Raw genomic sequence first — 113222 nt, forward strand, 5'->3', positions numbered from 1 at the left:
CGCGCGATCACCGATACGTGATGCAGCCACGGGTACACGCCGGCAATGAACGCCGCGTAGATCGCGGCCATCGTCACGCCGGCGGCCGTGCCCCAAATGTCGCGCGAGGCGGCGCCCTGGCGAAAATGCACAGGCAGTCCGACCACGACGTAGCCGATCACGAAGAACAGGATGACCGCGCGCACCGGCGACAGATCGTGGCCGATGAATTCGAGCAACGCCGACAGGCTGAATTGCGACATGGACATGCAGGGAGTCACGAAGGCGGGGGGATCGCACGGCGCCGGAACACATCGAAATCGTTCAGCGAATGACGACTGATCCGCTTCACTCTCGACGTTTCACAGCGCGACGACCTATGCCGATTAAAGGCCACGCAAACGCGATCCGCAAGAAAAAACCTGTATGAATTTGTACTGTCCTACATTGCTTGCAGTTTGCCTGCGCCGCGACTTTCAGCCGGCCTGGCAACGCTTTCACGGCGACGGTCTCAACGCTCCAGGGGCTTCGGTTTGCGCAAGGGGTCGAGCAGCGGTTTCAAACCGTTGTGATCGATCTCGTGCATCAACGCGAGCAGACGGCCAATCTCGCCGGGCGGAAAGCCCTGGCTCGCGAACCAGTTCAGATAGTGGCCGGGCAGGTCGGCGATCACGCGGCCTTTATATTTCCCGTAGGGCATCACGCGCGTGACCAGCAATTCGAGGTGTTCGTGATTCATGGCAACGAAGTCATGATGAAACGCGCATCGAGAGCGCAAAGCGCGCAACGCGCAAGCACCAGGCGGCGCGCTGCAACGCATGGCCCCGCATTCTAGCCTTGCTGCAGGTAAGGCGCCGGCGTGATAACGTCTGCGCTTTCCGTTCACCTCTTCAACAGGACAAGTTAGATGGAATACCGCAGACTCGGCGACTCCGACGTGCAGGTTAGCCTGATTGGTCTCGGCACGATGACGTGGGGCGAGCAGAACACCGAGCAGGAAGCGCACGCGCAGATCGACTACGCACTCGATCACGGCGTGAACCTGATCGACACCGCGGAAATGTATCCGGTGCCACCGCGCGCCGAAACGCAAGGCTCGACGGAGCGCTACATCGGCACGTGGCTCGCGCAGCACCAGAGCGCGCGCGAGAAGATCGTGCTCGCCACCAAGATCGCGGGCCCCGCGCGTCAGCCGCACAATCCGCGTCATATTCGCGGCGAGGGCAACCAGTTCGATCGCAAGAACCTGACCGAGGCGCTCAACGGCAGCCTCGAACGTCTGCAAACGGACTACGTCGATCTGTATCAGCTGCACTGGCCCGATCGCAGCACGATGACGTTCGGCCGTCCGTCGTATCCGTGGGTCGACGACGCGTACACGGTGCCGATCGAGGAAACGCTGACGGTACTCGCCGAATTCGTGAAGGCTGGCAAGGTGCGCCATATCGGCGTGTCGAACGAAACGCCGTGGGGCGTCGCGCAGTTTCTGCGCGCGGCCGAAAGACTCGGCTTGCCGCGCATCGTCAGCATCCAGAATCCGTACAGCCTGTTGAACCGCACGTACGAAGTGGGTCTGTCCGAGTACGCGCATCGCGACAACATCGGTCTGCTCGCGTATTCACCGCTCGCGTTCGGCTGGCTGTCGGGCAAGTACGAAGGCGGCGCGCGTCCTGCCGGCGCGCGCATCACGCTGTTCGAGCGCTTCCAGCGCTATAGCAAGCCGCAAGCCGTGCAGGCGACCACGCGTTACGTCGAGCTCGCGAAGCGCCACGGCATGACCCCCGCGCAATTCGCGCTCGCGTTCGTCAATAGCCGGCCATTCGTGACCAGCAATCTGATCGGCGCGACCTCGCTCGAACAATTGAAGGAAAACATCGCCAGCGCGGACGTGAAGCTGTCGCCGGAAGTGCTGGCGGAAATCGACAGGCTGCACGAGCTGCAGCCGAATCCGGCGCCTTGATGTCGAGGTAAGCGCGACGCGCTTGCCGCGGTGGCCCCGGTCGATTGCCGGGGCGGCCGCGCAAGGCGCAGCGAATCACTTGGCGTCGGCCGAACTCAACCCGCGGCCTTTGCCGTATCCACCGTCTCGCGCTTCGCCGCAAGCGGCGAGTTCTCGCCGAGATCCCAGAACAGTCCCGCCATCATCTGCAGGCCCTCGCGCACCACCGGAGCCAGAAGGTGCTCGTTCGGCGCATGCTGCGAGCAGGCCGGATAAGAATGCGGCACCCAGATCGTCGGCAGTCCGAGCGTGTCGGCGAATACCTCGTTCGGCAGCGTGCCGCCGAGATTCGGCAGCAGCGCGGACTTCTTGCCGGTGGTCGCTTCGAGCGACGCGATCGCCCACGTGACCCACGGATCGTCGGGATCCAGCCGCGTGGCTGGCGCGCCGCGTTCGACGTCGATTTCGACCAGCTGAAAACCGTGCGCATCGAGATGCGCGCGCAGATGCTCGCCGAGGTTTTCCCAATCGGTGCCGACCACGAAACGCAACTGGCAGACCGCGAACGCCGACGGCGGAATCGCGTTGACCGGGTTCTCCGGATTGCCCGCCTTGAAGGCCAGCACTTCGAAGCTGTTCCAGCCGAACACGCGCTCGGGCGCGGAAAGACCCGGCTCGCCCCAGTTATCATCGACGGTGGGGTCGCCCGGACCGTTGCCCACCGTGATGTCGGCAAGTGCGCGGCGCACGGTCTCGGGGATCGGCGGCGGACGCAGGCCGTCGACTGCGATCACGCCGCGCGCATCGACGAGACTCGCGAGCGCGTTGGCGAGCACCGTCGCCGGATTGCGCAGCAAGCCGCCCCAGTTGCCCGAGTGATGCGCGCCGTCGCGCAGGTTCAGCGACAGCCTGAAATTGACCGCGCCGCGCGAGCCGAGAAACACGGTCGGACGACGCGCTGCGAGACGCGGACCGTCGGAGGCGATCAGCACGTCGGCGGCGAGTTCGTCGCGATGCGCACGGCAGATCGCGTCGAGCCCCGGCGAGCCGGTTTCCTCACCCATCTCGATCAACAGCTTCGTGTTGAAGCCGAGTTTGCCGTCGCGCGCGGCGAGCGTGCTCGCGAGCGCGGCGAGGTTGATCGAGTGCTGGCCTTTGTTGTCGGCGGTGCCGCGACCGAACCAGCGCTCGCCTTCCACGGTCACCGCCCACGGCGTCAGCGGCGCGCGCCACTGGCTGTCGTAGCCGCGCACGACGTCGCCGTGGCCGTAGATCAGCACGGTCGGCAGATGATCGCCTTCGTGACGGTCGGCGATCAGGAACGGACCGAAGCCATCGACCGGGTTATCGACGATGCGCGTGCTGAAGCCGAGGCGCTCCGCTTCGGGCTGGATTTCGTCGGTCAGATAGGACAGCAGCAGTGCGCCGCGATCGCTTTCCTGGCTTTCGGTGCGAAAACCGACGCGACGGTTCAGATCGGCGAGAAAAGCGCCGGATTCGAAGTGCCGGGTGGCAAGCTCGATGGCCTGGTTGCGGCTCATGTCGATGTCTCCGATGCGGGGGATGGGTGAAGGGGCGGAGGGCCGCGAGGCTCGATGGCTCGATGCTCGGCGCGGCGTTCAGGCGAATCGTCTGCAACGTGATTGCGACCGATTCTAGAAGCGCGCCATTTTTGTCACAATGATCGTGTTTCGAAGCTTGCCTTGCCGGAAAAGCAAAGCGTCGCGCGTCGGCTTGAACCGCGGCACCCGCCCACCCATGGCACCGTTGCAACTGATTCGATCGAGGCGTCCAGGATGGCACGTTCACTGCATGGCATCGCGTTGCGTTATTTCGTCGAAGTCGCGCGCGGCGGCTCGCTGAGCGACGCGTCCGAGCGGCTGCACGTCGCGGTATCGGCGATCAGCCGGCAAATCGTGCGGCTCGAAAGCGAGCTCGGCGTGACGCTGTTCGAGCGGCGTCCGCGCGGCATGACGCTGTCCGAGGCCGGTGAGCGGCTGCTTGCGTACGCGCAACGCAGCCTGCTCGAAGCCGAGCACGTGATGAAAGAGATTAGCGGCCTCGCGAGCTTGCACGGCAGCCGGATCAAGATCGCGACCGCCGAGGGTTTTGCGGTCGACTTCCTGCCCACCGCGATTGCGGATTTCCGCGCCGAGCACCCCGGCATCGATTTCACGCTGACCGTGATGTCGCCGGCCGACGCCACTCGCCACGTGCGCGACGGCGACGTCGATATCGCGCTGTCGTTCAGCCTCGCGCCGGAGAAGGGCGTGAAGGTCGAGCACACCGAACGCGCGCCGGTGTTCGTGCTGCTGCGCGCCGATCATCCCCTTGCGGCGCGCGCGAAACTGTCGCTCGCCGAGGTGAGTCGCTATCCGCTCGTGTTGTCGGAGACGGGCACCACGATTCGCCAATTGATCGACATCGCGTGCGCGCTCGAAGGCATCCTCCTCGAGCCGGACCTGATCTGCAACAACAGCGGCGCGAGTTATCGCTACGCGCAGCGGTCCGGAGCGATCATGTTCACGGGGCTGCTGTCGGTGCGCGACCGCTATGCCGACGACGGCTTCGTCGTGATTCCGCTCACCGACCCGCAGATGCGCCAGCGCAGCATCCAGGTGCAGACGATGGCGGGGCGCGAGTTGCCCCCGTCGGTGCGCACGTTTCGCGACCATCTGATCGCGCGGATCGCGGATGCGAAGCCGGCTGGGGCGCAGGCGTCGAAGCTCGCCGGTGGACGCGGTAAACGTACGCCGCGGCGCCCGCGAGCCGATGCATGAAATGCGACACATGCCGCGCACTAAGCGGCAAATGTTCTCCCGGAATCCGAATCACGACCTAAACTGTGGTGGACGGCAAGGACGGCCCTGAGAAAACGACCCTGATGGTGCGCGCCACGATCAGGGCAAACGCGGAACAATGACAGTCGAACCGCGGACCTGCCGCCCAGCCCGCGATGCTGCAATGCACACAAGCGGCAATAGATGGACCCAAATAGAAACGCGGCGCGTCGTCCCGATGGCGCGTTGCCCACGACAGAGCGATAGGACCAACACAGCCATGGCGCAACAGAAAACCAATCCAAAACTCGAGCAGGCTCTCACGCGCGGTGATCTCGCGATCCGTCAGGCGAACTCGGCGCGGGCGACCGCGTTGTTGCGTGCGCTCGCCAAGATGATCGTCGATGCGTCGGCGACCATCGGCGTGGAAGCCTTCACGCTGATTCACGACGGCGACAAGATCTACGATCCCGCCGATGGTCTATGGCCACAGGCGCTGCTGATTTCGCTCGACGGTCCGGTCGAGGACGCCGATCCCGACGAATTGCGCACGGTGCGGCTGATCGCGGATGATCCGGTCACCGTGTTCCGGGTGGAATGGCAGCGCGCCGATGGCAAGATCGGGCGTCACGAGGGCGGCCCGTTCGCGACGGTCGCGTTCATCTCCGACGTCGACATTCCGTGGACCGATGACGAGGACTGAGCGCGCACAACGATAGCAAACACGCCGTGCGACGACCGACGCGGCGTCGTCTTGCGCGGGTGCAGGCGCAACGCGCCGCCCGCGCGTTCGGCTTACTTCATCATGCGACGCCGAAGCAGGATCGCCGACACGATGAAGCCGCCGATCGCATAAGCGGCCAGCACGCTCACATGGAGCGCCGCGTGCTCCATCGGCCGACCGAGCATCGCCGGGCGCATCAGGTCGACCGCATTGGCGAGCGGCAGTGCGGCAGTCACCGCTTGCGCGGCGCCGGGCAGTTGCGAGATCGGAAAGAACACGCCGGAGAGCAGCAGCATCGGCGTGAGCACGAGCGTCTGATAGAACATGAAAAAGTCGTATGACGGCGCGAGCGCCGTCACGATCATCGCGAGGCTCGCGAACGCGAGACCGGCCAGCACGATGACCGGCAGCGCGAGCAGCATCGACGGAAAACTCGCATAGCCGAGCGCGCCCGCCACCAGCATGATCGCCACACCCGACAACACCGATTTGCTGGCGGCCCACACCACCTCGCCGAGCACGATATCGCCGAGCGTGAGCGGCGTATGCATGATCGCTTCCCACGTGCGCTGCACGTGCATGCGCGAAAAGCCCGAATACATCGACTCGAAGCTCGCCGACATCATCACGCTCGACGGCACCGTGCCCGCCGCGAGGAACGAGATATACGACACGCCGTCGACGTGCCCGACCATCAGCCCGAGCCCGAGGCCGAGACCGAACAGATAGATCATCGGATCGGCGAAGTTGCCGAACATCGACGCGATCGCGAGCTTTTTCCACACCAGGTAATCGCGGCGCCACACCGCGATCCAGTTCGTGGCATTGGCGGGGAAGGCACCGAACGGTTCTTGCGCCGATGGCGTGCCGTCGTGGGTTTCGTAAGTACGTGCGTCCATCAAGTGTCTCGCTATGGATTCAGTCCTGCATTTCGCGACCGGTGAGCCGCAGAAACACATCCTCGAGATTCGCCGGCCGATGCAGATAGCGCAAATCGGCGCGCTGCTTGAGGCGCATATGCACGGGCTGCGCGTCGTTCACGTAACAGAACAGCGTCTCGCCGCTGATCTCGGTGCGCTCGGCGAGCGGCGCGAGTTCGTCGCGCAACGCAAACGGATCGGGGCCGTAGATCTCGATCACGTCGCAGCCGATTTCGGACTCGATCAACTCGCGCGGCGCGCCTTCGGCGATCTTGCGGCCTTCCTCGATCACGCACAGTCGATGACAGAGCCGTTCGGCTTCTTCCATGAAGTGCGTGGTCAGCAGAATGGTCTTGCCGCGCGCGAGCAGCGAGCGCAGCCGCTCCCAGATCAGATGGCGCGCTTGCGGATCGAGACCGGTGGTCGGCTCGTCCATGATCAGCACGTCGGGATCGTTGATCAGCGCGCGCGCGAGCGTGAGGCGCCGCTTCATGCCGCCCGACAGTTCGCTCACGCGCGCGTCCGCCTTGTTCTCGAGGCGAGCGAATTCGAGCAGACCCGGCACCGCCGCGCGACACTGCGCGGCGCTCAGACCGAAGTAGCGACCGAATACGAGCAGATTTTCGCGCACCGTGAAATCGGGATCGAGGTTGTCGAACTGCGGCACCACGCCGACGCGCGAGCGCGCGAGGCGCGCGCGGCCCGGGATCGGCTCGTCGCACAGCCGGATCGCGCCGGCGTCGGGCGCCGCAATGCCGAGCAGCATGCGCAATGTCGTGGTCTTACCGGCGCCGTTGGGGCCGAGCAGCCCGAAGCATTCGCCGGTGTTCACATGAAACGACAATCCGTCGACGACCGTTTTTTCGCCGTAGCTTTTCCTGACCTGATGGAATTCGATGGGGGCGGTGGGCATGGCTCGAGCAAGGCTCCGGAAAAAGACACAACGTACGCGCAAGACACAACATACCTGCGATGCACGCATTGCGCACGCGAAGCCGCTTACTCCAGGTATCGGATCGCTGATGCGAGCGGGTGTCCGGGAACGCGTCATGCGTGGTGTGCGATGCGCTCGTCGGTGTCGATTGGCGCCGCTGATTGGCGGTGGCACGACTGGCACGTCAACCGCCCCGCAGTGTGTCGACGCAGCGTTCGCAAACGAAGTTTTGCATTGCGGCATACGCGTGCAAACGCTGCGTCGGGTCGCCCAACGCTTGTGCAGACAGGATCGGCATGCACCGAGTATGCACTTAGCGTTTTCCATCCCTTGCAAGCCGAATTGCGGCGCACCATGATTGATTCAGACCGCGCTTTCCGCGCGAATGGAGAAAACAGATGGCGAGCTACCAGAAAATCCTGTTGTGCTACGACGGCTCGCGCGAAGGCCGGAAAGCCCTGCGTTGCGGTGCCGATCTGGCGTTGGAACTGAAGGCAGAAACGCATCTGCTGTCGGTCGTCGACATGCGTTCGAGCATCGCGCAGAGCGCGGGCCTGTTGACGGACGTCGCCTGCAGCAGCTTCGAAAAAACGGCCCGCGAGATTCTGCAGGAGGGCGTGAACTGGCTGACCGAGCGAGGCGTGAGCGCGCAAGGGCATTTCGCATTCGGTCATCCGATCGACGAGATCGCCAATCTTGCCAACGAGTTGCAGGTCGACCTCGTGGTGGTGGGTCATCGCTGCCGGACTGGTTTGTCACGGTGGTGGATGGGGGCGGGCAACACACCGCTGCTCGACCGCGTGTCGTGCAGCATTCTGGTGGCGTGCTCGTCCGCGCAGGAGCAGCAGCAGGCGGCTGCGGCGTAATGGGCTAGTGAGGGACGCGAACTCGCGCGCCCCGTCATCTAGCCCAGATGTGAATAGACCCTGTCGCGTGGCCGGCCCCGATGGCCAGCCACGCATCCCATCCGGCCAGGCTTCGATCTCACTGGTTCAGATTGATCGCCGCGAGCTTCCACGTGACCAGACCTTCGCGACGAAAGATTGCCGAATAGTTCGCGTTACCTTCGCCACGCCGGTACGTGACGACAAACTCGTTGAGACTGCGATAGCCGGCCGTGCTTTGACGCCCGGGCGGCGGTGCGCTGGCCTGCGTGGTGGTGTCGCCCGCGGCTGGTGCGGCCGGCGCTTCGCCGCCCGCGGCTGGCGGCGCGGACGGTTGCTCGCCCGGCGTGCCACGCGGCGGCATGCCGTTCAGCAGCGCCGCGACGCCGTCGGGTGTCGCATAGGCATCGACGAGCGGGCCGATCAGCGTCACGCCGATCACCGCGCCGATCGTGGCCATCTTGTTGCCGGCATCCGCCTCGAGCCGGCGTGTCAGCATGGCGCCCACCTGTTGCTTCAGGCTATCGCGTAGCGCGGGAAAGTCCACGTATTGATTGACGGTTTGCGCGTCGCGCGCATCGGCGGCGCGTTTGAGATTGTTCACCGCGAGATACGGTGACGCATAAATAAAGCCCAGCGCGGCAATCACGATCACCACGATCAGCGTGATCAGCAGCGGCCGGGTGGCGCTGCCCTGTATGCGTTTCCGAATTGTCATCGAATGGGACTCCACGTCAGTGATGATCTAACGTCGAGCACGGCGAGGTCGAAACGATCCCATCCCACGCGAATCTCTGAACATCCGAAGTGCTTGTTGCATGCGTACTCAGGATTCGCTCAGGCTTCGAACACCGCGCCGTGCACGTTGGCTTCGTCGGCTATGCAGCGATCGATCATACGGCATACGGCGTCGACCGTGCCGACCATGATCAGTCGCGACGGTCCATGATAGACCCGCACCGGCGCCCGACGCGCGGGCTCGGCGATGTTCAGCGCCGAATTCAGCGACACGCGCGCGAACGCCGGCAATGACGACGGTAGACCGGAAGCTTCGGCAGCCGCGTCGAACAGCGACGGCGTGCGCGCAGCGGGCGCCTCGATTAGCGCGCAGGGCGTGAGCTTGCGCAGATGGCGCAGACGGCCGAACTGGCGAAAGGGCAACAGGCGGGCAAGGCGTTCCATGAGTCTCTCCAGGCGATTCGGCGTAGATGCGGGCGTAGATGCAGGCGTAAATGCGGCTTGGGTCGGACAAACCGGCGCAAGCGTTCTGGCGACAGCGAAAGATCAGAACTCGCTGGGGCGGATCAGCCCGACCGCGATCCCTTCGAGCGCGAAATCGGCGCTGCCGGTTTCCACGAAGATGTTGTCGTAATCGGGGTTTTCGGCGATCAGTTCGATGCCGTTCGGCCGGCGCTTCAGACGCTTGACCGTCACGTCGTCGCCAAGCCGCGCAATGATGATCTGGCCGTCCTTCGCTTCGGTGCGCTTTTGCACCGCGAGCAGGTCGCCGTCGAGAATGCCCGCGTCGCGCATCGACAGGCCGCGCACCTTCAGCAGGTAGTCGGGCTTGCTCGAGAACAGCGCCGGGTCACACGCGTAGTGCTGCGAGATATGTTCCTGCGCGAGGATCGGGCTACCCGCAGCGACCCGGCCGATCAGCGGCAACGACAACTGCATCAGGCCCGCATGCGGCAGGGTGAACTGATACGGCGCGTCCTCCTGCCCGGACAGCAGGCGGATGCCGCGCGACGCGCCGGCCGCGAGTTCGATCACGCCCTTGCGCGCCAGCGCGCGCAGATGCTCTTCCGCGGAATTGGCCGAGCTGAACCCGAGTTCGGCGGCAATTTCCGCGCGAGTGGGCGGAAAGCCGGTGCGTTCGATCGCGCGGCGGATCAGATCGAAAACCTGCTGCTGTCGTGCGGTGAGTTTTGTCATGGCCACTGTATGTATGAACAGGTGACTGTATTTTTATACAGTATTCGGCGCATTTCAAGCTTTACTTTAAGTTCGGCGTAAGGGCCACGCTGGGGCGTCGTTTATCGGCGACATGACGGCGTTGTCGGCGTCCCAACCGCCGGCGCATCTGTCGTTACCACTTTTGAGTATTAAAAAATGAAGAAACATTATTTTTAATAATGAAAGCGCTTCGATAGACTGGCCTCCGGTTGGCGCTCATGTGCACGTGGCCGCGACGCAGAACAACACCAGACGCTCATCAGCGGACCATCACGCGGAGAAAAATTGAAATGAACCATCGGCATATGGGGCTTGCGGCTCGAACCGGAAAACTGATCGCGGCGCTCGCCGTCGGCGCCGCGGGTGCGTTCGGCATGTTGGGCGCGAGCGGCGTCGCGCACGCCGACACCACGCTGTTGAACGTGTCCTACGATCCGACGCGCGAGCTGTATCAGGACATCAATCAGGCATTCGGCAAGGAATGGAAGGCCAGGACCGGCGAAGCCGTCACCTTCAAGCAGTCGCACGGCGGCTCGGGCGCGCAGGCTCGCTCGGTGCTCGACGGACTGCAGGCCGACGTCGTGACGCTTGCGCTCGCCTATGACATCGACGCGCTCGCGAACAAGGGGCTCGTCGACAGGAACTGGCAAAAGCGTCTGCCGGACAACGCATCGCCGTACACGTCGACGATCGTGTTTCTGGTGCGCAAGGGCAACCCGAAGCACATCAAGGATTGGGACGATCTGGTGAAGCCGGGCGTGTCGATCGTGACGCCGAATCCGAAGACCTCGGGCGGCGCGCGCTGGAACTACCTGGCCGCGTGGGCGTACGCCGAGCATCAACCGGGCGGCAACGACCAGAAGGCCAGGGAGTTCGTCGGCAAGCTGTACAGGAACGCCGGCGTGCTCGATTCGGGCGCGCGCGGCGCGACCACGAGCTTCGTGCAGCGCGGTATCGGCGACGTGCTGATCGCGTGGGAAAACGAGGCGTTCCTGGCGCTGAAGGAGTTTGGTCCGGACAAGTTCGAGATCGTGGTGCCGTCGGTGAGCATTCTGGCCGAGCCGCCGGTCGCGGTGGTCGACAAGGTCGTCGACAAACACGGCACGCGCAAGCTGGCCGAGGCGTATCTGAACTTCCTGTATAGCGAGCAAGGTCAGGAGATCGCCGCGCGCAATTTCTATCGTCCGCGTTCCAGCAAGGTGCCCGCCGATCTGACCGCGAAGTTTCCGAAGCTGAAGCTGTACACGATCGACGATTCGTTCGGCGGTTGGACCAACGCGCAGAAGACCCATTTCGCGGACGGCGGCGTGTTCGATTCGATTTATCAGCCGCAGTAAGAACCACCGCCTGAATCACAGCCAGGGGAAAAAGGCGCGCCCAATGGGCGCGCTCGGCTAACCGGGGTCCGGTGGCCAGCAGTGCGGCAGTACCGCAGTACGGCAGCACGGCAAAACGAACAACCGCGCGAGCATCAACCATGAACGAGTATCCAGCATGACCACGTTGACCTTCCGCAAGCCGAGCGCATTGCCCGGTTTTGGCCTGACACTCGGCATCACGGTGGCTTATCTGAGCCTCGTGGTGCTGATTCCATTGGCGGCGACCTTTCTGAAAACCGCGACGCTCGACTGGGATCAGTTCGTGCGCGCGGTCACGTCGCCGCGTGTGCTCGCGTCGTATCGGCTGACGTTTTTCTCGGCGCTAGGCGGCGCGCTGATCAACGCGGTGTTCGGCTTTCTCGTCGCGTGGGTGCTGGTGCGCTACACGTTTCCGTTCAAGCGTATCGTCGATGCGGTCGTCGATCTGCCGTTCGCGTTGCCCACCTCGGTGGCGGGCATTTCGCTCGCGGCCGTGTATGCGGGCAACGGCTGGATCGGCCAGTTCCTCGCGCCGCTCGGCATCAAGATCGCGTTCACGCCGGCGGGCGTGCTGGTCGCACTGACGTTCATCGGCCTGCCGTTCGTCGTGCGCACGGTGCAACCGGTGCTCGAGGAGTTCGAGCGCGAGCAGGAGGAGGCGGCCGCGTGTCTCGGCGCGTCGCGCTGGCTCACGTTTCGCCGCGTCGTGCTGCCGGCCGTGTTGCCGGCGCTGCTGACCGGCTTCGCGCTCGCCTTTGCGCGCGCGCTCGGCGAATACGGCTCGGTCATCTTCATCGCCGGCAATGTGCCGATGAAGTCGGAGATCACGTCGCTCCTGATCATCACGAAGCTCGAGCAATACGACTATGCGGGCGCGACGGCGCTCGCGGTCGTGATGCTGGTCGTGTCGTTCCTGATGCTGCTGTCGATCAACACGCTGCAGTGGTATCTGCAGCGGCGCACGAGCCGCGGCAAGACGGCATCGGCGCCAGTGGCCACGAGCGTCGCCGCTATTGGTGGAGGTGTGCAATGAGCCGCGTTCCGACCCACCCCGCGAGCGTGGCGCGTCGCCCCGATCCGGTCACCGAGCCGGCGCTCGTGCGCTGGCTGCTGATCGGCCTCGCACTGCTGTTTCTCGCGCTGTTTCTGGCCGTGCCGCTCGCCGCGGTGTTCTACCAGGCACTGAACAAGGGGCTGCGTTTTTACTTCGAAGCGCTCGCCGATCCGGATGCGCTGTCGGCGATCAAACTGACGCTGCTCACCGCGGCGATCGCAGTGCCGCTGAACCTCGTGTTCGGCCTTGCGGCGTCGTGGTGTATCGCGAAGTTCGAATTCCGCGGCAAGGCGCTGCTGACCACGTTGATCGACCTGCCGTTTTCGGTGTCGCCGGTGATCTCCGGCCTGATCTACGTGCTGATGTTCGGCGCGCAGGGCTGGTTCGGCCCGTGGCTCGAAGATCACAACGTGCAGATCATCTTCGCGGTGCCGGGCATCGTGCTCGCGACGATCTTCGTCACGTTCCCGTTCGTCGCGCGCGAGCTGATTCCGCTGATGCAGGCGCAGGGCAACGACGAGGAAGAAGCCGCGCACGTGCTCGGCGCATCGGGCTGGCAGACGTTCCGTCGCGTCACGCTGCCGAACGTCAAGTGGGGTCTGCTGTACGGCGTGATTCTGTGCAATGCGCGCGCAATGGGCGAGTTCGGCGCGGTGTCGGTCGTGTCGGGCCATATTCGCGGGCAGACCGACACGATGCCGCTGCACGTCGAAATCCTCTACAACGAGTACAACTTCTCGGCCGCGTTCGCCGTGGCCTCGCTGCTCGCGCTGCTGGCGCTGGTTACGCTGGGGCTCAAGCTGCTGGCCGAGCGTCATATGTCGGCGGAACTGTCGGCGGCGCGCGAAGTGCCTGCGTATGCGGGGCCCGTGTCGCCGTCTGGCGCTTCGCAGGCCAATAGCGCGCAGTCCGCTTCCCATTCGTTTTTCGTCAACGCCACGCCTGCGTCGCAGCGACATCCGCTCAAGCAAGGAGAGCTGTAAATGGGTATCACCGTTCGTAACCTGCAAAAGCGCTTCGGCGATTTCGTCGCGCTCGACAACGTGTCGCTCGACTTTCCGCCGGGCGAACTCGTCGCGCTGCTCGGGCCGTCGGGTTGCGGCAAGACGACGTTGCTGCGTGTGATCGCCGGCCTCGAATACGCGGACGGCGGCCGGGTCGAGCTGCAAGGCCAGGATGTCGCGGCGCTCGGCGCGCGTGAGCGCGAGGTGGGTTTCGTGTTCCAGCACTACGCGCTGTTCCGGCATATGACGGTGTTCGAAAACGTCGCGTTCGGGCTGCGCGTGAAGCCGCGCAAGGAACGTCCGTCCGAGAAGGTGATTCGTGAGAAGGTGCATGAGTTGCTGAAGCTCGTGCAGCTCGACTGGCTCGCGCAGCGCTATCCGTCGGAGCTGTCCGGCGGCCAGCGCCAGCGCATCGCGCTCGCACGTGCGTTGGCCGTGGAGCCGAAGGTGCTGTTGCTCGACGAGCCGTTCGGCGCGCTCGACGCGAAGGTGCGCAAGGAACTGCGCAGCTGGTTGCGTCGTCTGCACGATGATCTGCATATTTCGACGATCTTCGTCACGCACGATCAGGAAGAAGCGCTCGAAGTGGCGGACCGCATCGTCGTGCTCAATCGCGGGCATGTCGAGCAGGTCGGCAGCCCACAGGAGGTGTACGACCATCCGCAGACGCCGTTCGTCTACGAGTTTCTCGGCGCGGCGAACCGTCTGCACGGCAGCGTCGATGCGCAAGGCTTCGTCGTCGATGGCGCGGCGCTGCCGGTCGCGATCGCGGCGGGTTTTAGGGGCCCGGCGTTCGCCTATGTGCGGCCGCACGATCTGCAGTTGTATCCGCAGGCGGCGGGGCATCGCGAGGGCATTGTCGTCGACGTGCGGCGCGTGGTGACGCTCGGCGGTTCGGTGCGCGTCGAGCTCGCCGGTCGCGAGGGCAATCTGCTCGAAGCCGAACTCGATCGCGAAACGTGGCGTGATCTGCAACTCGCGATCGGCGACGGCGTGACCGCGGTGCCGCGCGCGCTGCGGGTGTTTCCGGCGCAGTGAGATGGCGGCGCCGCTGTGCGGCGCTGATGACAAGAGAGGACGTATCGGCCGTACCGCGTGCTTCGCCTGGCATGTGCGGCTCCAATAACTCAACTCTGGCGGAACCGGAGACACAACGATGAATTTCCAGCAATTGCGCTTCGTGCGCGAAGCCGTGCGGCAGAACATGAACCTGACCGAAGTGGCGAACGTGCTCTACACGTCGCAGTCGGGCGTATCGAAGCAGATCAAGGATCTCGAGGACGAACTCGGGGTCGACATCTTCATCCGCCGCGGCAAGCGTCTGACCGGGCTCACCGAACCGGGCAAGGCCGTGCATCAGTTGATCGAGCGGATGCTGCTCGATGCGGAGAATCTGCGCCGCGTCGCGCGTCAGTACGCGGATCAGGACAGCGGCCACCTCGTCGTCGCGACCACCCACACGCAGGCACGCTACGCATTGCCGAAGGTGATTCGGCAGTTCACGTCGGTGTTCCCGAAAGTGCATCTGGCGCTGCGCCAGGGCAGCCCGCAGCAGATCGCGCAGATGATCATCAACGGCGAGGCGGATATCGGCATCTCGACCGAGGCGCTCGACCGTTTTCCCGACATCGTCACGTTCCCGTGCTATTCGTGGCATCACGTCGTGGTGGTGCCGAAGGATCATCCGCTCGTCGGCCGAGCGAATCTGACGCTCGACGAGATCGCCGAATTCCCGATCGTCACCTACGACCAGGACTTCACCGGCCGCTCGCATATCGATCAGGCGTTCGCGAAAGCGGGTGCGTTGCCCGACGTCGTGCTGACCGCGATCGACGCCGACGTGATCAAGACCTACGTTGAACTCGGCATGGGCATCGGCGTGGTCGCGGCAATGGCCTACGACCCGAAGCGCGACAGCGAACTCGTCGCGCTCGACACGCAGCATCTGTTCGAGGCGAGCACGACGCGTGTCGGCTTGCGCAAGGGGGCGTTCCTGCGCGCGTACGCCTATCGGTTGATCGAGATGTTCGCGCCGCAGTTGAGCGAGGCGGACATCGCGGCGCAGTTGCGCGAGGCGGCTTAGGGCTGCGAGCAGCTTAGGGTGGGACTTGCACCCGTCGTCAATACGTGTGATGAGTGCAATTGGGCACCGCATGAGATTTAAGCCCGCTCGCGCGTTGCGCACGCTCGCGCAAGCCGAACCCGCGTCCGGTCTTCCACGCATGGCGACGCGAAGCGCATCGCTTACAATCGCCGCCATGAATACCTCGACTTCTCCCTCTCTCCCGATTTCCCCCGGCCATAGCACCGCGCCGACGCTGCCGCGCATCGCGGTGCTCGCGACCGGCGGCACGATCGCCGGCGCGGCCCCGGATGCGGCCAATACGTCGGGCTATCAGGCGGGCGTCGTCGGCGTCGATCAACTGCTCGAGGCGGTGCCGGCGCTGTCCGCGGTCGCGCGAATCGCGCCCGAGCAGATCGCCAGCGTCGACAGCAAGGACATGTCGCTGCCGCTGTGGACCACGCTCGCGCAACGCATCAACACGCTGCTCGCGACGGACGACGTCGACGGCCTGGTGGTCACGCACGGTACCGATACGCTCGAAGAAACCGCCTATCTGCTGCATCTGACCGTCAAATCGGACAAGCCGGTCGTGCTGACCGCGGCGATGCGCCCAGCGTCGGCGCTCTCCGCCGACGGTCCGCTGAACCTGCTAAACGCGGTGACGGTCGCCGCGCACGCGGCGGCACGCGGGCAGGGCGTGCTGGTTGCGTTCAACAACCGGATTCACAGCGCGCGCGACGTCGTGAAAACGAGCACCTATGCGGTCGATGCGTTCCAGTCGCCCGAAATTGGCGCGCTCGGCTGGGTGCAGGATGGCCGCGTCGAGTTCCAGCGCGGCGTGGTGCGCGCGCATACGGTCGCGAGTGAATTCGCAATCGATGCGGCGTGGCCGCAGGTGGAGATCGTCACGAGCTATGCGGGCGTGTCGCGGATCGCCATCGATGCGCTGGTGGCCGCGGATGTGCGCGGCATCGTCGTGGCGGGAACGGGCAATGGCTCGATCCACCAGTCGTTGCAACAGGCACTGGCGGATGCCGCGTTGCGCGGCGTGGCGGTGGTGCGCTCGTCGCGCGTGGGTTCGGGGCATGTGATGCGCAACGGCGCGGCGGCCGACGACGCGCTCGGTTTCGTCAGCGCCGGTTCGCTGAATCCGTACAAGGCGAGGGTGCTGCTGATGCTGGCGCTGGCCGCGGGCCACACTGCGCCGGCGGCGTTGCAGAAGGTGTTCGATACGTATTGATTGGCGAATCCGACAGCCGGACACCCGACGACGACGTCTGACCGACCAAGGCTTCCCCGTCACCGACGGGTGCCGCTGCGGACCCCACTTGCCGCTCTCAGCCCAGAGCGGCGCGATTTGCCCGTTGCGCCGCGCCGGCAACCCAAGCTGCCGTGCAACGAACGGGCGCCCCACCTGTGTTCACCGTGAGCTCGCCGATGCCGAAGCGGCAACCGGCGGAATCAACGGCGAGCTGAACTGAAGAGGAAGCACGAAGACTTCAAGCCGCCTTCGCTTCTTCACTGTCCGGCGCCTGCGCGACCTCATGATTCGCCATGATTTCGAGCGCGCGCACCATCGCCGAGTGATCCCACGCCTTGCCGCCGTTCGCGGCGCAGACGCTGAACAGTTGCTGCGCGCTCGCGGTATGCGGCAGCGCGATGCCGAGCTTACGCGCGCCATCGAGCGCGAGATTCAAGTCCTTCTGATGCAACTCGATCCGGAAACCCGGATTGAACCTGCGCTTCGTCATGCGCTCGCCATGCACTTCGAGAATCCGCGACGACGCGAAGCCGCCCATCAGCGCGCGCCGCACCCGCTCTGGGTCGGCGCCCGAGCGCGACGCGAACAGCAGCGCTTCCGCGACCGCTTCGATGTTCAGCGCGACGATGATCTGGTTCGCGACCTTGCAGGTCTGACCCGCGCCGTTGTCGCCGATCAGCGAGATGTTCTTGCCCATCAGCTCGAACAACGGCTTGGCCAGCGCAAAGGCTTTCTCGGGACCGCCGACCATGATCGTCAGCGACGCATCCCGCGCGCCGATTTCGCCGCCCGACACCGGCGCATCGAGATAGTCGACGCCGAGCGCGTTGATCTTCTTCGCGAACGCCTGGGTGTCGAGCGGCGAGATCGAGCTCATGTCGATGACGAGCTTGCCTTTGGTGAGGCCGGCGGCGACGCCGTCGTCGGCGAACAGCACGTTGGCGACGTCCGGCGTGTCCGGCACCATGATGATGACGATGTCGGCGGCCTGCGCGACCGCGGTCGAACTGGCGACCACGCTCGTGCTCTTCGCGATGTCGTCCGGTACCGGATACGCGCCGTTCACGAACAGCGAGTGACCGCCCTTGATGAGGTTGCGCGCCATGTGCGCGCCCATGATGCCGAGTCCGATGAAGCCGATCTTTGCCATGTGTGTGAATCTCCAGGTTGATAGGGGGCGTGCGTTGAGGCTTCAGGGTTCCATCAGGAACCCTAAGGCGCCTCAAGCCGCCGCATGCGCCGCGCCACGCGCCTGACCTGCCACGCTTTGCACCCAGCCGAGGCCGGCATCGGTCGTCGTGCGCGGCTTGTATTCGCAACCGACGTAGCCGTCGTAGCCGAGCGAGTCGAGCAGCGCGAACAGATACGGATAGTTGATCTCGCCGGTGCCCGGTTCGTGCCGCCCGGGGTTGTCCGCGAGCTGGACATGCGCGATCTGCGCGAGGTTCTTTTCGATTGTCGCCGCGAGTTCGCCTTCCATCCGCTGCATGTGATAGATGTCGTATTGCAGGAACAGATTGTCCGAGCCGACCTCGCGAATCACGTCGAGTCCATCGCGCGAACGGTTCAGCGCGAAGCCCGGAATGTCGTACGAGTTGCATGGCTCGACGAGCAGCCGGATGCCGGCCTTCTTGAGCTCGCGCGCGGCAAACCGCAGGTTGTCGACGATCGTTGCGCGGGCGGTGTCGGCGTCGACGTTCGCGCCCGGAATGCCAACGAGGCAGTTCAGTTGCGGCACCTTCAACGCGCTTGCATATTCGATCGCGCGGCCCACGCCTTCCTGAAACTCGGCGACCCGATCGGGCAGGCACGCGATGCCGCGTTCGCCGGCTTCCCAGTTGCCGGCCGGCAGGTTGTGCAGCACCAGCTTGAGGCGGTTCTGTTGCAGACGTTCGCTCAATTCGGCGATCGAATACGGATAGGGAAACAGAAATTCGACGGCATGAAAGCCGGCGTTGGCCGCCGCCGCGAAACGGTCGAGGAACGGCACTTCGTTGAACAGCATCGTCAGGTTCGCTGCGAATTTAGGCATGGTGCTTTTGTCTCTCAGGTCGGTCAGGGAGTGGCGCGCTGGTCGTGATGAGGCGAGGGCGCGGAGCATGAGCTCGGCCCTCGCGCATCGAGCGCGCTGAATGCTGCGAATACCGCGAAGACGCAACGCTCAATCGAGCAGGCTGATCGCCGTCGGCGCGTCCTCGCGCTTTTCCGCGAGTTCCTCGAACTCGTTGATCGCGTCGATCTCGGTGCCCATCGAGATGTTGGTCACGCGTTCGAGAATCACTTCGACGATCACCGGCACGTTGAACTCGGCGAGCATCGACTGCGCTTTTTGCAGCGCCGGCTTCAGCTCTTCCGGCTTGAACACGCGAATCGCCTTGCAGCCGAGACCTTCGGCGACGGCGACGTGATCGACGCCATAGCCGTTCATCTCCGGCGAGTTGATGTTCTCGAAGCCGAGCTGCACGCAGTAGTCCATTTCGAACGCGCGCTGCGCCTGGCGAATCAGCCCGAGGTACGAGTTGTTCACGACGACATGCACGTACGGCAGCTTGAATTGCGCGCCGGCCGCAAGCTCCTCGATCATGAACTGGAAGTCGTAGTCGCCGGACAGCGCGACGATCGGCCGTTGCGGGTCGGCCGCGCGCACGCCGAGCGCCGCCGGAATCGTCCAGCCGAGCGGGCCGGCCTGACCGCAGTTGATCCAGTTGCGCGCCTTGTACACGTGCAGGAATTGCGCGGCGGCGATCTGCGACAGGCCGATCGTGCTCACGTAGCACGTGTCGCGGCCGAACACCTGGTTCATCTCTTCGTAGACGCGCTGCGGCTTCATCGGCACGTTGTCGAAGTGCGTCTTGCGCAGCATCGTGCGCTTGCGTTGCTGGCAATCGGCGACCCACGCGGCGCGATCCTTCAGCTTGCCCGCGGCCTTCCATTCGCTGGCGACTTCGACGAACAGTTCGAGCGCGGCCTTCGCGTCCGACACGATGCCGAGATCCGGGCCGAACACGCGGCCGATCTGCGTCGGTTCGATATCGACGTGCACGAACTTGCGCCCCTTCGTATAGACATCGACGCTGCCGGTGTGACGGTTGGCCCAGCGGTTGCCGATGCCGAGCACGAAGTCGGACGCGAGCATCGTCGCGTTGCCGTAGCGATGCGAGGTCTGCAGACCGACCATGCCGGCCATCAGCGGATGGTCGTCGGGAATCGCGCCCCACGACATCAGCGTTGGGATCACCGGCACGCCGAGCGTTTCGGCGAACTTCACGAGCAGATCCTCGGCCACGGCGTTCAGCACGCCGCCGCCCGACACGATCAGCGGCTTGTCCGCATCGTTGAGCAGCGTCAGCGCTGCCTCGATCTGCTTGCGGGTCGCCTTCGGCTTGTAGACCGGCAGCGGCTCGTACGTGTCGATGTCGAATTCGATTTCGGCGAGCTGCACGTCGATCGGCAGATCGACCAGCACCGGGCCCGGGCGGCCCGAGCGCATCAGATGGAACGCCTGCTGGAACACACGCGGCACCAGCGCCGGCTCGCGCACGGTCACGGCCCACTTGGTGACGGGCTTGGCGATCGATTCGATATCGACGGCCTGGAAGTCTTCCTTGTACAGACGCGCGCGCGGCGCCTGGCCTGTGATAGCCAGAATAGGAATCGAGTCGGCCTGCGCGGAGTACAAACCGGTGATCATGTCGGTGCCCGCGGGGCCCGAGGTGCCGATGCACACGCCGATGTTGCCCGGCTGCGCGCGGGTGTAGCCCTCGGCCATGTGCGATGCGCCCTCCACATGGCGCGCGAGCACGTGGCTGATGCCGCCGGCTTTGCGCATCGCCGAGTAGAACGGGTTGATCGCGGCGCCCGGCACGCCGAACGCGGTATCGATGCCTTCTTTTTCGAGCACCAGAACGGCGGCGTCGACGGCTCTCATTTTGGCCATGAATGTCTCCTCAAGGTCGGGAATTACGTCGGTTGAGGGACACTGTAGGCCTGCGCCAAAGGTTTGATAAGATCAGTCCGGGTCGCTTATTCCGAAACAAAAAGTATGGAATGACGTGAAGCCCGGCGCACGGCCGGCATCAGCCCGGCAAGAGACAGGTGGGAGACGAACATGGACCGCTTCAAACAGATCGAAACCTTCGTGCGGGTCGCCGATGCGGGCAGTCTCGCGGCGGCGGCGCTGGAGGAAGGGGTGTCGCCGGTGATTCTCGGGCGGCGCATCGATGCGCTCGAGAAGCGCCTCGGCGTGAAGCTGATGTATCGCACGACACGGCGGCTCGTCGTCAGCGAGGACGGCGCCGCGTTTCTCGAACGCTGCCGCGGGCTTCTCAGCGAATGGGATCAGGCGGAAAACGAACTGAGCGCGGGGCGCCGCGCGGTGAACGGCCATCTGATCGTGTCGGCGCCCGCCGCGTTCGGGCGTAAGCACGTCGCGCCGCTCGCGCCTGCATTTCTGCGCGACAAACCCGAGTTGCAGATGTCGTTCAATCTGACCGACCGGGTCGTCGATCTGGTGCGCGAGGGCTACGATCTGTCGATCCGCATCGGCGGCGCGGTCGATCCGAACTTCGTCGCGGTGAAGCTCGCGTCGAACCGGCGCGTGGTGTGCGGTACGCCCGACTATTTTCGCCGTCACGGTAAGCCCAAGACGCTCGAGGATCTGCCGGCCCACAACTGTCTCGCGTTCAATCTGCAAGGCGGGCAGAACCGCGGCTGGTATTTCCGCCGCAACGGCAAGCTCGCGACGGTGCGGGTGGGCGGCTCGCTCGACTGCAACGATGGCGAACTGCTGCATCGCTGGGTTTCGGAGGGGCTCGGACTCGGCTGGCGTTCGACGTGGGAAATCCAGCGGCAGCTCGCGCGCGGCGAGCTCGAAACCGTGCTCGACGATTATGCGCTGCCCGATTACGACATTCTTGCGGTCTATCCGCAGCAGCGCTTCGTGCCGGCGCGCGTGCGCTATTTCATCGACTATCTGAAAGACGTGTACGCGAGCGACGACTACTGGAACCGGCCATCGTACTAGCTGGCGAGCGGCGCGCGCAGGCGATCGCGGTCTTTCTTGCGAATGCTCGCCTGAGTCGGGAATAAACTCGGTCGATGGCCAGTTCTGCTGTGAAAGACACGTCGGGAACGACACCACGCGGGACGCGCGACAGCGACCCGCACGACGCAGCCGCCATGCCCTTGGAGGGGCCCACGTGGTCCAGACCGATTCAGACGCCGATGCCGATGCAGCGAAAAGCCGCCGCTTCCAGCAGCTGGCGTTGCCGCATCTCGACGCCGCGTACAACCTCGCGCGCTGGCTGTGCGGCAATCCGAACGATGCCGAGGACGTCGTGCAGGAAGCGTTCATGCGCGCGTTCCGCTTCTTCGATACGTTTCGCGGCGACTCCGCGCGGCCGTGGCTGCTCGCGATCGTGCGCCGCACCTGGTACACGGAATGGCGCCGGCGCGCGCCGTCGCACGACAGGCTCGAATTCGACGAAACGATGGACGACGCGACCCTCGACGGCTGGAGCGCGGGCGGCGACGATCCCCAGACGCTGCTGATCCGCGACGAGGATGCACGCCAGGTACACGACGCGTTGGCGCGTTTGCCGGTCGAGTATCGCGAGGTGCTGATCTTGCGCGAGCTCGAGGAGATGGGATATCGGGAGATCGCGGTGGTGGCCGATGTGCCGATCGGTACGGTGATGTCGCGGCTCGCGCGTGGGCGGCGCAAGCTGGCGGAGGTATTGATGGCGCAGCAGCGAGGCGGGGGGGAGTCGGTTGGCGGGGGGCGCAAAGGCGGGCAGGGTGACCGGCGCGGGTCGACGCAAGCGCCGCTGGAGCAGGGGGCGCAGTCCGGGCGAGTCGTGCAGTCGGCGGCAGTCGCGCCCTCGGGGTCGTCCACGCCCTGCGCGGCGTCCGACCGGCCACCGCGAAGTTCCGGCGACGGCCGCGCGGCATCATCGGCGGTCGTGCCCGCCACCGCAACAGTGACGCAACTCCGGGCGTTTGCCGACGGCCGGCCCCTCAACATTCCCGGCGCTGCCGCCGACCCCGCTCAGGAGACGCCGGATGGACTGTAACGAAGCTCGGCCGCTCCTCGAGGCGAATGCCGATCACGAACTGCCGGCACCCGATGCGCGCCGGGTCCAGCAGCATATCGAGAGCTGCGACGACTGCCGGCGCGCGAGCGACAACCTGCGCGCGCTGAGCGGCGCGCTGCGCGCGGGGCCGTATCATCGGGCGCCGCAGTCGTTGCGGGCGCGGGTCGTGGCGGGCTTGCCCGGCGCGGTCGAGGGAGGAACTGCGGGGTTGGCCACGACGGCGGCGCCTGAAGATGCGGAGGAGGAGTCTACCGGCAGCGCTAGCGCCGGGATGAGCGACATGGCGACGTACGAACCTCAGCGTCAGCGTCGGTGGGCGCGGCGGCCCGCGTGGCTCGACCGGTGGCTCAGTGGCTTCAGCGGTCCGGGTCGCTCGGGCGATTCACGCGGCCGGCTAATCGGCGTCAACGGACCGCATGCCGCCGGCGGCGCCAACCGCGTGGTCGCGCGCGGCGGTCTCGCGGTGCTCGTGATTGCGCTGTGTGTGGCCACCGCTGTCCTGACGCTGACGCTGCGCCGTCCCGCCGAATTCACGCCATTCACCGACGAACTCGTCGAAAGCCATGTGCGCGCGCAGGTTTCCGGCCGCGACATCGACGTAATTTCGACCGACCGTCACACGGTCAAGCCATGGTTCAACGGTCGGCTCGACTATTCGCCGCCGGTCGAGGACCTCGCGGCGGCCGGCTTCGCGCTGGAGGGGGGCCGGCTCGACTACCTCGCGCACCAGCGGGTCGCGGTGCTCGTGTACCGCTACGGCAAGCACGTGATCGACGTGTATGTGTTTCCGCAGTCCACGACGCGTGGCATTGACGGCGCGGCCCCGGCATCGCTCGCCCACGACGGCTATTCGATCGCGCACTGGGACGCGGCGGGCATGACCTGGTGGGCGATCTCGGACGCCGCACCCGATGCGCTCAAGGGACTCGAAGCGGCGCTCAGAGCGCGTTTGCAGAGCGGCAGCCAGCGCACGGAAGCGGGTTGAGGGGCAAGGACGGCCCGACTTCCGCGACCCACCCCCTAAGCTCTTGAAAATACATCCGATTCCGCCACCGAATCGGCGGAATTCCTTGCAACCCGTCCCCATTCGGGTTAGACTCTTGGGCTTCTCACTTGCCGCACCGGTTCCGACGCCCGGGCGGCTTCTATCCAAAAGTCAGCACAAGGAGTGTGTAATGCGTCATTACGAAATCGTCTTTATCGTGCATCCCGATCAAAGCGAGCAGGTGCCCGCCATGATCGAGCGTTACAAGAGCACGATCACGTCGCACGGTGGTCAGATCCACCGCGTCGAAGACTGGGGCCGTCGCCAACTGGCCTACATGATCGAGAAACTCGCGAAGGCTCACTACGTCTGCATGAACATCGAGTGCGACCAGACGACGCTCGACGAGCTGGAACACGCATTCAAGTTCAACGACGCCGTTCTGCGTCACCTCATCGTCAAGATGAAGAAGGCCGAAACCGGCCCGTCGCCGATGATGAAGGAAGTGCAGCGCGAAGAAGCCAAGAAGTCGGCAGCAGCTCAGCCGACCGAAGCGCAGGCTTAAGACTCATTATTTAAGCTGCCAGACACGCAGCGTCGCTCCGCTCACGTACACGAAGACATAAACAGGTACATGAACCGGCTGCAACTTACGGCGAGCGTCGTCGAACGCGAACCGGTGCGGTACACCCCCGCTGGCGTTCCGATTGCCAGCTGCACGTTGCACCACCGCACGGAAGTCGTCGAGGCGGGCATTGCCCGTCAGGTCGAACTGACCATGCAGGCGGTCGCCGCGGGCGAAGCGAGCGGTAAGCTCGAAAACTGTCAGATGGGCGTCGAAACGCTCTTCATAGGTTTTCTGGCTAAAAAGCACCGTAACGCGCGAACTCTGGTATTTCACATCACAGCATTGCAGGACATTGGAAAGGACTAATCATGCCCCGCCCGACTGGTAAGAAATTCGACAAGCGTCGTCAGCAACAGAACCCGCTCTTCAAGCGCAAGAAGTTCTGCCGTTTCACGGCTGCTGGCGTCGAGTACATCGACTACAAAGACATCGAAACGCTGAAGGACTTCATCGGCGAGAACGGCAAGATCACGCCGGCACGTCTCACGGGTACCAAGGCGCATTATCAACGCCAGCTGGACACGGCTATCAAGCGCGCACGTTTCCTCGCGCTGGTGCCGTACACCGACCAGCACAAGGCCTAACCCGACGACGCGATAAGGAGCATCCGAATGCAAATCATTCTTCTGGAAAAAGTCGTCAATCTGGGTAACCTCGGCGACATAGTGAAGGTCAAGGACGGTTACGCACGTAACTTCCTGATCCCGAACAAGAAAGCTCGCCGTGCAACGAAGGAAGCCCTCGCTGAATTCGAAGTGCGCCGCGCAGAACTCGAAAAGCACGCCGCTGAAAAGCTGGCAGCCGCTCAGGCTCAAGGCGAAAAGCTGGCAGGCCAGACCGTTCAGATCAAACAGAAGGCTGGCGTCGACGGCCGTCTGTTCGGCTCGGTGACGAACGCTGACATCGCCGAAGCGCTCGGCAAGCAAGGCTTCGCAGTGGAAAAGGCGCAAGTGCGTCTGCCGGAAGGCCCGCTGAAGATGGTTGGCGAGCACCCGGTTCAGGTTTCGCTGCACACCGACGTTCTCGTCGATGTGACGGTGGCCGTGATCGGCGAGCACGTCTAAGCCGACCGCATCAAGCATCAGGCAGGATCAGCCAGCGTATTGCTGGTGAAGAGCAGGGGCCGGGAAACCGGCCCCTGCTTTTTTTGGTGCGCCAGGCATGGCGCGTAGCGCCGTGACTGGCGCTGTCCGACCCGCTGTGGTGGCGAGCCGGATGACTTGGGGGTGAAAGTCCTCTGCACACCCGGCAAGGGGAAGTGCTAGCTGAACGGCAAGGGTGTCCGTCGTAAGGCGGAATCTGAAGGAAGCCGCAGGCAAAATGCTGGCCTGACGAACAGGAAGCGGATATCAGGCGGTGTGGCGGGGTGAGCAGTCCAAGATCTGTAAAGCCCAATACTTGCACGGAACGCCACGACGTAGATCCGACAGGCATAAGCAGGAAGGTCGCGCGCATTACCCTGGGAGCCCCGTCAGTCTGCCTTGTGCTACTGGCATCGCAAGGTGCCGGGATGGGCTGGCGGGAGTCAGCAGAGGCCATAGTAGCGGCTCGGAACCGGAGCAGTGAAGGGCCGAACCTGACGAGAGTGGATAGTCACGCGTGCTCTCTGAGCGTTTGGGCACAAGTCTCGGCACAGCCGGGAGCCTGCGATCAAACTTGACGGCCGGAAGCCTGAGAGAGGTTGGGGTGTCCATTGAACGACAGGCGACACGACGAACGAAACGAAGCTCGCTGGAGCAATCCAGTCGTCAGGAAACGCCGGATACGTGATCCGTACGTCCGGTGTTGTGGGAGGACGGCGGGGGCAACCCCGCCTCCTACCCGATTGCCCGACTATCTCTCGGATATCCCCGTATTTGCGTTTTTTCCGCTCGCAGCCGTCGCCGGATTGCCCGATAATTCCTCCCCATGAACGCACCGTCCAAAGATCCCCAACTCGAGTCGCTGAAAGTCCCGCCGCATTCGATCGAAGCCGAGCAATCGGTGCTGGGCGGCCTGCTGCTCGATAACGCGGCCTGGGACCGCATCGCCGACTTCCTCGCGCAAAGCGACTTCTACCGCTACGACCACCGCATCATCTTCGAGCACATCGGCAAGCTGATTGCGGCCACGCGGCCGGCCGACGTGGTCACCGTCTACGAAGCGCTCGGCACTTCGGGCAAGGCGGAAGAGGTCGGCGGCCTCGCTTACCTGAACGCGCTCGCGCAGAACACGCCGAGCGCGGCCAACATCCGCCGCTATGCGGAAATCGTGCGCGACCGCGCGGTGCTGCGCCGGCTCGTGTCCGTCGCCGATGAAATCTCCGCGGACGCGTTCAACCCGCAAGGCAAGGAAGTCCGGCAATTGCTGGACGAAGCGGAATCGAAGGTGTTCTCGATCGCCGAAGACGGCGCGCGCGGCACCCAGGGCTTTCTCGAGATCGGGCCGCTGCTGACCCAGGTGGTCGAGCGGATCGACACGCTCTATCACACCGCCAATCCGAGCGACGTGACCGGCACGCCGACCGGCTTCGTCGATCTGGATCGTATGACCTCGGGCATGCACGGCGGCGAGCTGATCATCGTCGCGGGCCGTCCGTCGATGGGTAAGACGGCGTTTTCGATGAACGTCGGCGAATACGTCGCGGTCGAGTACGGACTACCCGTCGCGGTGTTCTCGATGGAAATGCCGGGCACGCAGCTCACGATGCGTATGCTGGGCTCGGTCGGCCGGCTCGATCAGCATCGCATGCGAACCGGGCGTCTGACCGACGAGGATTGGCCGAAGCTCACGCATGCGGTGCAGAAAATGAGCGAGGCACAGATCTTCATCGACGAAACCGGCGGTCTGAACCCGATGGAACTGCGCTCGCGCGCGCGCCGGCTATCGCGCCAGTGCGGCAAGCTCGGACTGATCATCATCGACTATCTGCAGCTGATGAGCGGCTCGTCGTCGGGCGAAAACCGCGCGACCGAAATCTCGGAAATCTCGCGTTCGTTGAAGAGCCTCGCGAAGGAGCTCGACGTGCCGGTGATCGCGTTGTCGCAGCTGAACCGCGGTCTCGAGCAGCGGCCCAACAAGCGGCCAATCATGTCGGACCTGCGCGAATCGGGTGCTATCGAACAGGACGCCGACGTGATCCTGTTCATCTACCGCGACGAAGTGTACAACCCGGACAGCCCCGACAAGGGCACCGCGGAGATCATCATCGGCAAGCAGCGGAACGGTCCGATCGGTCCCGTTCGGCTCACGTTCCACGGCCAATACACGAAGTTCGACAACTTTGCGGGCGCGCAGAACTTCTACGGCGGCGAGTGACGCAAGGCGCCGTGGGCTGTTGTAACGGCGCTGTCGCGAGTGCGGCAACGATGGCGGAACGGTACAATATGGCGCTTTTATGTCAGCCATGACGTGACCCATTTCCAGGATCCCAATGTTCGGTCGATTCATGCCCACCGAGGGCAAGTTCTTTGAAATCTTCAATTCGCACGCAACGTGCATCATCTCGGCAAGCCGCGAACTCGAACTCCTGATCGACAATCTGCAGGACGCCGAAACCCACAAGCAGAACGTACAAAAGGCCGAGAAAGCGGCCGACAAGCTCACGCACGAAGCCATCGACCTGCTGCACAAGACCTTCATCACGCCGCTCGACCGCGACGAGATCCACAAGCTGATCACGACGATGGACGACATCCTCGACCTGATGGAGGACGTCGCCACCGCGATCTCGCTGTACGACGTGCAAGCGGTCACGTCGGAGGCGAGCCAGCTCGCGCATATCTGCACGGCAACCTGCGAGCGCGTGCAGTTGGCGGTCAGCCTGCTGTCGGACATGAAGCAGGCGAGCCAGATCCTGAAGGCCTGCGAGGACATCGACCGGCTCGAATCGGAAGCCGACAGCGTGCTGCGCGCGGCGATGTCGAAGCTGTTCCGCGAGGAAGACGACGTCAAGGTCCTGATCAAGCTCAAGGCGATCTACGAGCTGCTCGAAACGATCACGGACAAGTGTGAGGATGTGGCCAACATCATCGAAGGCATCGTGCTGGAAAACGCATAATGCAATCGATACAACTCGCTATCTGGGTCGTCACCGGCCTGGTTGCCATTGCTTTGGTGTTCGACTTCATGAACGGTTTTCACGACGCGGCGAATTCGATCGCCACGGTCGTGTCGACCGGCGTGCTGAAGCCACAGCAGGCGGTGGCGTTCGCGGCGGCGTTCAACGTCATCGCGTATTTCGTGTTTCACCTGAAGGTGGCCGCGACCGTCGGCAAGGGCACGATCGACCCGGACATCGTCGACCACTACGTGATCTTCGGCGCGTTGGTCGGCGCGATCGCGTGGAACGTGATCACCTGGGTCTACGGCATTCCGTCCAGCTCGTCGCACGCGCTGATCGGCGGCCTCGTGGGTGCGGCGCTCGCGAAGTCGGGCTGGGGATCGCTGAACTGGGATGGCCTGATGAAGACCGTCGCGTTCATCTTCATTTCACCGCTGCTCGGCTTCGTGCTCGGCTCGTTTTTCATGCTGCTGGTGTCGTGGCTGTACTTCCGCACGCCGCCTAGCAAGGTCGACCGGCGCTTCAGGCGTCTGCAATTGTTCTCCGCTGGCCTGTACAGCCTGGGTCACGGTGGCAACGACGCGCAGAAAACCATCGGCATCATCTGGATGCTACTGATCGCGACCGGCTTCGCGTCGATGAAGGCGGACGCGCCGCCGCTGTGGGTGATCGGCGGCTGCTATCTGTCGATGGGTCTCGGTACGCTGTTCGGTGGCTGGCGCATCGTGCGCACGATGGGCCAGAAAATCACGAAATTGAAGCCGGTCGGCGGCTTCTGCGCGGAGGCGGGCGGAGCGATCACGCTTTTTACCGCCTCGGCGCTCGGCATTCCCGTCTCTACCACGCATACGATCACCGGCGCGATCGTCGGAGTCGGCGCGACGCAGAAGCTGAGCGCGGTGCGCTGGGGTGTCGCCGGCAACATCGTCTGGGCCTGGATTCTGACGATCCCGGCTTCCGCGGTGCTGTCCGGCGGGGCCTGGTGGCTGGGCCACCACTTCCTGTAATCACCATGCGATGCAGACCTGCGCTGCCGGGTTCGGCTGAGTTTGGCTGAACAGCACGCGCGGGCTTCGGCTACATGCCGCCCATGGCATCGCACCGGTGTCCCTACGCAGTTCGACTAAAAAGCGCGTTGCACGACGCGTTCAGATCAGCGGCGCATTCGCACCATCCATCGGAATGATCGCGCCCGTCACATAGCTCGCGCGGCGGCTCGCGAGGAACAGCGCCACGTCGGCGATTTCCTCCGGCTTTGCATAGCGCCCGAGCGGCATCCGGGCCTGGCCGCGCGCGAGCGCTTCGTCATTGCCGATGCCTTGCTGCGCCGCTTCCAGCCGGACCGCTTCCTCGACGCGCTCGGTCAGCGTCGAGCCCGGATTGATCGCGTTGATGCGGATGCCATAGCGCGCGTAGTAGTGCGCGAGGCCGACGGTCGCGAGCATCAGCGCCGCGTTGGCCGCGCCGCCTGCGATATGGATGTCGCTCGCGACCTTGCCGCCCATGCCGATGATATTGACGATCGTGCCCGGCTCGGCACCGCCGTTGGCTTTCGCGCGCTCGGCCATACGGCGCAGCACTTCCTGCTGCGGATAGATATACGGGAAATACTTCGCTTCCATCGTCGCGCGGAATGCGTCGGCATCGAGCGTCTCGGGGTCGTACCGGCGCGCGGCGCCGGCACTGTTGATCAGTACGTCGATCGGGCCCACGGCGGTGCTGACTTCCTCGACGATATCGGCGGCGCTGTGCGCTTCGTGCAGGTCGGCGCGCGTGCGGTGCACGTGGAATCCTTCCTGTTTCAGCTGTTCGTAGGCGCGCGCAAGGTTGGCGGGGTCGCGCGACACGATCGCGACCTTCGCGCCTTCCTGTGCGAAGGCGCGCGCGCAGGCGAAACCGATGCCTTTGCTGCCGCCGGTGATGAGCACCACCTTATTTCTGAGCCCGAGTTCCATGGTCGTTACCCGCCGTCGAAAGAATATCGATGACGATAGCAGATCACGGCGTCAGAAGTTGCCGTTCGCGAAACGGGCGATCGGGTCGTCGCTGCTTTGCGTGGGTGCGGGCACGCCGTGGGAAGCCGTCGACGCACGCATGAGCTGCACGGATCCAGTGCCTTCGGTCTGCTGCATCTGCCGCGCCTGGCGTTCCGCGATGGAGGCGGGTGGCGGCGGTTCGAATGCATCGGCGGCGGCGTCGATCGGGTCGGGTGAAGGTTGGGCAAGGGTGCGGGCGGTCGTCGCGGACTGCATCGGTTGAGCGGGCGAACGAGCGCCGCTTTCATACGTGCTCGTCTGAGCCGCGGGGACCATCGTCGCTGCCACGGCGCCCGCTGAGCGTGCCTGCAGCTGCGCGGCGCCGAGGCCCGACGGCGGCGGCTCGAATTGATCGGCTTGCACGACGGGCGTGCCGCCGCCTGCACGGGTCGCCGGCGTCGCGCTCGCGACCGGCCGGGCCGTTGCCATCGACGACGCGCTGGACAGCGCCGTCGGGCCCGCGTAGATCGACGCTGCCGGAACTGCCACGGTTGTTGCCGTGCCCGTCGCCGCGACCGCAGCACCTCGCTCGGTTTGCGGCGCCGCAGCCTGATAGCTCGGCGTATCGAACGGCGCCGCCGGTCCCGCCATCCGGCGGATGCCGTCGAAGCGCTTCGCCCAGTAGGGATTGGTCAGATAGTCGAGCCGCACGGTGCCGCCCGTCGATGGCGCGTTGACGAAGCGCAGCTTGCCCACGTAGATGCCGACGTGCGAATGCGCGCGCCCCGTCGTGTTGAAAAAGATCAGATCGCCTGGCGCGATTTCGTCCGGTTCGATCGACTCGCCGCGCCCGCTCATCTCGGCCGTCGTGCGCGGCAGGTTCACCGACGCCGCGCGCAGCACGACGTACCGCACGAGTCCGCTGCAATCGAAGCCGCTGTCGGGCGTATTGCCGCCCCACCGGTAGGGCACGCCGACGAGACTCATCGCCTGAATGGAGATTTCCTCGCGGCCGATGCTGTGATCGACGAAGTGGGGAAAGCCGGGCGGCGGCGCGCGATAGGCGCCGTTCGCGACGACGCTGCCGCCTGACCCGCGCGACGTCTTCTGCGGCGCGCCGGCACAGGCGGCGAGCAGCAGGACGGGCAGCAGCGATAAGGCGAGTCGGCGCATGAAGACGGCACGGGCGGTAAGCGCCCATTTACTCACTGAGGATGTCGGGATGGTAGCCGCCCAACAAGGCCGCGGCAAGAATTGTTGATAAATTACTTGAAGTTTGTGCGCTAAATGTTGCCTGCGTGGAACGCCGGCGCAATAAAAAGGCCGCGTCCGGAACGAACCGGACGCGGCCTGCGATCAAAAGCCGGAAAAAACCGGCGAACCTCTAGAGAATCTCCGACGCGTAGTCAGCGAGGCGCGAGCGCTCGCCGCGCGCGAGCGTCACGTGTCCGCTGTGCGCCCAGCCCTTGAAGCGATCGACCACATAGGTCAGGCCCGAACTGCCCTCGGTCAGGTAAGGCGTATCGATCTGCGCGATGTTGCCAAGGCAGATGATCTTCGTGCCCGGACCGGCGCGCGTGACGAGCGTCTTCATCTGCTTCGGCGTCAGGTTCTGCGCCTCGTCGATGATCAGATACTTGTCGACGAACGTGCGGCCGCGCATGAAGTTCATGCTCTTGATCTTCAGGCGCGAGCGGATCAGCTCCTGGGTCGCGGCGCGGCCCCATTCGCCGGCGGCGTCGTCGGTTTTCTGCAGCACTTCGAGGTTGTCGTCGAACGCACCCATCCACGGCTGCATCTTTTCCTCTTCGGTGCCCGGCAGAAAGCCGATGTCTTCGCCGACCGGCACCGTCGCGCGCGTCACGATGATCTCGTTGTAGCGCTTGTCGTCGAGCACCTGCGCGAGACCCGCCGCGAGTGCGACCAGCGTCTTGCCGGTGCCGGCCTGGCCGAGCAGCGTGACGAAGTCGATGTCCGGATTCATCAGCAGGTTCAGCGCGAAGTTCTGCTCGCGATTGCGCGCCGTGATGCCCCACACGTTGTTCTTGTGGTGGCCGTAGTCACGCAGCGTTTGCAGCAGCGCGGTCTTGCCGTTCAGTTCGCGCACCAGCGCATGAAACGCGGGCTCGCCGTTCTGCGGCTCCAGATAAACGAACTCGTTGACCAGCATCGATGCGCACAGCGGACCCGTCACGCGGTAGTACGTGGTGCCGGTTTTCGTGTCCTGCCAGCTTTCCATGCCCTTCGCGTGCCTGGTCCAGAAGTCTTGCGGCAGGGCGCGGATGCCCGTGTACAGCAGGTCGCTGTCCTCGAGCACCTGGTCGTTGAAGTAGTCTTCGGCGGGCAGACCGAGCGCATGCGCCTTGATGCGCATGTTGATGTCTTTTGACACCAGCACGACCTGGCGATCAGCGCGATCGCGCTGCAGCGCGCGCACGACGCCGAGGATCTGGTTGTCGGCCTTGCCTTCGGGCAGACCTTCGACCGGCTCGATCGCGGTCAGCCGGGTCTGGAAGTACAGCCGCCCGGAGGCCTCGCGGCTGCCCAGACGCGCGAGCGAAATGCCGTCGGCCATGTCGCCCGCGTTCGCGACGAGCGCGTCGAGCGTGCGGCTCACCTGACGCGCGTTACGCGCGACTTCCGACATTCCCTTCTTGTGGTTGTCGAGCTCTTCCAACGTCATCATCGGCAGATAGACGTCGTGCTCCTCGAAGCGGAACAGGCAGCTCGGATCGTGCATCAGCACGTTGGTGTCGAGCACGAAAAGCTTCTGCACCTCGGCTGGCGTGGCGCCCGCGCCACGTTTCTTGCGCGTGGCGGCAGGGCTCGCTGCGGCGGGCGCGGCGGCTGTTTCGTCCGTGCGCTGCTTCGCGGCAGGCGCGCGTGCGACGACCGGCTGCGCTTCTGTCGCGTCGGCTTCGAACTGCGGGCGGGCGGACGGAACCGGCTGCAACAGCGCGGCGGTCTGCCTGGTCTTGCGGCCGCGCGCGGGCGCGGGTTGCGCGGCGGGCGGCGACTCGACGGCGGGCACGGGCCACAACGTGGTGGCGGCGTTGGCAGCGTGCGCCATCGGTGTGGCGACATTGACGCGGCCGTAATCGGCCGACTCTGCGGATTCCCCTTCACGCGCCTGTTTTTTCGCGGCGGAGCGCGCGGGCGTGACGGCTTTGGCCTTGTATTCGTCAGGCGACAAAAGATTGCCGAGCTTGTTGGGGGGAGTAGGCAAAGGCATGGTTTCCCTCGAAATGATCGGGTCACATATCGTGCGCCGCCCGTCGCATTCTGACGATGTCCTCACGGGACATCGAGTCTGCGCGAGGAGGCGCGCATTCGGTCTAGAGATGCCGGTTCGCCTGGTTTTCGATAGGCTCCTTGACGGAAGCGCGTGAACCGATGAACGAACGGTCGCGCGCAATTAAAAAAGCCGCCGCCCCGGCATTCGGGGCAAGCGGCTCGACGATGATGCTCACGTTGCGCCTCACGCTCCGAACGGCACCGGTGGATCCGGTCAGGCGGCCGTCAGGGCTGGCGCAGCGGAGAACAATGTGGGGTGGACAGGCACTCATTGCGGGCCAATATAACGCGCATCAAAGCGCTTGTACAGCCTCCAGAATGTCGTCGACGTGGCCCGGCACTTTAACGCCGCGCCACTCGTGGCGCAGCACGCCATCGGCGTCGATGAGGAACGTGGAGCGCTCGATCCCCCGTACCTCTTTGCCATACATTTTCTTCATTTTAATGACGGCGAAGAGGGCGCACAGCGTTTCTTCCGGGTCGGAAATCAGCGGGAAGGGTAGTTCGAGCTTAGCCTTGAAGTTGTCATGCGAACGCAGGCTGTCGCGCGACACGCCGATCACTTCCGCGCCGGCTTTCTTGAACTTCGGATACAGATCGCGGAACTGCAACCCTTCGGTCGTGCAGCCCGGCGTGTTGTCCTTCGGATAGAAATACAGCACCACCTTCTTGCCCCGCAGCTTTGACAGCGTGATTTCGCCGCCCGTCGCGGCGGCGGTGAAGTCGGGGATGGGTTGGTCGACTGCGATGGACACGAGGTTCTCCGGTTGTTGGGGCTGGCGTCGCTAGGTGCCGCGGCGTCGGCCGGTCTGTCGTCGAGGTTGTTGTTGTTCGGGAATACGGTCGGCGCGCGGTTGTCCGATCGTCAGACCCGGCAAGGAAGCGGGTGACAGGCGGGCAACAGGCCGGCAACGGGCGGGCAACAAGCGGCGCGCCTTCTAACGGCTCCCGCGTCGCGGGCCTTCAGGGCTGGACGATCAGTTCGCCGGAGCGTCCCGGAATCTCGCCCCACGCGACAGGGTACGATGGCAGCGTGTCGCGGTCTAGCGTGGCGTAGTAATCGCCCATCGTCGCGAACGTGTGGCCCTGGGCGCGCCAGCCTTCGAGCAACTGTTCGAAAACCGGCGCGAGTTTCTGTCCTTCGAGTTCCGCGTGCAGCGTGAACACCTGGTCGTGCGGATTTTTTTCAGTTCGTTTCAGCATCCACGCGGCGACGTTGTGCGTATCGACACCATCGACACCGAGCACTTCGTCGAGCGTCGGGAGCGTGGTCGGCATCTGCACGTGCTTCAGCGTCCTGCCGTCGACCACCGGCAGATATGGCGAGTGGCCGCGGCCGTCGGAAGCGTAGCGCATGCCCCACGCGTCGATCTGCTCGAACGCGTGGCCGTTCATCTGCCAGCCCGCGGCGCCGTGCGTGACGGGCGGCGCGCCGAATATCTCGATGAACCGCGCGTGGCTCCGCTGCATCTGCGCGACGGTCCACGCGCGATCTTTGGCGCGCACGTTGTCCTGCCAGTACACGTGATCCCACGTATGGATGCCGCACTCGAAGCCGGCTTCGTGGATCGCGCGCATCTCGGCCGCGGCCTTCGCGCCGATGTCCGGACCGGGCAGCAGCACGCCGTACATCAACTGCCTGAGGCCGTAATGCTCGACCACCGACGTGCGCGACACCTTCTTCAGAAAGCCCGGCCGCAGTACGCGGCGCATCGCCCAACCGGTGTGGTCGGGCCCGAGGCTGAACAGGAAGGTGGCGCGCGCCTTGAAGCGGTCGAAGATGCGCGCGAGATTCGGCACGCCTTCGCGGGTGCCGCGTAGCGTGTCGACGTCGATCTTCAGGACGATGCGAGCCAAGGACGCGCCCTTATTGCTGTTCGACGAGTGCGCGGGCTTCCGCGACGTGGCCGCGATACGCTTCGAAAATCTTGCGCAGCGCTTCGTCGAAAGTCGACGTGGGTGCCCAGCTGAGTTCCTGCTTCGTGTTGTCGATCTTCGGCACGCGGTTCTGCACGTCCTGATAGCCGTTGCCGTAGTACGCGCCCGACGACGTTTCGACCAGTTGCACTTTCCTGGCCGAGTCCGCGTATTCGGGGAATTCGGCCGCGAGTGCCAGCATCTTGTGCGCGAGCTCACGCACCGAGAAGTTGTTGATCGGGTTGCCGATGTTGTAGATCTTGCCGGTGGCGACGCCGTTCTTGTTCTCGATGATCTTCATCAGCGCGCTGATGCCGTCGTCGATGTCCGTGAACGCGCGCTTCTGCGCGCCGCCATCGACGAGGCTGATGTTCTCGCCGCGCACGATGTGGCCGAGGAACTGCGTGACCACGCGCGAGCTACCTTCCTTCGGCGTGTAGATCGAGTCGAGGCCCGGGCCGATCCAGTTGAACGGACGGAACAGCGTGAAGTTCAGGCCTTCCATGCCGTAGCCCCAGATCACGCGGTCCATCAGCTGCTTCGAGCACGCGTAGATCCAGCGCGGCTTGTTGATCGGGCCGTACGACAGCTGCGATTCTTCCGGATCGAACTGCTCGTCCGTGCACATGCCATAGACCTCGGAGGTCGACGGAAACACCAGATGCTTGCCGTACTTGACGGCTGAACGCACGATCGGCAGGTTCGCCTCGAAGTCGAGTTCGAACACGCGCAGCGGCTGCTTCACATACGTTGCGGGCGTGGCGATCGCGACGAGCGGCAGAATCACATCGCACTTCTTGACGTGATATTCGACCCATTCCTTGTTGATCGTGATGTCGCCTTCGAAGAAGTGCATCCGCTCATGATTGACGAGGTCGCCGAGACGTTCGGTCTGCATGTCCATCCCGAACACTTCCCAGTCGGTGGTTTCGAGAATGCGTTTGGACAGGTGATGGCCGATGAAGCCATTCACACCCAGAATCAGGACTTTTTTCATGAATGAGATTGGATGAGCTGGGCGAATTCCGCCGGACTGACGGCAGACTCGCCGCCGTCGTGCTGATGCCGCAATTCGTGGATGTTGATCGCGCGGCCGTCGCCGCAGATCGCGAAAACGGCATTATCGCTTACGTGCAGGCCCGGGGGCAAATCCGAGCGGAGCGCGCCGGGCGCGGCCAGACGCGCGCGCGCGACGATGAAACGGCGTCCGTTCAGCTCGGTGAAAGCGCCCGGATACGGCGGCGCGACCGCGCGGATCAGGTTGTAGACCTGTTGCGCGGACTGATTCCAGTCGATGCGGCCGTCTTCCGGTTTGCGCCCGCCGTAATAGCTGCCATGCGCGAGATCGTTCGGCAGATGCGGCGCCTCGCCCGCGAGCAGCGCCGGCAGCACGCGCCACAGCGTTTGCTCGGCGGCGACCGTGACCTTGTCGAAGACCTGCGCGGCGGTGTCGTCGGGCAGGATCGGCACCGGTGTTTGCGCAATGATCGCGCCGGCGTCGGGCTTCGCGGCCATTTCGTGCAGCGTTGCGCCGGTTTCGTTTTCGCCGTTGAGCACCGCCCAGTTGGTCGGCACGCGGCCGCGATACTTCGGCAACAGCGAGCCGTGCATGTTGTAAGCGCCCCGTGCGGCGATCGCGAGCAGGTCGAGCGGCAACATGTGGCGGTAGTAGAACGAGAAGATGAAGTCCGGCCGCGCGGCGCTCACCGCGGCGCGCAGTTCGGGGCTCTTCGGATCGGCCGGCGTGACGACGGCAATGCCGTGCCCGGCTGCCACCGATGCGACGCTGCCGAACCAGATGTTCTCGCTCGGGTTGTCTTCGTGGGTCACGACGAGCGCGACCTCGACGCCGCGCGCGAGCAGCACCTGCAGGCAGCGCACGCCGACGTTGTGATACGCGAATACGACGGCGCGCGGCTTCATGGATGGTGTCCCTGGTCGGCGACCGGCACCGGCTGCACGCCTTGCACGACGGCCCCGCCGTCGCGTTGCTCGAGAATGGTCTGCACCAGATAACGCGGCCGCGCACGCACCTGCTGATAGATCCGGCCGATGTATTCACCGAGCAGGCCGAGCGCGAAGATGATCACGCCGAGCAGGAAGAACGTGATGGCGAACAGCGTGAACACACCTTGCACTTCCGCGCCGATGACGAAACGGCGAATCAGCAGCAGGACGAACAGCGCCGCGGACCCTAGCGACAGGATCACGCCGATGAACGACAGCCATTGCAGCGGCACCACCGAGAAGCCGGTGACGAGGTCGAAATTCAGACGGATCAGCGAGTACAGCGAGTACTTCGACTCACCGGCGAAGCGTTCCTCGTGCGCGACCTCGATTTCCACCGGATTCTGCGCGAACGTGTACGCGAGCGCCGGGATGAACGTGTTGATTTCGCCGCAGCGGTTGATCGTATCGACGATATGGCGGCTGTAGGCGCGCAGCATGCAGCCCTGGTCGGTCATCTTGATGCGCGTGATGCGCTCGCGCAGATGATTCATCGCGCGCGACGCCTTGCGGCGCCACAGGCTGTCCTGGCGCTGCCGACGGATCGTGCCGACGTAGTCGAAACCTTCGCGCATCTTCGCGACGAGCTTGCCGATTTCCTCGGGCGGATTCTGCAGGTCGGCGTCGAGCGTGATCACGATGTCGCCGCGCGACTGCTCGAAGCCCGCGAGAATCGCCATGTGCTGGCCGTAGTTACCGTTCAGCAGGATCACGCGCGTGGTGTCGGGGCGCGCGCGGAACTGCCCGGCGAGCAGCGCCGCGGATTTGTCGCGGCTGCCGTCGTTGATGAAGATCACTTCATAACCGGTGCCGAGCGCGTCGAGCGCCGGATAGAGGCGCGCGAACAGCGCGCCCAGTCCGGCTTCCTCGTTGTACACCGGAATGATGATCGACACTTCCGGTGCGACGGCGCGATGTTCCGAATAAGTCATGTCCGCTTATTTTCCGTAGTGTTCGCAAATTTTGTTGACCGCGCGGCACACGCGCTCGACGTCGCCTTCGTTCATCAGCGTGAAGAGTGGCAGCGTGACGGTGGTGGCGCCGAAGCGCTCCGCGTGCGGGAACATGCCTTCCTTGAAGCCGCGCGCGCGGTACAGGGAAAACAGGTGCAGCGCCGGGTAGTGCACGCCCGAGCCGATGCCGCGCTCCTTCAGCTCGCCCATGAAGCCCGCGCGGTCAATCGACAGTTTTTCGAGCGGCAGCGTGATCTGGAACATGTGCCAGTTGCTGTTTTCGAAGTCCGCGGGCGGCAGGCCGACGCCGAGCTGAACGGCCGCGCCGCCTTCGAGTTGCGCGAAGTACGCGCGCACGAGCTTCTTGCGCTGCGCGATAAAGCGCTCGAGATGCGGCAGCTGGCCGAGGCCGACACGCGCGGCGACGTCGGTCAGGTTGTACTTGCCGCCGAGCACGTCGCAGTCCATGCCGTCGAAGCCGGTGCGCGTGATGCCCTGCAGCCGGTACTTCTGCGCGAGCACCGCTTCTTCCTCGTTGTTCAGCACCAGCGCGCCGCCTTCGACCGAGGTCAGGTTCTTGTTCGCGTGGAAGCTGAACGACACGATGTCGCCGAGCTTGCCGATGCGCTCGCCGTTCCAGGTGGAGCCGAATGCCTGCGCGGCGTCTTCGATCACGCGCAGCTCGTGCACGCGGGCGATCTCGTACAGACGGTCCATGTCGACCGGCAGGCCCGACAGGAACACCGGCAGCAACGCCTTGGTGCGCGGCGTGATCGCTTTTTCGAGCAGGTCGAGATCGATGTTGCGCGTGATCGGGTCGATGTCGGCGAACACTGGCGTCGCGCCGGTTTCGAGGATCACGTTGCAGGTCGACACCCAGGTGGCCGGCGTTGTGATCACTTCGTCGCCGGGACCGACGCCGGCGATGCGCAGGCCGATTTCGAGCGTCGCGGTACCGGAATTGAAGGTGCGCACCGGGCGGCCGCCGCAGAACTCGGACAGCGCGGCCTCGAACTTCTGGTTCTGCGGGCCGGTGGTGATCCAGCCGGAACGCAGCACGTCGGCGACGCCCTGGATCGTTTCCTCGTCGATCTCGGGTTTGACAAACGGCAAAAACGGGACTTGTGACTGGCTCATGAATGCATCGCTCGATTGAAAGGGGCGCGGCCCGACGGGCGCGAAGTAAACCACAAACTACCCGCAAACCCAAGGCCGCGGCTTAAAAAACGCAACCGCTCAGCTTACCGCGGCCTACCTTACGTCACGCTTAGGCGGCGCGTGTGCCGCGCCGGTTCCTACGCGGGGCGCCGCGCCTAGCTGCGCGCGAGCACGACCACGCCGACGAGAATGATGCCGATGCCGACCAGCTTCTGCACCGACATCACTTCGCCGAACAGGTACCACGCGGCGATCGCGTTGACGACGTAGCCCAGTGACAGCATCGGATAGGCGATCGACACGTCCACGCGCGAGAGCCCGATGATCCACACCGCCACGCTGATCACGTAGCAGGCGAGTCCGCCGATGATCGGCGGCTGGGTTGCCAGCTTGAAGCCGATGGGCAGGATGTTCGCACGGGTGAATTCGAAGTGTCCAACGGCATTCGTGCCGGCCTTGAGCAGCAACTGCGCGCCGGCATTCAGCGTGACGCCGGCCAGGATGCAGAACAGGGAAATCGGGTTCATCGAACGGTCTGGTTCTCGAAAGGGTTACGGCTTTGCCGCGGGCGTGGAGACGGGGGCCGGCGTGGCCGATGCCGCGGGCCTCACTTCCACGACTGCCGAGGCGGCGTTAGCGGGGGTAGCGGGTGCTGCCGCCGCCGCTGCGGCCGGGGCGGCGGCAGCCGCGTCGGCGAGCGGCTTCATCACCACCACGCGGCGCGGATCGCGCGCGATCACCTGCATCGGCACGCCTTGCTTGACGAGGCGGTCGTAGGTCGGCGGCGGGATCAGCGCGAGCGCGTAGCGATCGGCCTTCCAGCGCTCGATCCACGCGTCGACCGTCGGCACCCATTTTTGCGGCTCGACGGACACGCCGAATGCGAGCTCGTCCGGGTGCGCGACCATGATCATCGTGTGGCCGACGTAGAACGGCAGCGTGTGGTCGAGCACGCCGACCGAGTAGAACGGCGTGTCGGGCGGCAGCTTCGCGAGCTCGGCCTTGATCGCGGGCGCGAGCGGCGCGCCGGAACTCAGGCGCCCGAACACGTCGTGGCCGGTGCCCGCGATGGTGCCGAGCAGCAGCCAGCCCGCGCCGAACGCGGCGAGGCTGCCGAGACCGACTCGCGCGTTGGCGCCCACGCCGCCCTGGCCGCGGCGGTTCAGCCACAGCGCGAACAGCGTGAGCACGAACGCGACGGCTAGCGCGGCGAGCACCCACACGCGGTATTCGGCATACAGCTCGGCCGGATTGCGCGCAGTGCCGAAGCGCGGCAGGAACAGCGCCGCGAACGCGGCGACCACGAAAAACAGCGCGTAGCCCGCCAGATGCCGGCGGAGCTGCTCGCGCGTGACGAGCGGCAGATACATGCCGATCAGCATCGCGATCGGCGGCGCGATCGGCAGCGTGTAGGACAGCAGCTTCGAGTGCGACGCGCTGAAGAACAGGAAAATGAAGACGATCCACGTGAGCATCAGCGTGACCGGCGCGAAGCCGTTCGGCTGACGCGGCTGGCGCCACGCGTGGCGCACGCTTTGCACGGTTACCGACAGCCACGGCAGGAAGCCCACCAGCAGTACTGGCACGAAGTAGTAGAACGCGCCGGGGCGATTCTGCTCGGGCGTCAGATAGCGCTTGAACTGCTGAACGACGAAGAAGAAGTTCAGGAATTCCGGATTGCGCTGCTGCACGAGGACGAACCACGGCGTCACGATCGCGAGAAAAACGATCAGCCCGCTCACCAGATGCAGACGCTTCCACAGCGCCCAGTCGCGCGCGATCAGCGTGTAGAGCACCAGCACCGCGCCCGGCAGGATCAGCCCAACCAGGCCCTTCGAGAGCACCGCCAGCGCCATCGACGCCCAGCACACCCACATCCAGCCGCGCACGCATGGGGGCCGCAGGTTCGGGCGCTGGGCGAGCAGCAGCGCGCACAGCGTGAGCGCCATCCAGAGCGACAGGCCCATGTCGAGCGTATTGAAGTGGCCCATCAGGTTCCAGTACGGCGAACAGGCGAGCACGAGTGCCGCGAACACGCCGGTCGCCGCGTTGAACACGCGGGCGCCGGTAAAGCCGATCAGCAGCACGCCGGCGAAGCCCGTCAGCGCGGTGTAGAGACGCGCCTGCCATTCGCCGATGCCGAACCACGCGAACGTCAGCGCGTTCGCCCAGGTTTGCAGCGGCGGCTTCTCGAAGTACTTGTAGCCGTTGTAGCGCGGCGTGATCCAGTCGCCGGTCAGGAACATTTCGCGCGCCATTTCGGCGTAGCGGCCTTCGTCGCTCGGCAGCAGATGGCGCCAGCCGAGCGGCACGAACCAGATCACGGCGAGAACCAGCACCAGCAACAGGATCGCGGTGCGATTGAGCGGTAGCCTCGACGGCGTATCGTTCATGAAATATCAACCCTTCTTGTTATCGACGGCGCGCGCACGGGCGCGACGCGGGGGGCCAGAACCGGGCCGGCCGGGCGCGCCGGCGCCAGGCACGCTCAGGCCTCGATCAGCAACGCGGCCGCGACCTTGCGGCCCTCGGCCATCAGAATGTTGTAGGTGCGGCAGGCGGCCTTGAAGTCCATCGTTTCTACGCCGATGCGTTTCGCGGTCAGCGCGGCGGTCAGGCGCGGGTGCGGAAAGCGCAGCCGCTCGCCGCTGCCGAACACGACCACTTCGGGCGCGGCGTCGACCAGCATCGCGAAATGCTCGGCGCTCAACTGCTCGAACGACGAGACGGGCCAGGGAATGACCGGCGCGTCCGGCAGCACGAGAATACTGCCCGCGTGACGCACCAGATTGATTTCGACGTAGTCGGCGCCGTAGCCGGTAACGGTATTGAGCGCGCCGCTGGAATCCTGATGTAATTTCAAATTGGTTTTCCGAAGTCGTCGTGAGACGTCATGCGTGTTGCCGGCCTGGCTGCACGTCGCACAGGCCGCGCGGTTCGACGCGTGTCACACACGAGAAGGCCGAAAAGGCTTGCCGATGCGGTGATGCATTGCGGAAGTCGGCCAAAATCCGCTAAATTATAACTTTTTAGCCGCCTTGCGGCGCCCCTCGCTCAAGTGCCGCCACAAGCCGCGCTGGGCACATCGGCGTGGCCCACCGGCCACCTGGGTTGGCATCGCCCGCTTTCGCTGCGTTTTTTCCCACGCCGGAACCCGGAAAGCCGCGGCCGCTCGACAGTTCGACCCATTTCGCGGCTGGCCGCCGTCGCCGCCGCGTCCGAATTCCCCGTAGCGGTGAATCAGAGCGGCCCGGCGTCGTCAGCCAGGCCCCGTTTGCCCCAAGGTTTGCCCCAGCCATCAACCAGGATGAAGTGCCCGCCGTGAAACCGATTCTCAAATCCAACAAGTTGTTGAATGTCTGCTACGACATTCGCGGGCCCGTCCTCGAACATGCGAAGCGGCTCGAAGAAGAGGGTCACCGCATCATCAAGCTGAACATCGGCAATCTGGCACCGTTCGGCTTCGAGGCGCCGGACGAGATCATTCAGGACATGATCCTGAACCTGCCCAGCTCGTCGGGCTACTCCGACTCGAAGGGCGTGTTCGCCGCGCGCAAGGCGATCATGCACTACACGCAGAAAAAGGGCGTGCACGGCGTCGAACTGGACGACGTCTACCTCGGCAACGGCGCGTCCGAGCTGATCGTGATGGCGCTCCAGGGCCTCGTCAACGACGGCGACGAAGTGCTGCTGCCCGCGCCCGATTACCCGCTGTGGACCGCCGGCGTGAGCCTCGCGGGCGGCACGCCGGTGCACTACATCTGCGACGAGTCGAATAGCTGGATGCCCGACCTCGATGACATCCGCGCGAAAATCACGCCGAACACGCGCGCGCTGGTGGTGATCAACCCGAATAACCCGACCGGCGCGCTGTACTCGGACGAACTGCTGCTCGGCCTGATCGAGATCGCGCGCCAGCACGGCCTCGTGATCTTCGCCGACGAGGTGTACGACAAGATAGTCTACGACGGCAAGACGCACACGTCGCTGGCGTCGCTGTCCGAAGACGTGCTGACCGTCACGTTCAACAGCCTGTCGAAGAGCTACCGCTCGTGCGGCTATCGCGCCGGCTGGATGGCCCTTTCGGGCCTGACCGGCGAGAACCGCCGGCTCGCGAAAGACTATCTGGAAGGGCTCGGCATCCTCGCGTCGATGCGGCTGTGCCCGAACGTGCCCGGCCAGTACGCGATCCAGACCGCGCTCGGCGGCTATCAGAGCATCAACGACCTGATCGTGCCGGGCGGCCGCCTGTACAAGCAGCGCGAACTCGCCTACGACATGCTGACGGCGATCCCCGGCGTGAGCTGCGTGAAGCCCGAGGCGGCGCTGTACATGTTCCCGCGCCTCGACCCGAAGGTGTATCCGATCCAGAACGACCAGCAGTTCATCCTCGACCTGCTGCTCGAAGAGCGCGTGCTGCTCGTGCAGGGCACTGGCTTCAACTGGAAGACGCCGGATCACTTCCGTGTCGTGTTCCTGCCGAACGTCGACGACCTCGCGGATTCGATCAACCGGATCGCGCGCTTCCTCGACGGCTACCGCAAACGTCACACAGCCTGAGCCGGGGTCGCGTACGATGTGGCGCCTGATGTGTCAAATGAGGCGCGCCGCTCGTGCCACCCCCGACACCCTTTTCAAACCTCTACTAGAAACACACGCTGCATGGAACCGATCAAAGTTGGACTGCTGGGCTTCGGCACGGTAGGCAGCGGGACCTTCACGGTACTGCGCCGCAATCAGGAAGAAATCAAACGTCGCGCGGGTCGCGGCATCGAGATTGCGCGCATTGCCGTGCGCAACCCGGCCAAGGCGACCGCGGCGCTCGGCGGCGAAGCCGGCAGCGTGGCGCTGACCGATGACTTCAACGCGGTCGTCGACGATCCTTCGATCGCGATCGTCGCGGAAATGATCGGCGGCACCGGCATCGCGCGCGACCTCGTGCTGCGCGCGATCAACAACGGCAAGCACGTGGTCACCGCCAACAAGGCGCTGCTCGCGGTGCATGGCACGGAGATTTTCGAGGCGGCGCGCGCGAACGGCGTGATGGTCGCGTTCGAGTCGGCGGTGGCGGGTGGCATTCCGATCATCAAGGCACTGCGCGAAGGGCTGACGGCGAACCGCATCCAGTACATCGCGGGCATCATCAACGGCACGACGAACTACATCCTGTCGGAGATGCGTGACCGTGGGCTCGATTTCGCGACCGCGCTGAAGGCCGCGCAGGAGCTCGGCTACGCGGAAGCCGACCCGACCTTCGACATCGAGGGCGTCGACGCGGCGCACAAAGCGACGATCATGAGCGCGATCGCGTTCGGCGTGCCGGTGCAGTTCGACCGCGCGTACGTCGAAGGCATCAGCAAGCTCGCCGCGATCGACATCAAATACGCCGAGGAGCTCGGCTACCGCATCAAGCTGCTCGGCATCACGCGCCGCACCGACAAGGGCATCGAGCTGCGCGTGCACCCCACGTTGATTCCGGAAAAGCGCCTGCTTGCGAATGTGGAAGGCGCGATGAACGCGGTCGTCGTGCATGGCGACGCGGTCGGCACGACGCTGTACTACGGCAAGGGCGCGGGCGCCGAGCCGACGGCTTCCGCCGTGGTCGCCGATCTTGTCGACGTGACGCGTCTGCACACGGCCGACCCCGAGCACCGCGTGCCGCATCTGGCATTCCAGCCGGACAGCCTGTCGAACACCCCGATCCTGCCGATCGAAGAAGTCACGAGCGGCTACTACCTGCGCCTGCGCGTCGCCGACGTGACCGGCGTGCTCGCCGACATCACGCGCATTCTGGCGGACACCGGCATTTCGATCGATGCGCTGCTGCAAAAGGAATCGGAGCTCGTCGACGCGAACGGCAAGGGCGAAACCGACATTCTGCTGATCACGCACGAGACGGTCGAAAAGCAGGTCAATGCCGCGATCAGGTCGATCGAGGCGCTCGAGACCGTCGTCTCGCAAGTCACGAAGCTGCGCATGGAAGCGCTGAACTAGGCCGAACTATGAACTACCTCTCCACGCGCGGCGCCGGAGCCGGCGAGCGCCATACCTTCTCCGAGATCCTGCTCGGCGGTCTCGCGAAAGACGGCGGCCTGTATCTGCCGGCCGACTATCCGCGCGTCACCCCGGATGAACTCACGCGCTGGCGCACGCTGCCGTACGCGGATCTCGCCTTCGAGATCCTGTCGAAGTTCTGCGACGACATTCCTGCCGACGATCTGCGCGCACTGACGCGCAAGACCTATACGGCGGCGACCTACTGCAACGTGCGCGACGACGAAAGCGCCGCGCAGATCACGCCGCTGAAGACGCTCGGCGTCGAAGACGGCGCGCCGCTGTCGCTGCTCGAACTGTCGAACGGTCCGACGCTCGCGTTCAAGGACATGGCAATGCAGCTGATCGGCAACCTGTTCGAGTACGCGCTCGCGAAGCATGGCGAAACGCTGAACATTCTCGGCGCGACGTCGGGCGACACCGGCAGCGCCGCTGAATACGCGATGCGCGGCAAGAAGGGCATCCGCGTGTTCATGCTGTCGCCGCACAAAAAGATGAGCGCGTTCCAGACCGCGCAGATGTACAGCCTGCAAGACCCGAACATCTTCAACCTCGCGGTGCAAGGCGTGTTCGACGACGCGCAGGACATCGTGAAGGCGGTGTCGAACGATCACGCGTTCAAGGCGAAGTACAAGATCGGCACGGTCAACTCGATCAACTGGGCGCGGGTCGTCGCGCAGGTCGTCTATTACTTCAAGGGCTACTTTGCCGCGACGAAGTCGAACGCCGAGCGCGTGTCGTTCACGGTGCCGTCGGGCAACTTCGGCAACGTGTGCGCGGGTCATATCGCGCGCATGATGGGTCTGCCGATCGAGAAGCTCGTCGTCGCGACCAACGAGAACGACGTGCTCGACGAGTTCTTCCGCACTGGTATTTACCGCGTACGCAAGGCGGCCGAGACGTATCACACGAGCAGCCCGAGCATGGACATCTCGAAGGCATCGAACTTCGAGCGCTTCGTGTACGACCTGCTCGGCCGCGATCCGGCGCGCGTGCTGCAATTGTTCCGCGACGTCGAGGAGAAGGGCGGTTTCGATCTCGCGGCAAGTGGCGACTTCGCGCGCGTAAGGGAGTTCGGTTTCGTGTCGGGCAGCAGCAGCCACGACACCCGCGTCGACACGATCCGCGACGTGTTCCAGCGTTACGACACGATGATCGACACGCACACGGCCGACGGCGTGAAGGTCGCGCGCGAGCATCTGCAGTCCGGCATTCCGATGATCGTGCTCGAGACCGCGCAGCCGATCAAGTTCGGCGAGACGATCCGCGAGGCGCTGCTGCGCGAGCCGGAGCGGCCGGCGGCGTTCTCGGGGCTCGAGTCGCTGCCGCAGCGCTTCGAGGTCGTGCCCGCGGATGCGCAGCGGGTGAAGGACTTCATCGTCGCGAATACCGGCGAATAAGGGCGAGCGGGCCGCGTGAGCCGCTTTACGGCTCACGCGGGATGCCGCGTGTCGCTTCACGTTGATTGACGCCCACGCCCGCACTACGAGAAAACGCTGGCCGCACCCTCCGCGGCCACGCATCGAAAAACACAAACAGCTCCCCATAACGCCCGGCCGCCCAGGCTAACGGCATCGGCCGCTACAATGTTCTTTTAACCTGCGGCTTCCGCCCTCCAGATGTCCACACCCACGCCCCGCGCTCCGATGCTCGACACTGCCGATGCGCTGGCGATCCTGCTCGACGCCGCGCGCGCGCTCGACGGTATCGAAACGCTGCCGACGCTCGACGCGCTGAATCGCGTGCTCGCCACCGACGTCACGTCGCCGCTCGACGTGCCGCCGATGAACACGAGCGCGATGGACGGCTACGCGGTCCGCATCGCCGATCTCGCGCACGGCAGGCGCCTGCCGGTCTCGCAACGCATTCCGGCCGGCCATGCGCCGACGCCGCTCGCGCCCAACAGCGCGGCACGCATCTTCACCGGCGCGACGGTGGCCGCCGGCGCGGACGCGGTCGTGATGCAGGAGCAGACCGAGGCGGCTGGCGACGAGGTGACGATCGTGCATCGTCCGCAGGCGGGCGAGTGGATCACCGCACAGGGCGCCGATATTCGCGCGGGCTCGGTGATCCTGCCGGCCGGCACGCGGCTCACGCCGCAGGCGTTGGGGCTTGCCGCGTCGGTCGGATGCGCGCGGCTCGAGGTGCGCCGCCGCGTGAAAGTCGCCGTATTCTTCACCGGCGACGAACTGACGATGCCCGGCGAGCCGCTGAAGCCCGGCGCGATCTACAACTCGAATCGATTCACGCTGCGCGGCCTGCTCGAGAAGCTCGGCTGCGACGTGACCGACTATGGCATCGTCGCCGATCAACTCGACGCGACCCGCGCGACGCTGCGCGAAGCCGCCGAGGCGCACGATCTGATTCTCACCTGCGGCGGCGTGTCGGTCGGCGAGGAGGATCACGTGAAGCCGGCGGTGGAGGCCGAAGGGCGTCTGTCGATGTGGCAGATCGCCATGAAGCCGGGCAAGCCGCTCGCGTTCGGCGCGGTGCGGCGTGGTGCGGGTGGTGCGGGTGGTGCGGGTGGTGCGGGTGGTGCAAATGGGGGCGAGCCGGCCGAAACGTTTTTCATCGGCCTGCCCGGCAATCCGGTGTCGAGCTTCGTGACGTTCCTGCTGTTCGTGCGTCCGTTCGTACTGCGGCTGGCCGGCGTGCAGGCGGTCGCGCCGCGCGCGCTGTCGCTGCGCGCGGACTTCACGCAGGGCAAGGCCGATCGCCGCAACGAGTTCCTGCGCGCGCGCGTCAACGTGGCGGGAGGGCTCGATCTGTTTGCCAATCAGAGTTCGGCCGTGTTGACGTCGACCGTGTGGGGCGACGGTCTGATCGACAATCCGCCGAACCACGCGATCAGCGCCGGCGAAACCGTGCGCTTCATTCCGTTTTCCGAACTGTTGAACTGAGGCCGGTCATCCGCGGCATGCGCGGCATAGACCGACGGTATCCCGATGAAGATTGAACTCCGATATTTTGCGAGCGTGCGTGAAGCGCTCAATACGTCCGACGAAAGCGTCGAGGTGCCCGACGGCATCGCGACCGTCGGCGATGTGCGCGCGTGGCTGCGCGTGCGTGGCGGCATCTGGGCCGAGACGCTCGCCGAAGGCCGCGCGCTGCGCATGGCCTGCAACCACGTGATGACCGGCGCGAGCACCCGCATCACCGAGGGCTGCGAGGTCGCGTTCTTTCCGCCCGTCACCGGCGGCTGAACCGCGCTCTCGCACATCACGTTCACGCCAGCGACAAAAGCCCTCAGGAGCCGTCCATGCCCGTTCGCGTCCAGACCGAAGACTTCGACCTCAGCGCCGAGGTGGCCGCGCTGCGCGCGCGCAATCCGAGGATCGGCGCGCTCGCGTGCTTCGTCGGCACCGTGCGCGATCTCAACGAGGGCAGCGCGGTCGAGACGATGGAGCTCGAGCATTATCCGGGCATGACGGAGAAGTCGCTCGAGGCGATCGTCGAGCGTGCGCGCGAACGCTGGCCGGGCATCGAGGTGCTGATCGTGCATCGCGTCGGCAAGCTGTATCCGCTCGATCAGATCGTGCTCGTTGCGACGACGGCCGCGCATCGCGGCGACGCGTTTGCGTCGTGTGAATTCGTGATGGACTATCTGAAGACCGAAGCGCCATTCTGGAAGAAGGAGAAAACCGACGCGGGCGAGCGCTGGGTCGACGCGCGCGTGACCGACGATGCCGCGCTCGCGCGCTGGGGAATCGAATCGGGAAATCGGACTCCGGAGTAAACGAGTCGCGAGCCGCGGAGTTGCGACGGCGCACGCGGCCTCCTTGTGTCAGGAACGTCGGCGCCGGCCGACGTTCACTCGTCCCGCGAGCGTCCGATGATCGGCACCGGAAACGGCTCCCCAGCCGGCCGCGACGGATGCTCGCCATCGTCGTCAACGTCGCCAACTCGCGGCCGACGCTGCGGCGCCACCCGCTCGAGCAGCGCCTGCTGCTCCGGCGGGATCTTGTAATCCCAGCCGAAACGGCTCAGTTGCAGACTCTGCGCGATCCGCAGCGCCGGCTCCATGAAACGGACCGCCGCGGCCGGCTGATAGCGCGATTCGACCGTATCGAGGAACAGATACAGCCAGCGGCTGAAATGCTGCGGCTCGATGCCTTCGAGCGGCTGATGCGCCTGCTGCACGTTGCCGCGATACTGCTTCGCGCCGAGCACGAGGCTGCTCCAGAATGTGCACATCTTCGGCAGATGGTCGTCCCAGCGGCCCGCGAGCTTCGCGTCGAAGACCGGACCGAGCAGCGGGTCGGCACGCACGCGATCGTAAAAGCCATAGACGAGGTCGCGGATATTGGCGTCGGTGGGTTCGGCCGCGCGTTCGACCGGCGGCGCGGCGGGGAAAGACGGATTCATGCGGATTCCAGAAAATTGCGGTTGCCGATGACGGCTGAACTGAACCTTGACCCCCCCGTTTTTCTAACAAACGGTTGATGCGGAAAAAGCTACTATTGCTATCCGAAACAGTATTGCAGCGCGATTCGGGGAACGACGCCCGCCGGCCACTCATGCCAGCCAGTCATGCTAGGGCGTAGCGCTCGTTCCCGGCAACCCTTGCCTCGACGCGGTTATCGGGACGTTCAAGGCGCTTGCTCGCAGCCTTTCAAGCTATACCGGGACCTATGAGACTTACCGACTATACGGATTACGCGCTGCGCGTGCTGCTGTACCTCGCGGTGCGGGGCGACGGATTATCGACGATTCAGGACATTTCGCAAGCCTACGGCATCTCGAAGAACCATCTGATGAAGGTCGTGCAGCAGCTGGGCGAGCTCGGCTGGGTCGAAACCGTGCGCGGCCGCAACGGCGGCTTGCGGCTCGGCGCGCAATCGCTGTCGCTGACCGTCGGCGACGTGGTGCGGGTCACGGAAAGCGACTTTGCGCTGGTCGGCTGTCTGCCGGACCGGCAGGGCCAACAGCGGCCTTGCGTCATCACGACGCAGTGCCGGCTGCGTGGCGCGTTGCAGGCGGCGAACCTCGCTTTTCTCGCCGAGCTCGATCGTTTTACGATCGGCGAAGTCGCGCAACCGAAAAGTCCGCTCGCGGCGTTGCTCGGGTTAGGCTCCACGATTCAGATGGTGCCGCTGCCGATTACGGTGGTATCGGATAGCACGCGCGGCGGCAGTGCGGCGACGCTGGGCCGCAAGAACTAGAACATCCGGCCGGCTCCCGGGTGCGCAAACCCGCCCGGCCGCACCACAGGGGAAGGATCGCGGCAGTTCTTGCGCTCAAATGTCAAATAGTTGCGGCCGAGGCCAAAAAAGCGCTTGAAACCCTAATAAAACGCCTCATTTTGGTGGTAATCGAAATTGGAGGTCTCTTGATGAGAATCGACAAACTCACCACTAAATTCCAGGAAGCGCTCGCGGACGCCCAGAGTCTGGCGGTTGGCCACGACAATCAGTACATCGAACCCGTCCACGTGCTCGCGGCACTCGTCGCGCAGCAGGACGGCTCCGCTCGCTCGCTGCTGTCGCGCGCCGGCGTGCATGTACAACCTCTACAAACCGCACTGAACGACGCGGTCACGCGGCTGCCCCAAGTGCAAGGCACCGATGGCAACGTGCAGATCGGCCGCGAACTGACCGGTCTGTTGAACCAGGCCGATAAGGAAGCGCAGAAGCTCAACGACACGTTCGTCGCGAGCGAAATGTTCCTGCTCGCAGTCGCCGACGACAAAGGCGAGGCCGGCCGTCTCGCGCGCGAGCATGGGTTGTCGCGCAAGGCGCTCGAAACCGCGATCGCCGCGGTGCGCGGCGGCTCGCAGGTGCATAGCCAGGACGCCGAAAGCCAGCGCGAAGCGCTGAAGAAATACACGATCGACCTGACCGAGCGCGCCCGCGCAGGCAAGCTCGACCCCGTGATCGGCCGCGACGACGAAATCCGCCGTTCCATTCAGATCCTGCAGCGCCGCACCAAGAACAACCCGGTGCTGATCGGCGAGCCGGGCGTCGGCAAGACCGCGATCGTCGAGGGGCTCGCGCAGCGCATCGTCAACGGCGAAGTGCCGGAAACGCTGAAGAACAAGCGCGTGCTGTCGCTCGACATGGCCGCGCTGCTCGCGGGCGCCAAGTATCGCGGCGAGTTCGAGGAGCGCCTGAAGGCGGTGCTCAACGACATCGCGAAGGACGAAGGGCAAACCATCGTCTTCATCGACGAGATTCACACGATGGTCGGCGCCGGCAAGGCCGAAGGCGCGATGGACGCTGGCAACATGCTGAAGCCGGCGCTCTCGCGCGGCGAGCTGCATTGCGTCGGCGCGACCACGCTCGACGAATACCGCAAGTACATCGAAAAGGATGCCGCGCTCGAGCGCCGTTTCCAGAAGGTGCTGGTGGACGAGCCGTCGGTCGAGGCGACCATCGCGATCCTGCGCGGTCTGCAGGAGCGCTATGAGCTGCACCACGGCGTCGACATCACCGACCCGGCGATCGTCGCGGCCGCCGAGCTGTCGCATCGCTACATCACGGACCGCTTCCTGCCCGACAAGGCGATCGATCTGATCGACGAAGCCGCGTCGAAGATCAAGATGGAAATCGACTCGAAGCCGGAGGAGATGGATCGGCTCGACCGTCGTCTGATCCAGCTGAAGATCGAACGCGAAGCGGTGAAGAAGGAGAAGGACGAAGCGTCGCAGAAGCGTCTGCAGCTGATCGAAGAGGAAATCGAGCGGCTCAACCGCGAATATTCGGACCTCGATGAAATCTGGACCGCGGAAAAAGCGGCGGTGCAGGGTAGCGCGCAACTGAAGGAAGAGATCGAGAAGACGCGTGCGGAAATCGTGCGTCTGCAGCGTGAGGGCAAGCTCGAGAAGGTGGCCGAGTTGCAGTACGGCAAGCTGCCGGGTCTCGAGGCGCAGCTGAAGGAAGTCACGCGCGCCGAGGCCGAGGAGCAGAACAGTCCGAAGCGTCCACGTCTGTTGCGCACGCAGGTCGGCGCGGAAGAAATCGCCGAGGTCGTGTCGCGGGCCACCGGCATTCCGGTGTCGCGCATGATGCAGGGCGAGCGCGAAAAGCTGCTGCAGATCGAGTCGAAGCTGCATGAGCGCGTGGTCGGCCAGGACGAGGCGATCAGCGCGGTCGCCGATGCGATTCGCCGCTCGCGCGCGGGTCTGTCGGACCCGAACCGTCCGTATGGCTCGTTCCTGTTCCTCGGGCCGACCGGCGTCGGCAAGACCGAGCTGTGCAAGGCGTTGGCGTCGTTCCTGTTCGATTCGGAAGAGCATCTCATCCGTATCGACATGAGCGAGTTCATGGAGAAGCACAGCGTCGCGCGTCTGATCGGCGCGCCGCCGGGTTACGTCGGCTACGAGGAGGGCGGTTATCTGACCGAGGCCGTGCGCCGCAAGCCGTATAGCGTGATCCTGCTCGACGAAATCGAGAAGGCGCATCCGGACGTGTTCAACGTGCTGCTGCAGGTGCTCGACGACGGCCGCATGACCGATGGCCAGGGCCGCACCGTCGACTTCAAGAACACGGTGATCGTGATGACCTCGAACCTCGGTTCGCAGGTGATCCAGGCGATGGTCGGCGAGCCGCAGGAAGCCGTGAAGGACGCCGTGTGGGAAGAGGTGAAGCTGCACTTCCGGCCCGAGTTCCTGAACCGGATCGACGACGTCGTCGTGTTCCATGCGCTCGATCGCTCGAACATCCAGTCGATCGCGCGGATCCAGCTGCAGCGTCTGCACGAGCGGCTCGCGAAGCTCGACATGCAGCTGGTGGTGTCGGACGCGGCGCTCGAGCACATCGGCAAGGTCGGCTACGACCCGCTGTTCGGTGCGCGGCCGCTGAAGCGCGCGATCCAGCAGGAGATCGAGAACCCGATCGCGAAGCTGATTCTGGCCGGCAAGTTCGGTCCGAAGGATGTGATTCCGGTCGAAGTGGACGACGGCAAGCTGCTGTTCGAGCGCGTCGTGCACTGAAGGCGATGGCTTGATGATGCGAAGGGACGACGGCAGGCGAGTCGTTCCCGCCAACGTTAAGAAACCGGCAACGAAGGTGACTTCGTTGCCGGTTTTCTTTTGGCCGCCGATTTCAAACCGGTGGCATCACCGTGGAGCGAAGGTCTCTGCAAGCCGCCAGCGCATGGCGCACAGCGTGCTCAAGCGTTGCCCTTGTTGCCGAGCAGCGCCGAGAGGCCGCCGAGCGCGCCGAGCACCGTGGTCGCGTTCAGCTTGCCATCGGCCGGCACTTCGCCTTCCGGCGTGGCCGCGTTGACGACGTGCGGCAGGATCTGCGACAGCAGACCCGTCACCTGATCCGGCTGGACGCCGGCCTTGGCGGCGAGACCGGTCACGGCTTCCGAGCCCAGCACGTTATGCAGCGCGTCGGGTGCGATCGGCTGGTTTTCGCCATTGCCGACCCACGACGACACGACGTCGCCGAGGCCCTTTTCCTGGAAGCGCTGGATCAGGCCGTTCAGGCCACCAGGCTGGTTGTTGACGAATTCGAGCGCGGCGGCGATCAGCGCTTGCTGGCCGCCGCCTTCTGGCGATTTGCCAAGCAGGGAACCGATGGTGTCGAGTAGGCTCATGACGGTCTCTCTTCAATGCCGGCGCGTATGACGGCCGGGCGGGTGACGTCGACGCGCGGTTGCGCGTCGCGGTGAAACGCAAGGGCGGCAGCCCCGCCGGGCTCAAGCGCCGGACGCAGCCGCGGCGGATGCCGCCTTGCTCTTCTTCGCTTTCTTCTTCGAAGCCTTGGTGCCGGACGCGTCGGCCGGTGCGCTAGCCGCGACGGCCGGAGCCGAAGCGGCTGCCGCTTCGGATGCTGCGGCCTTGTCCTTCTTCTTCGACTTCGACGGCTTCGCGGCCGAGGCGGGGGCAGCCGCGGCCGGCGCTGCCGTCGTGGCAGCGGGCGCGGCGGCGGTGGTTGCCGCGGGAGCCGCCGGTGTGGTCTTCGTGGCCGGCTTGGTGGACGTCTTCGCGCCGGTCGGCGGTGCCGACGAGCCGTTGATCGTCAGTCCGGCCGCTTCGAGGTTCTCGACCGATTTCTGGCCGATGCCCTTCACACGCGCGGCGAGATCGTCGGCGTTCTTGAACGGGCCGTTTTTGGTGCGTTCGTCGAGAATCGCTTTCGCATGCACGGGGCCGATGCCCTTGACCGATTCGAGCGTGGCCTGATCGGCGGTATTCACTTCCACGGCCGCGGCAAATCCGGCCGACAGCGACAAAGCCACAGCGACGCAAAGCATGAAAAGCTTCTTCAGCATGGCAAGCACTCCATTGAGGGCAAAAAGTTAGCCGGGAACGGACGACCTATCCTGTCAGCGGGCGCTGCGTTTAAGCATAGGACAAATCGCAGGCCCGATTTGAGATAGCGGACGATTTATACCGATCGATTGATGACAAGTAAATCCACCACACAATATTTAAAGCTTTTGGCGGCATGCAGTGCCGGTGAATTTATCGGTCGATATCGATCGCGATAACTCGTCTGCGATAAAGAATGAGCAACGCAAAGGAATGACAGCGTCCGACGCTTGACTTAGAGTGCACTCGAAGTCCTAACCTGAGTCCGTCATGTCGAAACACTCAACCGCGCTCACCATCGGTCAGGTCGCCGAAACGATCGGCGTGTCCACGCACACGTTGCGCTATTACGAACAGGCCGGCCTGATCCGGCCGGTCGGACGCACGCAGACGGGGCACCGGCTGTACTCGCCGGCCGATCTCGACTGGTTGCGCTTCGTGATGCGTCTGAAGGCAACGGGCATGTCGATCTCCGGCATGCAGCAGATCGCCGCGCTGCGCGCGCAAGGCCATCCGACGATGCGCGCACGCCGCGACCTGCTGGTTGCGCATCGCACCGCGCTGCTCGCGCGGATCGCCGATCTGCAGAGCAACCTCGGCGCGATCGACGACAAGATCGCGTACTACGAGGCGGCCACGAGCGGCGCGCTTGAGCCCGATCCGGCACGACAGGACGACGAAGCCTCGTCGCCCTCACATCTCGATAAGGACTCGCAATGGACTACGCACACAACGACCGCTACGCGCGGGGCTGGGACAAGCTCAGGGAAATCGACGGTTCGGCGGGCGAGCAGGTAATCGCCGCGCTCGCGCCCGTCGCGCCGGAATTCGGACGCCTGTTGATTGAATTCGGCTTCGGCGACATCTACAGCCGGCCGCAGCTCGATCTGCGCACGCGCGAGATTGCGACGATCGCGTCGCTCGCGACCCTCGGCTGCGCGCAGCCGCAGCTGAAGGTACATATCGAGGCGGCGCTGAACGTCGGCTGCACGCGCGAGCAGATCGTCGAGGTGTTCATGCAGATGGCGCTTTATGCGGGCTTTCCGGCCGCGCTCAATGCGCTGTTCGCGGCGCGGGAAATTTTCGAGGCCAAGGATCGGGAGGGGCAGGCCGCATACGCGGCGTGAGCGGGCTGAGCTGCGTGGGGAAGGAAAGGCGGATGCAGAACAGGTCGACTCTCACCCCGGCTTGGGCGCAACTGACGGTCCGGTCGGTGCTATTCGCGGCCTTCGCAACCCTCCATCCCCTCAAACAGCCGAATCAACCAGCGCCGCCGCAGCCTCGCGCAAATAGCGCTGGCTCACGAATCGCCAATACACGAGCAAGCCGAGCCCGGCAATCGCGAGACTTGCGGTATTGGCGACCCAGAAGCCGCGCGCGCCGGTCAGCCAGGGCGGCGTGAGGCCGGTCGTATCGAAGCCGAGCGCATAGCCGCCGCCGAGCCCGACTCCCCACAGCGCCACCGCATAGATAATGGTCGGCACGACCGCGACCTTGTAGGCGCGCAGCACGAACGCGGTCGAGATCTGCAACGCGTCGAACAGGTGGTAGCAGGCGACGATCAGCACCAGCGGCAACGCCTTCGCCGCCACCTGCGCGTTCGTCGTATAGCCGTCGACGATATACGGCCGCAGCACGAGCACGAGCGCGCCATAGCAGCACGCGATCGCAACCGCCATCGCGATGCCGTGACGCGACAGCGTGCGCGCCGCCTGCGGCCGATGCGCGCCGAGCGCCTGCGCGACCAGCGTCGACGACGCGATGCCGATCGACAGTGGCGTCATATAGAGCACCGCGCCGACGTTGCCGGCGATCTGGTGCCCGGCGAGCGTCGTCGTGCCGAAACGCGCGATGAAAAGCGCCATGAAGGTGTACGACGTGACCTCGATCAGATACGACAGCCCCATTGGAATACCGAGCCGCAGTTGCGCGGCCTGGCGCTTCCAGACCGGCCAGCAGAAGTGCGTGAAGATGCCGAGTGCCTTGAAATCGTCGACGCGCGCGAGCAGCAGCATGCCGAGCGCCGCGAGTGCCCAGTTGAGCAGCGTGCTCGCGAGCGCGCAGCCCGGACCGCCCAGCGCGGGCACGCCGAGGCCGCCGAAAATGAACCAGGTATTGAGCGGAATTTTCAGCAGCAGCGCGGCGATCTGCAGGAACATCACGAGCCGCGGTTTGGCGAGCGCATTGGCAACGGAGCCGTAGACCCGGAAGGCGAGGCCGGCGGGCAGCCCGAACGCGAGAATCCGCAGGTACGCGAGCGTGCGCTCGTGCAGCGCGTCGGGCACCCGCGACAACGCCAGCAGCGGTCCGGGGAAGAACAGGATCAGAAAGCCGATCACGGTCAGCGCGGCGGCAAGCCACCATGACTGGCGGACCTCTTCGCCGATCTCGCCGTAGCGACGCGCGCCGTACAGCTGCGCGGTGATCGGCTGCAGCGCGGTCAGGATGCCGGTCAGGCCGATATAGACCGAGACGTAGATCGACGAGCCGAGGCCGAGCGCGGCCAGATCGACGGCCGAGTAGCGCCCGACCATCGCCGTGTCGATCACGCCGAACGCGATGATGGCCAACTGGCCGATCAATACGGGCCACGCGAGCGCGGCGATCTTCCGTACGTCGGCGAACATGGTCAGTCGCGCTTCTTGTGCCAGTTGCGGCGCTTGCCGGGCGGCGGCTTGGGACGGTCGATGCGCACGTACAGGCGGAAGCGCTCGTCGCGGTCAGCGGCGCGGCGGCCTTCCCACACGAGCTTCCAGACGTAGTCGGGCATCGCGCTCGGGTTGCCGTAGTCCTGCGAGTCCTGACGCAGGATCACGTCGCAGTCCTGGTCGAACGAGAAATGCATGTCGCCGAAATACGCGAATGTCGCGATCTGCGCATTGCCTAGGCGCACCGGCGCGATGCACGTGTAGTCATCGGGCAAATGGGCGGCGATCTGCTGCGCGACGTCGCGATAGGTCCGGCTGTAGTTGACGACCGGCAGCCACAGCGTCATCAGCAACACCCACATCAGCGTGGTGCCGGCGCTCGACAGCACGACGCTGCGCCACAGCACCTTCGGATGACGCGCGAGGCGCCAGCGCACCAGCAGGAACCAGCACACGGTCACCGCGACCGCGCACACGAACGACAGAATCTTGAACTGCGGCACGAAGCCGGGCGCGAGTCGCGCGAGATTGCGCGCGAGCGGATGCGGGAAGCCCGTCAGGCCTGCCACATACACGAGCCATACGAAGCTGCCGAGGATCGTGAAGCTCAGCAGCGCGAACCAGTCGATCGCGTTGATCGCGCCGCGCTTGAGCGTCGGCAGCGCGAAAGTGGCGAGTACCGCGAGCGGCGGCAGGAGCAGCATGTAGAGTCGGTTCGACTGATGGCTTTGCAGCACGACGAGCACGAACAGCGGCCCGATCACCGACAGCGGAATCGCCACGTGCGGCGCGCGCCGCAGTCCCTGCCAGCTGAACCACGACCACAGCGCGAGTGGCCAGGCGGGCCATGTGAAGAGCGGCAGGTTTTTCAGCGCATACGCGGCGACCGAGCCGGGCGGGCCCGCGAACGAACTCAGGCTCACGTGCAGCCACTGGTTCAGATACCAGACAGCGTCGTCCGGGAACGCGGAGAGCGCGATGATCGGCCACGACACCGCGAGCACGAGCGCCACGGGCAGACCCGCGAGCAGCAGCCAGCGCAATCGCGTTTCGCGTACGATCAGCGTCATCGCGAGCGTGCCGAGCAGCAGCGCGCCGACCAGCACCGGGCTGCTCGCGAGTGTGACGAGGCCAATCGCGAGACCCCAGATCAGCGCGCCCTGAATCGGCTTGTCGATCATGCGCACGAGGCCGTACACGAGCATCGCGATGCAGACGAACTGCGCGAGCTGCGGCGTGGTCTCGTGACCGCGCTCGGCGAGGCCGAAGCACGCGAGCAGGATCAGCAGTGCGCCATCGGCGAGCGTGCGGCCATAGTCGCGCGGTTCCGGCTCGCCGCCGAACGCATATTTGAATGGCTGCACTTCGGGACGCCGGCCGAGCAGATACGCCGCGTACCAGACGAACGCACAGCCCGCGCAGAACAGCAGGCCCGTGAACACGCGCGACGCGTTGCTCGCGTCGACCCACGGTGCGAGGACGCGGATCGCGCTCGCGCCGAGCCAGTAGCCGAGCGGGCCGTCCTCGGTCAGATATTTGCCGACCAGATTCGGCAGCAGCCAATCGTGCGCTCCGCCGTTCGCCATCGTCCACATCACACCAAAGCCGGCTGCGTCCTCGTTCTTCCACGGATCGCGGCCGAACAGGCCGAACGAGGCGTAGACGATACAGATGGCCAGCAGCAGCCAGCGCGGCAACGCACTGGTCGCAGAGGCGGTGAGGCGAACGACAGGTCTCATGCGGTGTGTGGAGTCTGGATAAACGATGCAGCCGGAGCGGCCCGGCAGGTCAGGGCGCGAGGGCCCGTTTCGAGCATCCGGCATTGTAGTCGTGCCGTGCGATGCACGTCACGGCCGGTAACGCCCGGCAACGTCAATGCACAAGCTGTAACACAGTGTCGCGAAAGCGCGGCGTGCTCCTTCCGGCTGAAGGCTTCGCGCGGCGTGCGAACCAGCGGGCGCACAAGCGCAGGCGACAAAAAAGGGCAGCTCGCGCTGCCCTTTCTGTTTGCTCCGTTGCCGGCCGGAAGCCGGTACCGTTGCGGTATTACTTTACTGCCTTGCCCGAAGCACGTGCGCCGAACTTCTTGTTGAACTTCTCGACGCGGCCGGCCGTGTCCATGATCTTTTGCTGGCCGGTGTAGAACGGATGCGATTCCGACGACACTTCGATCTTCGCGAGCGGGTAGGTCTTGCCGTTGAATTCCGCGGTTTCGCGCGTCTGGATGGTCGAGCGCGTCACGAACCTGAAGTCGTTCGACATGTCGACGAACAGGACTTCGCGGTAATTCGGGTGAATGCCTTCTTTCATGGTCTTTCCTTTAATCTGGCGGTAGCCAACCCGCGTGCAGCCTCGAATGGGACTGCCTTCAGGCGCGAGCCACTTGCCTACGGTCGAAAAACCGCGATTATGGCAGAAAATCAGTCGCTTGGCGATTTTTCTGCCAGCGGATTCTCTTGCGGCGCAAGCGGCGCCCACATTCGCGGCGTCTCAAATGGGCGTGAACGTCAAACCGACGCGCGCTGGATCTTGCCGGTAGTAGCGCGCGAGCAGTCGGTACAGTTCCGGATACTCCGCCTCGAACGCTTGGGGCCGCACGAATAGCGCCTCGCTGCATACGGCAAAAAATTCCGACGGATGGTCCGCCGCATACGGATCGATCAGCGACTCGCGTTCGAAACGCGCCCAGCGTCGCTCGGGCACCGCGTCGACTTTCGCACTGAAGTGATCGTATGCATGGTCGAACACATCGGCCCATGCCTGCGCATCGAGCGGCGCGTGCCAGCGGCGCATCAGCGGCGGGTGGCCATCCGCTTCGCCGTTGAACATGTCGATTTTGTGCGCGAACTCGTGGATCACGACGTTGTATGCGTCGCTGCCATCGGTCATCTGCGCGTCTTCCCACGACAGCACCACCGGGCCGCCTTCCCACGCCTCGCCGCTGGCGTCGTGTTCGATCTCGTGCACGACGCCATCTTCGTCCTCAACGGTCTTGCGGATCACGAACTCGCCCGGATAGACGATCACGCCGACCCAGCCGCGATACAGATCGAGGCTCAGGTTCAGCACCGGCAGGCACGCCTGCGCGGCGATGCCGACCGTCATCGCATCGGTCAGCTCGAGCTCGTGCGCGGTCGAGAACTCCTTCTGCGCGAGGAAGAGAGTCGTCATCTCGCGCAGCCGCGCGAGATCGGGCGCTTCCAGATGCGTGAGAAAGGGTAGGCCGGCGAGTGTCGCCTGCCACAAGGAATCGTCGATCGCGTAGTCTCGCAGCGCGCGCTCGCGACGCCGTGCGCCCAGCCAGTTCGTGAGTTTCGACAGCATGCTTGGAGCCCACCTTCAGTCGATCTGTTTTTGCTACGCGGCGAACGGGCCGCCGCATATCGCGACGCCGATCAGAAAATAGAAACCGTCGAGCGACGCGAGCAAACTGGCCTGCTGCGCAATCGACCGGCTGATCGACGCGATCGCGAGCGTGTTCTGGTAGACCGGATTGTACGGATTCACGGACTCCGCGAGGCGACTTTGATGCAGCGCGAGCCGGTGCCGCTCGACGATGATCACCGAGGCGGTCGCGAAGGAGAGGGTCAACTGCCGGACGATGTTTTTCAGCCGGTAGCCGTGCGTGAACTCCTCCTCGATCAAGAAGATGCGGCACGTCAGATTCGCGACCGGCGGCACGATGAACAGCAACAGCAGGCCGCGCAGCAGCAGCGGCAGGGCGAGCGCCGCCTCGCCGACGTCCGGCGACATGCGTGTCGTCCACCCGGCGGCGAACGCGGCCGCCCCGAAGCCCGGCACGATGATCCACTTCTTGCGCGGCAGCAGCTTCGCAAAACGCGGCGCATTGTCTCTGCGGACGATGGACGAAAAAAAACCGCTCGCAGTTTGCGAGCGGTTTTTCATGCGTTGCAGTTGCCGACTAATACGGCCGGCACGAACGTCGCGCGTTAGCTGCCGCCGCCACGACGCATCATGTCGAAGAACTCGGAATTGCTCTTCGTCTGGCGGATCTTGTCGAGCAGGAATTCCATCGACTCGACTTCGTCCATGTCGTGAATGAACTTGCGCAGTACCCAGATCTTCTGCAGCGCTTCGGGCTTGATCAGCAGCTCTTCGCGGCGCGTGCCCGACTTGTTCAGGTTGATTGACGGGTAGACGCGCTTCTCGGCGAGACGGCGCTCGAGGTGCACTTCCATGTTGCCGGTGCCCTTGAACTCTTCGTAGATCACATCGTCCATGCGGCTGCCGGTTTCGATCAGCGCCGTGCCGATGATGGTCAGCGATCCGCCTTCCTCGATGTTGCGCGCCGCGCCGAAGAACCGCTTCGGGCGCTGCAGCGCGTTCGCGTCGACACCGCCCGTCAGCACCTTGCCCGAGGCCGGGACCACCGTGTTGTAAGCGCGCGCGAGACGCGTGATCGAGTCGAGCAGAATCACGACGTCGTTCTTCATTTCGACGAGGCGCTTGGCCTTCTCGATCACCATTTCGGCGACCTGCACGTGACGCGCGGCGGGTTCGTCGAACGTCGAGGCGATCACTTCGCCGGCCACCGAACGCTGCATTTCCGTCACTTCCTCCGGACGCTCGTCGATCAGCAGCACGAACAGCACGACGTCGGGATGGTTCTGCTTGATCGCGTGCGCGATGTGCTGAAGCATCACGGTCTTGCCCGACTTCGGCGACGCGACGAGCAGGCCGCGCTGGCCCTTGCCGATCGGCGCGATCATGTCGATGATGCGGCCGGTCACATTCTCTTCGCCACGCATTTCACGTTCGAGCAGCAGCACCTTGTTCGGGTGCAGCGGCGTCAGGTTTTCGAACATGATCTTGTGCTTCGAGGCCTCCGGCGGCTGGCCGTTGACCTTGTCCACCTTCACCAGCGCGAAATAGCGCTCGCCGTCTTTCGGCGTGCGCACTTCGCCTTCGATCGTGTCGCCCGTATGCAGATTGAAGCGGCGGATTTGCGACGGGCTGATGTAGATGTCATCCGTGCTGGCGAGGTAGGAGGTTTCCGGCGAACGCAGGAAGCCGAAACCGTCCGGCAGCACTTCGAGGGTGCCGTCGCCGAAGATCGTGTCGCCCGCTTTGGCTCGTTTTTTTAGAATGGCGAACATCAATTCCTGCTTGCGCAGGCGGTTCGCGCTTTCGATCTCGAGGCCATTGGCCATCTCGATCAATTGGGAGACGTGCTGAGTCTTAAGCTCGGATAAATGCATACGGAGAACCCGCAGGAGAAGGTGCGACGAAATGAAATCTGGGAGGAGGGTGAGCGGAACCGCTCAAAGACTTACACGTCTTTTCGACGTTTTGTGGATTCTAGCATAGCACACGCCAATTTAAGCCAGTGCGGCAGCGTGGCATCTTTGTTGCAAAGCGTGTTGCCGACTGACAACACGCTTGACCGGCGGGCGCGGCGGTTTGCTCACCCGATGCGCCCGATTCTCCAACTGCCTGCGGCGCGCGATGGACCCGCGAGCGCCGCGGCGTACTGCTTGCTTTACAGGTTGCCGTCGAGGAACGCGGTGAGTTGCGACTTCGACAGAGCTCCGACCTTCTGAGCGGCAACGGCGCCGTTCTTGAACAGGATCAATGTGGGGATGCCGCGCACGCCAAACTTGACCGGCGTGGACTGATGCTCGTCGACATTGATCTTCGCGACTTGCAGGCGATCGGCGTAGTCCTTCGCGACCTCGTCGAGGATCGGCGCGATCATCTTGCACGGACCGCACCATTCGGCCCAGAAATCGAGCAGCACGGGTTTATCGGATTTCACGACGTCCTGTTCGAACGATGCGTCGCTAATATGCTTGATTTGTTCGCTCATTTATGAATACCTCTCTCGGTTCGAGGCCCGCCTGAATTGCTCGCCACGATACGTCAAAACTGGGAAAACTTCCGTTCGCTTTGCCGCATCCGGAGCCTCGCCGCGCATGCCTGTGAAAATCAGAAAAACCGTCTGAAAAAACGCCGGATTTTCACGCAATGCGCGGAAAGAGTCGCGTATGCGGGTCTTTCAACTGGCAGTGTAGCTTAATTCGCTATGCGTTGCCGATGGCGATAGTACTCATCAAAGCAGTGGGGCTAATAGGCCGCCGCCGCAGCGTCGGCCGGTTTCTGCGGCTCACGGCGACCGCGTTGCAATCTAAATGGAGTCGCGCGCGGCGAACTCAAGTGCCGCGCGTGGCGGGCGTCGCCGCGGTGGCCGGGAGGGCGTCTGGCGGCGTGCAGAAAGCGGCCGCAAACCGCGCGAAGCCGTTCGAAGCGGAGCGTCGTTCGCGTTTTGCTCATGTCAACAGTCGCACAATGCGCGCGGCAATGATAGAATCCTTCGTGACGGGCCTCCTCGCATGGAGGGATGGTCAACCTGGTCAGGTCGGGAACGAAGCAGCCACAGCCGTTTTCCACCAGTGCCGAGGGTCGGGCTCGTCACCTTTCCTTGCTTTTTTCTCCGCGACCGTTCTCACGGCTTCTGCGCAGTTTCTCCCCAGTCATTCCCAGCTTTTGTATTGATCGTTCGCCGTCTTCGGATGGAGCGTCGTCGTGGCCGTTTCGCGCATTTCACGCGTCTTCCCGAATCGGTTTTGCGCGCCATTGTTACTGATACAATTTCCGGATGACCTATCAAGTTCTCGCACGCAAATGGCGGCCGAAGGATTTCGCTTCGCTCGTCGGACAGGAGCACGTGGTGCGCGCGCTCACCCATGCGCTCGACGGCGGCCGTCTGCACCATGCCTATTTGTTTACAGGTACGCGCGGCGTCGGCAAGACCACGCTGTCGCGCATCTTCGCGAAGGCGCTCAATTGCGAGACCGGCGTGACGTCGACGCCGTGCGGCGTATGCCGTGCGTGTCGCGAGATCGACGAAGGGCGCTTTGTCGATTACGTCGAAATGGACGCGGCGAGTAATCGTGGCGTCGATGAAATGGCCGCGCTGCTCGAGCGCGCGGTGTACGCGCCCGTCGATGCGCGCTTCAAGGTCTACATGATCGACGAAGTGCACATGCTGACGAACCACGCGTTCAACGCGATGCTGAAGACGCTCGAAGAGCCGCCGCCGCACGTCAAGTTCATCCTCGCGACCACCGACCCGCAGAAGATTCCGGTCACCGTGCTGTCGCGCTGTCTGCAGTTCAATCTGAAGCAGATGCCGGCCGGCCATATCGTGTCGCATCTCGAACGCATTCTCGGCGAAGAGAGCGTGCCTCACGAGGCGCAGGCGTTGCGCCTGCTCGCGCGCGCGGCCGACGGTTCGATGCGCGACGCACTATCGCTGACCGATCAGGCGATCGCCTATTCGGCGAACCAGGTCAGTGAAGACGCGGTGCGCGGCATGCTCGGCGCGCTCGACCAAAGCTATCTGATCCGCCTGCTCGAGGCGCTCGCGCAGGGCGACGGCGCGGCGGTGCTGGCGGTCGCCGACGAGATGGCCTTGCGCAGCCTGTCGTTCTCGACGGCGCTGCAAGACCTGGCGAGCCTGCTGCATCGGATCGCGTGGGCGCAGTTCGCGCCTTCGTCGGTGCTCGACGAATGGCCGGAGGCGGCCGACTTGCGCCGTTTCGCCGACGCGTTGAGCGCCGAGCAGGTGCAACTGTTCTATCAGATCGCGACGATCGGCCGAAGCGAACTGGGCCTCGCGCCCGACGAATACGCGGGCTTCACGATGACGCTGCTGCGCATGCTCGCGTTCGAGCCGGCGCCGACAGGCGGCGGTGGCGGAGCGGCGGGAGCCGCTGGCACGCAGAGCGGTGCAGGCGGCGCCGGCGCCGGTGCGCAGCGCTCGGGTGCACCGACGGTTGCCGCGCTGCGCGCGCTGTCACCGTCGTCCGCGACGGCCATGGCAGCTGCTGCGCCCGTTCGCGGACCTCAGGTAGGCGTTGCCGGCGAGGAGCAGGGCGACGCGATGAAATCGACCGCGCCGACTGCAAAGCCGATCGCGAAGCCCGCAGCCGACTCCGCGCAATCTGAAGAAGCACCGCAATCGCCCAACGCCGAAGTCGCCCGCGTGACAGACGCGCCTGCCAATGCGGCAGCCCCGCTGGCGCCGTGGGAAGACGCGCCCGCGAATGCCGTCGCCACGATCGCCAGCTCGAGCGCGCCGGTCTCGAACGAAGTTTCCGACATCGCACCTTCGTCCGCACCGAGCGCGCTTGCAACTGCCGCGCCTGGTCGCGCGGAAGAGGCCACGTCACCGGAACCGGAAGCGCGGGCGGAATTGGCGGCGCCCGCTGCAACGGCGGCACCGGCGGCCGCAGTCGACTCCGCGCCGCGCCGCGCGGGCGGCGCCAGCGCCGCGCTCGACGTGCTGCGCAACGCCGGCATGAAAGTATCGTCCGACCGTGGCCGTGCTAACACGGAAGTGTCCGCGAAGCCGGCCGCACCCGCCGCACCGAAGCCGGCCGCACCGAAACCCGCCGCGCAGGCTGCACCCGCTCGCGACGCAAACAGCGGCGCGAGCAGCAATGCGCAGCAGAACAGCCCGTCGATCCCACCATGGGACGACATGCCGCCCGACGACTACCTGCCGTTGTCGGCCGCGGACGACGCGTACTTCATTCCGCCGGACGACGACTTCGTGCCGGTATTCGACCGCGGCCCCGACGACGTCCGCATGGACGGCGCGGCCGCGCCGTCCGCCGCGCCGGCGCCGCTCGCCGATACGCGCCCGCTGCCGCCTGCCGTGCCGCTCGATCCGCTAGGTTTCACCGGCGACTGGCCGGCGCTCGCCGTTGATCTGCCGCTGAAGGGCATCTCGTATCAGCTTGCGTTCAACAGCGAACTGATGGCGCTCGACGGCAGCACGCTGAAGCTCAACGTGCCGGTGCCGCAATACGCAGAAGCCTCACAGGTCGCTAAACTGAAGGCAGCGCTCGTCGAGCGGCTCGGCCAGAACGTCGACGTGCAGGTCGAAGTCGGCCCGGCGCGCCGTACCGCCGCCGCGCACGACGCGAAGCTGCGCGCGCAGCGCCAGCAGGAAGCCGAGCGCGAGATCAGCGCCGATCCGTTTGTGCAGTCGCTGATTCGCGAGTTCGGCGCGAGCATCGTGCCGGGCTCGATCCGCCCGATTACCCCGGACGCCGCCCCGAACGGCGCGTCGCCGGCCCACTGATCCATCGTTCACGGCGTCGTCGCGGCGCGGCGCCGGAATGCCAGATTCCACGCTATCTAGAAGGAGCACGTCCATGATGAAAGGCCAACTCGCCGGGCTGATGAAACAAGCCCAGCAGATGCAGGAAAACATGAAGAAGATGCAGGAGCAACTCGCGCAGATCGAAGTCGAGGGGCAGTCGGGTGCCGGTCTCGTCAAGGTGACGATGACCTGCAAGAACGACGTGCGCCGCGTGTCGATCGACCCGAGCCTGCTCGCCGACGACAAGGACATGCTGGAAGATCTCGTCGCCGCCGCGTTCAACGACGCCGTGCGCAAGGCCGAGGCGACCGCGCAGGAAAAGATGGGCGGCATGACCGCCGGCCTGCCGCTGCCGCCGGGTTTCAAGCTGCCGTTCTGAACCTGTTCTGATTGAGAACGGGCTGAAGCGGGTGAGCGCCGCGGCGGTTGATTGCCGCGGTGCGAACGCAGACGCTCGCCGCCGCGCGCCGCGTGCAGGGTGGAAACATCGAACCTGCAGCCGCGCGTGAAAGCGTCGTCACGGCGTGAAAACGCGGCCCGGTTCGAGCAACACCCCCGCATCCCGATTCCCCCACCCGAGCACCACCCACGTCGACGCCGATCCGCATGAAACAACCTTCCGCCCTGTCGGCGCTCGTCGAAGCGCTACGCGCGCTGCCCGGTGTCGGGCCGAAGTCCGCGCAGCGCATGGCGTATCACCTGATGCAGCACGATCGCGAAGGCGCCGAAAAGCTCGGGCGCTCGCTGTTGTTCGCGACCGAGCATCTGCGTCACTGCGAGAAGTGCAACACATTTACCGAAGCGCAGATCTGCGAGGTCTGCCTCGATGAGGAGCGCGATCCGTCGCTGCTGTGCGTCGTCGAAACGCCGGCCGACCAGATCATGCTCGAACAGACGATGACCTATCGCGGCCTCTATTTCGTGCTGATGGGGCGGTTGAGTCCGCTCGACGGCATCGGCCCGAAGGAAATCCATTTCGACCGGCTCGTGAAGCGCGCGTCGGATGGCGTCGTCAAGGAAGTCGTGCTGGCCACCAATTTCACCAACGAGGGTGAGGCCACCGCGCATTACCTCGGACAGACGCTGAAGGCGCGCGGCCTTGCCGTGACGCGTCTCGCGCGCGGCGTGCCGGTGGGCGGCGAGCTCGAGTATGTCGACGCGGGCACGATCGCGCGCGCGATGCTCGACCGTCGTTCGATGTAGCCACGCGGCTTTCGTTGGCCGCCGCCATATCCGTCCAGGCACGCATCGTCGCAAGTCGTTGCAAACCAGACAGACCGGGTACACAACGATGCAGAACCAAGGAGACTCATGAGCGCTATCCCCGAATCAGGCGCGAGCGCCGCACCGCATGACGCGTGCGGTCCGCTCGCCGGCGTCAAGGTGCTGGAACTCGGCACGCTGATTGCCGGGCCGTTCGCCGCGCGTTTTCTCGGCGAGTTCGGCGCCGACGTCGTCAAGATCGAAGACCCCAAAGGCGGCGACCCGCTGCGCAAATGGCGCAAGCTGTACCCGGAAGTCGGCGGTACGTCGCTGTGGTGGGCCGTGCAGGCGCGCAACAAGAAGTCCGTCACGATCAACCTGAAAGCCGAAGAGGGCAAGGAGATCGTGCGGCGCCTCGCGAAAGAGGCCGATATCGTCGTCGAGAATTTCCGGCCCGGTCTGCTCGAAAAGCTCGGGCTCGGCTACGACGTGCTGTCCGCCGAGAACCCCGGCCTCGTGATGGTGCGTCTGTCGGGCTACGGCCAGACGGGCCCGTATCGCGACCGGCCCGGCTTCGGCGCGATCGCCGAGTCGATGGGCGGTCTGCGCCATATCACCGGCTATCCGGATCTGCCGCCGCCGCGCATCGGCATTTCGATCGGCGATTCGATCGCCGCGCTGCACGGTGTGATCGGCGCGCTGATGGCGCTGCATCACAAGCAGGTGAACGGCGGCAAGGGGCAGGTGGTCGACGTCGCGCTGTACGAGGCCGTCTTCAACATGATGGAAAGCGTGGTGCCCGAATACGGCGTCTACGGCATGGTGCGCGAGCGTACCGGCGCGTCGCTGCCGGGCATCGTGCCGTCGAATACGTATCCGTGCCGCGACGGCAGCATCGTGATCGGCGGCAATAGCGATCCGATCTTCAGGCGCCTGATGATCGCGATCGAACGCGACGATCTCGCCAACGATCCGGCGCTCGCGCATAACGATGGCCGCGTGCCGCGCACGCAGGAAATCGACGCCGCGATCGGCGCGTGGCTGTCCACGCGCACGATCGACGAAGCGCTCGCGGTGCTGAACGCGGCCGACGTGCCGGTGGGCCGCATCTACAGCGTCGCCGATATGTTCACCGATCCGCAGTTCATCGCGCGGCAGATGATCCAGCGGTTCAAGTGGCAGGACGGCAAGGAAATCACGCTGCCCACGGTTACGCCGAAGCTGTCGGCGACGCCCGGTGAGACGCGCTGGCTGGGGCCAGAACTGGGTGAACATACCGATGAAGTCCTGCAATCGCTAGGTTATGATGCTGACGGCATCGCGCGGTTGCGGGCGCAACAGATCGTCTGATGCGCACAGCGCAACGCATAGAGAAAGGCGCGTAAAGCGCGGCGCTGATGCACGATTCGCGCCGCGCGACCGGCAGCCCCACACCGTGGCCAAGCGCTTGCGCCACGCGCGCACGGGCGGTCAAAAAGCCGGACGACAAAAAATCTGGAGACAACGGACCATGCAACGCAGAACCTTCCTCGCCGGCGGTGCGGCGCTCGCGGGCGCCTCGCTCGCGGCCACGCCGTTCGCTTTCGCGCAGGGCAAGCCCGAGACCACCAAGGTCGCCATCGCGGTCGGCGGCAAGAACCTGTTCTACTACCTGCCGCTGACGATCGCCGAGCGCCGCAACTACTTCAAGGACGAGGGGCTCGAAGTCGAGATTTCCGACTTCGCGGGCGGCTCGCAGGCGTTGAAGGCGGCAGTCGGCGGAAGCGCCGACGTGGTCTCCGGCGCGTTCGAACACACGCTGCTGTTGCAGGCGCAAAAGCAGATGTTCCGCGAATTCGTGCTGCAGGGCCGCGCGCCGCAGATCGTGCTCGCGGTGTCGAAGAAGACGATGCCGAACTACAAGTCGATCGCCGATCTGAAGGGCAAGAAGATCGGCGTGACCGCGCCGGGTTCGTCGACGTCGATCATGGCGAGCTTCGTCCTCGCGAAAGCGGGGCTCAGTCCGAAGGACGTCGCGTTCATCGGCGTGGGCGCCGGTGCCGGCGCGATCGCCGCGCTGCAGTCCGGGCAGATCGACGCGATCGCCAATCTCGATCCGGTCGTCACGCGCCTCGAGCGCGCCGGCGACGTGCGCGTCGTGTCGGATACCCGCACGCTCACCGATACGCACATCGTGTTCGGCGGCGACATGCCGGCGGGCTGCCTGTACGCATCGCAGTCGTTCATCACGAAGAACCCGAACACCACGCAGGCGCTGACCAATGCGATGGTGCGCGCGCTCAAGTGGCTGCAGAACGCGAGCGGCAGCGAACTGATCAACACGGTGCCGGAGAGCTATCTGCTCGGCGACCGCGCGCTCTATCTCGACGCGTGGCAGCACGTGCGCGAAGCGATGTCGCCCGACGGCCTGATGCCCGCCGACGGTCCCGCGACGTCGCTGAAGACGCTGAAAGCGTTCGATCCGGTGATCCAGAACGCGCAGATCGATCTGTCGAAGACGTGGACCAACGACTTCGTGAAGAAGGCGCTCGCGACCGTCAAGGCATAAACGACGCGGCGCGCGCACAGGCGCATCGAACGGGACGTGGACAGGGCGATTCGCCGCGTCCACAGCCGTCGCCCCAGCGTCGCCGCGACAACTCCCCGCTAACCCGATTCCCGAAGCGAGCCGTACGATGACCGTTGCCGCCCTGGCGCTCGAAAACATCACCTGCACGTTCGCCGCGCGTGACAACCGCGCACAGCGCTACACGGCAGTTAAGGACACGACGCTGCGCATCGAGCCCGGCGAGTTCGTGTCGGTCGTCGGGCCGACTGGCTGCGGCAAGTCCACGCTGCTGAACATCGGCGCGGGGCTGCTCCAGCCGTCGGCGGGCGGCGTCAGCGTGTTCGGCGAACAGCTCAGTGGCCTGAATCGCCGTGCGGGCTATATGTTCCAGGCAGATGCGCTGATGCCGTGGCGCTCGGCGCTCGACAACGTGATGGCCGGCCTGTCGTTTCACCGCGTGCCGGCCTCGGAAGCGCGCGCGAAGGCCGAAGAGTGGTTGAAGCGTGTCGGTCTCGGCGGCTTCGGCGACCGCTATCCGCATCAGTTGTCGGGCGGCATGCGCAAGCGCGTCGCGATGGCGCAGACGCTGATCCTCGACCCCGACATCATCCTCATGGACGAGCCGTTTTCCGCGCTGGATATTCAAACGCGGCAGTTGATGGAAAACGAGCTGCTCGATCTCTGGGCCGCGAAGCGCAAGGCCGTGCTGTTTATTACGCACGATCTCGACGAAGCGATCGCGATGTCGGACCGCGTGGTGGTACTGTCGGCCGGGCCTGCGACGCATCCGATCGGCGAGTTCCGGATCGATCTGCCGCGGCCGCGCGATGTCGCCGAAATCCGTTCGCATCCGCGCTTCGTCGAGTTGCATGCGCAGCTCTGGGGAGTGCTGCGCGACGAGGTGCTCAAGGGTTATCAGCAGCAACTGACCGCTGTTTAAATGTGCCGCGCATGCCCGCCTGCGCATCGAAAAGAAGACGTGTTCAATAATCGTCCAAGGCAAACCAAGTCATGTGGAAGACGTTGCGCCCGAGCCGGGCGAATCTGGTGATCTGGCAGTGGCTGCTGCTCGTGCTGTGCTTCGTGCTGTGGTACGTGCTGACGAGCCCGACGCTGATACCGCCGTTCTATTTCGACGATCCGAACAAGGCGGCGTTTTTCTTTGGCGAGCCGCAGAAAGTACTGCAGCGGATCTGGGAATGGTTCACGGGCGGCGAGATCTATCTGCATCTGTGGATCACGCTCGTCGAGACCGTGCTCGCGTTCGTCTTTGGCACCACGATCGGGCTCGGCGTCGGCCTGTGGCTCGCGCTCGCGCCGACCGCGAGCGCGCTGTTCGATCCGTACGTGAAGGCCGCGAACTCGATGCCGCGCGTGATTCTCGCGCCGATCTTCGGCGTGTGGTTCGGCCTCGGCATCTGGTCGAAGGTCGCGCTCGGCGTCACGCTGGTGTTCTTCATCGTGTTCTTCAACGTCTACCAGGGCGTGAAGGAAGTGAGCCCGGTCGTGCTCGCGAACGCGCGCATGCTCGGCGCGAACCGCAAACAGCTGCTGCGTTTCGTCTATCTGCCGAGCGCGATGAGCTGGGTGTTTTCGAGCCTGCATACGTCGGTGGGGCTTGCGTTCGTCGGCTCGGTGGTGGGCGAGTATCTGGGCTCGGCGCGCGGCGTCGGCTATCTGATCCTGCAGGCCGAGGGCACCTTCGATATCAACACGGTGTTCGCGGGGATTCTGGTGTTGACCGCGTTCGCGCTGATTCTCGATGCGATCGTCGGGACCGCGGAGCGGCGTTTGATGAAGTGGCAGCCGCGCACCGGGGATACAGAGAAGTTGTGAACCTGGATCGCAAGCGGCGCGGCGGCCGAAATCGCAGTCGGCCGCCGCGCCGTTTTTGATGCTGCTTTATTGGCCGTGCTACGGCGTGATGACCACCTTGCCGATCACGCGGCGCTCGGCCATGTCGCGCAACGCGCGGCCGGTGTCGTCGAGCGAGTAGCGGGCCGACACGTAGGGCTTGAGCTTGCCTTCACGAATCCAGCCGGTCATCTGCTCGAATGCCGCGCGATTGCGCTGCGGCTCACGCTTTGCGAAGTCGCCCCAGAACACGCCGACCACGCTTGCGCCCTTGAGCAACATCAGGTTCAGCGGCAGCCTTGGAATCTCGCCATTCGCAAAGCCGACCACCAGATAACGCCCCCTCCAGCCGATGCTGCGAAACGCCGGCTCCGCATACACGCCGCCGACTGGGTCGTAGATCACGTCCGGACCTTTGCCGTCGGTGAGCGCCTTGATGCGCTCGCGCAGATCCTCGGTGTTGTAGTTGATCGTCGCGTCCGCGCCGTGCTTCACGCAGGTCGCGAGCTTTTCGTCGCTCGATGCCGCCGCGATCACGCGCGCGCCGAGCGCCTTGCCGATTTCGACCGCCGCCAGCCCGACTCCGCCGGCCGCGCCGAGCACGAGCATCGTCTCGCCCGGCTGCAGCGCGCCGCGATCGACCACCGCGTGATGCGAGGTGCCATACGCGAGCGTGAACGCGGCCGCGAGTTCGAACGGCACGTCATCGTCGAGCGGCACGCAGGCCGCGGCGGGCGCAAGCGCCTGCTCGGCAAAACCGCCGGAGCCGGTGAACGCGGCCACGCGCGAACCAGGCTTGAACTGCGTGACGCCTTCGCCCACCGCGCGCACGATGCCCGCGGCTTCCGAACCGGGCGTGAACGGCAGCGGCGGCTTGAACTGGTATTTGTTCTCGATGATCAGCACGTCGGGAAAATTGACGGCCGCGGCCTTCACGTCGATCACGACGTGGCCAGGCGGCGCTTCGAGATCCGCCAGGTTGTCGACGACCAGGCTCTCGGGCGGCCCGTACTGCTTGCAGCGAATCGCGCGCATCGTGTCTCCGTATCGTTCAGGGTTGGCACTGTTTTCGAGTGTAAAGCAAAGCGCACGACCGTGCGATTTATTGCGCTGCGGGTTACGACGTGCAGCGCGCTTTCGATGCGTCGCGCGCGCTTCTCGCGCAAGCCGTATTGCATTGCACAGCGCGAAGTACGCACAAGATGCCGATTCATCGACGGGCGCGCACGGCCGCGCGTTCAGTGCGAAGCAGCATCTTTGCGTTCGATACAAGCATCCGCGCAACTGGAAAACACTGGCTCGCACGACGCTTGTGCACGCCACGCAGACACGCCGTCCATGTCGTTCGCGTGCCATCTTTCCTCGGTTACAATCGGCGCATGCGAATCCTACTCAGCAACGACGACGGTTATCTGGCGCCGGGCCTCGCCGCGCTTTACGAAGCGCTGAAGCCGATCGCCAGCGTCACCGTGATGGCTCCCGAACAGAACTGCAGCGCCGCGTCGAATTCCCTGACGCTGTGGCGGCCGCTGTCGGTCCTGCGTTCGGCGAACGGTTTCTACTACGTGAACGGCACGCCGACCGACTCGGTGCACATCGCACTGACCGGCATGCTCGACCATACACCGGACCTGGTCGTGTCGGGTATCAACAACGGCCAGAACATGGGCGACGACACGCTGTATTCCGGCACTGTCGCAGCCGCCACCGAAGGCATCATGTTCGGGGTGCCGGCCATCGCGTTCTCGCTCGTCGACAAGGACTGGGCGCATCTCGAAGACGCGGCCCGCGTTGCCGCCGAAATCGTCGCGCATTATCTCGCGCGGCCGTTGCCGGGACATCCGCTGCTGAACGTCAATATCCCTAACCTGCCGTATGACGAACTGCGCGGCTGGCAGATCACGCGACTCGGCAAACGTCATCCGTCGCAGCCGGTGATCCGCCAGACCAATCCGCGCGGCGAACCGATCTATTGGATCGGCGCCTCGGGCCAGGCGCGCGACGCGAGCGAAGGCACGGACTTCCATGCGGTGGCCAACGGCGCCGTGTCGATCACGCCGCTGCAGCTCGATCTGACCTACACGCAAATGCTGCCTGCGGCGCGCGACTGGCTGCGCGCCGGGAGCGGCAGTTCATGACCGGCGAGCGCGCGAAGCGCTTTCCGTTAGGTCTCGAGGACCTGGTGCGCGAACCGCGCCGGCCCGAGGGACGTCCGGGTGAGATGCGCGCGGCGGCGCTCGCGGCGAGCGCGGCGTTGAACGCACGGCAGCAGTCGGCGAAACCGACGCAGGGCGGCGCGGCCGCACGGGCGCAAGCGAGGACCTCAGCTGCTGCGCAATCTACGCCGGCGACGCGACCCCAGGTGATTCCCCAGGCGAAGACGCAAAGCGCTTCGTTCGGTACGTCAACGGCGGCGACCGGTGCAATGCCGCCAAAGCCGCAGGCCGCGCCAGTCGCAAAGACAACGGCGAACTCGTTGGCTGGTGCATTGGCGGGGCAGCCTGTCAAGCAAGCACCAAAGTCGTCGGTCAAGCCAGGCAAAAACTCGACGCATGCGTCTGGCCACAGCGCACGCGCGACGCCATCGCCACTCCAGTCGCAACTGCAGCAAAGCGCGAAACCCGCGCCGAACGCCGCGTTGGCCGGTGCAATGAGCGGCGCATTCGGCGGCGCGACCAGCGGCGCGATGAACAACGCCTTGGCGCTGACCTCGGAACGGGTTCGCGAACGCATGGTCGAACGCGTGCGAGCCAATGGCGTCAGCGATCAGCGTGTGCTGAACGCGATGGCGGCGGTGCCGCGCCACATGTTCGTCGATCCGGGTCTTGCGGCCCAGGCGTACGAAGATGCCGCGCTGCCGATCGGTCATCACCAGACTATCTCGAAGCCGTCGGTGGTTGCGCGAATGATCGAACTCGCCGCGGCCGGGCGCGCGCTGAACACGGTGCTCGAAATCGGCACCGGTTGCGGCTATCAGGCGGCGGTGCTGAGCCAGGTCGCACGCGAGGTTTATTCGATCGAACGCATCAAGCCGCTGTCCGAGCGCGCGAAGACGAATCTGCGTCCGCTGCGCATTCCGAATATCCGGCTGCATTACGGCGACGGGCGGCTCGGTTTGCCGTCGGCGGCCCCGTTCGACGCGATCGTGATCGCGGCGGCCGGGCTCGACGTGCCGCAGGCGTTGCTCGAGCAGCTTGCGATCGGCGGACGTCTGGTTGCGCCGGTCGGCTCGCAGGAAGGACAGAGCCAGGTGCTGACGCTGATCGAGCGCCTCGGCCCCGCGCAATGGCGCGAGTCGCGGCTTGATCGCGTTTTCTTTGTACCCTTAAAATCCGGAGTGATTTGACACCGATGAGTATGTTGCGCGCGATGCAGAGAACCACCCCGAATACCCCCCTGACCGTAACCCAGCGCAGCGTGTGCGTGCTCGCCTTGTCCCTGTTGATGACGGCCTGTGCATCCCGGCTCGACCAGGCGCCCGTCGTCGACCGCTCCGGCGGCGGCACGCTCGCCACCGCGCAGGGCGCGGCGCAACCGGCGGTGCCGCTCGGCCCGCCGCCGCCCGGCTACTATCGCGTGAAGCCGGGCGATACGCTGTACCGCATTGCGCTCGAAAACGGCCAGAATTACCGCGACATCTCGACGTGGAACAACCTGACCAACCCGAATCAGATCGAAGTCGACCAGCTGCTGCGCGTCGTGCCGCCGGGCGCGAATACCGCGGCCATGACGCCGGGCGTGTCGACCGCGCCGATCGGCAGCACGGGCGCGGTGCAAAGCGCACCGCTGAACAACAACGCGCCGGCCGTGGTAGGCGCCGCGATGCCGCCGCTCTACGGCGGCGCGACGAACGGTACGCCCGCGAATGGTGCGGTAGCTGCGCCTCCGGCCAATCCCTCTGCGGCGAGCGCCGACGTCGGCAGCGCCGCGGCAGGCAACGTAGCATTTGCATGGCCGGTGCGCGGTCCGCTGCTCAACACGTTCAACGACTCGACCAACAAGGGCGTCAATATCGGCGGCTCCGCGGGCGAGCCGGTTAAAGCGTCAGCCGATGGTCGCGTCGTCTATGCCGGAAATGGGCTGCGTGGTTACGGCAATCTCATTATCATCAAGCATGATGCAACTTATCTCACCGCGTATGCACACAACCGCGCTTTGATGGTAAAAGAGGGGGACGCGGTTACGAAGGGGCAGAAGATCGCAGAGATGGGCAATAGCGATTCCGACCGTGTGATGTTGCATTTCGAAGTTCGCCGACAGGGTAAACCAGTCGACCCACTGAAGTATTTGCCGCCGCAATAAGCGATACGACCATGCCGAAATCGAAGCGCCGCCCGCCGCAAGCCGAGTCTGAGACGATCAGCGAAGTCACGTCTGCCGCAGTGGACGAAAGCGGCGCTTCGGAAGTGGAAGAAGAGGTCGCGGAGGAGCGCGATCCCGACGAACGCCAGAGCGGCCTCGACGAAAGCGAGAGCGCTGACGCGCGCGAAACCACCGGCGAGGCGCCGCCCGACGCCGACGATTTCCGCGCACTGCTGCAGGCCGAACTCACGGCCGACACGATCCAGCATTATCTGAATCGCATCAGCGTGAAGCCGTTGCTCACCGTCGAGGAAGAGCAGAAATATTCGCGCCTTGCCAAGGCCGGCGAGTTCGAAGCGCGGCAGGTGATGATCGAGCGCAATCTGCGGCTGGTCGTCAGCATTGCCAAGGGTTATCTGAATCGCGGCGTGCCGCTGCTCGATCTGATCGAGGAGGGCAACCTCGGCCTCATGCACGCAATCGAAAAATTCGATCCGACGCGCGGCTTCCGTTTCTCGACCTACGCGACGTGGTGGATCCGTCAGAGCATCGAGCGCGCGATCATGAACCAGGCGCGTACGGTGCGATTGCCCGTGCATGTGATTCGTGAGCTCAACCAGGTGTTGCGCGCGAAGCGCCATCTGGAAAAGAACTCGATGAATTCGGGGGAGGCGGCCGAGCGCCGCGACGCGAGCATCGACGACATCGCTTATCTGACCGGCAAGACCACCGACGAAGTCACCGACATCCTCGCGCTGAACGAGCACACCGCCTCGCTCGATGCGCCGCTCGATCTCGATCCGGCGAGCAGCCTGCTCGATCTGCTGTCGGACGACCAGAGCCAGTCGCCAGACGCCGAAGTGCAGCATCGCGAGCTCGAAACACTGACACGCGCATGGCTCGCGCGTTTGTCGGACAAGCACCGCCATGTGATCGAGCGGCGCTTCGGTCTGAATCACATCGAGCCCGCCACGCTCGAGGAGCTGGCCGACGAAATGGGCCTCACGCGCGAGCGTGTGCGCCAGATCCAACAGGAAGCGTTGGTGCGACTGAAGCGCTTCTTTGCCTCAAACGGTGTCCGCAAAGACGCCGTTCTCTGACCTGATGACACCGATTCTTGTTTTCGACATCGAGACGATTCCCGATGTCGCCGGCATCCGCCGGCTTGAAGATTTGCCCGCGTCGATGAGCGACGCCGACGTCGCCGAGCACGCGTTCGCCGCACGCCGCGAAAAAACTGGCAGCGATTTTCTGCCGCATCACCTCCAGCGGGTCGCGGCGATTTCCTGCGTGTTCCGCGACAACAACGGTTTTCGCGTGCGCTCGCTCGGTACGCCCGAGGACGGCGAGGCGACGCTCGTGCAGTCGTTCTATCGCGTGATCGAAAAGTACACGCCGCAACTCGTGTCGTGGAACGGCGGCGGTTTCGATCTGCCGGTGCTCAACTACCGCGCGCTCGTCAACGGCATCCCCGCCTACCGGTTCTGGGATCTCGGCGAGGACGACCGCGACTTCAAGTGGAACAACTACATCAGCCGCTACCACGCGCGACACACCGATCTGATGGACGTGCTCGCGATGTACCAGGCGCGCGCGAACGCGCCGCTCGACGCGCTCGCGAAGATGTGCGGCTTTCCGGGCAAGATGGGCATGGACGGCAGTCAGGTGTGGCAGGCGTTCCAGCAAGGGCGTATCGAGGAAATCCGCAATTACTGCGAGACCGACGTCGTCAATACGTACCTGCTGTATTGCCGCTTCCAACTGATGCGCGGTGGCTTTTCGCCGTCGGAGTATGCTGACGAGATCAACCTCGTGAAGAACGCGCTCGCGCTGGAAGGCGCGCCGCAGTGGGCCGAGTATCTGGCGGCGTTCGAGCAGTAAGCGCGCGCGAGCAGAGCCTGCGCCGGGGAGCCGCAATCCGGGCCGCGATCCGCACTCGCTCCGCGTGTGGTCCGCACCGCATCGCAGGCAAGCCCGGCGCTTCGTCTACAATCTCGCCTTTCCCCCATAGTTTGTCAGGAAGTCCGCAGGTGTCCCGAACTGCCCCCCAACGTCGCTCGCCGCGGCGCTCATCGAAGCATGCCAGGGCGCACGCCCCGGCGCCGGCGCCCGTCATTACCGGCAACGAACCGCTGATCGAAATCGTTTCGCTCGATATGGAAGCGCGCGGCGTGGGCCGCACCACGAGCGAAGACGGCACGCCGGGCAAGGTCGTGTTCGTCGAAGGCGCGCTGCCGGGTGAACTCGTCAGTTATTCGACGCATCGCAGCAAGCCGAAATTCGAGCAGGCCGAAGTCGTCCAGGTGTTCCGCGAAAGCGTGATCCGCACGACGCCGAAATGCACGTACTTCAACATCTGCGGCGGCTGCTCGATGCAGCATCTCGACATGCGCGCGCAGGTGGCGGTCAAGCAGCGCGTGCTCGAGGACAGCCTGCAGCATCTGGCGAAGCTGCGCCCCGAAACGGTGTTCCGGCCGATTCACGGGCCGTCCTGGGGTTATCGCTATCGCGCGCGGCTCGCGGTGCGCTACCTGCCGGAGCGCGGCGGCATGCGCATCGGCTTTCACGAGAAGAAGAGCAGCTATATCGCCGACATGAAGACCTGCGAGGTGCTGCCGCCGCATGTGTCGGCGATGCTGATGCCGCTGCGTTTCATGGTCCGCAAGCTGTCTATCTACGACCGCATGCCGCAGCTCGAGCTCGCGGTCGGCTCGTCGGTCACGGCGCTCGTCGTGCGCAACCTCGAACCGCTGACGGCCGGGGACGAGCAGGTGCTGCGCGAGTTCGCGCACGAGCACAAGGTGCAGTTCTGGATCCAGCCGGGCGGTCCCGACACGGTTACGCCGCTTTATCCTCTCGACGTACAGCTCGACTACACGCTGCCCGAATACGGCATCCGTATGCCATTCAAGCCAACTGATTTCACCCAGGTCAATCACGCGATCAACCGCGTGCTGGTGAGCCGCGCGCTGCGCCTGCTGGCGCCGGCACGCACCGACCGCGTGCTCGACCTGTTCTGCGGGATCGGCAACTTCACGCTGCCGCTCGCGCGAATCTCGCGGGAAGTGGTCGGCATCGAGGGTAGCGAAGTGCTGACCCAGCGCGCGCTCGCGAATGCGGAGCTGAATGGCGTCGCCGGGCATACGTCGTTCGCGTGCCGCAACCTGTTCGAAGTCACCGCCGACGACTTGCGCGCGCTCGGCCAGTTCGACAAGTTCCTCGTCGATCCGCCGCGCGAAGGCGCACTCGCGGTCGCGAAGGCGCTCGCGGAGATCGCGCAGAGCGGCAACGGGCCGCTGCCGACGCGCATCGTCTATGTGTCGTGCGCGCCGGCCACGCTCGCGCGCGATGCCGGGCTGCTCGTGCATGAGGCCGGCTATCGGCTGGTGGGCGCGGGCGTCGTCAATATGTTCCCGCATACGTCGCACGTGGAATCGATTGCGCTGTTCGAGCGCGATTGAGTCTCGCGGCGCGCATAAACGAAAACGCCACGACCGAGGTCGTGGCGTTTTCGTTTTCAGATGAAGGTCAGTGTGCCGTCGGCGCGTGAGGGCTCAGAACTGCCACCACGACTTCGCCGTGCCGGGCCGTGCGTGGCCGGTCACGTACGGGCTGTCGGGGAAGGTGCCGGCCAGCACGCGACGAGTGTCGTCGGCGAGTTGCTGGTTGTTCAGCTTCTCGTACGACAGGATCATGATGTGCAGCGCGTCTTCGATGGCCGGCGCGTTCTTGTACTCGCGCAATGCGAGCTGCGCACGGTTGATGGCGGCGACATAGGCGCCGCGGCGATAGTAGTAGTCCGCGGCGTGGACTTCGTGCGATGCGAGCGCATTCACGATGTAGCGCATGCGCTGCGCGGCGTCCGCCGCGTACTTGCTGTTCGGGAAACGGTCCACCACGACCTTGAACGCGTCATACGACTCGCGCAGCGACTTCGGATCGCGCTCGCTCATATCCTGGCCCGAGAAGCGGCCGAACAGACCGAGGTCGTCGTTGAAGTGGATCATGCCCTTCAGGTAATACGCGTAGGCGATGTCCGGATGATCCGGGTGCAGCTGGATGAAGCGGTCGATGGCCTGGTCGGCGGCGGCGTTTTCGTTGTCTTTCCAGTTGCAGTACGCGACGTTGATCTGCGCCTGCTGGGCGAAGTGGCCGAACGGGTCGCGGCCCTCGAGCAGCTCGAAATACTTCGCGCACTTGCCCCAGTCGCCACCGGTCAGGGCGTCGTTCGCCTCCGTATATAATTTGTTGTTGTTCCACGCTGCCGTTTCGTCGGTCTTCTCCGGCAGGCCGTGGCAAGCCGCAACAGCGACGACGGCCGCGGCGCACGCAATGTATCCGGCCACTTTCCGGGCCGCCTTCTTGATGGCCGCCAAATTGATCGCCGCTTCAGTGATGGTGTTCAAGGCTCGCATTTTCCAGTCTAGCTTTACGTCCAGGTGACCCAGATTCAATGACCCGCTCAAATACTCCAGGCGCCGCAGGCGCCGGGAATAGCAACGAAGATTATAGCGTAAGCGCCGACCCGGCCGACGCGTCGGGCGTCGATTCCCTCAACGACGATTTCTCCAGCGACGCGCTCGCCGCAAGCAGCCCGCAAGGCTCTGCGGCCGCGGCGGCACCCGTGCCCGTGCGCGCGGCCGACGAAGCGCCGCGCAGCGTCGTGGTACCCGACGAACTGGCCGGCGAGCGCCTCGACAAGGTGCTCGCCAAAGTGTTCCCGGAGTTCTCGCGCAGCCGTCTGCAAAGCTGGATCGAGGCGCAGCGGGTGCGCGTCGACGGCAAGGCGGCGAAGATCCGCCAGCCGGTGCCGCTTGGCGCGACGATCGAGCTCGTGCCCGATCTGCTGCCCGAGCAGCTCGCCTTCACGCCCGAGCCGGTGCCGCTCGACATCGTCTACGAGGACGACACGCTCGTCGTCATCAACAAGCCGGCCGGCATGGTCGTGCATCCGGCGGCTGGCAACTGGAGCGGCACCGTGCTGAACGGGCTGCTCTACCGCTATGGCGAGTCCGCGGCGGGTCTGCCGCGCGCGGGCATCGTGCATCGGCTCGACAAGGAGACCTCGGGGCTGATGGTGGTCGCGCGCACGCTCGAGGCGCAGACCGACCTCGTGCGCCAGTTGCAGGCGCGCACGGTCAAGCGCCGCTACCTCGCGCTCGTGTGGGGCAACCTGCCCGACGAAGGCACGATCGACGCGCCGATCGGCCGCGATCCGCGCGAGCGCACGCGCATGGCCGTGGTGACGGGCGCGGCCGGCAAGCCGGCGCGCACGCATTTCCGGCGCGTGGCCTCGGCGATCTGGCAGCGTCAGCCGGTCACGGCGATTCACTGCGATCTGGAGACGGGGCGCACGCATCAGATTCGCGTGCATTGCGCGCACATCGGTCATCCGTTGCTCGGCGATCCCGTGTACGGACGCGCGCGCGGCAAGCGCTCGGTCACGCCGCTGCCAGACGGCTTCGCGCGCCAGGCGCTGCACGCGTGGCGGCTCGGCCTGATTCATCCGAAGACCGGCCGCTCGATGCAATGGCGCGCCGAGGTGCCGGCCGACATCGAGGCGTTGTCGGCCGCGCTCGGTCTGGGTCGCGACGACGCGGGCGAGTTCGACGATGCGTATGGCGAGGATGAGGACTACGATGCATCGGTCGACGACGGCGCGTACGATGAAGACAGCGACCACGACGAGGACGATCACGCATGAGCACCAATCTCCCGGAGCTGGGTTTTGCCGATGTCGTGCAACCCGCATGGAACGTGTCGCCGCGCGTGCGCGCGCTCGTGACCACCCGCGACGGCGGCGTCAGCAACGCGCCGTTCGGCCGCTGGCGCGACGGCGCCGACCAGCCCGGCGGGCTGAAATCTGGGCATGAAGACCGGCGACGATCCCGCCGCGGTCGCGAGCAATCGCGCACGGCTCGTCGCGCTTGCCGGTGTTCGCGAGGCCGCGTGGCTCGAACAGATCCATGGCGCCGGCATCGTCCGCGCCGAGGATGCGATCGCGCACGCGCGCGACCATGGTGCGCCGGCGCGCGCCGACGCGAGCGTCACCGATGGCGTGGGCATCGCGTGCGTCGTCATGGTCGCCGATTGCATGCCGGTGCTGTTGTGCGACGAAGCGGGGCGCGCGGTCGGCGCCGCGCATGCCGGGTGGCGCGGACTCGCGGCGGGCATCGTCGAGCAGACCGCCGCGCGGGTCGCGGCGCTGGCGGGTGTGCGGGCGAGCGCGCTGCATGCGTACCTCGGGCCGTCGATCGGGCCCACCGCATTCGAAGTCGGCGCAGACGTGCGTGACGCCTTCATGACCGGTGCCGACGATGCACAACGCGACGCGACCGCGCAGGCGTTCGTCGCGCATCCCGCGAATGCCGGCAAATATCTCGCCGATCTGCCGGCGCTGGCGCGCCTGCGCCTGCAGCGGCTCGGCCTTACGCGCATCAGCGGCGGCGATCTGTGCACGGTCACGTTGCGCGAGCGTTTTTATTCGTATCGCCGTGATCGCGAGACCGGTCGCATGGCCGCGTTGATCTGGATCGACGAACAGGCGCAATCAATTGCCGATTAATTCGGGATGGCGCGCGGGCGCATCTTGTCATACTTTTAAAATCGAGCCGTGGTTTCATTTCGCGTGAATGCGCACCGGGTCGTTATTCGCGAATGCCACTGCCGACCCGTCGCTGACGGCCCGTTCCGCAGGCTTCACACGCATTTTTTGTTGCGCTGCCGGAAGGCATTTTTTGTTGCGCTGCCGGAAGGCCCGCCGATAGCGCGAATCGCCCGCCGGCTGTGTGGGCGACCGAACGAATAAATATGCTTAAGTGCAATGCGCCCTTGGAGTTTTTCGGATTTACCCGCGGCAGGGTCATTTGACTCGTTAAAGCGCGATTTGCCATACAGGGAAAACGATAATTAAAAAACTATCGCACTGCGGCAAAATCGGGAGCAAGCATTGACATGCCTTGTGATGGGGAGCAAGAATGTTCCTTCTAAGCTCCTCGTCGTTCATGGGACAGGGCGTGACGAAGTCGCGAGCAATCGCCACGTGCGCACGGACCTGCCTCTCAACCCGTCCGCAAGGACTTACCGGTCAAAAGCAGGTATGGCAGCATCTCATTCCTCAGCTTCCCCCAGCACCGACTCCTCGAAGGAGCAGACGCAGCAGGCCGGTACGAGCGGTGCATCGTCAGCCGCAGGCATGCAGCAATTTCTCGACGCCTGGATGAACGCCTGGCGTTCGTTCGGCGCGCAGCCCAATGGCACGGCATTTCAGATGCCCTCAATGCCGCAGATGCCGGACCTTGCACAGATAACGGCGGGCTTCCCGCAAATACCGGCATTTCCCGGCATGCCCGACTTCAGCAAGCTGGCCGCCGGTGCGTTGCCGTCGTTGCCGGGGCTGAGCATTCCCACCGCCGCGATTCCGCCCGAGCGTTTGCAGAAGCTGCAGACCGACTATTCGCGCGAGGCGATGGAGCTGATCCAGCAGGCCACCACGTCGGCGATCAAAGCGCCCGAGCTCAAGGACCGGCGCTTTAGCGCGGACGCCTGGAGCGCGGCGCCCGCCTACGCGTTCACCGCCGCGTGGTATCTGCTGAACGCGCGCTATCTGCAGCAGATGGTCGATGCGCTCGATACCCAGCCGAAAACCCGCGAGCGCATTCGCTTCGCGGTCCAGCAGTGGACCGCGGCGGCCTCGCCGAGCAACTTCTTCGCGCTGAATCCCGAAGCGCAGAAAACGCTGCTCGACAGTAAAGGCGAGAGCTTGCGCCAGGGCGTGATGAACCTTCTCACCGATATGCAGCGCGGCAAGATTTCCCAAACCGACGAATCGCGTTTCGCGGTCGGCGAGAACCTCGCGAACACCGAAGGCTCGGTCGTGTTCGAGAACGATCTGCTGCAACTGATCCAGTACAAGCCGCGCACGGCGACCGTGCGCGAGCGGCCGCTCCTGATCGTGCCGCCGTGCATCAACAAGTACTACATTCTCGACCTGCAACCCGAAAACTCGCTCGTCGCGCACGGGCTTGATTCGGGCCATCAGGTGTTCCTGATTTCGTGGCGCAACGCGGATCAGTCCATCGCGCACAAGACGTGGGACGACTACATCGGCGAGGGTGTGCTCACCTCGATCGACACCGTGCGCAAGATCAGCGGCCGCGAGCAGATCAATACGCTCGGCTTTTGCGTCGGCGGCACGATGCTCGCCACCGCGCTCGCGGTGGCTGCGGCGCGCGGCGAACATCCGGCCGCGTCGATGACGCTGCTCACCGCGATGCTCGACTTCTCCGACACGGGCGTGCTCGACGTGTTCGTCGACGAGGCGCACGTGCAGATGCGCGAGCAGAGCATCGGCGGCAAGAACGGCGCGCCGCCGGGACTGATGCGCGGCGTCGAGTTCGCGAACACGTTCTCGTTCCTGCGCCCGAACGACCTCGTGTGGAACTACGTCGTCGACAGTTACCTGAAGGGCCGCACGCCGGTACCGTTCGACCTGCTGTACTGGAACAGCGACTCGACCAGTCTGCCTGGGCCGATGTACGTCTGGTATCTGCGCAACACGTATCTCGAGAACAAGCTGCGCGAGCCCGGTGCGCTGACCACCTGCGGCGAGCCGATCGATCTGTCGAAGATCGACGTGCCGACCTTCATCTACGGTTCGCGCGAAGACCATATCGTGCCGTGGCAAACCGCGTATGCGTCGGCGCCGCTGCTGACCGGGCCGCTAAAGTTCGTGCTCGGCGCATCGGGCCATATCGCCGGCGTGATCAATCCGCCCGCGAAGAAAAAGCGCAGCTTCTGGAAGCTCGATACCGACGCGAACACGCTGCCCGAAAGCGCGGACGAATGGTTCGACGCGGCGACCGAAGTGCCCGGCAGCTGGTGGCCGGAATGGACCGACTGGCTCGATCAGTACGGCGGCAAGAAAGTGAAGCCGCGCGCCAATTTGGGCTCCGACGAATTCCCGGTCATCGAGCCGGCGCCGGGCCGCTACGTGCGGCAACGGGAGTAGGTTCACGCACAGGCTCGACGCGCGCGTACGACATTGCTGTCGACGTCGGCATAGTGCGCAGTCGGCCGGTGCATAGGTGTTTGGCAGGTGAATGAGCGTCTGGTTGATGAAGGCGTGAGAGCAACGCAAGTTGCAACGCAATTTTTAACGTAACGGGCTGTGGCGCAGTTGGCCGGGATGCCCGGAGGATATGGAAATGACTGATGTTGTGATCGTATCGGCCGCTCGTACTGCAGTGGGCAAGTTTGGTGGGTCGCTGGCGAAGATTGCCGCACCTGAACTCGGCGCGCTCGCGGTGCGCGCCGTGCTCGAACGGGCAGGCGTGAAGCCGGAACAGGTGAGCGAAGTTATTCTGGGCCAGGTGCTGACGGCGGGCTCCGGTCAGAACCCCGCGCGTCAGGCGCTGATCAAGGCGGGTTTGCCGTCGGCCGTGCCGGGCATGACGATCAACAAGGTCTGCGGCTCAGGTCTGAAGGCCGTGATGCTCGCGGCCAACGCGATCATCGCCGGTGACGCGGACATCGTCGTGGCAGGCGGCCAGGAAAACATGAGCGCCGCGCCGCACGTGCTGCCGGGTTCGCGCGACGGTTTCCGCATGGGCGACGCGAAGCTGATCGACTCGATGATCGTCGACGGCCTGTGGGACGTCTACAACCAGTACCACATGGGCGTGACGGCCGAGAACGTCGCGAAGGAGCACGGCATCACGCGCGAACAGCAGGACGCGTTCGCGGCGCTGTCGCAGAACAAGGCGGAAGCCGCGCAGAAGGCGGGGCGCTTCAACGACGAAATCGTGCCGGTCGAGATTCCGCAACGCAAGGGCGAGCCGCTGCGCTTCACCACCGACGAATTCGTGCGTCATGGCGTGACGGCCGAATCACTCGCGAGCCTGAAGCCGGCGTTCTCGAAGGAAGGCACGGTCACGGCGGCCAACGCATCGGGTCTGAACGACGGCGCAGCCGCGGTGCTCGTGATGTCGCTGAAAAAAGCGGAAGCGCTCGGCCTCACGCCGCTCGCGCGCATCAAGGCATACGCGAACGCGGGTGTCGATCCGAAGGTGATGGGTATGGGCCCGGTACCGGCTTCGCGCCGTTGCCTCGAGCGCGCGGGCTGGACGCCGGCCGATCTCGACCTGATGGAAATCAACGAAGCGTTTGCCGCGCAGGCGCTCGCCGTGCACAAGCAGATGGGCTGGGACACGTCGAAGATCAACGTGAACGGCGGCGCGATCGCGATCGGCCACCCGATCGGCGCGTCCGGTTGCCGGATTCTCGTCACGCTGCTGCACGAAATGCAGAAGCGCGATGCGAAGAAGGGTCTGGCGTCGCTGTGTATCGGCGGCGGCATGGGTGTCGCGCTCGCGGTCGAGCGCGTTTAAAGTACGCTGGGTACGCCGCGCGCATTCGCGACCGGTCGCGCGCGGTCTTCGCCGGCACAGGCATCTGGCCGCGCGGCACGCCAACTGGCGGCGCGGCGCGGCGCGTTGCAACAGGTGACTCGTGTCGGGAGTGCGCGTTGCCAGACGGTCGCCCGGCGGCAACGCGAACCAGCATCAGGCGAGGCACGAGGCCGCCGGCAGGCGCCTCGACAACGATAACGGAGTGTGGTTTATGACACAGCGAATTGCGTACGTAACGGGCGGCATGGGCGGCATCGGCACCAGCATCTGCCAGCGTCTGCACAAGGAAGGCTTCAGGGTGATCGCCGGCTGCGGCCCGAATTCGCCGCGCCGTGCGAAGTGGCTCGACGAGCAGAAGGTACTCGGCTACGACTTCGTCGCCTCCGAGGGTAACGTCGGTGACTGGCAATCGACCAAGGACGCATTCGACAAGGTCAAGGCCGAAGTCGGCGAGATCGACGTGCTGGTCAACAATGCCGGCATCACGCGCGACGTCGTGTTCCGCAAGATGACGCACGAAGACTGGACGGCGGTGATCGACACCAATCTGACCAGCCTGTTCAACGTCACCAAGCAGGTGATCGACGGCATGGTCGAGCGTGGCTTTGGCCGGGTGATCAACATTTCGTCGGTGAACGGCCAGAAGGGCCAGTTCGGCCAGACCAATTATTCGACCGCGAAGGCCGGCATTCACGGCTTTACGATGTCGCTCGCGCAGGAAGTGGCGACCAAGGGCGTGACGGTCAACACCGTGTCGCCGGGCTACATCGGCACCGACATGGTCAAGGCGATCCGCCCGGACGTGCTGGAAAAAATCGTCGCGACGATTCCGGTGCGCCGCCTCGGTCAGCCGGACGAAATCGGCTCGATCGTCGCGTGGCTTGCGTCGGAAGAATCGGGCTTCGCCACGGGTGCCGATTTTTCGCTGAACGGCGGCTTGCATATGGGCTGAGCCATCGGCGCGCAGGACCGGAAGGCGGCGCGCTTCGGCTCGGATGGTTTCGCCGGCGTCCCGGCTGCGCAATGGATCCCGTTGCACAGCCCGGACGCCGTTTCCGCGTTTGCTTAACTCGAGCTTAAAGGCGTTACATGACTACTACTACAAAGAAAACGGCCGAACGACTGATCAAGAAATATCCGAATCGTCGGCTCTACGACACCGAGACGAGTACCTACATCACGCTGACTGATGTGAAGCAACTCGTGCTCGATCAGGAAGATTTCAAGGTGATCGATGCCAAAAGCAACGAGGACCTGACGCGCTCGATCCTGCTGCAGATCATTCTCGAAGAAGAGAGCGGCGGCCTGCCGATGTTCTCGTCGTCGATGCTGTCGCAGATCATCCGGTTCTACGGTCATGCGATGCAAGGCATGATGGGCACGTATCTGGAAAAGAACATCCAGGCCTTCATCGACATTCAGGCGAAGCTTGCCGACCAGTCGAAGAATCTCTATGAAGGCAAGGCGATGAACCCCGAAGTCTGGTCGCAGTTCATGAACATGCAGGCGCCGATGATGCAGGGCATGATGACCAGCTACATCGAGCAATCGAAGAACATGTTCGTGCAGATGCAGGAGCAGATGCAGAATCAGGCGAAGACCATGTTCGCCACGTTCCCGTTTACGCCGGGCGGCGCGGTCAATGCGAGCAATGCGAGCAATGCGAGCAATGCGCCGGCCACGCCGCAGGCCAATCCGGAGACGGAGAAGAAGTGAAGGAGTGAATGGCGGCGAGCTCGCGGGAGTGCAGCCGCCGACGCGCTACAATGGCGGCCCGCGCGGGGGGACGCTTTTCCGTCGGAACCGGATTCCGGCCGCGGCTCGATATCCGTTGCGTCCACTGCCGGCACACCGCTGCTTGCGCCGTTACCGTTTCTTCCGCTGGACCCGTCCTATGTTTCAGACCGTCTCCCTGATCGCGTCAGCGTCTTCCGTTGCGAAGGCCGCGCGGATCATTCTGCTCTGACCCGCCGTTCACCCACACCGCTCATGAGCCGGCTGTTTCTCGCCCCGATGGAAGGGCTCGCTGACTATGTGCTGCGCGACGTGCTGACGAGCGCGGGCGCTTTCGACGGCTGCGTATCCGAGTTCATCCGCATCACAGGCTCGCTGCTGCCAACCCGCGTCTACGAGCGCGAGGCGCCCGAAATCCTGCACGCGAGCGTGACCGCCAGCGGCACGCCGATGGTGATCCAGCTGCTCGGCAGCGATCCCGAGTGGATGGCACGCAATGCCGCGTACGCGGCCATGCTGTCGCCCTACGGTATCGACCTGAACTTCGGCTGTCCCGCCAAAGTCGTCAATCAGCACGGCGGCGGCGCGATGCTGCTCGCGAACCCGAAGTTGCTGAACCAGATCGTCTCGGCCGTGCGCGCCGCGGTGCCTGCCGATATCGCGGTGACGGCAAAAATGCGCCTCGGCGTGTCCGACACGTCGCAGGCGATCGAATGCGCGCAGGCGCTCGCGGACGGCGGCGCGGCCTCGCTCGTCGTGCATGCGCGCACGCGCGACGACCGCTATCGGCCGCCTGCGCACTGGGAGTGGATCGCGCGCATCGACGACGCCGTCGACGTGCCCGTCATCGCGAACGGCGAAGTCTGGACGGTGGCGGACTGGCAGCGTTGCCGCTCGGTCAGCGGCTGCGCGGACGTGATGATCGGGCGCGGCGCCGTGTCGGATCCGTTCCTCGCGCAGCGAATCCGCGGGCTCGTCGACCCGTGTCCATCTGCCGACGAATGGCAACAGGTGCTGGGTTCGATCGTCGGCTACATGAACAAGCTGCGGGCGCATGGCACGCTGACCCATGAGCACGGCCGCGTCAAGAAGTGGCTCAGCTACCTGCAGCGGACCTGGCCGCAAGCCGCCGAACTGCATGCGGCGATCCGGCGAGTGCAGGACTCTGACGAAATTCTTACGGTAATCGGCCAGGCGCTGGCGGCCGGAGACGCGTCGGCGCCCACGCGTCAGCACCTTTCCAGCGACGAAAATAGCGAGCTGAATCAACCCGGTCCTGCCGAACCCATCCCGGTTTGAAGACTAGAATTCAAAGACTTACGAGCGGTGGCGGTGGCGAACCGCTACAATTCAGGGTTTAACGTCTTCAAGCGGTTCCCCATGTCTTCCACCCCCTCGAACGCTCCGGCCGTGCCGGGCGCCACGCCGAAAGTCGGCTTCGTCTCTCTCGGCTGCCCCAAGGCCCTCGTCGATTCCGAGCAGATCATCACCCAGTTGCGCGCCGAAGGCTACGAAATCTCCGGCACCTATGACGGCGCGGACCTCGTGGTCGTCAACACCTGCGGCTTCATCGACGAAGCCGTGCAGGAAAGCCTCGACGCGATCGGCGAAGCGCTCAACGAAAACGGCAAGGTGATCGTCACCGGCTGCCTCGGCGCGAAGAAGAGCGCGAGCGGTTCAGGGCTGATCGAGGAAGTGCATCCGAAGGTACTCGCCGTAACCGGCCCACACGCGCTCGGCGAGGTGATGCAGGCGGTGCACAGCCATCTGCCGAAGCCGCACGATCCGTTCGTCGATCTGGTGCCCGCCGCGGGCGTCAAGCTCACGCCGCGCCACTACGCGTACCTGAAGATTTCCGAAGGCTGCAATCACCGCTGCACGTTCTGCATCATCCCGTCGATGCGCGGCGATCTGGTGTCGCGCCCGGTCGCGGAAGTGATGCTCGAAGCGGAGAACCTGTTCAAGTCCGGCGTGAAGGAACTGCTCGTGATCTCGCAGGACACGAGCGCATATGGCGTCGACGTCAAATACCGCACCGGTTTCTGGAACGGCAAGCCGATCAAGACGCGCATGACGGATCTGGTCGCCGCGCTCGGCGAACTCGCCGCGCAATATGGTGCGTGGGTGCGCCTGCATTACGTGTATCCGTATCCGAGCGTCGACGAAGTGATTCCGATGATGGCCGAGGGTCCGTACAAGGGCCACGTGCTGCCGTATCTCGACGTGCCGTTCCAGCACGCACATCCGGAAGTGCTGAAGCGCATGAAGCGCCCGGCCAACGCCGAGAAGGTGATGGAGCGCGTCAAGGCCTGGCGCGAGACCTGCCCCGATCTGACGATCCGCAGCACGTTCATCGCCGGCTTTCCGGGCGAGACCGAAGAGCAGTTCGAGACACTGCTCGATTTCATCCGCGAGGCGGAGCTCGATCGCGTCGGCTGTTTCGCGTATTCGCCGGTCGAAGGCGCGAGCGCGAATGAACTCGACGGCGCGCTGCCCGATGAAGTGCGTGAGGAACGTCGCGCGCACTTCATGGAAGTGGCCGAGCAGGTGTCGGCCAAGCGCATCGCGAGGAAGGTCGGCAAGACACTGAAGGTGCTCGTCGACGAAATCAACGCGGACGGCGGCATCGGCCGCACCGCGGCGGATGCGCCGGAGATCGACGGCGTCGTCTATATCGCGCCGTCCGCCAAGGCGTCGAAGCGCTACAAGGTCGGCGATTTCGTATCGGTGAAGATCACCGGCGCGGACGGCCACGATTTGTGGGGCGAGGTCTAAGCGATGACGCACAGCGCGGCCGCACAGCCTGAAGCTCACACACCGGACATCCTCGCGCTCGGCGAGGCGATGATCGAATTCAACCAGTCGGCGAAGGATCAACCGAACTACTTGCAAGGCTTCGGCGGCGACACGTCGAACTTCTGCATTGCGGCCGCGCGCCAGGGTGCGAGGACCGGTTTCGTGTCGGCGGTCGGCGCCGATCATTTCGGACGCCTGCTGGTCGATCTGTGGGAGCGCGAGCAGGTCGACACGTCGTTCGTGCGCATCGATGCGCAAGCGTCGACCGGCGTCTATTTCGTGTCTCACGGCCCCAACGGCCACGCGTTCGACTATCTGCGCGCGGGCTCGGCGGCGAGCCGCTATGCACCCGCCGATCTGCCGCGCGACGCGCTCGCGGCGGCGAAGGTCGTCCATCTGTCCGGCATCAGTCTCGCGATCAGCGTCAGCGCCTGCGACGCCGCGCTCGAAGCGATCGCGCATGCGCGCGCGAATGGCGCGCGCGTGAGCTTCGACACCAATCTGCGTCTTAAGTTGTGGCCGCTGGCGCGGGCGCGCGCGGTGATGCTCGAGGCGATCCGCCAGACTGACATCTGCCTGCCGAGCTGGGACGATGTGACCGAACTGACGGGGCTGACCGGCCGTGACGAGATCGTCGATTTTCTGCTGTCGCATGGTCCGGGCGTGGTCGCGCTGAAGCTCGGCAAGGACGGCTCGTATATCGCGACGCCGAACGAGCGGCGCGTCGTGCCGGGCCATGTCGTCGACGCGGTCGATGCGACCGGCGCCGGCGACTGCTTCGGCGGCGCCTTTATCGCGCGCATCGTCGCGGGCGACGATCCATTTGCCGCCGCGCGTTACGCGAACGTTGCCGCCGCGCTGTCCACGCAAGGTTATGGCGCGGTCGCGCCGATTCCGTCGCGCGAGACAGTCGAGCGGCGGCTGGCGAACTAGGTTTTACGTAAGCCGCGCGCGGCGCAGCATGGCCCGCGCTGGTGCAATCATCCAGGCAGACTGGAGAGACAACAGGAGGGACAAGCGATGCAACGGGACGTAGTGGTGGTAAGTGGTGTGCGCACGGCAATCGGCACGTTCGGCGGCAGCCTGAAGGATTTCGCGCCGACCGATCTCGGCGCGCGCGTGGTGCGCGAAGTGCTCGAGCGCGCGAGCGTGTCGGGCGACGAAGTCGAACACGTCGTGTTCGGCAACGTCGTGCACACCGAGCCGAAAGACATGTATCTCGCGCGCGTCGCGGCAATCAACGGCGGGGTCGCGCAGCATACGCCCGCGCTGACCGTGAACCGGCTGTGCGGCTCGGGCTTGCAGGCCATCGTGTCGGCCGCGCAAAGCGTGCTGCTCGGCGATGCCGATATCGCGATCGGCGGCGGCGCTGAAAACATGAGCCGCGCGCCTTACTCGATGCCGGCCGCGCGCTTCGGACAGCGCATGGGCGACGCGCGTCTCGTCGACATGATGGTCGGCGCGCTCAACGATCCTTTCCAGTCGATCCACATGGGCGTGACCGCCGAGAACGTCGCGCGCAAGTACGAGATCTCGCGCGACGCGCAGGACGCGCTCGCGCTCGAGTCGCATCGTCGCGCGGCCCACGCGATCACGAGCGGCTACTTCAAGGAACAGATTCTGCCGATCACGATTGCGTCGAAGAAGGGCGACGTCGTGTTCGACACCGACGAGCACGTGCGGCTGAACGCAACCGCGGAAGACTTCTCGAAGCTGAAGCCGGTGTTCGTGAAGGACAACGGCACGGTGACGGCGGGCAACGCGTCGGGCATCAACGACGCGGCCGCGGCCGTCGTGCTGATGGAGCGTAGCGTCGCCGAGCGGCGCGGCGTGAAGCCGTTGGCGCGACTCGTGTCGTACGCGCATGCGGGCGTCGATCCCGCGTACATGGGCATCGGCCCGGTGCCGGCGAGTCGCAAGGCGCTCGAGCGGGCGGGTCTCACGGTCGCCGATCTCGACGTGATCGAGGCCAACGAGGCCTTCGCCGCGCAGGCCTGCGCGGTCAGCAAGGAGCTCGGCTTCGATCCGGCCAAGGTCAATCCGAACGGATCGGGCATTTCGCTCGGCCATCCGATCGGCGCGACCGGCGCGCTGATCACCGTGAAGGCGCTGTACGAGCTGCAGCGCATCGGCGGGCGCTATGCACTCGTCACGATGTGCATCGGCGGCGGGCAGGGGATCGCGGCGGTTTTCGAGCGTCTGTGACCGCGCACGGCAGGCCGGCGCGATATAGGTGGCAAGCAGGAACCAGCAACAAGGATCGACGGGATGCAGGAAGCGAAAGTGACGAAGGGTTCGGCAGCGCACGCCTTGCGCCGGCGCGCCGGCGTGGTGGTGAGCGCCGCCGCGCTGTTGTGTACGGGCACGGTGCTGTGGATGCCGTCGCAGGCGTGGGCGGAAAGCGATGCGGTCAAGGCACTGGCCGCGCCGCCGCCGATCCAGTTGCCGCTGAAACCGAGCCCCGAGTTCGCGAAGTTTGCGCGCTACGTGGGCACGCTCGGCGCGCGGCCGATCGTGCTGCGGCTCGGGCCCAAGACCGACGATCCATCTGGCGTGCACGGCGAGTATCAGTACACCGATAGCGGCGAGGTGATTCTGATCGCCGGCGATCGCGACGGCGATACGCTCGAAGTCGAGGAATCGAACGACGGCACGCATATCACCGGCAACTGGGTCGGCAAGTTCGCGGCGGACGGCTCGCTCGAAGGCGACCGCATGAACGTCGACGATTCGAACCCTCAGGAATTCAACCTGAAGCCGCTGGCGGCAGGGCAGGCGGTGCCGTTGGCCGGTTCGGCCGGCGGTGCGGCGACGAGGCCTGCAGCCCCCTCACCGCAACCGGCCGGGGCCAACGGCGCGGCGGCTCCCGCGCCGGCACCCGCTGCCGGCGGGCACCCAGTGGGCGGCGTCAGCAACCTGCAAACGGGCTACTGATGCGCACGCGCGCCGGGCATCCGGAATCGCGCAGCGCGGCCGTTGCTTCAGGCTCGCTTGACTATGTTTTTCACCGAGCTTCACATGACTGAATCCACATTCAAACATGGCCTGCAGACCCGCATCGTGCGTGCCGAGGACCAGATCACGCCGGGCTTCGAATCGTTCTCGACGCCCGTCACGCGCGCGTCGACGGTGGTGTTTCCCGACCTCGCCGCGATGCGCGCGCTCGACTGGAAAAACGACGCGCAATGGCGCTACGGCCTGCATGCGACGCCGACGCAGATCGCGCTCGCTCAGCGCCTCGCCGCGATCGAGGGCGGCAATCATGCGCTGCTGCAGCCGTCGGGGCTGTCGTCGATCTCGAACGTCTACTTCGGCCTCGTGAAGGCCGGCGACGACGTGCTGATTCCCGATAACGTGTACTCGCCGAACCGCGACCACGGCGACTGGCTCGCGCGCGATTTCGGTATCACGGCGCGCTACTACGATCCGCTGATCGGCGCGGGCATCGCCAGTCTGATCCAGCCGAACACGCGCCTGATCTGGATCGAGGCGCCCGGCTCGGTGACGATGGAAGTGCCCGACGTACCGGCCATCACGGCGGCGGCGCGCGCGCGCAAGGTCGTCACCGCGATCGACAACACGTGGTCCGCGGGCCTCGCGTTCCGGCCGTTCGACCACGGCGTCGACATCTCGGTGCAGGCGCTGACCAAATACCAGTCGGGCGGAGGCGACGTGCTGATGGGCGCGACGATCACGGTCGACCACGACGTGCATGTGAAGCTGAAGGCGGCGCGCATGCGCATGGGCATCGGCGTGTCCTCGGACGACTGCTCGCTGATCCTGCGCAGCCTGCCGAGTATGCAGTTGCGTTTCGCGCAGCACGATCGCGTGGCGCTGTCGCTCGCGACGTGGTTGAAGAGCCGGCCGGAAGTCGTCGCGGTGTTGCATCCGGCGCTCGGTGACTGTCCGGGGCACGAAGTGTACAAGCGCGATTTCAGCGGCGCGGGCGGACTGTTCTCGGTGGTGTTCGACGAACGGTACAGCGCGGCGCGGATCGACACGTTTTGCGAGTCGCTCGAACTGTTTTCGCTCGGCTGGAGCTGGGGCGGCGCGCATAGCCTCGCGATGCCGTACGACATCGCGTCGATGCGCACTGCGGCGCAGTGGCCGCGTCGCGGCACGCTGGTGCGCTTCTATATCGGTCTGGAAGACGAGGCGGACCTGCGTGCGGATATCGAGCAGAGCCTGGCCAAGCTGGCTTAACACGCGTTAGCCCTGTTCGACACGTTGTTCGAGAAGCCCGCCGGGATGTGTTCCCGGCGGGCTTTTTTGTTGCCCTGAGTATCAGGCAGACCCGACCGTTCGGCCGAATGTTCGATGCCGCGGCGCGACGCTACGATCGTGTGCTTGACGGAACGTTGCGGCGCTCGGGGGAGGGGCTTGGATGAATCTTTTCTTCTGGCTGTTGCTGAACCTTGCGGTGCTGATTGCCGGGCCGATCTTTACGCTCGCGCTCGTCGCGCCCGCGTATGGCTGGCGCGTTGCCAGGACGATGATTGCGGCGTCGGTCAAGGACGGGCAACTGTTCTGGTGTGCGATCGGACTTTGCGCCGCCGCGATTTATGAGGCGGTGATGGCCTTGGAGCAGGGCAGCGTGGAGACGTCGATGCTTGCGTTGGGGATCGTTGGGTTCTGCGGGTTGGCGTTCGCCTGTTCCATAGCCGTGATGGCGTGCTTACTCAAGGTGCGGCGGGACGGCTTCGCCATCGTTATCGATCACCGGCAGACCGAGTCCGTGGTTGGCGCGCTATCACGTGGGGCGATAGGCACGTCAATTTTCATGACCTGCCTGGCGGCGCTTCTATCCGCGGCCCTGCACATTTACCTCAATTAGTTTTATTGGATAGTGCAGCTCTTATACTTGTTCTGTCTTGTGGAGGAGCTTATGAAACAATTTATCCTGTCATTGGAAATAGGCAAAAATCACGATCGCATCATGAAGGGCGTATTGATCTTCAGCATCCTGATTTCCATCGGCATGTTCGCGCTGTTCTTGCCGGCCATTTTCAACAGGTAACGCAACGGTTCGCGCGGCTCGCTAGCGCGTCGGTCGTTGTGCCGACGCGAGCGATAACGGATCCCTCGAGCGCCAGCCTCAAACCAACCGCAACAAACCGTCCAGTCCAACGAAATTGAACGACACGCTGGCTGCTTCCCGCACCACCGGCTTCGCCCGGAATGCAACGGAGAGTCCCGCTTCGGCCATCATTTTCAGGTCGTTCGAGCCGTCGCCCATCGCAATTGCGCGCGACGGTTCGATGCCGAGCGTCGCGCAGGTTTCGCGCAGCGTGCGCGCTTTCACCTCGGCATTGACGATTTCGCCCATCACATTGCCGGTCAGCTTGCCGTCGATGATTTCAAGCGTGTTCGCGCGCGTGAAATCGAGCCCAAGGCGCGTCTTCAGCTTCGCGGTGAAGAACGTGAAGCCGCCCGACACGAGCAGCGTTTTCAGGCCCGCCTGTTTCGCGCCGGCCAGCATGCGTTCGGCGCCCGGCGACAACCGCAGCCGCTCCTCGTACACGCGCTCGAGCGCGCTGGCGTCGAGCCCTTTCAGCAGCGCGACCCGACGAATCAGGCTCTCGTTGAAGTCCTTGATCTCGCCGCGCATCGCAGCCTCGGTGATTGCCGCGACTTCGGCTTTGATCCCGCAGAAATCGGCGATTTCGTCGATGCACTCGATCGTGATCAGCGTCGAATCCATGTCCATCGCGACGAGGCCGAAGTCGCTCAACTGGCGGCCGGTTTCGACAAACGCGTAGTCGAGTCGATGCGCATAGCAATACGCTTCGACGTCGGCGCGTTGCGCGCGGTTCGCGTCGGCGATGCGAATCGCGTGCTCGTCGATGACGGCGGCGTGCGAGCCGCGTGCGAGCGCGACGAGCGTTTTGTGGTGGTCGGCGCAAAGGGGGGCGACGCTTTGAATGACGAGGTTCATGGACGACCGGTGACGCGGGAAGAAAGAGGCGCGTGGCGCGCGGAAAATCCCGCTATTGTATCGGTTCTGTGCGTTGGCCCGTCGCCGGCGGCTGGTCGTCGCGTTGGCTGAACCCGGCGTCCGGCGCATCGCCGTAACGCAGCAGGCCGAACGAATAGGGTCACAGGAACCCACCAACCCACACTGGCGCAACAAGACGCCCCAAGGAGACAACGCATGACCCCGGCAACCGCCAGCGAGGCATCCTCCCTTGCCCGCGACTTCGATCTGCGTCATCTGAGCCCGGCGTTCTACGCCGACCCCTATCCGGTCTATCACGCACTGCGCAGCTATGAGCCAATCCGGCGCATGCCCGACGGCTCGCTGTTCCTGACGCGCTTTCGCGACGTGCAGGCGGTCTACCGCGACCCCAAGACCTTCAGCTCCGACAAGACCGTCGAGTTCCGCCCGAAATACGGCGACTCTCTGCTCTACGCGCATCACACCACGAGTCTCGTGTTCAACGATCCACCGCGCCATACGCGGGTGCGCAAGCTGATCGCCGGCGCGCTGACCGCGCGCGCGATCGCGGCGATGGAGCCCGCCCTGATCCGGCTCGTCGACGGCCTGCTCGATGCGGCCGCGCAGCGCGGGCGTATCGATCTGATCGGCGAATTCGCGTCGGCGATTCCGGTCGAGGTCATCGGCAATCTGCTCGAGGTGCCGCACGATGAACGCGCGCCGTTGCGCGACTGGTCGCTCGCGATACTGGGCGCGCTCGAGCCGTCGCTGACCGACGCGCAGTTCGAGCGCGGCAATCGCGCGGTCAGCGAATTCGTCGACTATCTGCGCGGCCTCGTCGCACGACGCCGCCGCGAGCCGGGCGATCCGCAGCACGACGTGCTGACGCGGCTGATCCAGGGGGAGGGGCCGCACGAGCAGCTATCTGAAGCCGAACTGCTGCAGAACTGCATTTTCATCCTGAACGCCGGGCACGAAACGACCACCAACCTGATCGGCAACGGGCTCGTCACGCTGAGCGGGTGGCCTGACGAGCGTGCCGCGCTGCTGCGCGAGCCGGAGTTGATCGGCACCGCGGTCGAGGAGTGCCTGCGCTTCGAGAGTTCGAACCAGCTCGGCAATCGCATGGCCACCGTCGATACCGAGATCGGCGGCGTCGCGCTCGCGCGCGGCACGCCGGTCACGCTGTGCATCGGCGCGGCCAATCGCGATCCCGAGCAGTTTGCCGAGCCGGACCGCTTCGATATCCGCCGCGACCCGAACCGGCATCTCGCGTTCGGGTTCGGGATTCATCAGTGCGCGGGTCTGTCGCTGGCGCGGCTGGAGGCGCGGATTGCGATCGGGCGCTTCGTGCAGCGCTTCCCGGCGTATCGCGTCGATGGTGAGCCGACGCGGGGCGCTCGCGTGCGGTTTCGCGGGTTTGCGTCGGTACCGGTCCTGCTCGAGCCTTGATGCGGGCGCCGCATAGACCGCGCGCACCAGGAAAACCGTAGGTTTTGCCGCCTCGTCGCAAGACTTACAACCCCATGACGGCACACCGCCGAGCCGACCCGCTCCTGCTTTACGCGTGGCGGCAGTGTCGAGCGCGCCGAAACGCGGGCACGCTTGCTGCTTCGCCTGATATCTCAGGGCCATGGGACAGGGGAGCGCGCGATGGCACACATGATCTGGAAGGGCGCAATCAGTTTCGGGCTCGTCCACGTACCGGTGCAGCTTTATCCGGCGACGCAGTCGGAGAAGGTCGGCTTCAATCTGCTCGACAAGCGCACGATCGATCCGATCGGCTACAAGCAGTTCAACAAGCGGACCGGCAAGGACGTGACCCGCGACAACATCGTGCGCGGCTTCGAGTACGAGAAGGATCACTACGTCGTGCTGTCGGACGACGAAATCCGCTCGGCGAACCCCGAGTCGACGCAGACGGTCGACATCCTCGCGTTCGTCGACACCCCCGACATCTCGTTTCTCTATCTCGATACGCCGTATTTCCTGACGCCCGACCGCAAGGGTGAAAAAGTCTATGCGCTATTGCGCGAGGCGATGACGGCGTCGGGCAAGATCGGCGTCGCCAGTGTCGTGCTGCACAACAAGCAGCATCTGGCGGCGCTGATTCCGCTCGGTCCGATGCTCGCGCTGAACACGCTGCGCTGGGCCGACGAGGTGCGCAATTTCGACGAATTCAACGTGCCGCCCGAAGGCATGAAGGCCGCCGGCGTGACGGCGAAAGAACTCGACATGGCGAAAAAGCTGATCGACGACATGAGCGAGACGTGGGACCCGATGCAGTATCACGATACGTTTCGCGACGACATCATGGCGCTCGTCGAGCGCAAGATCCAGGCGGGCAAGACCGAGGAGGTCGTCGAGGTCGAAACGCCGCACGAGTCGCGCAAGTCCGCCGACATTCTCGACCTGTCCGATCTGCTGCGCCGCAGTCTTGGCCGCGGCAAGGGCAAGCAGGCCGCCACGGGCCGCAAGCGCGCCGCCGACGAGGACGAGGATCAGAGCGATAGCGAGGCCGAGTCCGATGAAGAGGCGGCCGCGCCCGCGCGCAAAAAGCCGCGCGCGGCAAGCACGGCGCGCAGTCGCAGCGGTAGCAGCGGTAGCGGCGGCAGCGGCGGCAGCGGCGGCAGCGGGCGCGCGACGTCGAAAACCACCGCAACGTCCCGCAAACGGCGCGCGGCGGCCTGAGCGCGCGGCCGAGCCGTCTATGGCACCAAACGCACCGGAGTCATCGCCATGAACGACCGGCTCGAGCACTATCATCGCAAGCGCCGCTTCGAGGACACGCCGGAGCCGGCCGGCGCGACGACCCGCGAGCGCGCCGCGAGCAAGACCGGCAAGCGCGCGACGCGTGCCGCGCCCGATATGCTCTCCTACGTGATCCAGGAGCACGACGCGCGGCGTCTGCACTACGACTTCCGGCTCGAACTGAACGGCGCGCTGCTGTCGTGGGCGGTTCCGAAGGGGCCGAGCCTCGACCCGTCGGTCAAGCGGCTCGCGGTGCACGTCGAGGACCATCCGGTCGAATACGGTACCTTCGAGGGCGAGATTCCGCCCGGCAACTATGGCGCGGGAACCGTGATCGTGTGGGATCGCGGCACATGGGAGCCGGCGGGCGGCGCGGCCGAAGCCGCGCGGTCGTACGCGGCCGGCAAGCTCAAGTTTCATTTGCACGGCGAGAAGCTGCATGGCGGCTGGACGCTCGTACGGAGCCACATGCGCGGCAGCGGCGACAAGGAGCAATGGCTGCTGATCAAGGAGCGCGACGAGGAAGCGCGCGACGAAAGCGACTACGACGTGCTGAAGAAGCTGCCGGGCAGCGTGCTGGCCGACGGGGCTTCGAAAGGCAGGAAAACGAAGCTATCGAAAGCGCAGACGAAAACCTCGCGCGACGGCAAGGCCACGAGCGCGGGCAAGCCGGCGAAATCCGCATCCGCGCGCCGCGCAGCCGATCCCAAACGCCCCGACATCGTCGCGACGCGCAGCGCGCAGTCGCTACGCGAACTCGCCGCATCGCCATCGATCGAAGGCGCGGTCGCAGCGGCCTTGCCCGCGAGCCTGAAGCCGGAGCTGGCGACGCTCGTCGACAGCGCGCCGCCAGGCGATGACTGGCTCTACGAAATCAAGTTCGACGGCTACCGCGTGCTCGCGCGCATCGACCACGCGTCGAAAGTGAAGGGCGGTGCCGTCAGCGTTTTCACGCGCAACGGCAACGATTGGACCGCAAAGTTCAGCAAGCAGATCGAGGCTTTCGCGGCACTCGATGTGCAAAGCGCGTGGCTCGACGGCGAAGCGGTCGTGCTCGATGAACGCGACGTGCCCAACTTCCAGTTGCTGCAAAACGCGTTCGATGCGCATCGCCCGCAGGACATCGTGATCTATCTGTTCGATCTGCCGTTTCTGAACGGCTACGACCTGCGCGACGTGCCGCTCGAACAGCGCCGCGCGATTTTGCGGGCGCTGCTCGAGGGCGTCGACGATCGCGTGCTGCGCTTTTCGAACGACTTCGCGTTCAGCGCCGACGAGTTGCTCAGGAGCGCGTGCGATATGGCGCTCGAAGGCATCATCGGCAAGCGGCGTGACAGCAGCTATGTGTCGGGCCGCTCGCCGTCGTGGATCAAGCTGAAGTGCCGGCGCCGCCAGGAGTTCGTGATCGGCGGCTATTCGGAGCCGGGCGGCAGCCGCTCGGCGTTCGGCGCGCTGCTGCTCGGCGTCTACGACGCCGATGGCCGGCTGCAGTACGCAGGCCGCGTCGGCACCGGCTTCGACGCCGCGCTGCTGCGCTCGGTCAAACAGGCGCTCGACGCGCACGCGAGCAAGCGCATGCCGTTCGCGAGCACGCCGCGCGAGCGCAGCCGCACGCCCGTGCATTGGGTCGAGCCGGTGCTCGTTGCCGAATGCAACTTCGCCGAATGGACGGGCGACGGCATCGTGCGCCAGGCGTCGTTCGTCAGCCTGCGCGACGACAAGCCGGCTCGCCAGATCGTCAGGGAAACCGCCCGACAAGGAGTCGACGTGCAACAGCAAACCGAAACCGCCACCGCCGATACGCCGCAAACAGGCGCGCCGAAAAAACGCGCAACCAGCAAGACCGCCAGTGCCGCCAGACCCGCCGCCAAGGAAAGCGCACCCGCCCGAACCACGGCAACGCGCTCGCGTGCACAGAGCGAAATCGCCGGCGTGCGCATCTCGCATCCCGATCGCGTGATCGACAAAGAGAGCGGCGCAAGCAAACTCGAACTGGTGCAGTACTACGAATCAATCGCCGAATGGATGCTGCCGTATCTGCGCGAGCGGCCCGTCGCGCTGGTGCGCGCGCCCGAGGATATCGGCGGTGAGCTGTTCTTCCAGAAGCACAGCCAGAAGCTGTCGATTCCGCACGTCACGCAGCACGAGGGACTCGATCCGGGCCATCCTCCGCTGATCACGATCGACACGCTCGCCGCGCTGGTCGGCGCCGCGCAGATGGGCACCGTCGAGTTTCATACGTGGAATGCGGTCGCGTCGAATATCGAAAAGCCCGATCGCATGGTGTTCGATCTCGACCCGGACCCGTCGCTCGGCTGGGAACGCATGGTCGAGGCCGCGCAACTGACCCGCTCGCTGCTCGGCGAACTGGGCCTGAAGTCGTTCTGCAAGACGAGCGGCGGCAAGGGCTTGCATGTGGTCGTGCCGCTCGCAAAGCAGGCCGGCTGGGACGAAGTGAAGGATTTCTCGCAGGCGGTCGCGCAGCACATGGCGACGACGCTGCCGCAGTACTTCAGCGCCAAGATGGGCGCGCAGAATCGCAAGAAAAAGATTTTCATCGACTATCTGCGCAACAACCGTGGCTCGAGCACGGTGGCCGCATTCTCGGCGCGCGCGCGGCCGGGGCTCGGGGTGTCGGTGCCGCTCGCGTGGGACGAACTGGAGAGCACGACGAGCGGCGATCAATGGGGCATCCGCAACGTCCACGAGCGCGTGGACGGCCTCGGAAACGACCCGTGGGCCGGCTACGCAAAGACGCGTCAGCGCATCACCGCGGCGATGAAAAAACGTCTGGGCGTCGCGTGATGAGCGCGCGTCCGGGTGGCTGAATCCAACCCGCGAATGCGCCGTGCGTACTTGGCGCGCGAACGCGCTTCGCGAAGGAGCAATGCAATGAAGACCCTGCCGCAATCGACCGATGGCGACGCGCAAGCCGACCCGCACGCGAACAAGGATCCGAAGTCGTTGCAGGAAGCCGCGGCGCCGCTGCCGCATGAAGCCGACCAGCATCCCGAGTCGCAGCACGAGGACGAGCCGCGCCATGTCGGCAAGCAGGCGCATGACGACATCGAGCATGGGCAGCAGGATACCGACCGCCGCGGCGGCGGCGAGTATCAGCAACGCACGCAGAACGACGCGCATGCCGATGTGAACTCGGATCGCAAGCAGGGCGGCGCAAAGGTCGGCAAGCGCTGACGCGGCGTAGCGGGCATCGCGCCGCCTACGCGCCCGCCAGGCCAACCGGCTCGCGATCCCAGTACGGCGGATCGCCGAAATGCGTGGCGACGAAGTCGATGAAGGCGAGCGTCTTCGGCGGCACGAACGCGCGGCTTGGGTACACGGCCCAGATCGCGACGTCGTCCGCGAGAGGATAGCTGTCGAGCACGCTGACGAGTTTGCCGCTGCGCAGATAGGGCGCCACGTCCCATGTCGATTTCAGCGCGATGCCGAAGCCCGCGAGCAGCGCGTCGCGAATCACCTCGCCGTTATCGGTGACGAGGCGTCCGCTCACGCGCACGTCGAGCGGGCCGGCGGGCGTCACGAAGCGCCAGTCGCGCTGCGCCGACAGGATGATGCACTCGTGCCCCGCGAGATCCGACGGATGATGCGGCGTGCCGCGCGCGGCCAGATAGGCGGGGGCCGCGCACAGCACGCGGCGGTTGACCGCGAGCCGCCGCGCGACCAGCGACGAATCCTTCAGCACGCCGACGCGAAGCGCGACATCGATTCCCGCGTCGACCAGATCGACCACCTGATCGGTCAGGCGCAGATCGACGCTGACCCCCGGATAGCGGCGTAGAAACTCGCTGATCACCGGCGACACATGCTGACGCCCGAACGACGACGGCATCGACACGCGCAGCCGTCCCTGCGGCTCGGCCTGCGCGCGGCCGACCGATGCGCGCGCTGCGGCGGCCGCGTCGAGCAGCGCCTCGGCGCGCGTCATGAACACTTCACCGTCCTGGGTGAGGCTGATGCGGCGCGTGGTCCGATGCAACAAACGCGCGCCGAGGATCTTTTCGAGTTGTGCGATCCGCGCGCTCGCGACCGCCGCCGACAAACCGAACTCGCGCCCGGCCGCCGACACGTTGGCGAGCAGCGCGGCACGCACGAACAACGCGACGTCGAGCAGATCGAGCCGTTCGCGTTCGCTGGGCACGGACCGGCCGGCCGGGCTTGAATCGTCCATTATTCTGAAAAACCAAAAAATGATTCAGTGATTATGGCTGTTTTATCAGAATAAGAACCATCCTACGATACGAGTCATGCGTGCACATCAACCGAACCCACAAGGAGCAGCCATGAAAGCCGTCGGACTCTACCGTTATTTGCCCATCGATCACGCCGAAGCGCTCGTCGACGTCGAGATCCCGAAACCCGAAGCGACCGGCCGCGATCTGCTGGTCAAGGTCGAAGCCATTTCCGTGAACCCGGTCGACACCAAGGTGCGCGCGCCGAAAGACACGCTCGAGAAGACGCCGCGCGTGCTCGGCTGGGATGCTGCCGGCACCGTCGTCGCGGCCGGGCCCGAGGTCACGCTGTTCAAGGTCGGCGATCCGGTGTTCTATGCGGGCAGCATTACGCGGCCGGGCGCCAACAGCGAATTTCATCTGGTGGACGAACGGATCGTCGGACACAAGCCGGCGTCGCTCGATTTCACGCACGCGGCCGCATTGCCGCTGACCGCGATCACTGCGTGGGAAGCATTGTTCGATCGCCTCGGCGTATCGCCGCAGGGCGCCGACGCAGGCCGTACGGTGCTGATTTTCGGCGGGGCGGGCGGGGTCGGCTCGATCGGCATCCAGCTCGCGAAGCAGCTCGGCAAGCTGCAGGTGATCGCGACCGCGTCGCGGCCCGAATCGGCGAAATGGGCACGGGAGCTCGGCGCGGATCACATCGTCGATCACTTCGGCGATCTGCCCGCGCAGATGAAGGAGATCGGCATCGAGCAGGTCGACTACGTGCTGATCTTCAACGACACCGACCGTAATTTCCCGGCCGCCGCGCAACTGATCAAGCCGCAAGGCGGCATCTGCACGATCGTCGAGAACAGCGCCGCCGTGCCCGTCGAATTGCTGAAGGCGAAGAGCGCCGCGTTTCACTGGGAGTTCATGTTCACCCGCTCGATGTTCGGCACGACCGACATGATCGAGCAGCACAAGCTGCTGACCGAGGTCGCGCGGCTCGTCGATGCCGGCACGTTGCGCACGACGCTCGGCCAGGACCTCGGCCGCATCAACGCGGAGAATCTGCGTCGCGCGCATGGGTTGCTCGAAGCAGGACACGCGATCGGCAAGCTGGTGCTGACCGGCTTCTGAGATGAAATCGACGCGCAGAAAGCGCGTCGCCGCAAGCGGGTTAACACCCGGGCCGACACGACACGCGCGGCAGCGCGCTTGGCGTTAGACTGACGACGCAGCATGCCAAAACGGTTGCGTGTCTTGCGGCGAGGCCAGCCGGTATGAACCGGCCGGCCCTCGGCAGTGCGTGAACAGTGCACAGGCAGTCGCGTCGACGCGAGCGCGCAGCGGCACAACAACGAGGTGACAGTATGAGCTTCAGCTTCAAACTCTCCGCCGTTTCCGTTGTCGCTTCTCTCGCCTGCGCGCTCGTGCCGGCTGCTCGCGCAGCCACGCCGATCACGGTGACCAACAAGGCCCCGCTCGACGGTCCGATCCGCTACACCGTTCGCGTCACGTCGAAACAGTTCGGCAATTCCCAGGAGACCCGCACGATCCGCTCGGGCGAATCGGACGACTTCACGTGGAAGACCGTGCCGCCCGGCGGTCCGGTGGCCGCGACGGACGCATGCCCGGACTATGCGTCGCTGCCGGTCGACGAGAATGGCGCGATGATCCGCCAGACGCAGATCCGCTTCTCGCCGGTGGTGTCGAGCGACGGCACCGCGGCCGTCCAACTGAACTTCCAGGCGCAGACGCCGCATGGCGTGAAAACCGTGACGAGCGGCGGCAAGACGCTCAAGTGTCCGAACGATGTGAGCGTGAGTCAGATCGTGCGTTTCACGATGCCGGTCAACGGCACGACGAAAACGCTGACGCTGACCGACGGCACGGAGATCGCCGTCACCGCGAAGCGGTGAAGGTTCGAGCGTGCGGCGTGATGGCCGCGTGCGCGAGCGTAGCACGCGCTAGCGCGTCATCCTTGTGCGTCATTCTTTGCGTGCCTCACGCTCGACGAGCCGCGCCGGCAAGAACTGATGCTCGGCCGAAAAGAGCCGCCGGTACGTGAGCAGCACCGCGCCCACGGTCCCCAGCGCCGACGCCGCCGCGATCAGAAACATGATGACGATCTGATAGCGCACCGCCTGCAATGGCGACTGCCCGGCCAGCACCTGACCGGTCATCATGCCCGGCAAACTGACAACGCCGACCACCGCCATCTGGTTCAACGTCGGCATCATGCCGGCGCGCACCGCCTGGCGCGCCGGCGCCTGCGCGGCCTCCCAGCGTGTCGCGCCGAGCGCGAGCGCCATGTCGACGCGGTCGCGCCGCGCGGTCAGCTCCTCGGTCATCCGCTCGATGCCGAGCGATACACCGGTCAGCGTGTTGCCGAGGATCATGCCGAGAATCGGAATCGCATATTGCGGCGCGTACCACGGATGGATGCGGATCACGACGAACAGTCCCACCGCGGCCACGAGCCACGAGCTGACCCAGATCGACAGCACGCTGTCGGCGCGTTGTCCGGCATAGGTGTGGCTGCCGCGCTGCGCGCCGGCGAAACCGGCGATCAGCGTCATCACGATCATCAGCGGCAGCACCACGTACCAGCGAGCGAAACTGAACACCCAGCCGAGCACATAGCCGATCGCGAGCAACTGGACCACGGTGCGCACCGCCGCCCATGCGAGCTTGCGCTCGAGATCGAGCTTCAGCGCGACCGACACCGCGCCATTCACGACGATCAGCAGCGTCGCGATCGCGACGTCCCACAAGCTCAGATTCTGCAGGCTCATTGGCGGGGCTCCCGACGCTGGTCGGCGGGAGCGCGTTGGTCCGCATCGCGCCGCACGCAAGTGTGTTCGGCCAGTACGCCGGCGCGCATCGTCAGATGCCGTTCGCTCATGCGTGCCGCCTGCTCGACATCGTGCGACACCCACATCGATGCGTGAGCGCCCGGCGCGGCATCGAACCACGCCTGCACGAGCGCTTCGATCGCGCGCGACGACGCCGGATCGAGCGATGCGGTCGGCTCGTCGAGCAACAGCACTTCGGGCGCGAGTTGCAGCACGCGGATCAGCGCGGCGATCTGCGCTTCGCCACCCGATAATTCGCTTGCGCGCTTGCCGAGAAAGTCCTCGCCGCGGCCGGCCTGCATCGCGAGCCTGGCCGCGCACGCGCGATCGAAGCGCGCGTCGCGATATGCCCGCAGCTCAAACGGATAGCGCAGATTGTCTTCGACGCTGCCGTCGATCAGCGCGGGCCGCTGCCGGATATACGCGATTGCGCGCCGGTAGCGCGGAATCCGCGCACGCTCGAGCGGCGCGCCATGCCACAGGATGCGCCCCGCATCGACCGGATCGAGCAGCGCGAGCGCGCGCAGAAACACGCTCTTGCCGGAGCCGGACGGTCCGGTAATCGCGACCCGCTCGCCGGCGCGCAGGGCGAAGGTGGTCGGCTGCAACAGCGTCTGGCCGCGCTGCGCATCGCGCCGTACGATGCCGTCGGCGAGGACGAAGGGAACATCGGTCATGGTTGGAACGCCGTGGGGAGGGTGTGCCGGTGGGGCTGTCGGTAAAGCGTGCGCCATGATAAAGCGACGAGGCGCAACAGCGCACGACCGACGCGGCGATTCATGCTCGCGCGCCAGGTACGATAACTGCTGCACGGTGCACAACGTGGAACAACACGCGGAGCTTTTCAATGGCAGGGTCGAGCGGCACCGGACGACGGGTCGGAAAAATCTTTGCATGGCTGCTGGCGGCGCTCGTGATCCTGATCGTCGCGCTCGTCATCTTCATCCTGAGCTTCGACTGGAACCGCGCGCGGCCTTACATCGACGACAAGGTCAGCCAGGCGATCGGCCGGCCGTTTGCGATCAACGGCGACCTGAAGGTGGGCTGGCGTCATGCGGTCGGCGAGACCGGCTGGCGCGGCTGGGTGCCTTGGCCGCGCTTTTCGGCGGCCAACATCGCGATCGGCAATCCCGACTGGACCAAACAGCCGCAGTTCGCGACGCTCGACGAAATCGACTTCGAGGTCGAGGTGCTGCCGCTGCTCGCGCACGACATCGAGATTCCGGCGATCAACCTCGTGAATCCGTCGGTCGATCTGGAACGTCTTGTCGACGGGCGCAATAACTGGACCTTCAAGCTGCCGTCGTCGAGCAGACCCACCGAGTGGAAGCTCGATCTGCACGATATCGCGTTCGCGAAGGGCAACATCGCGCTGTCGGATCAGCAGAAGAAGGTCGAGGTGCAGATGGTCGTCGATACGCTCGGGCAGCCGATCCCGATCGGCGACGCGCTGAAGCAGCAGGAAGCGGCCTCGCGCAGCGCGTCGGCTCAGGCCGTCGGCCGGGCGGGCGCGCGCCAACTCGCCGCGCAGGCCGAGGCAGAGGCGGCCTCGGAGGCGAAGGCGGCTTCCGCAGCGGCGGCTTATGAAGCGGCGGCGCAGGCGTCGGGCGCATCGGGCGCATCCGCAACGTCGGGCGTGGCCGCGAGTTCCGGCGCGCTCGCGACGAGCGGCGCCGCCGCACCGGCCGAAACCACCAGCGGGAGCGCCAGCCCGGCCGCGGCTGTCTCGGGGGCGAGCGGCACCGCACCTGGCGCCAGGCGCGCGACGCCGCTTTATGCGATCGGCTGGACCGTCAAGGGCACCTACAACCGCACGCCGGTGTCGGGCAGCGGCAAGCTCGGCGGCGTGCTCGCGCTGCAGGACGCGAACCGGCCGTTCCCGGTGCAGGCCGATGTCAAAGCCGGCGATCTGCATATCGCCTTCGTCGGCACGCTCACCGATCCGGCGCATCTCGGGGCGCTCGATCTGCGCCTCTGGCTGCAGGGCAACAGCATGGCGCGCCTGTATTCGCTGACCGGCGTGACCTTGCCCGAGACCCCGCCGTACGCGACCGAGGGTCGTCTGATCGGTCAGTTCAAATCGAGCGGCAACGTGTTCACGTATGAAAACTTTACAGGCCGGGTCGGCGGCAGCGATCTGAACGGTTCGTTGACCTATACCGGGCGCGAGCCACGTCCGCTGCTGCAGGGCGAACTCGAGTCGCATCTGTTGCAGTTCTCGGATCTCGCGCCAGTGATCGGCGCCGATTCGAGCGCGAGCAAGGCGAGGCGCGGCGACGCGGCCGCGCAGCCGAGCAACCGCGTGCTGCCGGTCGAGGAGTTCCGCACCGACCGCTGGAAGGCGATCGACGCCGACGTCAAGTTCACCGGCCGGCGCATCATCAAAAACGCGAACCTGCCGATCACGGATCTGTACACGCACGTCGTGATGACCGACGGCGTGCTGTCGCTCGTGCCGCTGAAGTTCGGCGTCGCGGGCGGCTCGCTCGCGTCGGATATTCATCTCGATGGCAGCGCGGCGCCGCTGAAGGGCCGCTTCGCGATGTCGGCGCGGCACGTCAAGCTGAAGCAATTGTTCCCGACCTTCAAGACGATGCAGAACGCGCTCGGCGAGATCAACGGCGATGCGTCGCTGTCCGCGACCGGTAATTCGCCGGCGGCGCTCGCGGCGACTTCGAACGGCGAGTTGAAGGCGCTCGTGACCGAAGGCACCGTGAGCCGTCTGCTGATGGAGGCGGCCGGGCTCAACGTCGCGAACGTCGTCTATGAAAAGCTGTTCGGCACTAGCAACGTGAAGATCAACTGCGCGGCCGCCGATTTCGTCGCGACCGACGGCGTGCTCGAAGCGCGCGTGTTCGCGCTCGACACCGGCGACGCGGTGATCATCATCGACGGTCAGGTGAATCTGCGCGACGAGACGATGGACCTGGGCGTGCATCCGCATACGAAGGGCTTCCGGGTCTTTTCGCTGCGCTCGCCGCTGTACGTGAAGGGCACCTTCAAGGATCCGCACGTCGGCGTCAATGCGGCCGCGCTCGCGTTGCGCGGCGGCGCGGCGGTCGGGCTCGGGCTGATCAATCCGTTCGCGGCGCTGATCCCGCTGCTCGCGCCGAGCAACAACAAGCCGCTGCCGTGCGCGCGATTGCTCGCGCAAGCGCGGCAGATGCCGAAGGCGCCGCCGCCGGGCGTCAAGCAACAGCCGAAGGCGCCGATATCGCTCGAGGGCGCGCCGGTCAACAAGTCTTCGGGCGGCGCGTCGTCGCCAGCCGCGGTGGATCGTAAGCCAGCGACGACGTCGCCGGCGAGCGCGGCCGAATACAAGGGCAGCTGAAGCGCGGCGAGCGCGTCGATGATGCGATCGCCGAATCAACGGCATGATGCCGCGTGAGGAACGCGCGGTTGCCGTCGAGCCAGGGTTTCGATGAAGCGAAGAGAACGACCTGTCAGCAGCCCTGAACTTCAGGGTGCCCGATTGGCTTATCTGAGCGAACGTGGGGTTGCATCGCCCGACGCATCCTGGCGACGCACGCCGCGCCGGGTACCGATTCGTGTCGCGCCGAACTCCGTCAGAATCTTGCCGCGCGCACGGCTCGCGAACACGAGGAAGCCGAAGCCGTCGGCCTCGTACCAGTAGCCGCCGTTCTCGAGACCATCGAGCGGCTGCTCCAGCGCGTTGGTAATGGATTCGAGGCAGCGCCGCCGCAATTCGGCTGGTGCGGGGTAGGGCGGCTGTGCGCCGCGCACACTGCATAGAAGCACGTCGAGTCCGGGCAGCACGTGTGCATAGAGCACCGGTTCGTCCTGCGCGCGAGCCCGCGCAATCTTGGTGTCGAGTTGACCGAACGGCTTGAAATGCCGCAGAACCGCGAGGAACGACTCGTCGCCGTCCACCTTCGCGCGCCTACGCTTTTTCGGGAAGGACATAAAAATTCGCCTGAAAAAGAATTGCAAGAATCGCTGCGTCTTCATGCGACCACTCCCGGCTTTCGCGCGCCGCACGTCGATGTTTTATAGCATACGACAAGGCCGGATTCACGATGATTCGACGCTACCGCATCGCCCCACCGCCTCCCGCACGAATCATGCCGAACCGCCTCGCCGCGCGCATTCGCATCCCAGCACACCTTGTCTCCATCATAGACGCAGGCGGCGCGGAAAAAACATCCCATCCCAATAAAAAAGTCATTTTTGTGTGGTCGAGCGCCTGCTGACGCGTCGTTGAAATATCTCTGATTCACGTCGATAATGGCCCGTCCAGCCGCGCGGCGCCCGCCTTGCAGGGCGCGACGGGTGCGCGCGAGCCCCGCCGTTCGAGTGACAGCCTGAACCACAGCCTGAACGCCCTGACGGAACCATGAAACTATTCACCAAAGGTCTGCTGCTGATCGCGATACCGAGCGTGGTCGAACTCGCGCTGCTCGGGGTCGTCTTCGATACCCAGGAGCGGACCGCGCAGGCCGCGCGATGGGTCGACAACAGCAAGCAGATCCTCTACGAGTCGTCGGCCATCGTCGATCCGCTGCTGCGTCAGGCCGCGCGCGTGCGCACGGCGATGGTGACGGGCAGTGCCTCGCTGATCGACCGCCATGCGGTGTGGGTCGACCTGAATGACCGGCTCGCGAAGCTCGATGCGCTCGTCGCCGAAACGCCGGCCCAGGCCGAGCGCGTGCGCAGCATGCGGCACGCGATCGACGCGTATCGCGAACAGAGTGTCGCGATCTCGCAGGCGTTGCACGAGGGGCGCAGTCTACGCCCCTATATCGCGCTCGAAACCGGCGAGTTGCCGGAGCAGATCGCCGTGTTCCGCGACGAGTTGGCCCAGTTCGGCGCGGCGGCCTCGGAGCTCGACGTCGAGCGCTCGAGCGCGCTCGGCGAGCGGCGCGAGCTTCAGCAGCGCGCGCTGATCGCCGCGGTGTTCGGCTCGATGCTGATCTGGGCGGTCACCGCCTTCGGGTTCGTGCGCGGCATCGGCCAACGCCTCGAAGTGCTGACCGATAACGCCGAGCGGCTCGGCAGCGGCCGGCCGCTCGCGGCGCCGTTGTCGGGCAGCGACGAAATCGCCGCGCTCGACACGGTGCTACATCAGACCGATGCGCGTCTGCGCGAGGCGGAAGCCGGGCAGGAAGCGCTGAAGACGGAGCTCGAAGCACGCGCGCGCGAACTGGCGGCCGTCAATGAGGAATTGCGCCAGGAAACGCAGGACAACGAGATGTTCATCTACAGCGTGTCGCACGATCTGCGCTCGCCGCTCGTCAATCTGCAGGGGTTTTCGAAAGAGCTGCACGTGTCGTGCGACGAACTCGACGTGCTCGTCGGACAGGCTCGTCTGCCGGAGAACGAAGCACGGCGCATGACGCAGATCCTCGATGGCGAGGTGCGCGAGTCGTTGCACTATTTGCGCACCGCGGTCGCGCGCGCGGCGGCGATCATCGACGCGCTGTTGCGCATCTCGCGCGCGGGACGGCTCGAATATCAGTGGCAGCGGGTCAGCGTCGAGCGCGCGGTGGCGCGAGTCGTCGATGGGCTGCAAGGCACGATCGACCACCGCGCCGCGAGCGTCACGGTGCGCGAGCTGCCGCCCGCATGGGGCGATCCGGCGGCGGTCGAGCAGATCTTCAGCAATCTGATCGGCAATGCGCTGACTTTCCTCGAT

The 113222-nt window shown here is 65.1% G+C and carries 105 protein-coding genes, 1 other RNA gene and 2 pseudogenes (2 of these 108 running past the window's edge); 67 read left to right on the forward strand and 41 right to left on the reverse strand.

Features of this window, described 5'->3' with window-relative positions; translation table 11 throughout:
• Positions 1-242 carry the 5' portion of a hypothetical protein gene (locus tag OKW27_RS36875; protein WP_018418199.1) on the reverse strand. It extends 4 nt beyond the left edge of the window, so only the first 242 of its 246 coding nucleotides appear in the window; its start codon is at positions 240-242; the stop codon falls past the left edge of the window.
• A 248-nt stretch (positions 243-490) separates the two neighbouring features.
• The gene (locus tag OKW27_RS36880; protein ID WP_018418198.1) at positions 491-718 is read right to left on the reverse strand and encodes a DUF3820 family protein; all 228 of its coding nucleotides are present in this window, start codon (positions 716-718) and stop codon (positions 491-493) included.
• A gap of 168 nt (positions 719-886) precedes the next feature.
• On the opposite strand from OKW27_RS36880, the gene OKW27_RS36885 reads away from it, so the two are divergent.
• Positions 887-1939, forward strand: a complete 1053-nt coding sequence (locus OKW27_RS36885) for an NADP(H)-dependent aldo-keto reductase (protein ID WP_090804520.1) — start codon at positions 887-889, stop codon at positions 1937-1939.
• Positions 1940-2034: 95 nt separating this feature from the next.
• On the opposite strand, the gene OKW27_RS36890 is transcribed toward OKW27_RS36885, so the two are convergent.
• On the reverse strand, positions 2035-3459 hold the full coding sequence (locus tag OKW27_RS36890; protein WP_429336354.1) for a M20 family metallopeptidase: 1425 nt from the start codon (positions 3457-3459) through the stop codon (positions 2035-2037).
• A 255-nt stretch (positions 3460-3714) separates the two neighbouring features.
• Here OKW27_RS36890 and OKW27_RS36895 point away from each other — a divergent pair, with 255 nt between their 5' ends.
• Together OKW27_RS36895 and OKW27_RS36900 are read left to right on the forward strand one after the other, a co-directional pair.
• Positions 3715-4698: a LysR family transcriptional regulator gene (locus OKW27_RS36895; protein ID WP_429336355.1), complete on the forward strand. Its 984-nt coding sequence runs from the start codon at positions 3715-3717 to the stop codon at positions 4696-4698.
• 280 nt (positions 4699-4978) lie between these two features.
• Positions 4979-5401 carry a hypothetical protein gene (locus OKW27_RS36900; RefSeq protein ID WP_090804526.1) on the forward strand — a complete coding sequence of 141 codons (423 nt, stop codon included), beginning with the start codon at positions 4979-4981 and terminating at the stop codon, positions 5399-5401.
• A 92-nt stretch (positions 5402-5493) separates the two neighbouring features.
• Here OKW27_RS36900 and OKW27_RS36905 read toward each other — a convergent pair whose 3' ends face one another.
• A complete protein-coding gene (locus OKW27_RS36905; RefSeq protein WP_429336356.1) occupies positions 5494-6321 on the reverse strand; it encodes an ABC transporter permease in 828 nt (275 codons plus the stop codon).
• A 19-nt stretch (positions 6322-6340) separates the two neighbouring features.
• Positions 6341-7255 (reverse strand): nodulation factor ABC transporter ATP-binding protein NodI, encoded by a 915-nt coding sequence (gene nodI / locus OKW27_RS36910; RefSeq protein ID WP_184063813.1) that lies wholly within the window; start codon positions 7253-7255, stop codon positions 6341-6343.
• A gap of 419 nt (positions 7256-7674) precedes the next feature.
• On the opposite strand from nodI, the gene OKW27_RS36915 reads away from it, so the two are divergent.
• Entirely contained in the window at positions 7675-8142 is a 468-nt protein-coding gene (locus OKW27_RS36915; protein WP_090804531.1) for a universal stress protein, read from the forward strand.
• A gap of 118 nt (positions 8143-8260) precedes the next feature.
• On the opposite strand, the gene OKW27_RS36920 is transcribed toward OKW27_RS36915, so the two are convergent.
• From OKW27_RS36920 to lexA, 3 genes are all read right to left on the reverse strand, one after another.
• Positions 8261-8878, reverse strand: coding sequence for a DUF2939 domain-containing protein (locus OKW27_RS36920; RefSeq protein WP_429336357.1), 618 nt, complete (start codon positions 8876-8878; stop codon positions 8261-8263).
• Between the two features lie 119 nt (positions 8879-8997).
• Positions 8998-9342 carry a hypothetical protein gene (locus OKW27_RS36925; protein WP_184043952.1) on the reverse strand — a complete coding sequence of 115 codons (345 nt, stop codon included), beginning with the start codon at positions 9340-9342 and terminating at the stop codon, positions 8998-9000.
• Between the two features lie 102 nt (positions 9343-9444).
• Positions 9445-10095: a transcriptional repressor LexA gene (gene lexA, locus OKW27_RS36930; RefSeq protein ID WP_026225415.1), complete on the reverse strand. Its 651-nt coding sequence runs from the start codon at positions 10093-10095 to the stop codon at positions 9445-9447.
• A 311-nt stretch (positions 10096-10406) separates the two neighbouring features.
• On the opposite strand from lexA, the gene OKW27_RS36935 reads away from it, so the two are divergent.
• The 6 genes from OKW27_RS36935 (at position 10407) to OKW27_RS36960 (ending at position 16837) form a co-directional block, all read left to right on the forward strand.
• Complete coding sequence (locus OKW27_RS36935) at positions 10407-11453, forward strand: sulfate ABC transporter substrate-binding protein (protein ID WP_429336358.1); 1047 nt, start codon at positions 10407-10409, stop codon at positions 11451-11453.
• A 157-nt stretch (positions 11454-11610) separates the two neighbouring features.
• Entirely contained in the window at positions 11611-12507 is an 897-nt protein-coding gene (gene cysT, locus OKW27_RS36940; protein WP_429336359.1) for a sulfate ABC transporter permease subunit CysT, read from the forward strand.
• Positions 12504-13511, forward strand: coding sequence for a sulfate ABC transporter permease subunit CysW (cysW, locus tag OKW27_RS36945; RefSeq protein ID WP_429336360.1), 1008 nt, complete (start codon positions 12504-12506; stop codon positions 13509-13511). Before cysT ends, cysW begins: the two co-directional genes overlap by 4 nt.
• Positions 13512-14570 (forward strand): sulfate/molybdate ABC transporter ATP-binding protein, encoded by a 1059-nt coding sequence (locus tag OKW27_RS36950; protein ID WP_429336361.1) that lies wholly within the window; start codon positions 13512-13514, stop codon positions 14568-14570. It abuts the gene before it with no gap.
• Between the two features lie 118 nt (positions 14571-14688).
• A complete protein-coding gene (locus OKW27_RS36955) occupies positions 14689-15615 on the forward strand; it encodes a CysB family HTH-type transcriptional regulator (protein WP_090804544.1) in 927 nt (308 codons plus the stop codon).
• A 175-nt stretch (positions 15616-15790) separates the two neighbouring features.
• Positions 15791-16837 carry an asparaginase gene (locus tag OKW27_RS36960; protein WP_429336362.1) on the forward strand — a complete coding sequence of 349 codons (1047 nt, stop codon included), beginning with the start codon at positions 15791-15793 and terminating at the stop codon, positions 16835-16837.
• Positions 16838-17096: 259 nt separating this feature from the next.
• On the opposite strand, the gene OKW27_RS36965 is transcribed toward OKW27_RS36960, so the two are convergent.
• From OKW27_RS36965 to gcl, 3 genes are all read right to left on the reverse strand, one after another.
• On the reverse strand, positions 17097-18008 hold the full coding sequence (locus OKW27_RS36965; RefSeq protein WP_184064829.1) for a 2-hydroxy-3-oxopropionate reductase: 912 nt from the start codon (positions 18006-18008) through the stop codon (positions 17097-17099).
• A 72-nt stretch (positions 18009-18080) separates the two neighbouring features.
• A complete protein-coding gene (gene hyi / locus OKW27_RS36970; RefSeq protein WP_429336363.1) occupies positions 18081-18890 on the reverse strand; it encodes a hydroxypyruvate isomerase in 810 nt (269 codons plus the stop codon).
• Positions 18891-19019: 129 nt separating this feature from the next.
• Positions 19020-20795 (reverse strand): glyoxylate carboligase, encoded by a 1776-nt coding sequence (gcl, locus tag OKW27_RS36975; protein ID WP_187613692.1) that lies wholly within the window; start codon positions 20793-20795, stop codon positions 19020-19022.
• Between the two features lie 171 nt (positions 20796-20966).
• Here gcl and OKW27_RS36980 point away from each other — a divergent pair, with 171 nt between their 5' ends.
• The 10 genes from OKW27_RS36980 to OKW27_RS37025 all read left to right on the forward strand — a co-directional run bounded on the left by OKW27_RS36980 (position 20967) and on the right by OKW27_RS37025 (position 29612).
• A complete protein-coding gene (locus tag OKW27_RS36980) occupies positions 20967-21881 on the forward strand; it encodes a substrate binding domain-containing protein (protein ID WP_184029161.1) in 915 nt (304 codons plus the stop codon).
• A 175-nt stretch (positions 21882-22056) separates the two neighbouring features.
• Entirely contained in the window at positions 22057-22929 is an 873-nt protein-coding gene (locus OKW27_RS36985) for an RNA polymerase sigma factor (protein ID WP_429336364.1), read from the forward strand.
• A complete protein-coding gene (locus tag OKW27_RS36990) occupies positions 22919-23935 on the forward strand; it encodes an anti-sigma factor family protein (protein WP_429336365.1) in 1017 nt (338 codons plus the stop codon). Before OKW27_RS36985 ends, OKW27_RS36990 begins: the two co-directional genes overlap by 11 nt.
• Positions 23936-24125: 190 nt before the next feature.
• A complete protein-coding gene (rpsF, locus tag OKW27_RS36995) occupies positions 24126-24500 on the forward strand; it encodes a 30S ribosomal protein S6 (protein ID WP_013089311.1) in 375 nt (124 codons plus the stop codon).
• Positions 24501-24569: 69 nt separating this feature from the next.
• The gene (priB, locus tag OKW27_RS37000; RefSeq protein ID WP_429336366.1) at positions 24570-24869 is read left to right on the forward strand and encodes a primosomal replication protein N; all 300 of its coding nucleotides are present in this window, start codon (positions 24570-24572) and stop codon (positions 24867-24869) included.
• 2 nt (positions 24870-24871) lie between these two features.
• Positions 24872-25147 (forward strand): 30S ribosomal protein S18, encoded by a 276-nt coding sequence (gene rpsR / locus OKW27_RS37005; RefSeq protein WP_013588504.1) that lies wholly within the window; start codon positions 24872-24874, stop codon positions 25145-25147.
• Positions 25148-25174: 27 nt separating this feature from the next.
• Positions 25175-25627, forward strand: coding sequence for a 50S ribosomal protein L9 (rplI, locus tag OKW27_RS37010; RefSeq protein ID WP_090804561.1), 453 nt, complete (start codon positions 25175-25177; stop codon positions 25625-25627).
• A gap of 844 nt (positions 25628-26471) precedes the next feature.
• Positions 26472-27860, forward strand: a complete 1389-nt coding sequence (locus tag OKW27_RS37015) for a replicative DNA helicase (protein ID WP_090804563.1) — start codon at positions 26472-26474, stop codon at positions 27858-27860.
• Between the two features lie 115 nt (positions 27861-27975).
• Positions 27976-28602, forward strand: coding sequence for a DUF47 domain-containing protein (locus OKW27_RS37020; protein ID WP_429336367.1), 627 nt, complete (start codon positions 27976-27978; stop codon positions 28600-28602).
• Complete coding sequence (locus OKW27_RS37025; protein ID WP_090804569.1) at positions 28602-29612, forward strand: inorganic phosphate transporter; 1011 nt, start codon at positions 28602-28604, stop codon at positions 29610-29612. The genes OKW27_RS37020 and OKW27_RS37025 overlap by 1 nt, the downstream gene beginning before the upstream one ends.
• Before the next feature lie 141 nt (positions 29613-29753).
• Here the strand turns inward: OKW27_RS37025 and OKW27_RS37030 are convergent, their stop codons facing one another.
• From OKW27_RS37030 to OKW27_RS37090, 13 genes are all read right to left on the reverse strand, one after another.
• Positions 29754-30560, reverse strand: a complete 807-nt coding sequence (locus OKW27_RS37030) for an SDR family oxidoreductase (RefSeq protein ID WP_090804571.1) — start codon at positions 30558-30560, stop codon at positions 29754-29756.
• A 51-nt stretch (positions 30561-30611) separates the two neighbouring features.
• Positions 30612-31754, reverse strand: a complete 1143-nt coding sequence (locus tag OKW27_RS37035) for a C40 family peptidase (RefSeq protein ID WP_090804573.1) — start codon at positions 31752-31754, stop codon at positions 30612-30614.
• 211 nt (positions 31755-31965) lie between these two features.
• Entirely contained in the window at positions 31966-33813 is a 1848-nt protein-coding gene (locus OKW27_RS37040) for a PhoH family protein (RefSeq protein ID WP_429336368.1), read from the reverse strand.
• 103 nt (positions 33814-33916) lie between these two features.
• Entirely contained in the window at positions 33917-34051 is a 135-nt protein-coding gene (locus tag OKW27_RS37045; RefSeq protein WP_260321379.1) for a hypothetical protein, read from the reverse strand.
• Between the two features lie 117 nt (positions 34052-34168).
• On the reverse strand, positions 34169-34630 hold the full coding sequence (locus OKW27_RS37050) for a peroxiredoxin (RefSeq protein WP_090804577.1): 462 nt from the start codon (positions 34628-34630) through the stop codon (positions 34169-34171).
• Between the two features lie 208 nt (positions 34631-34838).
• Positions 34839-35732 carry a polysaccharide deacetylase family protein gene (locus tag OKW27_RS37055; protein ID WP_090804579.1) on the reverse strand — a complete coding sequence of 298 codons (894 nt, stop codon included), beginning with the start codon at positions 35730-35732 and terminating at the stop codon, positions 34839-34841.
• A gap of 10 nt (positions 35733-35742) precedes the next feature.
• Positions 35743-36789 carry a bifunctional UDP-4-keto-pentose/UDP-xylose synthase gene (locus OKW27_RS37060; protein ID WP_187628317.1) on the reverse strand — a complete coding sequence of 349 codons (1047 nt, stop codon included), beginning with the start codon at positions 36787-36789 and terminating at the stop codon, positions 35743-35745.
• Positions 36786-37715, reverse strand: a complete 930-nt coding sequence (locus OKW27_RS37065) for a formyltransferase (protein WP_184064856.1) — start codon at positions 37713-37715, stop codon at positions 36786-36788. Before OKW27_RS37065 ends, OKW27_RS37060 begins: the two co-directional genes overlap by 4 nt.
• Positions 37712-38731 carry a glycosyltransferase gene (locus tag OKW27_RS37070; RefSeq protein ID WP_429336369.1) on the reverse strand — a complete coding sequence of 340 codons (1020 nt, stop codon included), beginning with the start codon at positions 38729-38731 and terminating at the stop codon, positions 37712-37714. Before OKW27_RS37070 ends, OKW27_RS37065 begins: the two co-directional genes overlap by 4 nt.
• A gap of 6 nt (positions 38732-38737) precedes the next feature.
• Positions 38738-39889, reverse strand: a complete 1152-nt coding sequence (locus OKW27_RS37075; RefSeq protein WP_429336370.1) for a DegT/DnrJ/EryC1/StrS family aminotransferase — start codon at positions 39887-39889, stop codon at positions 38738-38740.
• A 176-nt stretch (positions 39890-40065) separates the two neighbouring features.
• A complete protein-coding gene (locus OKW27_RS37080; protein ID WP_013089326.1) occupies positions 40066-40437 on the reverse strand; it encodes an SMR family transporter in 372 nt (123 codons plus the stop codon).
• Positions 40438-40461: 24 nt separating this feature from the next.
• Positions 40462-42303 (reverse strand): glycosyltransferase family 39 protein, encoded by a 1842-nt coding sequence (locus tag OKW27_RS37085; RefSeq protein WP_429336371.1) that lies wholly within the window; start codon positions 42301-42303, stop codon positions 40462-40464.
• 95 nt (positions 42304-42398) lie between these two features.
• Positions 42399-42773 (reverse strand): Mth938-like domain-containing protein, encoded by a 375-nt coding sequence (locus OKW27_RS37090; protein ID WP_090804589.1) that lies wholly within the window; start codon positions 42771-42773, stop codon positions 42399-42401.
• A 449-nt stretch (positions 42774-43222) separates the two neighbouring features.
• Between OKW27_RS37090 and OKW27_RS37095 the strand changes: the two genes are divergently transcribed.
• From OKW27_RS37095 to OKW27_RS37120, 6 genes are all read left to right on the forward strand, one after another.
• Positions 43223-44470, forward strand: coding sequence for a pyridoxal phosphate-dependent aminotransferase (locus OKW27_RS37095; protein WP_429336372.1), 1248 nt, complete (start codon positions 43223-43225; stop codon positions 44468-44470).
• A gap of 102 nt (positions 44471-44572) precedes the next feature.
• Positions 44573-45904, forward strand: coding sequence for a homoserine dehydrogenase (locus OKW27_RS37100; protein ID WP_090804593.1), 1332 nt, complete (start codon positions 44573-44575; stop codon positions 45902-45904).
• A gap of 8 nt (positions 45905-45912) precedes the next feature.
• Positions 45913-47364 carry a threonine synthase gene (thrC, locus tag OKW27_RS37105; RefSeq protein WP_429336373.1) on the forward strand — a complete coding sequence of 484 codons (1452 nt, stop codon included), beginning with the start codon at positions 45913-45915 and terminating at the stop codon, positions 47362-47364.
• A 246-nt stretch (positions 47365-47610) separates the two neighbouring features.
• On the forward strand, positions 47611-48864 hold the full coding sequence (locus tag OKW27_RS37110; RefSeq protein WP_429336374.1) for a molybdopterin molybdotransferase MoeA: 1254 nt from the start codon (positions 47611-47613) through the stop codon (positions 48862-48864).
• A gap of 45 nt (positions 48865-48909) precedes the next feature.
• Positions 48910-49167, forward strand: coding sequence for a molybdopterin converting factor subunit 1 (gene moaD / locus OKW27_RS37115; protein WP_090804599.1), 258 nt, complete (start codon positions 48910-48912; stop codon positions 49165-49167).
• Positions 49168-49223: 56 nt separating this feature from the next.
• A complete protein-coding gene (locus OKW27_RS37120) occupies positions 49224-49700 on the forward strand; it encodes a molybdenum cofactor biosynthesis protein MoaE (protein WP_184064873.1) in 477 nt (158 codons plus the stop codon).
• 74 nt (positions 49701-49774) lie between these two features.
• Here OKW27_RS37120 and OKW27_RS37125 read toward each other — a convergent pair whose 3' ends face one another.
• Positions 49775-50329 (reverse strand): group III truncated hemoglobin, encoded by a 555-nt coding sequence (locus OKW27_RS37125; RefSeq protein ID WP_429336375.1) that lies wholly within the window; start codon positions 50327-50329, stop codon positions 49775-49777.
• Positions 50330-50595: 266 nt separating this feature from the next.
• Here OKW27_RS37125 and OKW27_RS37130 point away from each other — a divergent pair, with 266 nt between their 5' ends.
• Complete coding sequence (locus OKW27_RS37130) at positions 50596-51126, forward strand: Rrf2 family transcriptional regulator (protein ID WP_429336376.1); 531 nt, start codon at positions 50596-50598, stop codon at positions 51124-51126.
• Positions 51127-51296: 170 nt separating this feature from the next.
• Entirely contained in the window at positions 51297-53894 is a 2598-nt protein-coding gene (gene clpB, locus OKW27_RS37135) for an ATP-dependent chaperone ClpB (protein WP_090804607.1), read from the forward strand.
• A gap of 179 nt (positions 53895-54073) precedes the next feature.
• Here clpB and OKW27_RS37140 read toward each other — a convergent pair whose 3' ends face one another.
• Entirely contained in the window at positions 54074-54505 is a 432-nt protein-coding gene (locus OKW27_RS37140) for a YidB family protein (protein ID WP_018418148.1), read from the reverse strand.
• 102 nt (positions 54506-54607) lie between these two features.
• A complete protein-coding gene (locus OKW27_RS37145) occupies positions 54608-55183 on the reverse strand; it encodes a ComEA family DNA-binding protein (protein WP_429336377.1) in 576 nt (191 codons plus the stop codon).
• A 310-nt stretch (positions 55184-55493) separates the two neighbouring features.
• Here OKW27_RS37145 and OKW27_RS37150 point away from each other — a divergent pair, with 310 nt between their 5' ends.
• Both OKW27_RS37150 and OKW27_RS37155 read left to right on the forward strand, forming a co-directional pair.
• Entirely contained in the window at positions 55494-56021 is a 528-nt protein-coding gene (locus OKW27_RS37150; protein ID WP_429336378.1) for a MerR family transcriptional regulator, read from the forward strand.
• Entirely contained in the window at positions 55940-56350 is a 411-nt protein-coding gene (locus OKW27_RS37155) for a carboxymuconolactone decarboxylase family protein (protein WP_090804613.1), read from the forward strand. The genes OKW27_RS37150 and OKW27_RS37155 overlap by 82 nt, the downstream gene beginning before the upstream one ends.
• Before the next feature lie 120 nt (positions 56351-56470).
• Here OKW27_RS37155 and OKW27_RS37160 read toward each other — a convergent pair whose 3' ends face one another.
• The 7 genes and pseudogenes from OKW27_RS37160 to trxA form a co-directional block, all read right to left on the reverse strand.
• Entirely contained in the window at positions 56471-57850 is a 1380-nt protein-coding gene (locus tag OKW27_RS37160) for an MATE family efflux transporter (protein ID WP_187610158.1), read from the reverse strand.
• Between the two features lie 2 nt (positions 57851-57852).
• Positions 57853-59610 (reverse strand): ArnT family glycosyltransferase, encoded by a 1758-nt coding sequence (locus OKW27_RS37165; RefSeq protein ID WP_429336379.1) that lies wholly within the window; start codon positions 59608-59610, stop codon positions 57853-57855.
• 307 nt (positions 59611-59917) lie between these two features.
• Positions 59918-60181 carry a type B 50S ribosomal protein L31 gene (locus OKW27_RS37170; RefSeq protein ID WP_090804621.1) on the reverse strand — a complete coding sequence of 88 codons (264 nt, stop codon included), beginning with the start codon at positions 60179-60181 and terminating at the stop codon, positions 59918-59920.
• A gap of 180 nt (positions 60182-60361) precedes the next feature.
• Positions 60362-61195, reverse strand: coding sequence for a zinc-dependent peptidase (locus OKW27_RS37175; protein WP_429336380.1), 834 nt, complete (start codon positions 61193-61195; stop codon positions 60362-60364).
• A gap of 33 nt (positions 61196-61228) precedes the next feature.
• Positions 61229-61711 (reverse strand): annotated as a pseudogene (locus OKW27_RS37180) (MFS transporter); the annotation flags it as partial.
• Positions 61712-61821: 110 nt separating this feature from the next.
• Positions 61822-63090, reverse strand: a complete 1269-nt coding sequence (gene rho, locus OKW27_RS37185) for a transcription termination factor Rho (RefSeq protein WP_090804624.1) — start codon at positions 63088-63090, stop codon at positions 61822-61824.
• A 281-nt stretch (positions 63091-63371) separates the two neighbouring features.
• Complete coding sequence (trxA, locus tag OKW27_RS37190) at positions 63372-63698, reverse strand: thioredoxin TrxA (RefSeq protein ID WP_013089343.1); 327 nt, start codon at positions 63696-63698, stop codon at positions 63372-63374.
• 508 nt (positions 63699-64206) lie between these two features.
• On the opposite strand from trxA, the gene ffs reads away from it, so the two are divergent.
• From ffs to OKW27_RS37230, 8 genes are all read left to right on the forward strand, one after another.
• An RNA gene (gene ffs, locus OKW27_RS37195) (signal recognition particle sRNA small type) lies at positions 64207-64305 on the forward strand.
• 182 nt (positions 64306-64487) lie between these two features.
• On the forward strand, positions 64488-66980 hold the full coding sequence (locus tag OKW27_RS37200; RefSeq protein WP_429336381.1) for a DNA polymerase III subunit gamma/tau: 2493 nt from the start codon (positions 64488-64490) through the stop codon (positions 66978-66980).
• 73 nt (positions 66981-67053) lie between these two features.
• The gene (locus OKW27_RS37205; protein ID WP_008923976.1) at positions 67054-67380 is read left to right on the forward strand and encodes a YbaB/EbfC family nucleoid-associated protein; all 327 of its coding nucleotides are present in this window, start codon (positions 67054-67056) and stop codon (positions 67378-67380) included.
• 227 nt (positions 67381-67607) lie between these two features.
• On the forward strand, positions 67608-68204 hold the full coding sequence (gene recR / locus OKW27_RS37210) for a recombination mediator RecR (protein WP_018418135.1): 597 nt from the start codon (positions 67608-67610) through the stop codon (positions 68202-68204).
• A gap of 108 nt (positions 68205-68312) precedes the next feature.
• The gene (locus tag OKW27_RS37215; protein WP_429336382.1) at positions 68313-69554 is read left to right on the forward strand and encodes a CaiB/BaiF CoA transferase family protein; all 1242 of its coding nucleotides are present in this window, start codon (positions 68313-68315) and stop codon (positions 69552-69554) included.
• A gap of 160 nt (positions 69555-69714) precedes the next feature.
• Positions 69715-70752, forward strand: coding sequence for an ABC transporter substrate-binding protein (locus tag OKW27_RS37220; protein ID WP_018418133.1), 1038 nt, complete (start codon positions 69715-69717; stop codon positions 70750-70752).
• Positions 70753-70879: 127 nt separating this feature from the next.
• Positions 70880-71692 carry an ABC transporter ATP-binding protein gene (locus OKW27_RS37225; protein WP_184064908.1) on the forward strand — a complete coding sequence of 271 codons (813 nt, stop codon included), beginning with the start codon at positions 70880-70882 and terminating at the stop codon, positions 71690-71692.
• 71 nt (positions 71693-71763) lie between these two features.
• Positions 71764-72588, forward strand: coding sequence for an ABC transporter permease (locus OKW27_RS37230; protein ID WP_090804632.1), 825 nt, complete (start codon positions 71764-71766; stop codon positions 72586-72588).
• A gap of 78 nt (positions 72589-72666) precedes the next feature.
• On the opposite strand, the gene OKW27_RS37235 is transcribed toward OKW27_RS37230, so the two are convergent.
• Positions 72667-73641, reverse strand: a complete 975-nt coding sequence (locus tag OKW27_RS37235; RefSeq protein ID WP_429336383.1) for an NADPH:quinone oxidoreductase family protein — start codon at positions 73639-73641, stop codon at positions 72667-72669.
• Between the two features lie 344 nt (positions 73642-73985).
• Between OKW27_RS37235 and surE the strand changes: the two genes are divergently transcribed.
• The 6 genes from surE (at position 73986) to rlmD (ending at position 80369) form a co-directional block, all read left to right on the forward strand.
• Positions 73986-74744 (forward strand): 5'/3'-nucleotidase SurE, encoded by a 759-nt coding sequence (gene surE / locus OKW27_RS37240; protein ID WP_429336384.1) that lies wholly within the window; start codon positions 73986-73988, stop codon positions 74742-74744.
• Entirely contained in the window at positions 74741-75952 is a 1212-nt protein-coding gene (locus OKW27_RS37245) for a protein-L-isoaspartate(D-aspartate) O-methyltransferase (RefSeq protein ID WP_429336385.1), read from the forward strand. Before surE ends, OKW27_RS37245 begins: the two co-directional genes overlap by 4 nt.
• A 5-nt stretch (positions 75953-75957) precedes the next feature.
• Positions 75958-76908, forward strand: coding sequence for a peptidoglycan DD-metalloendopeptidase family protein (locus tag OKW27_RS37250; RefSeq protein WP_090804640.1), 951 nt, complete (start codon positions 75958-75960; stop codon positions 76906-76908).
• An 11-nt stretch (positions 76909-76919) separates the two neighbouring features.
• Entirely contained in the window at positions 76920-78008 is a 1089-nt protein-coding gene (gene rpoS / locus OKW27_RS37255; protein WP_429336386.1) for an RNA polymerase sigma factor RpoS, read from the forward strand.
• Positions 78009-78012: 4 nt separating this feature from the next.
• Positions 78013-78789 (forward strand): 3'-5' exonuclease, encoded by a 777-nt coding sequence (locus OKW27_RS37260; RefSeq protein ID WP_429336387.1) that lies wholly within the window; start codon positions 78013-78015, stop codon positions 78787-78789.
• 149 nt (positions 78790-78938) lie between these two features.
• Positions 78939-80369, forward strand: a complete 1431-nt coding sequence (gene rlmD, locus OKW27_RS37265; protein WP_429336388.1) for a 23S rRNA (uracil(1939)-C(5))-methyltransferase RlmD — start codon at positions 78939-78941, stop codon at positions 80367-80369.
• Between the two features lie 93 nt (positions 80370-80462).
• Here the strand turns inward: rlmD and OKW27_RS37270 are convergent, their stop codons facing one another.
• A complete protein-coding gene (locus OKW27_RS37270; protein WP_090804648.1) occupies positions 80463-81323 on the reverse strand; it encodes an outer membrane protein assembly factor BamD in 861 nt (286 codons plus the stop codon).
• A 38-nt stretch (positions 81324-81361) separates the two neighbouring features.
• Between OKW27_RS37270 and OKW27_RS37275 the strand changes: the two genes are divergently transcribed.
• The 14 genes and pseudogenes from OKW27_RS37275 (at position 81362) to OKW27_RS37340 (ending at position 96864) form a co-directional block, all read left to right on the forward strand.
• The gene (locus OKW27_RS37275) at positions 81362-82612 is read left to right on the forward strand and encodes an RluA family pseudouridine synthase (RefSeq protein WP_429336389.1); all 1251 of its coding nucleotides are present in this window, start codon (positions 81362-81364) and stop codon (positions 82610-82612) included.
• Positions 82609-83473: pseudogene (gene pgeF, locus OKW27_RS37280) on the forward strand (peptidoglycan editing factor PgeF). Before OKW27_RS37275 ends, pgeF begins: the two are co-directional and overlap by 4 nt.
• Positions 83474-84103: 630 nt before the next feature.
• Complete coding sequence (gene phaC / locus OKW27_RS37285) at positions 84104-85918, forward strand: class I poly(R)-hydroxyalkanoic acid synthase (RefSeq protein WP_429336640.1); 1815 nt, start codon at positions 84104-84106, stop codon at positions 85916-85918.
• A 196-nt stretch (positions 85919-86114) separates the two neighbouring features.
• A complete protein-coding gene (locus tag OKW27_RS37290; protein ID WP_090805745.1) occupies positions 86115-87296 on the forward strand; it encodes an acetyl-CoA C-acetyltransferase in 1182 nt (393 codons plus the stop codon).
• Between the two features lie 232 nt (positions 87297-87528).
• On the forward strand, positions 87529-88269 hold the full coding sequence (locus OKW27_RS37295; RefSeq protein ID WP_090805746.1) for a 3-ketoacyl-ACP reductase: 741 nt from the start codon (positions 87529-87531) through the stop codon (positions 88267-88269).
• A gap of 137 nt (positions 88270-88406) precedes the next feature.
• On the forward strand, positions 88407-89033 hold the full coding sequence (gene phaR / locus OKW27_RS37300) for a polyhydroxyalkanoate synthesis repressor PhaR (protein ID WP_429336390.1): 627 nt from the start codon (positions 88407-88409) through the stop codon (positions 89031-89033).
• A gap of 273 nt (positions 89034-89306) precedes the next feature.
• On the forward strand, positions 89307-90350 hold the full coding sequence (locus OKW27_RS37305; protein WP_090804657.1) for a tRNA dihydrouridine synthase: 1044 nt from the start codon (positions 89307-89309) through the stop codon (positions 90348-90350).
• 81 nt (positions 90351-90431) lie between these two features.
• The gene (gene rimO, locus OKW27_RS37310) at positions 90432-91826 is read left to right on the forward strand and encodes a 30S ribosomal protein S12 methylthiotransferase RimO (protein WP_429336391.1); all 1395 of its coding nucleotides are present in this window, start codon (positions 90432-90434) and stop codon (positions 91824-91826) included.
• Positions 91827-91829: 3 nt separating this feature from the next.
• Positions 91830-92780, forward strand: coding sequence for a sugar kinase (locus OKW27_RS37315; protein WP_090804664.1), 951 nt, complete (start codon positions 91830-91832; stop codon positions 92778-92780).
• A gap of 87 nt (positions 92781-92867) precedes the next feature.
• Positions 92868-94052 carry a beta-ketothiolase BktB gene (gene bktB / locus OKW27_RS37320; protein ID WP_429336392.1) on the forward strand — a complete coding sequence of 395 codons (1185 nt, stop codon included), beginning with the start codon at positions 92868-92870 and terminating at the stop codon, positions 94050-94052.
• 63 nt (positions 94053-94115) lie between these two features.
• Entirely contained in the window at positions 94116-94781 is a 666-nt protein-coding gene (locus OKW27_RS37325; RefSeq protein WP_429336393.1) for a hypothetical protein, read from the forward strand.
• An 84-nt stretch (positions 94782-94865) separates the two neighbouring features.
• Positions 94866-96050 (forward strand): cystathionine beta-lyase, encoded by a 1185-nt coding sequence (locus OKW27_RS37330; RefSeq protein WP_429336394.1) that lies wholly within the window; start codon positions 94866-94868, stop codon positions 96048-96050.
• A gap of 181 nt (positions 96051-96231) precedes the next feature.
• Positions 96232-96681 carry a hypothetical protein gene (locus OKW27_RS37335; protein WP_429336395.1) on the forward strand — a complete coding sequence of 150 codons (450 nt, stop codon included), beginning with the start codon at positions 96232-96234 and terminating at the stop codon, positions 96679-96681.
• A gap of 51 nt (positions 96682-96732) precedes the next feature.
• Positions 96733-96864, forward strand: a complete 132-nt coding sequence (locus OKW27_RS37340; protein ID WP_260321381.1) for a hypothetical protein — start codon at positions 96733-96735, stop codon at positions 96862-96864.
• Positions 96865-96942: 78 nt separating this feature from the next.
• On the opposite strand, the gene serB is transcribed toward OKW27_RS37340, so the two are convergent.
• Positions 96943-97782 (reverse strand): phosphoserine phosphatase SerB, encoded by an 840-nt coding sequence (serB, locus tag OKW27_RS37345; protein WP_429336396.1) that lies wholly within the window; start codon positions 97780-97782, stop codon positions 96943-96945.
• A gap of 216 nt (positions 97783-97998) precedes the next feature.
• Here serB and OKW27_RS37350 point away from each other — a divergent pair, with 216 nt between their 5' ends.
• The 4 genes from OKW27_RS37350 (at position 97999) to OKW27_RS37365 (ending at position 103728) form a co-directional block, all read left to right on the forward strand.
• Positions 97999-99234 carry a cytochrome P450 gene (locus tag OKW27_RS37350; protein WP_429336397.1) on the forward strand — a complete coding sequence of 412 codons (1236 nt, stop codon included), beginning with the start codon at positions 97999-98001 and terminating at the stop codon, positions 99232-99234.
• A 201-nt stretch (positions 99235-99435) separates the two neighbouring features.
• Positions 99436-100473, forward strand: a complete 1038-nt coding sequence (locus OKW27_RS37355; protein ID WP_429336398.1) for a Ku protein — start codon at positions 99436-99438, stop codon at positions 100471-100473.
• 48 nt (positions 100474-100521) lie between these two features.
• On the forward strand, positions 100522-103338 hold the full coding sequence (gene ligD / locus OKW27_RS37360) for a DNA ligase D (protein WP_429336399.1): 2817 nt from the start codon (positions 100522-100524) through the stop codon (positions 103336-103338).
• A gap of 87 nt (positions 103339-103425) precedes the next feature.
• Positions 103426-103728 (forward strand): hypothetical protein, encoded by a 303-nt coding sequence (locus tag OKW27_RS37365; RefSeq protein WP_187610136.1) that lies wholly within the window; start codon positions 103426-103428, stop codon positions 103726-103728.
• A 25-nt stretch (positions 103729-103753) separates the two neighbouring features.
• Here the strand turns inward: OKW27_RS37365 and OKW27_RS37370 are convergent, their stop codons facing one another.
• A complete protein-coding gene (locus tag OKW27_RS37370; RefSeq protein ID WP_429336400.1) occupies positions 103754-104722 on the reverse strand; it encodes a LysR substrate-binding domain-containing protein in 969 nt (322 codons plus the stop codon).
• Between the two features lie 112 nt (positions 104723-104834).
• Between OKW27_RS37370 and OKW27_RS37375 the strand changes: the two genes are divergently transcribed.
• Positions 104835-105851 carry a zinc-binding alcohol dehydrogenase family protein gene (locus OKW27_RS37375; RefSeq protein ID WP_429336401.1) on the forward strand — a complete coding sequence of 339 codons (1017 nt, stop codon included), beginning with the start codon at positions 104835-104837 and terminating at the stop codon, positions 105849-105851.
• A gap of 233 nt (positions 105852-106084) precedes the next feature.
• Positions 106085-106633 (forward strand): DUF6013 family protein, encoded by a 549-nt coding sequence (locus tag OKW27_RS37380; RefSeq protein ID WP_090804681.1) that lies wholly within the window; start codon positions 106085-106087, stop codon positions 106631-106633.
• A gap of 69 nt (positions 106634-106702) precedes the next feature.
• On the opposite strand, the gene OKW27_RS37385 is transcribed toward OKW27_RS37380, so the two are convergent.
• Both OKW27_RS37385 and OKW27_RS37390 read right to left on the reverse strand, forming a co-directional pair.
• On the reverse strand, positions 106703-107509 hold the full coding sequence (locus OKW27_RS37385) for an ABC transporter permease (RefSeq protein WP_090804683.1): 807 nt from the start codon (positions 107507-107509) through the stop codon (positions 106703-106705).
• Entirely contained in the window at positions 107506-108246 is a 741-nt protein-coding gene (locus OKW27_RS37390; protein WP_429336402.1) for an ABC transporter ATP-binding protein, read from the reverse strand. The genes OKW27_RS37385 and OKW27_RS37390 overlap by 4 nt, the downstream gene beginning before the upstream one ends.
• A gap of 170 nt (positions 108247-108416) precedes the next feature.
• Here OKW27_RS37390 and OKW27_RS37395 point away from each other — a divergent pair, with 170 nt between their 5' ends.
• Positions 108417-110900 carry an AsmA family protein gene (locus tag OKW27_RS37395; RefSeq protein ID WP_429336403.1) on the forward strand — a complete coding sequence of 828 codons (2484 nt, stop codon included), beginning with the start codon at positions 108417-108419 and terminating at the stop codon, positions 110898-110900.
• A 146-nt stretch (positions 110901-111046) separates the two neighbouring features.
• Here OKW27_RS37395 and OKW27_RS37400 read toward each other — a convergent pair whose 3' ends face one another.
• Positions 111047-111538, reverse strand: a complete 492-nt coding sequence (locus tag OKW27_RS37400; RefSeq protein ID WP_090804689.1) for a hypothetical protein — start codon at positions 111536-111538, stop codon at positions 111047-111049.
• Positions 111539-111606: 68 nt separating this feature from the next.
• Here OKW27_RS37400 and OKW27_RS37405 point away from each other — a divergent pair, with 68 nt between their 5' ends.
• Together OKW27_RS37405 and OKW27_RS37410 are read left to right on the forward strand one after the other, a co-directional pair.
• On the forward strand, positions 111607-111780 hold the full coding sequence (locus OKW27_RS37405; protein WP_167368651.1) for a hypothetical protein: 174 nt from the start codon (positions 111607-111609) through the stop codon (positions 111778-111780).
• Between the two features lie 143 nt (positions 111781-111923).
• Positions 111924-113222, forward strand: partial view of a sensor histidine kinase gene (locus OKW27_RS37410; RefSeq protein WP_429336404.1) — the 5' portion only. Its footprint extends 312 nt past the window's final position; only the first 1299 of its 1611 coding nucleotides appear in the window; it begins with the start codon at positions 111924-111926; the stop codon falls past the right edge of the window.

Source organism: Paraburkholderia sp. 35.1 (genome assembly GCF_050436525.1).
Lineage (GTDB): Bacteria > Pseudomonadota > Gammaproteobacteria > Burkholderiales > Burkholderiaceae > Paraburkholderia > Paraburkholderia tuberum.

Excerpts from the sequence above, each read along its gene's own strand:
- OKW27_RS36880 (WP_018418198.1), bottom strand. The coding sequence starts at position 718 with ATGAATCACGAACACCTCGAATTGCTGGTCACGCGCGTGATGCCCTAC.
- OKW27_RS36885 (WP_090804520.1), top strand. The coding sequence starts at position 887 with ATGGAATACCGCAGACTCGGCGACTCCGACGTGCAGGTTAGCCTGATT.
- OKW27_RS36890 (WP_429336354.1), bottom strand. The coding sequence starts at position 3,459 with ATGAGCCGCAACCAGGCCATCGAGCTTGCCACCCGGCACTTCGAATCC.
- OKW27_RS36895 (WP_429336355.1), top strand. The coding sequence starts at position 3,715 with ATGGCACGTTCACTGCATGGCATCGCGTTGCGTTATTTCGTCGAAGTC.
- OKW27_RS36900 (WP_090804526.1), top strand. The coding sequence starts at position 4,979 with ATGGCGCAACAGAAAACCAATCCAAAACTCGAGCAGGCTCTCACGCGC.
- OKW27_RS36905 (WP_429336356.1), bottom strand. The coding sequence starts at position 6,321 with ATGGACGCACGTACTTACGAAACCCACGACGGCACGCCATCGGCGCAA.
- nodI (WP_184063813.1), bottom strand. The coding sequence starts at position 7,255 with ATGCCCACCGCCCCCATCGAATTCCATCAGGTCAGGAAAAGCTACGGC.
- OKW27_RS36915 (WP_090804531.1), top strand. The coding sequence starts at position 7,675 with ATGGCGAGCTACCAGAAAATCCTGTTGTGCTACGACGGCTCGCGCGAA.
- OKW27_RS36920 (WP_429336357.1), bottom strand. The coding sequence starts at position 8,878 with ATGACAATTCGGAAACGCATACAGGGCAGCGCCACCCGGCCGCTGCTG.
- OKW27_RS36925 (WP_184043952.1), bottom strand. The coding sequence starts at position 9,342 with ATGGAACGCCTTGCCCGCCTGTTGCCCTTTCGCCAGTTCGGCCGTCTG.
- lexA (WP_026225415.1), bottom strand. The coding sequence starts at position 10,095 with ATGACAAAACTCACCGCACGACAGCAGCAGGTTTTCGATCTGATCCGC.
- OKW27_RS36935 (WP_429336358.1), top strand. The coding sequence starts at position 10,407 with ATGAACCATCGGCATATGGGGCTTGCGGCTCGAACCGGAAAACTGATC.
- cysT (WP_429336359.1), top strand. The coding sequence starts at position 11,611 with ATGACCACGTTGACCTTCCGCAAGCCGAGCGCATTGCCCGGTTTTGGC.
- cysW (WP_429336360.1), top strand. The coding sequence starts at position 12,504 with ATGAGCCGCGTTCCGACCCACCCCGCGAGCGTGGCGCGTCGCCCCGAT.
- OKW27_RS36950 (WP_429336361.1), top strand. The coding sequence starts at position 13,512 with ATGGGTATCACCGTTCGTAACCTGCAAAAGCGCTTCGGCGATTTCGTC.
- OKW27_RS36955 (WP_090804544.1), top strand. The coding sequence starts at position 14,689 with ATGAATTTCCAGCAATTGCGCTTCGTGCGCGAAGCCGTGCGGCAGAAC.
- OKW27_RS36960 (WP_429336362.1), top strand. The coding sequence starts at position 15,791 with ATGAATACCTCGACTTCTCCCTCTCTCCCGATTTCCCCCGGCCATAGC.
- OKW27_RS36965 (WP_184064829.1), bottom strand. The coding sequence starts at position 18,008 with ATGGCAAAGATCGGCTTCATCGGACTCGGCATCATGGGCGCGCACATG.
- hyi (WP_429336363.1), bottom strand. The coding sequence starts at position 18,890 with ATGCCTAAATTCGCAGCGAACCTGACGATGCTGTTCAACGAAGTGCCG.
- gcl (WP_187613692.1), bottom strand. The coding sequence starts at position 20,795 with ATGGCCAAAATGAGAGCCGTCGACGCCGCCGTTCTGGTGCTCGAAAAA.
- OKW27_RS36980 (WP_184029161.1), top strand. The coding sequence starts at position 20,967 with ATGGACCGCTTCAAACAGATCGAAACCTTCGTGCGGGTCGCCGATGCG.
- OKW27_RS36990 (WP_429336365.1), top strand. The coding sequence starts at position 22,919 with ATGGACTGTAACGAAGCTCGGCCGCTCCTCGAGGCGAATGCCGATCAC.
- rpsF (WP_013089311.1), top strand. The coding sequence starts at position 24,126 with ATGCGTCATTACGAAATCGTCTTTATCGTGCATCCCGATCAAAGCGAG.
- priB (WP_429336366.1), top strand. The coding sequence starts at position 24,570 with ATGAACCGGCTGCAACTTACGGCGAGCGTCGTCGAACGCGAACCGGTG.
- rpsR (WP_013588504.1), top strand. The coding sequence starts at position 24,872 with ATGCCCCGCCCGACTGGTAAGAAATTCGACAAGCGTCGTCAGCAACAG.
- rplI (WP_090804561.1), top strand. The coding sequence starts at position 25,175 with ATGCAAATCATTCTTCTGGAAAAAGTCGTCAATCTGGGTAACCTCGGC.
- OKW27_RS37015 (WP_090804563.1), top strand. The coding sequence starts at position 26,472 with ATGAACGCACCGTCCAAAGATCCCCAACTCGAGTCGCTGAAAGTCCCG.
- OKW27_RS37020 (WP_429336367.1), top strand. The coding sequence starts at position 27,976 with ATGTTCGGTCGATTCATGCCCACCGAGGGCAAGTTCTTTGAAATCTTC.
- OKW27_RS37025 (WP_090804569.1), top strand. The coding sequence starts at position 28,602 with ATGCAATCGATACAACTCGCTATCTGGGTCGTCACCGGCCTGGTTGCC.
- OKW27_RS37030 (WP_090804571.1), bottom strand. The coding sequence starts at position 30,560 with ATGGAACTCGGGCTCAGAAATAAGGTGGTGCTCATCACCGGCGGCAGC.
- OKW27_RS37035 (WP_090804573.1), bottom strand. The coding sequence starts at position 31,754 with ATGCGCCGACTCGCCTTATCGCTGCTGCCCGTCCTGCTGCTCGCCGCC.
- OKW27_RS37040 (WP_429336368.1), bottom strand. The coding sequence starts at position 33,813 with ATGCCTTTGCCTACTCCCCCCAACAAGCTCGGCAATCTTTTGTCGCCT.
- OKW27_RS37060 (WP_187628317.1), bottom strand. The coding sequence starts at position 36,789 with ATGAAAAAAGTCCTGATTCTGGGTGTGAATGGCTTCATCGGCCATCAC.
- OKW27_RS37065 (WP_184064856.1), bottom strand. The coding sequence starts at position 37,715 with ATGAAGCCGCGCGCCGTCGTATTCGCGTATCACAACGTCGGCGTGCGC.
- OKW27_RS37070 (WP_429336369.1), bottom strand. The coding sequence starts at position 38,731 with ATGACTTATTCGGAACATCGCGCCGTCGCACCGGAAGTGTCGATCATC.
- OKW27_RS37075 (WP_429336370.1), bottom strand. The coding sequence starts at position 39,889 with ATGAGCCAGTCACAAGTCCCGTTTTTGCCGTTTGTCAAACCCGAGATC.
- OKW27_RS37080 (WP_013089326.1), bottom strand. The coding sequence starts at position 40,437 with ATGAACCCGATTTCCCTGTTCTGCATCCTGGCCGGCGTCACGCTGAAT.
- OKW27_RS37085 (WP_429336371.1), bottom strand. The coding sequence starts at position 42,303 with ATGAACGATACGCCGTCGAGGCTACCGCTCAATCGCACCGCGATCCTG.
- OKW27_RS37100 (WP_090804593.1), top strand. The coding sequence starts at position 44,573 with ATGGAACCGATCAAAGTTGGACTGCTGGGCTTCGGCACGGTAGGCAGC.
- thrC (WP_429336373.1), top strand. The coding sequence starts at position 45,913 with ATGAACTACCTCTCCACGCGCGGCGCCGGAGCCGGCGAGCGCCATACC.
- OKW27_RS37110 (WP_429336374.1), top strand. The coding sequence starts at position 47,611 with ATGCTCGACACTGCCGATGCGCTGGCGATCCTGCTCGACGCCGCGCGC.
- moaD (WP_090804599.1), top strand. The coding sequence starts at position 48,910 with ATGAAGATTGAACTCCGATATTTTGCGAGCGTGCGTGAAGCGCTCAAT.
- OKW27_RS37120 (WP_184064873.1), top strand. The coding sequence starts at position 49,224 with ATGCCCGTTCGCGTCCAGACCGAAGACTTCGACCTCAGCGCCGAGGTG.
- OKW27_RS37125 (WP_429336375.1), bottom strand. The coding sequence starts at position 50,329 with ATGAATCCGTCTTTCCCCGCCGCGCCGCCGGTCGAACGCGCGGCCGAA.
- OKW27_RS37130 (WP_429336376.1), top strand. The coding sequence starts at position 50,596 with ATGAGACTTACCGACTATACGGATTACGCGCTGCGCGTGCTGCTGTAC.
- clpB (WP_090804607.1), top strand. The coding sequence starts at position 51,297 with ATGAGAATCGACAAACTCACCACTAAATTCCAGGAAGCGCTCGCGGAC.
- OKW27_RS37140 (WP_018418148.1), bottom strand. The coding sequence starts at position 54,505 with ATGAGCCTACTCGACACCATCGGTTCCCTGCTTGGCAAATCGCCAGAA.
- OKW27_RS37145 (WP_429336377.1), bottom strand. The coding sequence starts at position 55,183 with ATGCTGAAGAAGCTTTTCATGCTTTGCGTCGCTGTGGCTTTGTCGCTG.
- OKW27_RS37150 (WP_429336378.1), top strand. The coding sequence starts at position 55,494 with ATGTCGAAACACTCAACCGCGCTCACCATCGGTCAGGTCGCCGAAACG.
- OKW27_RS37155 (WP_090804613.1), top strand. The coding sequence starts at position 55,940 with ATGGACTACGCACACAACGACCGCTACGCGCGGGGCTGGGACAAGCTC.
- OKW27_RS37160 (WP_187610158.1), bottom strand. The coding sequence starts at position 57,850 with ATGTTCGCCGACGTACGGAAGATCGCCGCGCTCGCGTGGCCCGTATTG.
- OKW27_RS37165 (WP_429336379.1), bottom strand. The coding sequence starts at position 59,610 with ATGAGACCTGTCGTTCGCCTCACCGCCTCTGCGACCAGTGCGTTGCCG.
- OKW27_RS37170 (WP_090804621.1), bottom strand. The coding sequence starts at position 60,181 with ATGAAAGAAGGCATTCACCCGAATTACCGCGAAGTCCTGTTCGTCGAC.
- OKW27_RS37175 (WP_429336380.1), bottom strand. The coding sequence starts at position 61,195 with ATGCTGTCGAAACTCACGAACTGGCTGGGCGCACGGCGTCGCGAGCGC.
- rho (WP_090804624.1), bottom strand. The coding sequence starts at position 63,090 with ATGCATTTATCCGAGCTTAAGACTCAGCACGTCTCCCAATTGATCGAG.
- trxA (WP_013089343.1), bottom strand. The coding sequence starts at position 63,698 with ATGAGCGAACAAATCAAGCATATTAGCGACGCATCGTTCGAACAGGAC.
- OKW27_RS37200 (WP_429336381.1), top strand. The coding sequence starts at position 64,488 with ATGACCTATCAAGTTCTCGCACGCAAATGGCGGCCGAAGGATTTCGCT.
- OKW27_RS37205 (WP_008923976.1), top strand. The coding sequence starts at position 67,054 with ATGATGAAAGGCCAACTCGCCGGGCTGATGAAACAAGCCCAGCAGATG.
- recR (WP_018418135.1), top strand. The coding sequence starts at position 67,608 with ATGAAACAACCTTCCGCCCTGTCGGCGCTCGTCGAAGCGCTACGCGCG.
- OKW27_RS37215 (WP_429336382.1), top strand. The coding sequence starts at position 68,313 with ATGAGCGCTATCCCCGAATCAGGCGCGAGCGCCGCACCGCATGACGCG.
- OKW27_RS37220 (WP_018418133.1), top strand. The coding sequence starts at position 69,715 with ATGCAACGCAGAACCTTCCTCGCCGGCGGTGCGGCGCTCGCGGGCGCC.
- OKW27_RS37225 (WP_184064908.1), top strand. The coding sequence starts at position 70,880 with ATGACCGTTGCCGCCCTGGCGCTCGAAAACATCACCTGCACGTTCGCC.
- OKW27_RS37230 (WP_090804632.1), top strand. The coding sequence starts at position 71,764 with ATGTGGAAGACGTTGCGCCCGAGCCGGGCGAATCTGGTGATCTGGCAG.
- OKW27_RS37235 (WP_429336383.1), bottom strand. The coding sequence starts at position 73,641 with ATGCGCGCGATTCGCTGCAAGCAGTACGGGCCGCCCGAGAGCCTGGTC.
- surE (WP_429336384.1), top strand. The coding sequence starts at position 73,986 with ATGCGAATCCTACTCAGCAACGACGACGGTTATCTGGCGCCGGGCCTC.
- OKW27_RS37245 (WP_429336385.1), top strand. The coding sequence starts at position 74,741 with ATGACCGGCGAGCGCGCGAAGCGCTTTCCGTTAGGTCTCGAGGACCTG.
- OKW27_RS37250 (WP_090804640.1), top strand. The coding sequence starts at position 75,958 with ATGAGTATGTTGCGCGCGATGCAGAGAACCACCCCGAATACCCCCCTG.
- rpoS (WP_429336386.1), top strand. The coding sequence starts at position 76,920 with ATGCCGAAATCGAAGCGCCGCCCGCCGCAAGCCGAGTCTGAGACGATC.
- OKW27_RS37260 (WP_429336387.1), top strand. The coding sequence starts at position 78,013 with ATGACACCGATTCTTGTTTTCGACATCGAGACGATTCCCGATGTCGCC.
- OKW27_RS37270 (WP_090804648.1), bottom strand. The coding sequence starts at position 81,323 with ATGCGAGCCTTGAACACCATCACTGAAGCGGCGATCAATTTGGCGGCC.
- OKW27_RS37275 (WP_429336389.1), top strand. The coding sequence starts at position 81,362 with ATGACCCGCTCAAATACTCCAGGCGCCGCAGGCGCCGGGAATAGCAAC.
- phaC (WP_429336640.1), top strand. The coding sequence starts at position 84,104 with ATGCAGCAATTTCTCGACGCCTGGATGAACGCCTGGCGTTCGTTCGGC.
- OKW27_RS37290 (WP_090805745.1), top strand. The coding sequence starts at position 86,115 with ATGACTGATGTTGTGATCGTATCGGCCGCTCGTACTGCAGTGGGCAAG.
- OKW27_RS37295 (WP_090805746.1), top strand. The coding sequence starts at position 87,529 with ATGACACAGCGAATTGCGTACGTAACGGGCGGCATGGGCGGCATCGGC.
- phaR (WP_429336390.1), top strand. The coding sequence starts at position 88,407 with ATGACTACTACTACAAAGAAAACGGCCGAACGACTGATCAAGAAATAT.
- OKW27_RS37305 (WP_090804657.1), top strand. The coding sequence starts at position 89,307 with ATGAGCCGGCTGTTTCTCGCCCCGATGGAAGGGCTCGCTGACTATGTG.
- rimO (WP_429336391.1), top strand. The coding sequence starts at position 90,432 with ATGTCTTCCACCCCCTCGAACGCTCCGGCCGTGCCGGGCGCCACGCCG.
- OKW27_RS37315 (WP_090804664.1), top strand. The coding sequence starts at position 91,830 with ATGACGCACAGCGCGGCCGCACAGCCTGAAGCTCACACACCGGACATC.
- bktB (WP_429336392.1), top strand. The coding sequence starts at position 92,868 with ATGCAACGGGACGTAGTGGTGGTAAGTGGTGTGCGCACGGCAATCGGC.
- OKW27_RS37325 (WP_429336393.1), top strand. The coding sequence starts at position 94,116 with ATGCAGGAAGCGAAAGTGACGAAGGGTTCGGCAGCGCACGCCTTGCGC.
- OKW27_RS37330 (WP_429336394.1), top strand. The coding sequence starts at position 94,866 with ATGACTGAATCCACATTCAAACATGGCCTGCAGACCCGCATCGTGCGT.
- OKW27_RS37335 (WP_429336395.1), top strand. The coding sequence starts at position 96,232 with ATGAATCTTTTCTTCTGGCTGTTGCTGAACCTTGCGGTGCTGATTGCC.
- OKW27_RS37340 (WP_260321381.1), top strand. The coding sequence starts at position 96,733 with ATGAAACAATTTATCCTGTCATTGGAAATAGGCAAAAATCACGATCGC.
- serB (WP_429336396.1), bottom strand. The coding sequence starts at position 97,782 with ATGAACCTCGTCATTCAAAGCGTCGCCCCCCTTTGCGCCGACCACCAC.
- OKW27_RS37350 (WP_429336397.1), top strand. The coding sequence starts at position 97,999 with ATGACCCCGGCAACCGCCAGCGAGGCATCCTCCCTTGCCCGCGACTTC.
- OKW27_RS37355 (WP_429336398.1), top strand. The coding sequence starts at position 99,436 with ATGGCACACATGATCTGGAAGGGCGCAATCAGTTTCGGGCTCGTCCAC.
- ligD (WP_429336399.1), top strand. The coding sequence starts at position 100,522 with ATGAACGACCGGCTCGAGCACTATCATCGCAAGCGCCGCTTCGAGGAC.
- OKW27_RS37365 (WP_187610136.1), top strand. The coding sequence starts at position 103,426 with ATGAAGACCCTGCCGCAATCGACCGATGGCGACGCGCAAGCCGACCCG.
- OKW27_RS37370 (WP_429336400.1), bottom strand. The coding sequence starts at position 104,722 with ATGGACGATTCAAGCCCGGCCGGCCGGTCCGTGCCCAGCGAACGCGAA.
- OKW27_RS37375 (WP_429336401.1), top strand. The coding sequence starts at position 104,835 with ATGAAAGCCGTCGGACTCTACCGTTATTTGCCCATCGATCACGCCGAA.
- OKW27_RS37380 (WP_090804681.1), top strand. The coding sequence starts at position 106,085 with ATGAGCTTCAGCTTCAAACTCTCCGCCGTTTCCGTTGTCGCTTCTCTC.
- OKW27_RS37385 (WP_090804683.1), bottom strand. The coding sequence starts at position 107,509 with ATGAGCCTGCAGAATCTGAGCTTGTGGGACGTCGCGATCGCGACGCTG.
- OKW27_RS37390 (WP_429336402.1), bottom strand. The coding sequence starts at position 108,246 with ATGACCGATGTTCCCTTCGTCCTCGCCGACGGCATCGTACGGCGCGAT.
- OKW27_RS37395 (WP_429336403.1), top strand. The coding sequence starts at position 108,417 with ATGGCAGGGTCGAGCGGCACCGGACGACGGGTCGGAAAAATCTTTGCA.
- OKW27_RS37400 (WP_090804689.1), bottom strand. The coding sequence starts at position 111,538 with ATGAAGACGCAGCGATTCTTGCAATTCTTTTTCAGGCGAATTTTTATG.
- OKW27_RS37405 (WP_167368651.1), top strand. The coding sequence starts at position 111,607 with ATGATTCGACGCTACCGCATCGCCCCACCGCCTCCCGCACGAATCATG.